Origin of the sequence: Halomonas sp. HMF6819 (genome assembly GCF_044335525.1) — a bacterium.
GTDB lineage: Bacteria > Pseudomonadota > Gammaproteobacteria > Pseudomonadales > Halomonadaceae > Vreelandella.
Genome location: NZ_JBIQVY010000001.1, coordinates 1,022,798 through 1,137,648 on the forward strand (window position 1 = coordinate 1,022,798; position 114,851 = coordinate 1,137,648).

Here is a 114,851-nt window from a genome sequence, read left to right on the forward strand (position 1 = left end):
GCGCCCAGACTTGCCGGACTCGGCTGCAAGATGAGCCCCACGGCCAAGAAAATTAAAATCACCAGATTCAGACTTAGGGTGAATCCTAATTCCTGGAAGTTGATGATCAGGTAGCCGATGGGTAGCAGCGCCATCACCAGGTTGGGCAAGCGGTAATGCTCGAGTTTTTCGGCCCAAGGCATTTGACTGGTATCGACCTGCTCAACCGTATTGTCCAGCGGTTCGCCTTGGTACTGCACGATTTCATCGGCTTCGGGTTTAATGCGCGAAAACACGAAATACAGCAGGAATAGAAGGATCACCGAAAGCCCTACGTTCCACCAAGCGTAGAGCGTTTCGGTGATCGGAATTACGCCCACTACGTCCTGCATGAAGTTGCCTTCCGAGGCCATCAGCAGCGGAATGGAGGCGGTGGTGCCACGGATAATTTCACCGGAATAGGCGGCAGCCACGGCTAGGGGGAAATGAAGCCCGGGCACGCGCCGAGCCATTTCACGCGCCAAAAATGCGCCCACGATCATCCCGAAACCCCAGTTGACGTAGAACGTGACCATGGAAACTACGGCCACGACCCCGGCGGCTTGGCCTGGCGACGTCGGCATGGAGGCGAGACGGTCGATCATTCTGGCGACGATTGGCGTCTTGGCGATGACGAAACCGGTCAGCAGAATCAGCGACATTTGCATCGCGAATCGATAAAGGTTGGAGAAGCCGTCGCCCCATCCATTGAGCATGGTGGTAGCGCTTTGGCCTTCTAGCAAAACGCCCATCATGAACACGACCACACTAAGCGCCATGGCCAGCAGTAGCGCATTGGGTAGGCAGGTCTGCACGAATCTCAGACAGTATCGCGTTAATGTTTGCATCGTTGAGTACCCTGTTGGTTTGTTTTAGAGCTTTTTGCAGTTGGGCGTTTTTTGCAGCCGTCGATTAGCGTGCCCCGTCAAAGCGCGGCACTTTGTTATGAGCGAGTATCACTCGCGTGGCATGAGCGGAAGCTCGATAGCCGAGGCGCGATGCTGACTGCGGCCGACGTGGATCGTGGGTACCACGCCATCGGGAATGCGCGAAAAGTGATCGCTATCGGCCAAGGAAATGGCGACGCGCAGGCGGTGGCCCGCCTTGAAAAGCCAGGAAGTGGGCAGCAGATCAAAAGCCACTTCGCTGTACTCCCCTGGGATGAGATAGCGTGCATCCCGCTCGTTGAAGCTGTGTTCTGGCCCTAGCGGAGGCAAGTTAGGATGCGCCGGGGCAACGCGGCGGTGAAGTGCCCGAAACACGCCTTCGGTCACGTATCTTGCCTTGCCCTTATCATCGATATCTTCGATATACACGAACAGCGCGCAGTCTTGGGTATCGCTTTCAATGTGCAGCCGCACGACGGGGTGGCCGGTCAACTCCATGTCGGCGTCCAGTACGCTGGTGGTGTAGCTCAGCATGGTCTGATCGCGCCCGTCCCAGTCGGCGTAATACCCCTCCACGTTCTGCGCGTACAAGCGGTTGTAGCGGGACTGATTGCCTGTTCCGCAGCGATAGTCGCCGGTGTAGTGGTCCGCAACATCCAGCGCCTGCGGTTTTTCGGCCGCCAGACCGCTATTCGGCTGGAAATAGAGCGTGTGCCACCGGATGTCACAGGGCGGCCACTCCGAAGCGGCTTTCCAGCGCTCCTCGCCAACCGTGTAGTAGTGAACCGGAAGCTCGTCTTTGAGGCCGGTCGCGATCCCCATCAGGTGCTCGTCGAAGAAGCGCAGCGTCTCGGCCAAAGGTTTTGCTTGAGGCTGCGGGTCATGGCGATAGGGGCTTGCGCCGGTGCGTGCTCCGTGATCCCAAGCGCCCAGAAGCAGACGTTTGTTCGGATTTTGCTGCCACTGGTAGCGCAGAGCCGCCCCCTTGGCGTAGTGGCCATCCATCCAGCCCGAAATTGTGTAAACCGCAGTTTGGCTATCTGCATCACGATTGGCGTAGTAGTAAGGGCTAATGATCGCCGAGCTGAAATCCGGGTCGGTATGCAGCGCTCGGTCGCGAAAGGTCAGTTGGTGGACGAAGTCGGCCATATCGAAATTGGCTTTGTGCGCCTCGAGCGCTTCGGCTAGCAAGATGCCGTCGGTATCTTCATCAACTGGCGCTGGGCCATCGTAGTGAGTGCCACTGAAGTAGGGAAACTTGTTCCGATCTTCGGCTGCGTCATCGTCCAGTGCGTCCATTAGATTGCCGTACTCTTTGACCAGCCGCCGGCACATGACCCCGCCGGGATAGAGCTGGTTGGACCAGGTATCCCATACCGCCGAGTGAGGCACGATCGCCTTGACTGCCGGGTGCGCCCAGGACGCGGTGAAATCCGCCGCCGCCCCTAGATACGAGATACCCGTAACGCCGATCGACCCACTACACCACGCCTGAGCATTGATCCACTCGACGATTTCCAGGTAGTCCGTGCGCTCCTTGGGCGAACGAAGCCCGGTCCTGACGCCAAAGGATGCACCGCTGCCACGTACGTCGACGGCAACCAGCGCGTACCCGCGCGCCAGCAGCAGCGAACGAAACACGCCGATATTGGGGCAATCCTCCAAATCCTGAGGCGCATCGGGCGTCAGCTTCATGCGCCGGTAGTAAGGCGTAAAGAAGGCGACTACGGGAAAGCGTTCGCCGGCTTCTTCATTACCAGGCAGGTGCACATCGACGGCGATCCGCGTGCCGTCTTGCATCATCAAATAGCGAGAAGAAAGGCGCTGGCCCTTAAAACGTGGCGCACGATGCTCGATCCACGCTTCCGGGTGAAACTGAAAACTGTCACTCATTAAAATACCTTCAGGATGTTAGATTTTTTAAGAAGGTTGAATTTATATTTTTAACATGTCAAATATTTTTAAAGACATTTCAAATTAAAAGCACCCTCAGTTTTATCGCGGTACTAAGCCTTGTTGAACGCGGTGGAGCGTAAAAATGGAATGAAAATAACGCCCTGCATGAAAGCCGGGGCTTGGAAGAATAAGTTTTGGAGGAGTAGCCAAAAGGGAGCATCAAAACTTATAGAAATGACCGCCCACTAAAAAACCCGGCCTAAGCCGGTTTTTTATGCACAAGTGAAAATCCTACCAGCGGTAGCTAATACTTCCGATCACGCTGCGCGAGGCACCGTAGTAGCAGTAAAAGTCACAGCCGCTGACGTACTCCTTGTCGGTGAGATTGTTGACGTTCACTTGGGCGGTCCAGTTCGGGTTGAAGTCGTAGCTGGCCACGGCATCGAACACGGTGGCCGAAGACACGCTGCCGTCGACGCTGCTGCCGGGGCTCGGCTCGCTTTCGCCCACGTAGCGCACGCCGGCACCGACGGAGACGCCAGGCACGAACTGGCTGGCGTCATAGTCCAGGCGCGCGGAGGCGGCGTGGCGCGGCACCAGCGGTACGCGTTCGTCCTGCTGGGCATCGCTGACGTCATAACGCGCGTCGGTGTAGGTGTAGGCCGCGGTGAGCTGCAGCGCATCCGTCAGATAGCCCACGCCCTCCACTTCCAGGCCCCGAGAGCGGCGCTCGCCGGCCTGCTCCTGTACCGGCGCGCCGGTAGAGATCAGCGTGTTGTCCTCTTCTACATCGAAAGCGGCGACGGTGACGTAGCCGTCGATATCGAACGGTGCGATCTTGACCCCGGCTTCGAGCTGGCGGCCTTCCAGCGGCCGGTAGCTGTCGCCGCTCGGGCCGCTGCCCGCCACCGGCGTAAAGGATTCGCTGTAGCTCACGTACGGCGAGATACCGTTGTCACCCAAGTACATGGCGCCGGCGGTCAGCGACACCTGTTCGTCGTCGTAGCCTTGATCAGAGCGGCCGGTGTTGTCGCTCAAATCCTCGGAGCTTTTCACGTTGTCGTAGCGGGCGCCGGCCAGAAAGATCCAGTTGTCCGCGACGCGCAGCTGATCCTGCACGTAGAAGCCGAACTGACGCTGGCTCAGATCGTGCCGGGTGGGGTCGCCGGTGTCCGGTTCGCTGAACGCCGCGTAGTCCGGCTGGTAGAGATCGACGGTATCGATGTTGGCAAAGAAGCTCGAGCCGTCGCCCAGGGTGCGGAAGCTGTCCCGGTTGACGTAGTTCAAATCGAGCTTCTGGTAGCCCGCACCGAGCAGCAGCGTGTTTTCGGTGTTCTCGGTATAGGTACGCGCGATCAGGCGGTTATCCAGGGTGTAGGCGTCGTAATCCCCGTCGCGGTCGATCACCCCGCGGGAAATGCTGCGCGGCGGCGTCACGAAAGAGTTCGGGTAGACGTTCTTGAGCTCGAGATGGGCGTAACGGGCTTTTGCTGGAACTCCCAAGTGTCTTTGACCTGGTGCCATTCAGTCGAGCTTGGCAAGTGCTTGCGGGAGCGAGCGTTAGCTCGCGGCGAGTAGCCTGGCGACGGCGCATGAGGAAAAAAGCGGTTTGCCGGAGTATATCGTAGAGACGGAAGGCGCCTTCGTTACGTGTCAGTAAAGGCTCGATTAGGTACAAACTCGTTTAGATAGAAGTTCGTTTAAATAGAAACTCGAGGGACGGCATCGGGTATTAACCGCTACCGGGTTGGCACACCCGGCGATCAGAGTGATCCACGTTCAGGACGACACTACGCGCCGAGCGTTCACTTAGCGCTTAGCACCTAGCACTGCGCCCCCATTTCCGAAGAAAACAGCTGGCACTGATGCCGGCCTTTTTGTTTGGCGCAGTACATTGCCAGGTCGGCGCAGTGGAGTAGTCCGTGCTGATCGGTCGAGTGGTCGGGGTAAATACTCACGCCGATACTGGCGCTGATGGTGTGTCGATGCCCCACCAGCAAACAAGGCTGATCCAAAGCCGCCAGCGCCTTCTGCGCCACCATCAAGGCGCTTTCGACGCTTTCGATTTCGTTCAAAAGCATTATGAATTCATCGCCTCCATGACGGCATATCGTATCGCTCATGCGTATACAGCCGCTTAATCGCTCGGCCACTATTTGAAGATAGCGGTCGCCTGCCGCATGACCCAGCGTATCGTTGATGACCTTGAATCGATCCATATCGACGTATAGAAGCGCCATTTTATGATGGCCGCGTTTGGCCTGGATCAGCGCGCGCGAAACTCGGTCAGCGAAGAGGAAACGATTGGGCAAAGCGGTTAGAGGGTCGTACTGAGCCTGATACGCCAGCTGGGCAGAACGAGCGAACGATTGGCAGGCATCGTGAAATATCATGACCGATCCGCCCACGTCCCCTTGGCGATCGTGAATGGGAGCGGCAAAGTACTCGATCTCGCGCTGACTGCCGTTTTGATGAATCAAGATAGCGTCGAGCGCAAGTTGCAACGGCCGATTTTCGATCATGGCGCGAATGGCCGGGCTTACCATTGACTCGCAGGTTTGGCGATCAATCAACGCAAGCACTTGCTCGACGGGGCTGCCCGAGACCTCACTTTTCGACCAGCCGGTCAGCACTTCGGCTTCACGATTAAGATAGGTAACCCGACCATTTTCGTCGGTGGTCAACACCGCGTCAGTGACATAATTGAGCGCAACGTGAGCCCAATCCCTCTCTCGATGCCATATCACCAGTGGCGCTAAAACATGAGCGCCGGGTACTGATTCCTTGTGCCTGGACACAGAGCTACTGCGGTTATTGCCATCACCGTACAGCATGCCATCTTCCCCATGTGTAATCGTGTCCGGGATGAAACTTTATTATTAAGCACGACCATCCTGGCGCGCCGCAGCTTGCCATTGCGCTTCGTTTTATTTGAATCTGTTGCCCCAGACCCTCTTGATACCCAATACCTGAGTAGCGACTTTTCCATCATGTTGGCAACACGAGCCGCGACTCAACGTTCAACCAGACCGCCCGCTCATGAAGATGCCAAAAGGGGGGTTCACGCGCATTTTTTATGCAGGCGCTTGTCACCATAATCCCGCCCTTTGCTCTCGACTGTGCGCTAGCGCACACGTAGTGGACGTTTTCAGTACACAATTCAAATTTTTTTGTATATTTCAATTCTCGCCGACGTCATCACCTATTCTCGCTATGTTCGACAGCGTACAGAATCAAACGGTCGAATCCTTATACTGACTTAGGGTTTTCAATGAATCACGCTTCGATAAAAAAATAGCCGCTTAATGAACGCTTTCATTCAAGCTTCACGCTTTTTTTAAGTGAATCAGGAGGGATTGCTGGATGCACGAGCGACACCCATTTCGTCAAAATGGCTTGCTTGGTTTGCTCAAGGATGAAGAGCTCGCTCACCTGTCGCCTCATCTCGAAGAAGTCACGTTAACGCTGGGCCAATCGCTTTATGAGTCGGGCCGCGCGTTGAGCCACGTCTATTTTCCCATCGATGCTATCGTGTCGCTGCTGTGCGTTATGGAGAATGGATCTTCGACCGAGATCGCGGTGGTCGGGCACGAGGGGGTCATTGGTGTTTCGCTGTTCATGGGCGGTGAAACCACACCCAGTCGCGCAATCGTACAAAGTTCGGGACGCGCCTATCGCCTCAAAGGAGGGCTGATCAAACGCGAGTTCGAACGCGCCGGCTCTCTTCAGCGCATGCTGCTGCGCTATACCCAAGCACTGCTCACACAGATGGCCCAAACGGCCGTCTGCAACCGACATCACAGCGTCGACCAGCAGCTCTGTCGCTGGCTACTGTTGAGCCTTGACCGCCTACCGGGCAACGATCTAGTGATGACCCAGGAGCTGATTGCCAACATGTTAGGCGTTCGCCGCGAAGGCGTGACTGAATCGGCAGGAAAACTACAAAAAGCAGGCCTTATCTCCTATAACCGCGGTCACATTACCGTACGCGACCGGGCCGGCCTGGAGGCACGCGTGTGCGAATGCTATGCGGTGGTGAAAAACGAATATGATCGTCTGCTCAATCACCTCGAGGTGACGTGACCTCAGCCTCTACACAGCGACTTCGAGTACTTTTTTCCTGCCCGCTTCGAACTCTGCCAATCTCGTACGCGACTAACCTCGAACCCTGCCGGCTTCGAACTATGTGCGCTGGCGTGCCGACGCTGCGCTTTTTTAGTGTTACCTTGGGTATTCACGCCAACTTTTGCCCTCACTCCAGCCCACACCGAAGCAATAGCGCTGTTGGCAATGCCGACCGTTCGCGGTGCTGCCTGCCAGGCTCATTCACTCAGAGGGACTCATGACGTCCACTCATCGTTTGCCCAGTACCAATCAGTTACTGAAGGGATTGCCCCGCGAAGAAAAGGCGCGTTTTTCGGACACGAGCGAGTCGGTTCCCCTTATCTTTGGCGAAGTACTGCAGTATCCCAACCGGACGCTTGAGTACGTCTACTTTCCAACCGATGGCTTTATTTCGCAAATGACGGTGCTCGACGGCGAGAGCCGTCTCGAAATCGCCATGGCCGGCCGTGAGGGAGTGCTGGGCGTCAGCGCCCTGCTCGGTGTCGATCATTCGGCCCTCATGGGGATCGTGCAAGGCGCGGGAGAGGCACTGCGCGTCGAGGCGGATAGCTTTCGCTGCCTGGTGGCGAATAGCCCCGAGTTGCATCGCCGCCTGTTACGTTATCTCTACGTCGTGATGCATCAGTTGTCCGGCGCGGCAGCCTGCATCCACTTCCATCATATCGAGGAGCGGCTCGCACGCTGGCTGTTGATGACCCATGACAGGGCAGGCTCAGATCATTTACGGCTCACCCACGAGTTTCTGGCCATCATGCTCGGCGTGCGCCGAGCCGGTATCACTTTGTCGGCCATTGCGCTGCAAACGCGCAAACTGATCGATTATCATCGCGGCGAAATCACCATTCTCGATCGCCCAGGGCTCATCAAGGCCGCCTGCTCTTGCTATGAAACGGACCGCGCGCTGTATGCCAGCGTCATGGCACGCGCAGATTAGCTCGCGACAGCGTGAGCGTGAGCCGGTGAGGACGTCCATCCAGTGGTACGGTCACCGGTCCCAGTGAAAGGGAAAGCGGCGAATCATCGAGCACGGCCCGAGTGGACGCCTCCTCCTCCACCTGGTCGACCCGAATGGCATAGGACGTGTCTGCGATGCGCACTTGAGCCTCGAAGCCCCACCAGGCGTTCGGCAGACAGGGCGCGATGACCAGCGTCTGCCCCCGGCGGCGAAGCCCTAACATACCTTCCACACCGGCCCGGTACATCCAGCCGGCGGAGCCGGTGTACCAGGTCCAGCCGCCGCGCCCCTCCAGAGGCGCCACGGAGTAAACATCCGCGGCGACAACGTAGGGTTCCACTCGATAACGCGTGACGTCGTCCGGCGTCAATGCATGGTTGATCGGATTGAGCAGCGCGAACAGCGCCGCCGCTTCGTCACCCTCGCCCAACTCACTGAACGCCATGATCCCCCACATCGCCGCGTGGCTGTACTGGCCGCCGTTTTCGCGAAGCCCCGGCGGATAGGCGCGAATGTAGCCCGGGTCCTTGGGGGTTTTGTCGAAGGGCGGCCAGAACAAGAGCGCCAGGCCCGGCTCCTTGCGAATCAACTCGCGCTTGAACGCGCGCATGGCCATGGCGGCCTTGGCGGGATCAGCGCCGCCGGAAAGAACGGCCCAGGTTTGCGCGATGGCATCGATGCGGCACTCCTCGGCGTTCTGCCCACCCAGCCAACTGCCGTCGTCAAAACGAGCGCGCCGGTACCACTGGCCATCCCAGGCAACGCTATCGAGCGCCTCGCCAAGCGCTTTCGCATGGGCGCGCCAGCGCTCGGCCCGGGGTGGGTCGTAACGCTCGGCAAAGGGCGCGAACAGGCCAAGCGTGCGCAGCAAGAGCCAGCCGAGCCAAACGCTTTCGCCCTTGCCCTCCAACCCGACCCGATTCATGCCATCGTTCCAATCGCCGCCGCCGATCAGGGGCAACCCGCTTACCCCGGTCAAGGCCAGGCTCGAGTCGAGCCCGCGCGCGCAGTGCTCGAACAGCGTACCGGTCTCGTCCGACGTACGGGGCGTGAAGAAAGCGTCGTGCTCATCGTCGTTCAACGCCGGCCCTTCCAAAAAGCCAATGCGCTGATCGAGGATCGAAACCTCGCCGGAGGTCTCGATGTACTGCGCGCAGGCGTAGGCCAGCCAGACCCGATCGTCGGAAATCCGCGTGCGCACCCCCTGGCCCTGCTGAGGCAGCCACCAATGCTGAACGTCGCCTTCGACGAACTGGCGTGAGGCGGCCGTCAGCAGATGCGCACGCGTAACGTCCGGACAGGCGAACCCAAGCGCCATGCCATCCTGAAGCTGATCGCGAAAGCCGAACGCGCCGCTCGCCTGATAGAAAGCGGCGCGCGCCGCAATGCGGCACGCCAACGTCTGATAGAGCAGCCAGCCGTTGAGCATGATATCCATCGCGCGATCGGGCGTGCTCACCTGGACTGCGTCCAACCGCGTTTGCCAATGCGCCTCTACCGCGGCAAGCTCCGCGTCCAGATCCGCCTCGCGGTAGCGGGCAATGAGGGATCTCGCCTCTTCGAGTGACTGCCCTTGGCCGATCAGCATGATGACGTCGACCCGCGCCCCGGGGGCGATGTCCACCACGCACTGCAGCGCCGCACAAGGGTCCAGACCCGCTCCGCAGGCCCCGGAAAGCGGCACCGCGCCTTGCAACGCAGCAGGTGCGTCGGCCTGGCCACGAGCGCCCAAAAATTCGCGCCGGTCCGCCGTCCAGGCGCTCTGCTGCCCCGCCAGGTCAACGAACGCGACCCGCCCGGGAAAATCGATACTCCAGGGACGCTTGGCCAGCATCGCATGGCTCTGCTCATCCACTTGCGTCGTAATGTGAGGGGCCGATTCGCTGCGCGAGGTGCCCAATACCCATTCGACATACGCGGTGACCGACACCCGCCGAGGCCGGCCCGAGCGATTGTCGAGCGTCAGCCTCGACATCCTTACCGGCGCCTCGAGCGCCACGAAGTGAAGCAAATTCGTGGCGATGCCATGGGCCTGGTGCTCGAAGCGGCTATAGCCGAATCCATGGCGAGCCAGATAGCGCCCGCTGCTTTTTATTGGCAGCGCGGTAGGCGTCCAAAGCGCTCCGCTTTGCTCGTCGCGAAGATAGAGAGCGTCTCCTGGTGGGTCCGTGACCGGGTCGTTGGACCAGGGCGTCAACTGGTTGTCACGACTGTTCTCGGCCCACAGGTAGCCGCTGCCTTCGGCCGAGACCTGATAGCCAAACCCGGCATTGGCCATCACGTTGATCCACGGGGCTGGCGTGGTGCGCCCCTCCGTGAGCACCGTGACGTACTCACGCCCCAGTCGGTCAAAACCGCCCAGCCCGTTGAAAAATTCCAGGGGGGGTACCGCGTCCTCGCGTTTGACGCTATCCGACAGCACCTTGCGTGGCAAAGGCGCTGGTGCCCCGGTCTCCGAGCCGCCGGCCTTCGCCAAGCTCGATTCAAGAAAGGCGAGCTGGCTGGATAGCGAGCCGCGATGAGCGTGCAGCACGACATGCGCTGCCGCGCGCAGTAGGGTCTGCGCGGCCTGGCTCATCAGGTCGGTGCGTAGCGCGGTGACGGTGCCTTGTGCGAAGCCCTCTCGCAGCCGAGGACGCGCCTGACTACTGAGCACGGAGGTTTCGATCGCGTTCTGCAAATCCTGCACGTAGGAGGCAGCGCGCTCGTTGAGAATCACCACGTCGACCCCCAAACGCTTCATGCGCCAGTACTCATGGGCGCGCAGCAGCTGACGCACCAGCGCCAGGTCGTCGAGCGTGTCGATACACAGCAGTACGATGGGCAAATCGCCGGAGATGGCGTAAGGCCAGAGGCCGGACTGTGGGCCAGCGCCTTGCAGCATGACCTTTGCCGGCGCTCGAAAACGCGCGTCCGGATACAGCAGCGGCGCTGCCAGGCGTTGAAAATCCGCCGCTTCGTCGGTCTTGATGCCAAGGTGGAGCAGTTGCACCTGGGCCTGGGTCCAGGCCAACGTACCGGCACGGTCGAAAGCGCTGCGGTCGTGATGCTTGTCGATTAGATCGAGCAGCGCCTGGCGAGACCCGGCGACCACGGTCCAGAACGCCACCCGAACGCCGTTGCCTGGCGGCACCCGTACGCGAAAACGGAGCGAAAATATCGGATCGAGCACCGTGCCCACGGTATTGGATAGCGCCTGCCCCCTGGCCAGGCTCACCGCCGTGGGCAGTGACCGCCCGCGGCCGATAAAGCGCGCGCGATCGGTTTCGTACTCCGGCGCCCCTTGGCTTTGGCCCTCCAGTACTGCGAAGTGGGCCGCCCAGACCGGTGCTTCATCCGGCGTGCGCGCACGCCGAGTAGCGACCAGCGCCCCCAATTCGGGTAAATACTCGGTCACGACGAACAGTTTGGCAAAGGCCGGATGCGCGTTATCCGTCGCCGGGGCAGTCAACACCAGCTCCGCGTAGCTGGTCAATTCGACCTCCCGCGTATCCCGCCCGGCGTTGGTCAACGAGACCCGGCGTACCTCGCCATCGTCTTCGCTGGACACCAGCACTTCGAGCAGGCTGGTCAGCGGCCCTCGGCGGCGGCTAAAGCAGGCGTGCTCCTCGGCAAACGTGACCTCGAGAGGGTCTTCAGAGCAGGCGCTGCCCCCCCGAACGAGCGGACCGCAGGCGGACCAGGCCGTTTCATCGAACGTGTCGCGCAAAAAAATGAAGCTGCCCCACGGATCGCAGGTTGCATCCGCGCGCCAGCGGGTCACCGCTACGTTCTGCCAGCGGCTGTAGCCCCCGCCACCCGCCGTGAGCATCACCGCGTAAAGGCCGTTCGAAAGCAGATGCGTCACCGGTGGTGCTCCCTCGACCGCCGTGAAGTGCCGCACCGTCGGGGCGTCTCCAGGTAACCCTTTCGGCGCCGCTTTGACCTCCTCGGCGCTGGGGTAGGCAATGGCGATATCCTGCGTCACTCGCTCTTGTAGCAGAAGCTCGCACGCCTTGATCATCGGTTCTCGATGAAAGCGCGTGCGCATGAGTCCCTGATGCTCGACATTGGCCAGCGACACGATGGTCATGCCCTGATGGTGCGCCATGAAACCGCGCACGATCGCCACCGGCTCCCCGGCAGGCAGCCGCGAGCGCGTGAAATCCAACGCCTCGTAGAAGCCGTAGCGTCCCAGCGCGCCCATCACTGCCAGCCGCATAAAGTTATGGTACGCCGCAACGGGATCCACCATCGCCGCCAGTCCCGTGGCGTAAGGGGCGATCACTACATCCGCCGACAGCCAACGCTTGAGCCCCAACCCCGGCACACCAAAGTTCGAGTACTGATAGGTGAACTCCAAATCCCGCGCGTTATAGGCCGATTCTGAAAGCCCCCAGGGCACGCCCAGCGAGTCACCGTAGTCCTGCTGACGCTTGACCACGCGGCCGTTGGTCTGCGCCAGCAGGCTACCGTCCGGGGCGCGCATCAAAAGCGACGGCATGAGATATTCGAACATCGAGCCCGACCAGGAAATCAGCGCCGATCCGCCGCCCAGCGGCGTGGCCGTACGCCCAAGGCGAAACCAATGGCGGGTGGGCACATCCCCCTTGGCGATCGCGAAAAGGCTGGCCAGCCGCGCTTCGGAGGCGAGCAGGTCGTAGCAGCTGATATCGAGGCGGTTCTGGGCCACCGCGTAGCCGATCGACAGCAGCCGACGCTTTTCGTCGAGCAAAAAGCCGAAGTCCATGGCCATCGCCATCTGCCGCGCCTCCCCCGCCAGCGCCTTCAACCGCGTCGCGACCGACGCCGCTGCGAGCCCTTCGAGGTCCTGGCAGTGCTCGCCGAGCATTCTGTCGAGGGCGGCACACCAAAAGCGCGCATTGTCGCCCGCCTCGCTGACGCCGGGCTCGACCTGCTGGTACAGCGAATGAAGGAGCGCTGTACTTAGCGCCTTGAATTCGGCTAACGCTGGCACTGACGCGTCGTCGAACAGCCGCGCCATCGACTCCCACTGCGCCATCGGCGTTTCAGGCTCATTACAGGCTACGTCGAGCGCCTCGAGCGCCTCACCCGCCAAACGCAGGGTATCGCCGATGCCGGGGCGCAGATCCGCCAAGGGCTTGGCGGGTAGCCACATGTCACAGGCATTGGCGAGCACGATCAAATGCCCTGCCAGATTGCCGCTGTCCACCGACGAGACGTAGATCGGCTCGAGAGGCCGCAGATCACGGGTGGCATACCAGTTGTAAAAGTGCCCGTTGAAACGCGGTAAGCCGCGCATGGTGGCAAGCGTCCGTTCGAGCCGCGCCAACGTGGCCAGCGTGCCCGCCCAGCCGAAATCGCGCGCGGCAACGGTGGAGAGCAGATAAAGCCCTAAATTGGTGGGCGAGGTGCGGTGTGCAATGACCGGCTGCGGGTCTTCCTGGAAGTTATCCGGCGGTAGATGATTCTCTTCGGCGGTGACGAAGGTTTCAAAAAAGCGCCAGGTGCGCCGCGCCACCGAGCGCAGCGCCAGCCGCTGCGCCTGTTTCAGCGAGCGGCCAGGCGCTCCGATCGGAGGGCGGCTCAGATAGGCCGCCAGTGCCGGTGCCCCCAGCCACAAAAGTCCCACCGGTACGATCAGCACACCAAGGCCTGGCTGATGCAACAGCGCTGGCAACGCCGCGAGCATCCCCAATCCCACCCCGGGCGCCATGGCGCGGTAGAAACCAGCCAGCGTCAGCGCCGGGCGCGAGGAACTTTGCGCCGCCGTCGTCCATTCGAGCAAATGACGGCGAGAGATACCAAGCCGAAACAGTGTGCGGCCAATGGCATCCAACATGCGCCACGTCTGGTCAGGGAGAAAAGCGAGAAACGTCAGCGTCTGCATCGCTGCCAGACGCGACAGCAGCAGCAACCGGGACACGTGCGGGCGCATCTCAAGCCCCGGACGGGCGGGTACAACGACGGCCATCAGCGGCAAAAGCGTTGGTATGGCGATCACGCTGATCAGCAGCAGCGTTGCCAGCGCCGCCGCAGGTAAAGGTAGCCACCAACTCACCGCCAGGCTCGCCAGGGTGGCCGGGGCCACCAGCGAACGGCGTAGATTATCCAGCATTTTCCAGCGCGCCAGCGGTGAAAGCCTTTGCGCTCGAACCTCGAGCGCTGCCTGCGCCCGCCCCAGCACCCAAGGCAGTAGCTGCCAGTCGCCACGGGTCCAGCGGTGCTGGCGCTTGGCAGCGACCTCGAAACGCGCCGGGAAATCCTCGACGACTTCCACGTCCGACACCAGCCCCGCCCGCGCGAAAAGCCCCTCGAACAAATCGTGGCTGAGCAGTGAGTTGTCCGGAACTCGCCCCTCCATGGCCGCCATGAAGGCGTCTACATCGTAGATACCCTTGCCGGCAAACGAGCCTTCGCCAAATAGATCCTGATAAACGTCCGACACGGCGCCAGCATAGGGGTCAATGCCGCCGGGGGCGGAAAATAGCCGCTGAAACCGGGAGCCTTCCGTACCGGTCGGCAGCGCCGGAGTGCTCCGCGGCTGGAGAACGCCATAGCCCTCCACGACCCGCCGCTCGGCTTCACTGAAGCGCGGCCGGTTGAGCGGGTGCGCCATCTTGCCGATCAGCCGTGTCGCTGCCTCTCGGGGCAGGCGGGTATCGGCATCCAGCGTAATCACGTAGCGCACGTTGGCCGGTGCGGCCGGCGCCTCGACGAAAGCGGTGTGCTGGGCGCCGCGCAGCCAGCGGTTCAGCTCGCAGAGTTTGCCGCGCTTGCGCTCCCAGCCCATCCAGCGCCCTTCGCTGGCATTGAAGGTGCGCATGCGGTAAAGCAGCATGAACCGTTCGCCCGGCTGATCCGACAAGGGGCCATAGCGCTGATTGAGCCGCTGGATTTCCCGTCGTGCACGTTCCAGTAGCGGCGCATCGCTTGAAAGCTCCTGCTGGTCGGCGTCGACGCCGTCCAGCAGCAAGGCGTAGTGAAGCGCTCCTTCGCCGCTCGCCAGGTGATGTACTTCCAGATGGCCGATCTGTTCGTTCAGGTCGGCTTCGCTGGTAAGCAGCGTGGGCACCACCACCAGAGTACGCAGCGCCGGCGGCACCCCTTGCGCCAGATCGAGGCTTGGCAGCGACAGTGGCCCCACGGCGCGCGTGATCGACAGGTTGACCAGCGCGGCGGCCACGTCGCTGGCAGGTAACCACCCCATCAATGCCAGTAGCGCCAGCCAGCCGAACCCCAGACTAGCCCCACTGCCCGCCACCACGGCGGTCAACGACCACAGCGCCAGCCCCAGCAGCAAAAGCGACAGCAAGCCGATCGCGCCCAGATAACCGGTAAGCCCCAGCTGCCGTGTTGTCCGACCCAGCTGTTGGCCCAGCGAAGGACGATAGCCGATAACCCGCTCCAGCGCTTGGCGCCCCGCGCCAATCAGGTGATAGCCCGGATCGCCCAGCCGTGCCGCTTCGATCATGTCGGCCTGGCTCGCGCCGGCCTGTCGAGCGGCCTCGAGCGCGTATTTAGCCACGTCGAGCTCGCTGCACTCGGCTCTACGGGCCAGACGCTCGATGGCGCTGCGGTAACGGTTACGGGTCGGAAAATCCATGGCCGCAAACGGACTGCCAGCGCTGAGCCTGGCATCCACGAGGCTGGCGCGCTCGACGATCTCTGGCCAGTCGATGCTCGATATCAAGCGCATGCTATCGATGATATTGCGCATGGTGACATTGGCCGCCCCTTGGCGCTGCTGCACCCGGTGCACGACCTCGTCGATACTGTCGCCTTGACGGGCCAAGCGCTGCTCGAGCCACCCCAGCATCGGGACGGTGCGCGGGTCCTGATCACGCAGGCGCTTGGCCAGCTGAGCGGCAAACGCCTCTCCGCCCCCTTGTATATCGCCAGGCCCTTTTTCAAGCGGATTGACTAAAGGCTCGTCGCCAGGGGTATGCAGGCTTCGCGCCAGCTCGTCCGCCTCGGTACGCGCTTTTTGCTCATCGGTGATTTGATCGGCCAGGCGGCGCAAATTCTCGATGAACACGATCCGCAGGGTGATCGCCACTGCCCATAGCTCGCCGATAGTGAGCGGCTGCACGCGCTGATAGGCGGCTAAAAAGCACTGAAGCACCTCGGGGTCGAAGTAACTATCGGTATGCGCCACGAACGCCCAGACCAGCCCCAGCACCCGAGGGTAGCCAGCAAAGGGGCCGTCGGCCAGCTTCGGCAATTGACGGTAATAGCCTGGCGGTAGATCCGCGCGCACTTCCCTGATTTGCGCCTCGACAAGATGGTAGTTGTCCAAAAGCCATGCGGCTACCGGCATGATGTCCTGATCATTCGCCAGTGCCGCAGCGCTTGACTGGTAGGCGCTCAACAGCGCGGTCGTGTTATCCCGAAGACGTCTTTGTAAAGCGGGAACGCGGGGCGGCGACGCGCTGATGCGCTGAGCCGCGGCCAAACTGGTGGCATGCTGCTCGAGGCGCTCCACGCTGAAAAGCTCCTCTCGGATCGGCGCGAGGGAGTGCCAAGGCAGTGCCTGAGCGGATAAACGGTGGCGCCAAACGAACAAGGTCATAAGCGTTCCCTGAGCGCCACGGCTCCACGGCGTAGGCCAACAGGGCGCGATGGGAGCATAGGGAACCAGGGTAATCGTGTCTGTTCGCTAACGTACCCATGGCGCGCGTCATCAGCGGTCGATCAAAACGCAAAATCCCGGCCGGAGCCGGGATTTTGCATAGCGACTACATCGCTTGCGGACGCGCCGTGCGCCCTACCAGCGGTAGCTGACGCTGCCAATCACGCTGCGCGAGGCGCCGTAGTAGCAGTAGAAGTCGCAGCCGCTGACGTACTCCTTGTCGGTGAGGTTGTTGACGTTTACCTGGGCGGTCCAGTTCGGGTTGAAGTCGTAGCTGGCCACGGCATCGAACACTGTGGCCGAAGACACGCTGCCTTCGACGCTGCTGCCGGGGCTTGGCTCGCTTTCGCCCACGTAGCGCACGCCGGCACCGACGGAGACGCCGGGCATGAACTGGCTGGCGTCGTAGTCCAGCCGCGCGGAGGCGGCGTGGCGAGGCACCAGCGGCACGCGTTCGTCCTGCTGGGCATCGCTGACATCGTAGCGCGCGTCGGTATAGGTGTAGGCCGCGGTGAGCTGCAACGCATCCGTCAAATAGCCCACGCCCTCCACTTCCAAACCCTGAGAGCGGCGCTCGCCGGCCTGCTCCTGTACCGGCGCGCCGGTAGAGATCAGCGTGTTGTCCTCTTCCACATCGAAAGCGGCGACGGTGACGTAGCCGTCGATATCGAACGGCGCGATCTTGACCCCGGCTTCGAGCTGGCGGCCTTCCAGCGGCCGGTAGCTTTCACCGCTCGGGCCGCTACCCGCCACCGGCGTAAAAGATTCGCTGTAGCTCACGTACGGCGAGATACCGTTGTCGCCCAGATACATGGCGCTGGCGGTCAGCGACACCTGTTCGTCGTCGTAGCCCTGATCAGAGCGGCCGGTGTTGTCGCTCAAATCCTCGGAGCTTTTCACGTTGTCGTAGCGGGCGCCGGCCAGAAAGATCCAGTTGTCCGCGACGCGCAGCTGATCCTGCACGTAGAAGCCGAACTGACGCTGGCTCAAATTGTGCCGGGTGGGGTCGCCAGTGTCCGGTTCGCTGAACGCCGCGTAGTCCGGCTGGTAGAGATCGACGGTATCGATGTTGGCGAAGAAGCTCGAGCCGTCGCCCAGGGTGCGGAAGCTGTCCCGGTTGACGTAGTTCAAATCGAGCTTCTGGTAGCCCGCGCCGAGCAGCAGCGTGTTCTCGGTGTTGTCGGTGTAAGTACGCGCAATCAGGCGGTTATCCAGAGTGTAGGCGTCGTAATCCCCGTCGCGGTCGATCACCCCGCGGGAGATACTGCGCGGCGGCGTGACAAAGGAGTTCGGGTAGACGTTCTTGAGCTCCAGATCGAGATGGGCGTAGCGGGCGTTTTGCTGGAACTCCCAGGTGTCGTTGATCTGATGCTCGAGCTCGTAGCCCAGCGAGGTCTGGCGCTGATCGAGGGTATCGAAATCCGGCTGCCCGTAGTTGGTTTCCGGGTCGATGCGGCCAAGCGGCGTGGCGTTCGCGGTGCCCTGAGCCGGAAAGAAGCCGGAGGTCGGCGTGCCGCGGTCCTTCTGCACGCTGGCCAGAAAGGTCACCGTGGTGTCGTCGCTGAAGTCGACCGCCAGACTCGGCGCGAAGTAGTAGCGCTCGCTGCCGGTGCCGTGAAGCTCCCCGTCACGGTCGCGGTAGAGCCCGACCATGCGATAGCGCACATCCTCGTTATCGCCCACCGGGCCGGACGTATCGATAGCGACCTGGCGGTGGTCGTGGTTGCCCGCCTGAAGCTCTAGGGTGCCCTGGGGTTCACGGGTCGGGCGTTTGCTGATCGCGTTGATCACCCCGCCCGGAGGCGCCTCACCGTAGAGGATCGAAGCCGGGCCCTTGAGAAGATCGACCCGCTCGAGGCCAAAGGTTTCGGTGAGCCACCAGAAGTAGCCGCCGGTACGAAACAGGCGCAGGCCATCCTGATAGGTCGCGCTTTCGGCGCTAAAACCGCGCAGCAGAAACCAGTCCGCGTTGTTGTCGTCACCATAAGGCTGGGAGGTAACGCCAGAGCGATACTGAAAGGCCTCATCGAAGGTGCGCACGCCCTGGGTGTCGAGCGCTTCGCTGCTGACGGTGGAGATAGAGCGCGGCGTTTCGATATCCGGCGTGTCGACCTTGAGCGCGGTGGCGGTGACCGTGGTGGTACCCAGGTTCACCGTTTGCTCCTGGGCAAGCGCCGCCAAAGGCACTGTAAAAAGCGCCCCGGTCATAGAAAGGAGGAGTGAACGGCGAACGGCCAGCGATAAAGGCGCGACGGCAAAGGGCCTGGAATCCATATGATCGGTCTCGTTAAAGAGCAAAGGGCGATTGAGTAAAGCGAATGATAGAGATTTTTATTCACCACCACAAACCAAAGTGCTTAACAAGCGTTGAAAGCGCAACGTCGCGTTGCGTTCGTCATGACACGTTGCCTACACGCCCTCATCCCGACCTGTTGCGCTGGCCATGTAACTGGCGCGCGCGCGTGGTAATTTAGTTAACGATCATTGATATAGTGACGGAGCATTTCTTGCCAAGCCCTTTTTTGCCGAGCCATCGAACGCTACTCATCATTGCCGCCCTGTGCCTGCCGGTTTGGCTGGCCGCCTGGGGGTTCGCCTATACGCCTTACCGTTGTGCCGATGTTCTGTATGGCGTTCATCGCCCGGTGGATTCAACCGTCAAACTGGCCTGCGACCCGCGCATGAACATGACCTTCCTGTTCGTCGAGGACTCCCTGCATAACTGGCTGGCGGTGGTGGGCTGGGTGGTGCCCTACGCCCTCGTGGTATGGGTGGCGATTCGTACCCTGCTGCGCCGCTCCCAGCGCGTGGGCGCGATGCTGTTCACCGCCGTGACCGGCATAGCGCTGTGGATAGGGCTGATCATCTCGCTGGACCGCCAGCCCTACGGCTGTGCCTTCGGGTTCGGGGGCTTTGGCTGTACCAGCGCGCTGGGCAATGCCAACATCAACGTCTTCTTCGGCGGCTGGATGATTCCCCTTGGCATGCTGATCGTAGTGGGCCTGGTGATTGCCACATCGAATCACAAGCGGCCACCGGGCTAACCCTCGCGAAGCATCGTCACCAGCCGTTCGCGTTCGTGGGCTTCGTAAAAGCTCGGGTCGTCGAAGAGATCCGGCTGGGCGTCGTCGAACATCATGCTCAGTACCTCGGCGCTGCCTTGCACCATCGGCTCGAAATGGGCGGTATGGGTTTTCAGCGCCCGTACCCGGCGGCGGCGGTAGGTAGCGTAGAGCCCCAGCAGCAGGAACACGCCAGCGATATAAAGCGGCAGGCCTTGATCCCCGACCACGTGCATTAGCGTGCCCGCCGCCAGCGGGGCCACGGCGCAGCCGGCGCCGTGCATCACCAGCATGTCCGCCGAGCCTGCCACGATTTCGTCCGGGTGAAGCTGGTCAATCAGCTGCGCCACCGCCAGCGGGTAGAGCGAAAACGCGAGCCCGCCCCACAGGAAGTAGAGCGCCAGCAGCGCGGGTTGGCTCGGTGCGAAGGGCATCATCAGCGCCACCAGCGCCGCCCCCAATACCACCCAAGTGAGCACCACCGGCCGGTCGTGCTTATCGGAAAAGCGCCCGATAGGAAGTTGCAGCAGCGCCCCGCCAATGATGGCCGTACTCATCACCAGCCCCACCCCGGCGATATCGAAGCCCATGTGGTCGGCGTAAACCGGCGTCATCGACCAGAATGCGCCCATGGCCAGCCCCGAGAGCGCCGCCGAGGCCACCGCCAGCGGCGCAAAGCCCAGAAGCGAGCGCAGGCTGCTTTTCGGGCGCTCGCTCACTTTCGGCTGCACCCGCCGGGTGAGCGTGATGGGCAGCACCGCCCAACTGATCAACATCGAGATGATGACGAACAGCAGATACCCCTCGATGGAGGAGATCCGCAGTAGCTGCTGCGCCACCGCCAGCGACCCCAGGTTGACTACCATGTAGACGGCGAAGAGACGCCCACGCTCGTGGCTCGCTGCCTGACTATTGAGCCAGCTCTCGATCACCGTGATCAGTGTGATGAACGAAAGCCCGTAGATCACCCGCAGCGGCAGCCACACCCAGGGCGTGACGAACACCAGGTGCAGAAGCGCCACGGTGGCGCAGAGCGAAGCGCAAAAGCCGAAGGTGCGGATATGCCCCATCCGCCGAATCAACCGCCGGCTCACCCAGGTACCGCAGATGAACCCGACGAAATAGCCGGACATCACCAGCCCCAGCAGCACGGTGGAAAACCCCTCGCTCACCCCGCGCAGGCTCAATAGCGTATTGAGCAGCCCGTTGCCCAGAAGCAGTAGCGCCACGCTGTAGAGAATCGATTTCACCGGTCGCAGCATCGTCAATGAACGCATGGGATCCTCGTTGCCGGGCGGCGGCCCGGTCGTGTCAATAAAGCCGGAGGTGGCTTTGGGGAACATCATGCATAAAGGGGGCCAGAGCGGTAATTGCCATCACTTGGGAAGAGTTATAAGGAACGCGCTAAAACCAGCCGCGTCTGTTAGTCGCTTCTTTTAACATCGTTTTTAAATTGAAGCGGTTTAGCGGGCTCGCTAGAATGAGGAATCTAATAATATTTTACTAAACAGCCAGTGGCTCGCCTTCGGACACTCGACACCATGGCCACCTTCATTCCCGCGCTTTCCACCATTACCCGTATGACCAGCGGCGAGCGCCGCGTGGCGCAGCGCCTGGATAGCCTGCTCGAAGACGACTACATCGTCTGGTACGACATACCGCTCGGGCGGCAGCGTCGCTATCCGGACTTCATCGTGCTACACCCCGCCCGCGGGCTTTTGTTTCTCGAAGTGAAGGACTGGAAGCTCGATACCCTGCACTCGATCACGCCGGAAAGTGCGGTCATCGATACCCCAAAGGGGCGCAAGACGGTGAGCAACCCGCTGGTCCAGGCGCGTCAGTGCGCCTTTACCGCTCTTAACCAGCTTGAGCGTGACCCGCAACTCACCCAGGGCGATGGACGCTATCAGGGCAAGCTCTGCTTTCCCTACGGGTTCGGCGTGGTGTTTCCCAACATCAACCGCCGCCAGTGGGACGAGGCGATAGCAGAAGAGGAACAGGAGGTCGTGCTGCCGGGGCATCTAGTGATCTGCAAGGATGAGATGCTCGCCACCACCGACCCTGAAGCGTTTCAGCAGCGCCTTTGGAACATGTTTAACTATAAGTTTGGCGAGAAGCTCACCCTTCCCCAGCTCGATAGGATTCGCTGGCAACTTTTCCCTGAGGTGCGTATCGATGCTCCGACCGGGGATCTTTTTGACGACAGCGAAGCCGACGAGAAGACACCAAACAACGCGGTCGTGCCCGATATCGTGCGCGTCATGGATATTCATCAGGAACAGTTAGCCCGAAGCATGGGTGATGGCCACCGAGTCATTCATGGCGTGGCTGGTTCCGGGAAAACGCTGATTCTGGGCTATCGCTGCCTGCATTTGGCCCAAGCATCCAGCAAGCCGATTTTAGTGCTGTGCTTTAACATTACGCTGGCGGCACGACTTCGCTGCTTTATCGCCGAAAAAGGGATTGCCGAAAAAGTGATGGTTCACCACTTCCATGAGTGGTGCGGCCAGCAGTTGAAGACCTATAACGTCGACCTGCAGACGGGCAGCAAACCCGCTTACGAACGCCAAGTGGAAAGCGTGATTCAAGCCGTCGAAGAGTCGCGCATTCCGCGGGCGCAATATGCAGCGGTGATGATCGACGAAGGACACGACTTCGAGCGTGACTGGCTGAAGCTGGTAGTACAAATGATCGACCCGGACACCAATTCGCTGTTGCTGCTCTACGACGACGCGCAATCCATTTATCAAAAAGGAGCGCTGAAATTCCCGCTTTCTTCGGCCGGTGTCCAGGCTCGCGGACGCACCACCATTCTCAAGCTGAATTACCGCAATACCCGGCAAATCCTGACGTTCGCCTACGATTTTGCGCGGGATTTCCTAAAAGCTCACGATACCGACGATGACCATATACCGCTGATCACCCCCGAAGTGGCCGGGGTCAGCGGCCCCAAACCGGCGTTTCGCTCCTTCGATAATGTCCACCTTGAGGCTCGCTACCTCGTGCACTGCATTCAGACATGGCAGCACCAGGGAAGCGAGCTGAATACAATGGCCGTGGTGTATACCAGTAACGCTCAAGGGCAGTTCTTTTATAAGGCACTGCAAAAAGCCGGTATCCCTTGCCGCATCCTGCAAACGTCTGCCGACAAGCGCAGCTATACCCCCGAAGCCGACGAGGTAGTGCTGCTCAGCCGCCAAAGCAGCAAGGGGCTGGAGTTCGATACGGTGCTGCTCAGTGGGCTTGGCGCGCTCAGCAACGACGAACAAATGCAGGCCCAAGAGGCGCGCCTACTCTACGTAGGCATGACCCGCGCCCGTCGCCGCCTGATGGTCACCAGCAGCAAAGAAAACTGGTACACCGAGCGGTTGAGCGAGCTGGCGGCGGCTTGAAGACAGCGGCGTTTTCTACTTCACGCGTAAGAGGGGCACTTGAATGGCGATTGAACAAGGCATGTGGAAGCTGGCAGGCCAGAATAATGAGGCGCCGCAAAAGCTGCGCTCTACAGGGCTTGCCGACGAGGGCGTGCTGGAAGATCAGATCATGCAGGATATCTCGATTCTCAACCGTGATTGGCTACTGATCGGCCGTCAGGTACGTACCGGCTTCGATAAGCTGATCGATTTGCTCGCACTCGATGCCAACGGCAACGTCATCGAACTCAAACGCGATAAAACGCCCGCGACGTAGTCGCCCAGGCCATCGACTACGCCAGCTGGGTGGTGACGCTGGCCGACTACCAGTTGATCGAGATCTATCAGGCCTTTGCCGATCGCTACCACCGCCCCCACCCCACTCTCGAAGAAGCGTTCCTGGCCAAGTTCGGCGTGCCGCTCGATGACATCACCCTCAACGACAGCCACCAGATGGTAGTAGTCGCCACACGGCTCGACGCCAGCAGCGAGCGCATCATCAACTACCTGAACGACCACGCGCAGCTCTCGATCAACGCGATGTTTTTCTCCGCCTTCGAGGACGGCGGCAACCACTACCTGAGCCGCGCCTGGATGATCGACCCGGACGAGCCGCCCCAGCCCGCCGCGCGCAAGGCGCAAAAGGCGCCCTGGAACGGCGAGTTCTACGCCTCCTTCGGCGACGACCGCCCCTGGGAGCTCGCCCGGCGTTTTGGTTTCATCGCCGGCGGCGGCGCCCACTGGTACTCCAAGACCCTCAACCTGCTTTCCGAAGGCGACCGAGTCTGGGTCAATATTCCCAAGACTGGCTACGTAGGCGTGGCGGAAGTAACGGGCGAGCGCTGCCCGGCGGATGAGTTCAAGGTCGAAACGATGGACGGGTTAAAAAGCCTGAAAACGGTCACCACGCCCGCCGAGTACCCTCACCTGCACAACAACAGCACGATGGACGATGAGGAAACGCTGGAGTACATCGTGCCGGTACGCTGGATCAAAAGCGTCCCTGCCACCAAGGCTTTCCGTGAGGTAGGGCTGTTCGGGAATCAAAATACGGTCTGCAAACCGACCACGCCGAAATGGGAGCATACGGTGGAGCGCTTGAGGCAGGCTTGGAGTGTTGTTTGAGCGCTTGGCTCAAGTAATGGGGATATATCGGCTGAAAATAGTTGGTGGGCCCAGTAAGACTTGGACCTGCGGCCAAGGGATTATGAGTTCGCTTTTAAAACAATAAGTTATTGTCACGAAAGGAAAACTGACCGAAATTTAGCGAAAGGTACAGTTCTTTGGAATCAGTAGTTTAGCGAAAGCTGAGGATAGCACAGGAAGCTGGTGTGTGTACCGCTGGTGTACCATTAGGGACCTTCCCTCTCTCGAAAAGCATGCCTCTGAGGTGAGCACAAAACTGCTTCTCTCAAAGGCATGCTGATCGATTACGGACACAAGCGGTCTCTCGCATAGCCGTCGTAAGCAATCGCTTCGGACAGAGAGCAGACACCCCACGCCGTCGCCTTAAAGCTCAGCGTCATTTACTTCGCTATCCAACGCAGGGGAGATACGAATACATATCAAAGTCAACCAACTGACCCACAACCGGCGATTCACCGGCCCCTCGTTAGACAAACTGCCTGGGTCCACGAACGCCACGATGAACTGCACAGTGCTTTCCGTACCGGATCAGGAGGGGATGTTAGGCACATCAAGCCAACTGTCCTTGGAATTCTAGATAACTACGCTGCCCCCATCGCAAGATTGAACAAGTCATGCAGCTGAGTCGCTTGGAGCGGTACGCTCTCTGCATCAACATTCGATTTCACAGCAGCATCCGTTTGTTGGGGCTGAGAGGGTGGTTCCTGTGGCCAGATGACAGTACGCTCAATCTATTGAGCACCCGGTTGCCGCGCTGGGGCCTCGCAACAACTATAACGCTCGCCGCCGACAAACGGGGCAGCCGCAAGGAAGCGCTATGATTACGCACGAGATTTCTACTCCCTCCCCCACCGCCAATCCAGCCTCGAGCCCCACACCGAGTGCGCCCCCAGTGCCATCCACCGAAGCAGCTGCGCCTCCCGGCGCTTCACCAATCCGGCTCGCCTGCGTCGAAGTCTGCAACTTCCGACGCCTGGCAAAGACCCGCCTTGAGTTCGATGAGACCACCACCATCCTGGTTGGCGCCAACAACAGCGGCAAGACTTCCCTCCTCACGGTCCTTCGCAACTTCCTGAGCGAGTCGCCCGGCTTCCGCGCTTTTGACATCAGTCTCTCGCAATGGGCGAAGTTGCGCGAGTTGGGCCAACTCTGGGAGGCGCTCGACGAAGATCCCACAACGGACTCCAAGGATGTCGAGATATGGGAGGAGCAGTATCGACAGCTCCTGGCTTGCATGCCGTTCATCGATCTTTGGTTCGATGCGAAGGAAGGTGCGTACAACCATATTGCTCCCTTCATCACGTCGCTGAAGTGGTCAGGTGGCGCAGTTGGCGTACGGGTTCGGCTCGAGCCCGTGGCAGACGCGAACGAACTTCGTAATCTGGCCTGGCGCTACCGTGAAGCACGCTCTCCCGTGCGGAAGCTTCCGAAGGATGGCCACGCCTGGCCTATGGATCTGCTTGACTACTGGCTCAGGCACTCCTCGGACCTGCGCCGCATCGCCGCTTACCGCCTCGACCCCTTGAAGGGGCCTCTGGCAGACAAGAAGCGCCGTGACCTGCAGGCGCTGCCGCCTGGCTCGCAGCCGGTCGAGCTGCAGCTCCTGCGCAAGCTCATCCGCGTGGATTTTGTTCCTGCTCAAAGAGGGCTTGGCGCCGAGGAGGACGAGACACGGTCTGAATCGGCGAGCTCGCGTCCAGGGCTATTCTCGAGCCAGCTTCTGAAGTTCGCCCGACAGCACCTGAACGTCGCTCCATCCGGGCACGGTCATCGGGAGGACTTGGTGGCAGCCGTCGCCAGGGCTCAGGCGGAGCTTGACGATTCGATTTACAAGGCGCTCCGACCAGCGATGGAGGACGTGGAAGTTCTAGGATACCCGGGACTGCATGACCCCCAGCAGTTTCACTTCCGCACCCGTATCCAGACTACAGACCTTCTCGCCCACAGCACTGCTGTCCAATACTGTCTAGACAAAACCGCGGTCGACGAGTCCTTGCCAGAGCACTCTATCGGACTCGGCTATCAGAATCTGCAGTCGCTGAGCTTCATGTTCGTGTCGTTTCGCGCCGCGCGCCTCAATCCGCCACAGGGCACTCCTGCGGCGGTTCACCTCGTAATGGTTGAGGAGCCTGAAGCCCATTTACACGTTCAGGTTCAACGCAACTTCTCGTCGAACGCTCACGAGCTCATTCGCCCAAAGGAGCTGGTCCATAGCAACCTTCGCAGCCAGCTGCTCATCAGCACGCACTCAAGCCATCTGGCCCATGGGGACAGCTTCACGCGTCTGCGATATGTGAAGCGGGTAGCAAGTACCGACACAGGCACTAAACCCAGCACGGAGATCGTCAATCTGGGCGATGCCTTCGGCGAAGACATTCAAACCAGGACGTTCGCCGAGCGCTACTTTCAGGTCCAACACACAGACCTCCTTTTCGCTGACGCGGCCATCTTTGTGGAGGGCACCGCGGAGCGGATGCTAGTGCCGCTTTTCATCGAGCGGGACTTTCCCAAGCTTGCCAAGAAGTATGTGACCTTCCTTGACATCGGAGGCAGCCATGCGCACCGCCTCAGGCCGCTGGTGGAGCGGTTGGGGATTCCAACGATCGTTATCACCGACTTGGACCCGGTGGTTCCAACCAAGAGTAAAAAGGGGCGCACAGTGCGAGCCGCGGTGCACATCGCAGGCCAAGCAGACCTCGAGTGCGGGAACGACACACTGACCTCGTGGCACCCGAAGCTGTCCGACTTCCAAGCTTATGGGAAGCCGACGCCCGCCCAGTTGGAGTGGACCTCCGACTCAGGCGTCAAAGTCCGCTTCGCGTGGCAGCTTCCCATTGCAGCCGCAAGCGACCAATGGCCCAGCTCGTTCGAGGACTCTCTCGTCCTCTCTAACCTTGATTGGTTCAAGGCGTTAGACCAAGAGAAGGACCCCATCACCGGCAATAAAAAGGACCACCGCGGCACACTGGGGAAGGTGATGGGTATCGTGCTCGACAACCCTGACCATACCGAGCTGCTTAAGGAGCTCCACGTAATGCTGCGCGGGAACTTCAGCAAGGGCGATTTTGCGGCAACACTGTTCGAACGGCTGAACGCCGGTCAAGCCCTGGAATGCCCCGCATACATCGCTGACGCACTCACCTGGCTGAGCGGCCAACTCAACGTCACGGCTGGAGAGACCCCTTGAGCGCCACATTGCAGTCCCTTGGAAACGACCGCGACACTCACGTCGTCGAAGACATCTGCGGTTACATCACTGCGACACCGCCCAGCAGCTTCTTCCTCTTCGCCGGCGCAGGGTCCGGGAAGACTCGCACGTTGGTCGAGGTCCTGCGCCGGGTAACAGGAGTGGTGAAGCACGAAGCGGGTAGCCAGTATGCAGAGCGGCTCCGGTCCCGTGGACAGTCGGTTCGCGTCATCACTTACACCAAGAACGCGACCGCAGTCGTCAACGGCCGACTCGGCGAGAACTACCTGACCGCAGTGTCGACCATCCATTCCTTCTGCTGGGAGCTCATCAAGGACTTCACCGAGGACATCCGAGACGCCCTGCTTGCTCGCAACGCCAAGAAGCTTGAGGCAGCCAAGGCCCATGCGATGAGCAAGGTAAGGGGCGAGTCGGACAAGGACCGGCAGAAGTACGCTGAAATTGAGGCGAAGACCGAGGAAATTCGTAACACCAACGCGTTCATCTACCACCCGGACCGGAACACCTACGGATCAGGCGCGCTGTCACACGCCGAGGTTCTGGAAGTGACAGCGTGGCTCATTCGTGAGCGCCCAACGCTGCAGCACATCCTGGAGGACCGACACCCCCTCATCCTCATCGATGAGTCGCAAGACACGATGAAGGGAGTGCTTGACGCGCTGTTCGAACTCTCAAAAAACCGTCCGGGCTACATCACGCTCGGACTCCTGGGCGACCATCGGCAGCGCATCTACCCTGACGGCCACGACGACCTCCCGTCGCATGTTCCCGAGGACTGGGCGCGCCCCGCGCTGCAGATGAACCATCGCAGTCAGCAGCGCATCGTTGAGTTCATCAACAAGATTTGGGACGCGGACATCGAAGGCCGTACTCAGCCCAAGACTGGCGTACCCCAGCACCCGCGGACGGAGAAGAACGGTGGAACTGTTCGTATCTTTGTGGGCGATAGCAAGAAGAATGCCGCCGAGAAGATTCGGAAGGAGGCGGACTGCGCGCTGGCAATGGCTGCTGAGACTGCCAGCGCGGCCTGGCAGGATGGCGTACGTGGCTACAAAACGCTAGCGCTTGAGCACAAGCTAGCAGCCAAGCGAGGCAACTTCTTCAATGCATACTACGCGATGGACCTGCTGGACAAGGACGCCGCGATGCCTAAGAGTAACGGGGAGCGGACCGGTCCAGCCATGGTTCGGCCGCTCCTCGGCCCAATGCTTGAGCTCGCAGAGTGCCTGCAACCGGATGGCTCGCTAAATGAATTTGCTGCCACGGAGGTGCTGCGCAGGCACGGCGCGCTTGCAAAGGTCCCGCAGGCCAGCGCCGAGCGCCAAGCCACGCTGGACAACATTCATGCCGCAGTCATGAGGTTTGCCGACGCCACCTCCAAGCCCGGGGCAACCGTACAGGAGGTCTTGGCTCCGGTCCTAGAGGGAGAGCTCTTCGAAGCGGATCTCCGCCTGACCCAGGCATATGGCGACTCCTCTCCTCCACCGCCCGAACCAAAGGTAAGGGGCAAGGAAGCTAAGGAGGACCGACGCAAACGCGGATGGCACGCCCTCTTCAACACGCCTTGGCGAGAGATTGCTCGGTATCGTGCCTACCTTGGCGGAGAAGCCGAACTCGCGACGCACCAAGTCGTCAAGGGCTCCGAGTTCAAGCATGTCATGGTCGTCATGGACGATGAGGAAGCTGGCGGCACACAGTTCTCCTACGACAAGCTCTTCAGTGCCGAGGAGTTGAGTCCGACTGACCGGAAAAACGTTGACGAGGGAAATGAGACCACCATCGACCGAACTCTGCGGCTTCTTTACGTGACCTGCAGCCGAGCCGAGGAAAGCCTCGCCTTAGTTCTTTGGGCCAAGAACCCCAACGCAGCGCTTGACGCAATTAAACGGTCCGAATGGTTTTCCGCGGACGAGGTGACCGCTTTGAAGTAGTCACTGCTCTCAGTATTTTGGCAACCGAACGGACCGTGCCAATTTCAGCTATCGCTGCAGAACAGTCGTCTGGCTGGACTTGTCCAAGTCCATATCTTCATCGGTGGTCAGTTGGCCCAGCCGCGTCAGGAGTTTGTGCCGAGCGTCCTCCAACTGCTGCAATGGGATATCGGCCCTGGCCATCCCGACAAACTCCTGTCGGTAGACGCCATCCAACGCTTTCAGCCGTGGGTTGATCACTTCGTTCAAGGGCCTGGGATGCCCCAGCAGATAGACCAGGAAGCCTTAAATACGCTTCGATTCGGGCCGGCCGCCCTAGTTCAGAAGCAGCTTCACATCGAAGAGGTCCCGGGGGTGCTGGCGGTCCAGCGCTGCGCAGATCTTGCCGCCATACAGATCCGGCAGTGACACCACCTGCACCGCCGCGAAGCCGTAATCGTCCTCCACGGCTTCAAAGACATCGCGCTCCTGGGGCGGGTGCAGGGTGCCACGCAGTACCGGCGATACTTCGACCTTCACCTGGCTACGCCCTCGGCGTACCAGGATCCTCAGCTCATCTCGGCGAATCCTGAAGCTTGGCCCGCACGCCTGACAGTCGGGCGCTGAAGGTCCCTACCAGTCGCTGCAGCGCCTCGCGACAGCGTCGCAGGGCCTCGTCACGAGGCTCCAGCGGCAGGTAGGCCAGGTCGATATCGACCGATAAGCGAGGTAATGGCTGCACGAAGAGGTTGATGGCCGTGCCACCCTTGAGGGCGAAGCACGGCTCGTCATTGAGGAATGGCAGCAGCGAGACCAGCAACCTGACCTATTCGTGGTAACGAGCTTCAATCGGCATGCAGGAACGCCTCCGGCACCGTAACGTGATATTCCCTGTCCAGCTTGCCGCCCTGGCAGAGCTGCCGCTTGCCTTTGCCGAGGTCCAGTCGGCTTGGTTCAAGGCGAGCGTACCAGGCATGCCCGGCGTGGCGAGCCAGTACCAGCCCGCTTGGTTCTCACCGAACGGCACCCCTCCAGCAATGCCTGTAACCGGCGCGGACTCAGCGTATTGAGCCCGCCGAAGGTGTCCACCAGCTCACTGCTGAACAGCAGCTCATTCGGCGTCACGGCGATCCACTCCAGGACCGCTCGCTCGGGGGTCGATACCTGCAAGCTGAAGGCCCTGCCATCCGGCGCGTAGTCCGTGAAGCTGCCGGGAAGCTGCGCTGGCAGGCCCTTTTCAGAGTGGAGCAGCATCCGCCCTGCCCACTCGGCGTCATTCAACCACCGGGGCAACCGAGCGACCTCCTTACCATACAGGTGCGTTGTGCGCTTCCCCATGGGCAGATAGTGGGCAAAGCCATGCAGTGCCAGTGCAGTCTGGCCGCACGGCCAGATCAGTGACTTGCCCTGCTCACCGAGCGCCTGCAGGGCAAAGACTCCGCTCTCCCAGGTGAGGGCCCCCCCCGTACGACAGTAGGCACCATGCCCCACGCGCTTCAGCCAACCGCTGTTGGCCAACTTGCGAGCCCGATCAGGAATGACATCATGCGCAGCGAACCAGGCTGTTGTCACGACGGCGCCATGCGGGATCTGTTGCCAGAACAAGTTTAATTTCGCACTCAAATACAGCCTTTAACGGCGATTTGATGAAAAATCATAAACCATCAAAGGAGCCGTAATTCGTATTCGGAATTTACTTTACTGGATATGGAACCAACCACCAGTCGATTTAGCATCCATGGAGAGAACGCATTTAGTCAACAAACTCTTATATAAAGTTATGGGTAGACCCACGGGAAGAGTTCGCGGCCGCATCTAATAAAAAACGGCCGCAGGTTTTTTGCTAATATTCAAATTGTCAAAGTGGTTGATGCTCTTGCTCGGGTGATTGCTTTCTTGCCACGGCCAGTCCCGGGGTGGTCATCATGCTCACCAATCAAAGCTTTATATTGGCTCGCAAGGGGTGCTGTTGGCTCTGGCTCTGGAGTAGAAATCTTCTTTTTAGGCATTAGCTGAAGCGAGCCGTCAAGAGGTTTTCTGAGTATTTGAGTGCGAATTTCTCTAGCTAGAATTTCAGCCATAAGGGAAGGAACTGCATTGCCGACCATCCTCTGCATTTCCGTTCGTCCACACTCAACTCGAATGTCTGAGGGGAATGTTTGAAGGCGAGCCATCTCCTCGAATGTAAGCCTTCGATTGTTCCAATGGAAAGGTCCTATAGAAGCCCCAGGCTGCGCTTGTATTGTCCAAGATGGTAGTGCTTTAGCTAGCTTGAGCATGAAGCTCCAGTAGCGAGTACGCCATCCGAACAGTGGATAACCGCCACCTCTATTGGTGTGCCATAGATAGTTCTTACCCTCTGGTATTGAAGGCAAAAGCCCCCCCCATTTACCACCAACGGACAATCCTTTTTCATTAGGAGAAGGTTCTGCTAATCCTCCAATGGCGTCCCAAGCCGTGTTGTGCGGAAGTTTGTCGCTAAACAGGTCTTCGCTCAAATCGTTAGCAGAACAGTGTGTTTCTGAAGGGAAATTGAAAGATTGACCTTCCCGAGCCCCAACCATAAATACACGTTCACGTGTTTGGGGAACTCCATAATTGGCACACTTAAGGCTTTTCCATGTTACCCGATAGTTGGTGCCGGTCTCTCTATTGATTTTCTCAATACCCTCTATGAGTAGACGAAGGCCTTCATCTTTGTTTTTGAACGCTAGACCAGAGACATTTTCTAGAAGAAACGCTTTAGGAAGCGTGTCTCGCAGGACACGTAAGTAGCCGGTGAGAGTATCGGCTCTAGGGTCATCCAGTCGAAGTGAGTCTCCGCTAACCCAGTAGGAAGACTTCGAGAAGGGTTGGCAAGGCGGGCCTCCAATTAATACATCTGGCTCGCCAGTGCTGAGCCCAGCCCGCTCAAGGAGGTAAGCCGAGGAAATATGGTTGACATCGTCCTCAATCACGTTCCATTCAGGACGATTGAGGCGCATGGTTTGACACGCGGTGCCGTCTAGTTCTAGGGCTACTTTGGTTTGGAAGCCCGCAGCCTCGAACCCAAAGTCCAGACCGCCTATGCCAGAGAATAAACTGATAGCAGTAAGCATGATATGCTCTTTGGTTAGATCATCTGAATGGAAAGGTGGTAGCGTACATGATACCGCATATTCTACCCACAAAACCTGTATTGTCAATACAAATTTAGCAATGATTCAAATTGAACTCAGAGAAGCCATGGACGCGTATCGAAAACGGACAGGGGAACGGCTTACTTACGACCTACTCTCGACGCGCACAGGATTGTCGGTGTCGACTTTGCAGTCCTTAGCGAGCAGACCCGCCTACAACACACGACTGAGCACAGTTGAGAAGCTTTGTCTAGCCCTGGAATGTAGCCCCGGCGACCTTTTGCGAATAGGTCAAGTGACCAAGTTGGAGCAATAATGGCTATCCGTATCAATACAATTCATGCCACTCAATTCCTTAGAGAGCAGGCAGCGGCGGCTTCCCCGGAAAATTCAGACAAGGACTGGTTGGCTCACGTCGAGCATTTATCGGAATTATGCGCTGCTGGGGCTCCTGTTACCCACATTGCTTTTCTTGGAGCTTGCTTGCTTGCAAAGTCTCTTAATCCAGAGGTTGACCTTTTTGCTTTCAAGCCTCAACACGAAAAAAATCGAGGCAACCCGAAAGCAATTTCATTACGTCCCTTAGCACATGCTGTTCTTGTACCAGTCTCTGCGGAATTTGGCTTTAGCATCGGCGCCACTGGGCGAGAGCCTTTGAATAATCAACCTTATTTCCGAATGGGGCGCTTGGGTGATGACACTCCGATTCACTCTAACGGGAAGGAAGTATACCGCTATCTAATTGATTTAGTGGAAACTTTATCAAGTTACAGTGCTGAAGAAGCCGCTGCTGCTCTTAGAGCATATATCACAGTCAGGAGGGCTTACATTCCTGACTACACAGGCGTTTACGAATCTACTGTCAACCAAGCTGAGTTGCTAGCGGCGATCCAGTTATTTGTCTCTAAAAATTCTGAGGGCGGAAAGCGCGCGCAAGCAGTTACTGCCGGAGTTCTAGACGTATATGCAGCGCCCGAGTTAGTCCTAAGTGCTAGTATAAATGACCCTAGTAAAAACCGTCCTGGTGACGTTTGTGTCTACTCCGATTCGAGTCTATCTCAAGTAGAAAAGGCTTTTGAGGTCAAGGACAAGCCTGTGTCCTTGGCTGATATACAGATTTTCGGAAGAAACTGTTTGAGTATGGAGGCTAAAGAAGCTGCGATTGTAATGTCGAGTAGAGAACAGCCGGCAATCGATCAACAAGAAGTGACAGGCTGGGCACAGCATTTCGGTATCGCAGTTACCCTGTTCTTTGGATGGGAGGATTTTCTCAATCAGGCCCTTTTCTGGAGCATGCCCCCAACGCCGGAAATCGTTAGCAAGGTAGCTGAGCGCGTGAGGATCCGCTTGATAGAAATTCAAGTCTCAGCAGGCAGTGTCGAGCGCTGGGACTCCCTTACAGCAGGCGACTGAGATCAATCTAGCGTCGGCGCTTAGGCTCAAGGCCTCCTTCCTCATGGAGAAAACGTTGACGCTGGGCTGGGAACTGACGATGGCCCCTTCTTCGTCACCCCGACGGACTGCCACTGTTTCAGCTCCGCGATGACCGCCGCATCGTCTCGCTGGTGGTTCTTACCGGTCAGGATGAAATCCACACGGCAATTAGTCAGCGGAATGTTGTACTCGATGGCCACTCCCGCCGATGCGGGAATGCCCTCGTCGAGCAGAATGCTCATCATGAAGCGTAGGGAGTTCTCCCACGACGTCACCTCACTGCGCGGCGAATTGCGGTTCAGCCTGCGTGCCACCTCGTTCTCGATGGCCTCGGTGATGACGTTGGCTCGTACATCGTCGATTAACTGCTGCTTGGTGGCGTTGTAGACCAGCATACCCTCAAAAGTTCCCTTTTCGGTCAGTTAGTTATAGATTTTAGCATGAATGCATTTGACAACTATGCACGCTAGCGGCTGCCACAACACAGATCAGAACTAAAAGGCTGACAGGGCTGGGGTCTGTGCGTGCTGGCTTCTATGACCAACTTATCTATATGCTCTACGCCGCTTCAGCTCAGCTCGCGCCCAAGCAGATGCTTCTTTCATATCCCGCCGCAATTCGTCGATCTCCTCGGGAGTCAGCCACCGAACCACCGGCTCCCCGCTTTCTGGGTGCGTCTCGCCGGCCTGCTCGTCGGTTTTGGTTTCCAGCTCTTTTCGCCGTTGTCGGCATATCTGTTCGTCCATGCGCTCCTCCTAACGGAAAGGCGGCCATTGGCCGCCTGAGCTATCGCTGGTCAATGGCTCCCATAATGTCAGAAGCCCGTATCAGAAAATCCCGCCGCCTCTGAAAACGGGGTTTTTCCGGTTCCAGTTCCTACATCGTTGCTAGTATGCGTGCTGCGTGGTGCCCCCTCGCGGCCCGAGTGGGCCGGACGGTTCACGAAAGCGGCAATCTCTGCCCCGAAGTTCCTCTCCCCCTCGACCGATAGCTCGACAGCAGGTACAAAAGCGGCTTCTGTGTGGGCCTCCTGCCCTTCGTCGAGCATATCCAGGGCTACCATAAAATGGCGTTGTTTCATCGTGGGGCCTCCTTAGGTGTCCTGCTGGCCACGGTTCACAAAGCGAGCGATCTCGTCGTTACGGTCCTGCTGACTTTCACTACCGCCCAAGCTGTCGCTGTCGCTGTCGAACGATGGAACAGAATCATACGCTTCTGCGACCTCACTACCCCCTTCCGACTCCATGCTCGCGCGGATAGAGGACGCCATGCGGCCACCAGCGGTTTGATCAACCTTGCTCTGGAACTTCCCAGCCATCTTCGACCCAACTCCTTTAGCTAGCTCGCCAGCCGTACCCGCTCCCAAGGATGCTGCTCGCTTGAATCCGTTACCGCCACCAGATCGGGAGCCAGAACCAGCGAAACCGGCCGCCTGCGCAAATGGGGTGTCACCGGTGCCAGCTTCATCTCCGGTGGAGCTGCTGTCACTCCCACCACCGCTACTGTCACCTCCAGTGCCAAAGCTCGGCATATCTGACCCTGACATATTGTACTGGGCCTTCTCGAAGGCAGCCTTGATGGCTGACCCGCCACCTACTGCATTCGCCGCACCGCCCAACATCGCGCTCCCAGCCATCTTGCCCGCCGTGAGCGCCATACCTGCCGCTGTCATGGCTGCTCCTACCGCAGCACCGGCACCGAATGACCCGATGCCCATTGCTCCCACGCTGCCACCCGACACCAGGCCGGAAATCATCGGTGGAATCTTGTTAACCAGAAATAGCAGGATCACAGAAACGACCAGCATCACGACCAACTCCTGGGACGCCATGTTCTCGCTCATCTGCGAGTAGTAGTGGGTAATGAACTCCCTACCGATGGCGACCAGGAGCACCATTGCCATCAACTGAGCCGCTATGCCGAGAATGGCCTTGTAATAGTTGATCGCCATATCTGAGGTCCAGCGAGAACCACCGAATCCCAAGAAAAACACTCCCGCATAAAGCAGTATCCAACTGGCGGCTAGCAGCAGGAGCAGGTTGACGGAGATAATCGCCAATACCAGCAATACGGCCAAGGCCATACCTTCCATCACCAACGCAGTGGCAAACTGTTTCCAGCTCAACTCTGACGTAGCCTTCACCGTCTGGTCGTACAGTTCAAAGCCGATATCGAGGATGCTGGAAGGCCCCAGGTTACTGTTGGAAAGGCCACCGGCTTGTGCCCCAAGGGTTTGCAATGACTGCACGATGGTACCCGCGATGTTCATGCCCTGAGTCGCGTTGGTCAGCAACCACCAGAAAAAGCCAGTGAAGATGGTGAAGCGAACAAGCTCGGCAAAGAACTCGCCAATGTCAGCCTTGCGCAGCGCCATCATGCCGAACGTCCAGACCATCGAGATCACTACCAGGGTCCAGAACAACCGGCTGGCAGCCGCTTCGATCGCAGGCCCCCACGTTGATGCCGCGGAATGAAAGCGGTCCAACACATCATCCATGATGTTGCTGCTGGATAGCTCCTGAGCCATTGCGGTATCGGACAGCATGAGGACGGCCATCACGCCCAAACCACCAAAACCGAATCGTTTCATGCGACGCCCTCCCTCAATATCTGTCGGGGGAGCTGGGTTCGAACTCCCATTCCCGCATGCGCTGGGCCCTCTCAAACGACCGGCAGGCTTCAGTAAAGGCTTTTCGGTTCGATTCCCGGCTCAGCTCGTTGATGGTCTTCTGAAACGCAACTGGCGCGCACGTGATCGCACTCGCCTCTGGTACCGTTTCCTGCTCACAACCTACCAAGGCAACAGCTGCCACAAGTGGGATGATCTTCTTCATCGCAGCCTCCTTAATAGCGATCTGCTGCGCTAGGTTGGTAATTCCAGGTACGCATCTGCCGTTCCCGCGCTTCCCCTCTGGCGTTAGCATCCAGTTCGGCGGCAAGACGGGCGGCTTCAGCGTTCTGCTGAGCAATCAGCAAGCTGCGGATTTGCAGAAGTTGGTTGGCCTGGTTACTGGCGAGCTGGTTGGCGTAACCAATGGCGGCAAGTTGGCCATCCGCGCCCTGAGCAGCGAATTGCAGACGTTCAAGCTGTCGAGCATCAGACGCCAAGTTATCCTGCTGCTGATCCAGCCCTCGGAAGAGCGCATCGTTGGCCGCTTTTTGCGATTCAGACGCCAGGCGACGGTTTTCATCCATCGCTGCACGTTCGGCATCCGTGCAACCGCCGCCATTGAAGCAGGGGGAACTCCGGTAATACGCTACGTCCTGGAACTTGCCCAGGTAGGCATCGAGGCTGCCGAGCTGGTTCTGGTAATGCTGAAGCGTATTGGTGGCTTGGATCAGATCATTAATCGTGGATTGTGCCCTGTCCCAGATATAGGCCGCTGGAGCCATGGTGTTTTGCAACTGGTTTTCATACTGCTGCAACTGCATCTGGTACTGCTCGATCTGCTTGAGAGTCTGTGAGACGGACTCCATAGCCGTCATAACGTTTTGCTGAAGGTTGGTGCCGTCGACGACAGGGATACCCGCTTGGGCAGGCATGGACGCGGTTAACGCCAAGGACATGACCGCGACAGGAATTTTAGCCGCTAAAATTCTTTCTCTTCTCATGATTGAGTGCTCTTAGCTTCATTGTGACTAAGTTGCACTCACCAACCTGTAGCGGCTCGCTCATGAAGATTGCGAGCCACTACCCCTGCCGGAGAACCCAGCGGTGAAGTGTGGACCTCTACAGGGATAGCTCGTCACTTACTATCCCGGCGTCCGACCTGCGCGACACCTTCAGAACGCGCGGCCAATGGTTGTTGAACATCGGTGTCATTGTCCTGGGGAACGGTTAGGTTTCCCAAGGGTTAATCGCATCTACTGTTTGTTGCCGCCTTCCAAAGGGAAAGCACTATATTGAACGTCCCTTTTGCTGTCTTTTTGCCTTCTTGGCGTCCATCTCTGCCCGTAACTTGGCTTTGCGGCGCTCTTGCTCGCTCGGCCCCCATGGGGGCGGTGTCGGAGTCTTGCCCGCTTGTCCCTCAAGGTGAAGCACATCGGCCTGGGACAGCGATTGCAGCCGGCTCCGGCGCACCGGGGGTGGCGGCTGACCGATGGGCGGCACTCCCGCCCGTTTGCTTCGGGTCTTGGCCGGGGCGGTGTTCTCGCCGTTCGCCAGGGCTTGGCGGCGACGTTCCAGCCCGGCGTCCGCAAACCGGATAGGCAACTGTCCATCCGCTGCCGCCTTGATCACCCGCGCTTTGAACTCCGGCGAACCGTTCACGGTGATGCGCTCGCCGTAGCGTTCCATCGCCATCCTTAGCGCGTTCTGGATGCCTGCCTGGTCGGACTCCCTGGACACCTGTAGCCGGTCGCCATCGTCGCGCACGGCGCTGGCTCCGGCCCGGTAAATGATGGTGCCCTTCTTGGTGATGTTGTCGATCACCGGCGCATGGCCGGGCTTCGCCTGTCCCTCACCCTTCAAGGTGTTGCCCTTGAGGCCCTGGGCGGCCTCTCTGGCTCGCAACGCGGCCAGGGCCCCGGTATCGCCCTGCAAGGCTTCCCGTTTGAGCCAGTCGGCCCAGGAGCGGCGCCCGTAGGCTTCATGGATCGTCTGGCGTTCCTCTCGGTACTGCTTCTGGATCGCGTCAATATCGGCTTTCAGGGCGCTGCTGGCCTGCGCATACAGCACCTTCTTGGTCAGCCTGCCGCTGGTGAGCTTGATGGCCGCCCGCCGGGCCTTGCCCTTCTTCTTGGCGTTCTCAATCCGGCGGTCTTTTTGCCGCCTGACTTTTTCCAGGGCCGCCGTCTTGTTGGCCGCCGCGCTCTGCAGTTCTGATTTGAAGCGGGCGTAAAGCTCGGTAGTGTTCACGCGCAGCCGTACCGGGTCTTTGCGGTACTGGCGGCGGGGTTTGGCCTGTTGCGCCTGGTCATGCTCGAACGGGCCGAAACGGGCCTCCAGCTTCGGTTTGGAGAATTCCCGCCCCAAGGTGCTCGCCTTGACCACTGCGTGATCACCCGCCACGATAACCAGCCCATTCCCCCGCGCCCGGAGTTCCAAGCCGTTGTCACGCATGACCTGGTGCAGTCCGTACCAAGACTGCGCGGCTTTAATGTCCTCCAGGCACTCGCGCTTGATCCAGCCGATCAGACTTTCAATACCGGCATGACGCTCCATGTCGGCCGCTCGGGCCTCGGCTCCGCGTCGGCGCGGCATGTGGTTGTCCTGCTGCAACCCGTAATCCCGTTCCATGACCTCGCATAACTCGGCCAGGGTCTGGTGTGGGTAGTAGGGTTCGTGGATGATGTTGCGCGTGGGGTGGATCTTGTTGACGGCGATATGGATGTGCAGGTTGTCGGTATCGTTGTGAACGGCGCTAATGCGCTGATGCTCTCCAAAGCCCAGCCCCTTGCAAATACGGTCCTCGATGGCCACCAGGATATCGGCCTCAACCTGTTCCCCAGCCCGGAAGCTGACAATCAAGTGATAGGTCTTGTCGCTCTTCGCTCGGGTATTACCGAACTGGGTCGCTAGTACCTCGCTGACGGCATCCTGGACCGAATACGCCACGCAGTTGGTCAGCCGTACCGCGCCAAGACGGTGCTCCTTGCTTTGCTCGTCGGTGATGTAATTCACCAGACCAGCAAAGTCTGACTTGCCCAGGGAGCGCATGGGGACGTGTTTGGCGATCATGAGTGCCAGCCCCACATTTTAGCAGCTAAAAAAATCACGACCTGGCCCTTGGCTGCACCACGGATTTCAACACCTGACTCATTTCCTCCTGAGTGGCTTCGATCCTTCCGAGCAGGCTTAGGATGGTAGCCGCCCCGAAGTGAGCCGTTCTCACGTCATCTGTCAGCCAGAGCTTGAGCAAGCCCCCTAAACGCCCCAAGTCACCATTTACACGAACCAGCTCGCGGACATACTCGTAGTCCATAACGCCACTGACCTGATAGCCCTGCCCCACTTCCCGCAGATAACAAGCAACGCTTAGCCCTGCCTGCCTGGCGTTGGACTCAATCAGTTCTCTCTCTTCCGGAAGGCAGTACACCTTGAGCGGAGTGCTGTTCTTCCGTGTCACTCTTTGCTTCTCACTCATGCCAGCTCCTATCTCAGATGCCATGCTTTGCAGAGCAGGATTTCCGTTGAGCACCGCAGGTGCGAATAAGGACCAGTGAAGAGGAACACCACGCTTGCGGGGTGGGACTACTTCACACATCCTGCCCGCACTTCAGCGTTGATTTTTGTAGGTACGCCATGTGCAAAGCATCGCTATTTCTCTGCATTTCGTTGCACGGATCTGTTTTTTCCTGTGCATTCGTGAAAAACAGCCCCGAACTCTGATGAAGTCGATACTTGCGGCGATAATGCAGCACTCCAGAAGCGGTAAAACAGCGATCTAACAGTGAATTACCCATAGCGGTGTCCTTGCGCTTTCCACATTGAAATACACAGATTTCCACGCGGTTTCCGCAATGCCCCTCAAATGTCAATGAACCCGAAGTGCTGCCCCTCAAGTGTCAACACAGCTACCGAGCGAACCAGCTACTCAATCTCATTAGCTCACCATGGGGCATTTGATGTAACTGGCCTTTTCCTTCTTGGAGTAGAAACACGGCGAATGCCGATCATATATTTATTGAAATAGGTATTTACTAAGCTCATTATTTACTAGCTTCTTTATTTAGTAGCATCGGATCCTCCTCTTACGATTTTCCCGAAGACGGGTCGACCGTATTCGGAAAATCCGAACCTGGTGGATCAACGTCAAAGTCACCTGGCCGGTCAGTGACTAACCATGAGGTGCGTACGAACTTTCCGCATTCACCACGCTCTCGTTGAATGCACAGATATCCCGCCTGCTCTAGTTCCCTTAGCCCCGCTCTCGTAGCATCTCGACCAGAACCGACCTCCTTCTCTTTCGAAAGATGCGATAACCTGAGCTTCCAGTTATCCGGCAGAGAGAGCACAAATACCAAAATTCCCAAGGCTTTCCATGAGATTCGCTGATCTCGAATCAACTCATTGTTGAGCGTAGTGAAGTTTGATCGCACTCGGCGTCGAATGATTGCAGTATCGTCCACGGCCCTGCCCCTCAAGCCTCGTCAATCAGTCCAGCAACATCAGTTGCACGAAAATAGACACGTCTTCCAACCTTCCTCTTGGCGGCGTTCCATTTCACGGAAAACTCTGACTGGCTTTGCAACGATATTCGTAGCCCATCGGGACTGCGCTTCAACAATTCCGATAAATCGGTTAAAGATAGCAAAGGACCATAGCGTTCTAGCAACTGCTCTTCGGTTGTCATAACCATCTCCAGATAACGCAATTAAAGGCTTCGCTTTAAATATTTACGTTATCTTTAAAAAACTTTCAACACTTTATTATTATTTTTAAAAGTATAGCTAAACACCAAGTTAAAAGTTTACCTATACTTTATTAAAGCATCTTATTTAAGAAACAAAAAGACCATTTTCATCAAGAATTAGAAAATGGCTTGAGCGAGTTTTCTTATACAAAAGATTTAGTCACTGCAATTTCATTGACACTTGAGGGGCGCTTTTTACAACCGCAATATTTCAAGAACATGTGCACTTAAAAAGTATGACTAGCATTAGATCTGCCACGAGAGTGAGGACAGCATTGAGTATGCGTTCCACTGAGTTCACACCAGAAAGGCAGAGGAAACTTTAGCAGCTAAATTTTCCCTACTCACTGCTGAAGGAATGATCACCTTTCAACCAATGTAGTATGTTGTATACTACTACAACATACTACACGCTACATAACACCCATAACTTAAATTCTGGTATCGGCTAAATGCGGTCTTTTATATGATTCTAATATAACGCTCTGGCTTTGCGACGTGCCGGAGCACTAGCGCAGGAATGTCCAACAGCAGCCGATTGTTATATCTCTTGGCATAGAATGCTCAGTTTAATACTATTGTATCCCACAAATTCTTTAAATATTAGATCACAGGTTTTATTAGCATTAGTGACAGGGATAATACTCCCCACTTCAATCCGATGTTTGCTATTGTTAATCGTAACATCCGCGTAACCTAAAGTTTCATAAGCATCATTTAGGGCAACGACAATTTCAGCGCCAAAAAAACCAATAGAGGTATTATTTTCTAAAACAAATTCTTCTGTATCGGAAAAAAACTCTTTAAAGAATTGCTCTTGCTCAGCAACCTTGTCTTCAAGCGCTGATATTTGACTATTTTTCATAGAAACAGTCTCGGAAAGCTCAGAAATCTGGATCATTAACTCATCAATTTCTTCTTTATACTGCTGATTTTCTACTATGAGGCCTAACTCGCTATTGAGGTATTCAACAGATTCATCTAATTTTGCAATTGTTTCAGGAACTTTCCAAGATTTCGCTGCCTCGTAGGAGTTCACTATCGAGTTAAGCTCCTCTAGCCTATCATTCCTTATATTCCATGTAGCCGCAGCGGTTGCACTAACCAATGCAAAAGCAGCCACAGCAGCTTGTATATATGTTATAGTCATTTCATTCCTCTACGCTTATCAAAAATATAACGCCCTGTTAAGAGGTGAGCAACGCAATGCCGAAGCCGTCGCCGTCGCAAACTACTTGAAACACTAAACTCAACGCATAGTAAAAATACCACGTATTGCGAACATCCTCTTGAACAGTTTGTTAGGTTTTTTTTCGTACAATTTTACGCTTTGATGCCAAGATTTCTAAGTTTGCAACCTTGATTTGCATTATTTCGAAAGGCTCTTTAATTGAAGCAATGTGTATAGCCAAATTTTGGTTTATAGCATCATAGCGTTCTGACCACTCGAAGCTTTCAAACTCGAGAAGCATGCCAGGAGAAGTAAACTGCTTCCCACTGCTGCACCAGCATACCGCTTCTGCCGGAATGTCCACTCAGGGTCGGAAGCCGCCTGATCGTTCTGCCCAGTTTTCTCAAGCTATTAATGTTTTAGACCTCCCTCACTCTATCCAGCTTCACGACCAAATCCTCGGCTCTCAAGTGCGTATACCGCCTCAGCATCTGCATTGACTTGTGGCCACTGATCGCGGCGACCTCCTGATCGGATAGCCCTACCTCAACCAGCCGACTGACGGCCTCATGTCTTAAGTCATGGAAGCGGAAGTCATCGAGTCCTGCCTTCTTCTTCGCCTGATTCCATAGCTTGGTGTATGCATATGGCCCACGCTTGCCGCCCTTGCCAGGCTCACCGAAGAACACAAAGTCACAGTCGAGCGGCCGTACCGGGTTGTGCAACGCCTGCTTGAATACTTCGGTGGCGGCCTGAGTCAGCGGCACCAGGCGAGCTTCATTGTTCTTGGTGTCGGTGAGACGCACCACGCGGCGTTTCACATCGACCTTGGAGCGTGTGAGGGTCAGGATCTCTGAGGAGCGCATGCCCGTCTCCAAGGCGATTCTGGCAATCCAGGCCAGCATGGGGTTGCTGTGCTGCCGTAGCACGTCGAACAGGCGCTTCTCCTCTTCGGGACTCAGGCGCCTATCGCGGCCTTCTCCTGGGCTAGGTTTGCGGATGTTCTGGACGGGGTTATAGGTCAGACCGAGGCCCCATTCCTGGATGGCCACGGTGTAGAGGTGTCCAAGTAAAGCAAGCTCTAGGCGCACAGTACTGGGGCTGATTAACTCCCCTCGGCGACCCAAAGTGTTTAAACGCTTGTCACGGTAGTTAGCGACTAGTTCCGGCGTCAGGGCTGCGAGGGAGTATTTGCCCAAGTGCTCAATAAGGGTGTTGGCCTTGTGGCGTTCGCTCTTTTGGGTGCTGGGCTTCTTGGTAGGAGTAATATCGGCCAAGTAGCGCTTTAGCGCTGCTTCAAGCGTCATTCGTTCTGAGGCACTACGCTGGATATAAACGCCGCGCACCATTTCATCTTCAGTGCGGCGTGCCCAATCTTGGGCGTCACGTTTGGTACGGAAGGTCTTCGCGGTGGTTGGCCAACCCGACTTGCGGATGACGGCTTTCCAGGTTGCAGAAGGGGTCTTGACGATGGTGGCCACAAAAAATCTCCAGGGTCTGAAAGATCGGCACTGTACCGAAACTGTACCCTTGGACTAGGGGACTCACCAGAGACAATTGCTAAACTACTGATTTTAATGGTGGGCCCAGTAGGACTTGAACCTACGACCAAGGGATTATGAGTCCCCTGCTCTAACCAACTGAGCTATAGGCCCGAAAAGCGTGCATATCATAGCGAATGTGGCGGGGCGAGGCTACCCTTGGGGCGCTATCTTGCGATCACCACGGCACTTTTACCCAAGGGGCGAGTCTGCTGTGGAGTCCTTACTGTGGAGACATGCCATGAAAGCCTTGTTTGCTCTTGTACCGCTGGTGCTGGCGGCCCCCGCCTTCGCGGATTGGCAGCTGGATGCCAGCCAATCCCAGGTACAGGCGAGTATCACGCAGCTCGACGGCCCTTCGCCGCAAACCCACCACCATCAGGTGCGCAACCTTCAGGGCAACATCTCGCCGGATGGCACGCTGACGCTGCCGCTCAAGCTCAACCAGACCGACCTGCTCTCGCGCTTTGGCGACCTGCCGGTGTGGGCGAGGCTTCTGACCGATTCCACCCTGGTCACGCTGACTGCCCAAATGCCGCCTGAGCGTTTGGACGCGCTGGATATCGGCAAGTCGATGGTCGAGACGCTGACCTTCCGCGTGCAAAACGAAGGCATCAACCGCCAGGAAGAGGTGCCGCTTCGCTTCACTCGGGAAGGCTTGAACCAGGTGCGCGTCACCCACGCCGAACCGATGGAACTGGACGGCAGCACGCTGATGGCGAACAACACGGTGCGCAGCGTCATGTCGCTGCTGGGCTATCAGCAGATCGCCGATCACGTGCCGGTCACTTTGGACGCTGTGCTGATCAACCGCTAGCCGTCAGGCACTGACCGCTCGGCGCACGTTCGCAATCAGCGGGCTGCCGGTATCCGGGTCGGTCAGCAGCGTGCAGTCGACCTGATAGAGCGTGCGGACCAGCGCCGGCGTGACGACGTCGGACGGGGCGCCTTCGGCGACGATGCGCCCATCAAACATAGCGATGAGGTGGTCGGCGTAGCGGCAGGCGCTGGCCAGATCGTGCAGTACCATCACCACGGTGCGGCCCTCGCAAGCGAGCTTTTGCACCAGTTCGAACACTTCGATCTGGTGGCCGAGATCCAGCGCCGAGGTGGGCTCGTCGAGCAGTAATAGCGGCGTTTGCTGGGCGATGGTCATGGCGATCCAGGCGCGCTGGCGCTGCCCGCCGGAGAGCGCCTCGAGCGGGCGGTCGGCCAGGGCCTCGAGCCCGGCGGCGGTGAGCGCGTACTGCACGATTTTTTGGTCTTCCGGTGACCACTGGCGCAGCCACCCCTGGTGGGGCTGGCGGCCAAAGCGAATCAGCTCGGTCACGGTCAGCCCTTCTGGGGCGATCGCCTCCTGGGGCAGCAGCGCGAGCTGTTTGGCCAGAGTTTTGGCGGGAAGCGTCTGAATGTCAGCGCCGTCGAGCAGCACCGCGCCGTTTTCCGGTTTGTGCAGCCTGGAAAGCCCGGCGAGCAGCGTGGATTTACCGCAGCCGTTGGGCCCGACGATCGCGGTCACTTTGCCGCTCGGCAAATTCAGCGCCAGCTCACGGATCACCCGGCGGGCGCCGTAGCTCATGTCCAGCGCTTGGGTCGAAAGCGTGGGCGCCGGCGTGTCGTGGGGCGTGCTCATGGGCGGCTCCTTTGTGGGCGCATCAGTATCCATAAAAGCCAAGGGCCGCCGACCACGGCGGTGACGATGCCCACGGGAATCTCGATCGGCGCGAGCAGCGTGCGCCCGGCCAGATCCGCCAGCACCATGACCAAGGCGCCGGCGAGCGTGGCGGCCAGCACCGGAACGTGGCGTGAGCTTGAAAGCGAGCGGGCGATTTCCGGGCCGATCAGCGCCACCATGCCCACGGGCCCGGCCACCGCGACGGCCAACCCCGTGAGCACGACAGAAAGAGCGAGCACCTGAATCCGGCAGGCTTTCACCTTCACGCCCAAGCCGCTTGCAACGGCGTCTCTAAAGCGCAGAATCGACAGCGACCGCGCCAGCCCCATCGCCAGCACCACGCCGACACCCAGCCCCGCGGCCAGCAGCAGTACGGCGCCGGGCGAGCGGGCGTTGAGTGTGCCCACGGTCCAGGGGTAGGCGGCGTTGGCGGTGTCGATCGGCACGCGGGCGAGATAGAACTGGGTCAGCGCGCCAAATACCGCGCCTACGCCGATACCGGCCACGATGAAGCGATACCCCTGAGTGCCGCTGCCGGCAGAAAGCCCGAAGGTGATGGCGGCGGCGGTGGCCGCTCCGGCCAGCGCCATGGCCGGCGGTGCGATGGTCACGCCGACGCCGATGACCGAGGCGATGGCAAACGCCGTGGCGCCATTGTCGATGCCGATGATGCCCGGCGTTGCCAGCCGGTTGCCCGCCAGGGTCTGCATCAGCACGCCCGCCAGCGCAAAGGCGGCGCCGGTCAGGCAGGCCGCCGCCAGCCTTGGTAGGCGAAGCTCCTGCACCATGAAGGTGGTCATCATGTCGCCCTGGCCCGCGAGGGCGGGAATGACCTCGCTCACTGACAGCGGCACACTCCCCAGGCTCAGATACACCACGCCAGCGATCAGCAGCGCAAGCAAAAGCCCCAGGTTGACCGCCACGGCGCGGCGCTCGAGCAGCACGCTAAAGGCCTGCCCCCTGCCCTGCCAGGCCAGACGCCAATAGCCCGGCGGCGACGGGCAAGCGGCAGGCGCATCACTCACGGCGCGCGTAGGAGATGTGGCCTCCGAGCGGTACTCGGAGGTGGCGGTGGATTTCGATGCCATGGTCACAGATTGAGTCGTCACTGGATGAATCGCCGGCAAATAAAAGAGCGTTATGGCTAAGCACGGGTATAGCTAAACACGAGTCTCGAGGCGCGGCGGCTGAGCGCGCGCATTAAAGCATGGGCAAACGCCGCGCGCGAACCACGGCGATCAGCACTGGCGCGCCGCAAAGCGCGGTCAGCACGCCCAGCGGCAGCTCCGAAGGCGCCACCACCACCCGCGAAATGATATCGGCGCTGACCACGATCAAGGGCCCGATCGGCAGGCAGAACCAGAGCGTGCGGCGAATATCCGGCCCCGCCAGCGCGCGGGCAACGAACGGCACCACCAGCCCAACGAAGGTAATCGGCCCGGCAATTGCCGTAGCCGCGCCGACCAGCAGCGCGACGCTGCCAATCACGATCCAGCGGATCACGCCGGGGTGATGGCCAAGCCCGGAGGCGGCGCGCTCACCGAGCGCCAGCGCCGCCAGAGGCCGCGCGGTCACCGCGACCGCGACCGCGGCTACCGCCAGGCTCGGCAGCACGCTGACCAGGTCGTCCAAACGACGCCCGGCCAAACTGCCCACCACCCAGAAGCGAATTTCGTCTGCCGCGCGCTGATCGTATAAAAGCAGCAGTGAGGTCAACGAGCCCAAAAGCCCCGAAAACGCCGCACCCGCCAGCACCAGCCGCACCGGGTCGTTACCCACGCCGCGAAAACGCGCCACGCTCATCACGCAGACACAGCCGATCAGCGCGCCGAGCTGGGCCACGGAAATGCGCAGCGTCGCCGCGCTCGCCCCCAGCACCAGCGCCAGCGCCACGGCAAAGGCGGCGCCGGCGCTCACCCCCAGAAGCCCGGGCTCCGCCAGCGGGTTTCGCGACACCGCCTGCAACAGCGCCCCGGCCACGCCCAGCGCCATGCCCACGACGATACCGATTAGCGTGCGCGGCGCGCGAAGCTCCCACATCACGAAGCGCGCCTCGTCGTCGGCGCTGCCCTGCAAAAACGCCAGAATGCGCGCCGGGCCGACGCTGCCCGCGCCGATCAACAGGCTCAACGCGCTCACCGCCACGAGGGCGGTGAGCAGAGCCAGCATCAAGTGGCGTGGCGAGCGGCGCGCGAGTGGGCCGCTCACCGCACTGACAAACCCGGTCACGGCAGTAGTGCGTCTTCGATGTCGTCAAGAATGGCCAGCGCCGCCAGCGGGCCGCTGGCGCTACTCCACAGCTGGCCATCGACGGGCACGACGTGCTCCTGCTGCGCCACGTTCAGGCGCGAGAAGGCGGCGCTTTCACGCGCGGCGTCCAGCGCCTGCTGGCCCTCTTCGTTGAGGGTGGCCAGAAAGAGCCAGTCGCCGTCGACCATGGAAAGATTTTCAAGGCTCAGCACGTCACTGTGGGCGCTGCCCTCTTCGATCAAACCGGCGTCGCTGACGTTCACGCCCACGCGGTTGAGAAGCCCGGTGGCGATCAGGTTTTCGGACATCACCATGGCGCCGCTCGGCATCCAGCGCACGACGAACGCGCTTTCGTCCGGGTGGTGCTCTTCGATACGCGCGGAGAGCGCGTCGACGCGCTCGTCGACGGCGGTGATCGCCTCTTCGACGGCGTCCTGGCGGTTGAGCGCTTCACCGAACAGGCGCGCTTCTTTCTCCCAGCTGTCCGGCGCGAACCCATCGCTCTGCGGTACCACGGTCGGGGCGATGCGCGAGAGCAGCTGGTACTGCTCTTCGGGCAGCTGCGGGGCGGCCAGAATCAAATCCGGCTGCTGGGCGAGCACTGCCTCGATGTTGATTTCACGCACCACGCCCACGACTTCCGGACGCTCGACGTCGAAGTCCTGTGAAAAGTACTCGGTGATGTAGTTGGCGACATCGGTGCCGCCGCGGGTGGTCACCGCGCCCAGCGGCATGATGCCAGCGGCGATAGAGGCGTCGAGCGCGCCTTCGTATACCGTGACGACCCGCTCCGGCGTGCCGTCCACCTCGACCTCGCCAAAGGCGGTGTCGAGCGTACGCGCCTGGGCCTGGCCTGTCAGCAGCGCGCCCACCAGCGCCCCGGTCAACCCTACACGCCACGCCGCGTTGAACGTCGTCGCTTTCATTGTACCGCGCGCTCTACCCGCCATTTGACTCTCCTGAAAATGCCTGCTGCTTATCGAGGCTGATGATAATAACGATTCTCAAAAGCGATTGCATTACCATCCTGTCGAATGGCTCGTTCCACTTTTAGCAATTCGCCATTATTACCAGCACCTAACGCGAGGCCATTTCGATAACGCGCTAAAAGTTCCTCCTTTTGCAACGCAACGTTCCTGAATTTTAGCTCGATATTGGGAACTATTATTTTTAGACTCTCGATCACATTTGATAACAAATCTCATTAATACCACTACATCGATCTCATCGGTCTTCAAGATCGTTCTTCAAGTAAGGGTTGTTTCATGGCTCGTTTCACTCGCACCGCCCTCGCCAGCGCCATCGCGCTGGGGTCTTTCACCGTCACCGCGCACGCCCAGCAAAGCGCGACCAACCTGGACAGCATGGTCGTCACCGCCGCCGGCTATGAGCAAACGCTCAACAATGCCCCGGCGAGTATTTCGGTCGTGACGCGTCAGGAGCTGGAGCAGAACCAGTTCTCGAGCATCGCCGAGGCGATTCGCGACGTGCCCGGCGTGGACGTACGGGCGGGCACGGGCAAAACCGGCGGTCAGAGCATTTCGATTCGCGGTATGCCCAGTGACTACACGCTGATCCTGATCGACGGCCGCCGCCAGAACACCTCCGGCGACGTGACGCCGAACGGCTTTGGCTCGACCTCCACCAGCTTCATGCCACCGCTCTCTTCCATCGAGCGTATCGAGGTCATTCGCGGGCCGATGTCCACACTCTACGGCTCCGACGCCCTCGGTGGCGTGGTCAACATTATTACTCGCCGTGTGGGTACCGACTGGGCGGGCTCGGTCACCGTGGAAAACACCTTCCAGGAGGATCGCGACGCGGGCAACAGCTCGACGCTGAATCTTTACGCCACCGGCCCGCTCATCGAGGACACTTTGGGCGTGCAGCTTCGCGGGCGCGTGTTCGATCGCGACAGCTCCGAGCGGCTGGTGGAAGAGAGCGTCGGCCGCGACCCGCGCCCGTCCGAGGCGCGCATTTATTCCATCGGCGGCCGGCTGAGCTTTACGCCCAACGATACCCACGAGATCTGGCTCGACGCCGAGCGCGCCCGCCAGGTTTACGACAACACCGACTGCCGGCTGGGTAGCCGCGACGGCCTGCGCCGCAACGACTGCGAAACCCCCGCCCCTACTGAGTTCTTTGGCTACGAGGACGAGCTTCGCTTCCAGCGCGACCAGATCGCCATTGGCCACTCCGCGCGCCTGTCGACGGGTACCTGGGACACCAGCATCACGCGTAACGAAACCGAATCGCTTGGCCGCACCCTGCCCGCCGGTAACGCGCCGGACTACGGCTACTTTGCCCTGGGCGGCGAGCCGCGCACGCTGAAAAACCGCGACGTCGTCGTCGATACCAAGTTCGTCGCGCCGCTGGACGCGCACATGGTCACGGTGGGCGGCCAGTACATCGACGCCGACCTGACAGACGCCACCGCCGGCAATGAGGAGTTCAGCCAGTCGAGCTGGGCCCTGTTCGTCGAGGACGAGTGGTTTTTGACCGATGATTTGGCCCTGACGCTGGGCGGGCGTTACGAAAACCACGACGCCTTCGGCGGCCACTTCAGCCCGCGCGGCTACCTGGTGTGGAACACCACCGACGAGTGGACGCTCAAGGGCGGCATCAGCCAGGGCTACAAAACGCCGACGCTCAATCAGCTTCACGACGGCGTGAACGGCTTTGGCAACCAGGGCAACTCCGCGAGCCTGGGTTCGCCGAATCTCGAACCGGAAAAGAGCACCAACTACGAAATCGGCGCGATCTACGACAACCTCGACGGCTTCTCCGCCGGCGCCACGGTATTCTTTACCCAATTCCGCGACCGGATTTCCAGCGGTGACGACATTCCCAACTGCCAGTTCGTCGACAGCGACGGCAACAGGCCCTTCTCAAACGCGGCCAACTGCATCAGCGTGGGCGATTTCGTCAGTCAGGACAGCTTCAACCGCTCCGTCAACGTCGACCGCGCCGAAACCCGTGGTGTCGAGCTAACCTCGAGCTACCAGTTCGACCCGGCCTGGCGCATCAGCGGCGGCTACACCTATACCGACACCGAAGTGACCTCCGGCGATAACGAAGGCCAAGCGCTGACCAACGCGCCCAAACACAAGCTAACTGCGGACCTTTCCTGGGCGATCAACCCGCAGTGGAGCACGACACTCGAGGGCGAGTACTACTCTTCTCGCGAGCGCTTCTCCGGCAACGTATCGGGAAGCTCGGCCGCGCTGGTCGAGCAGCTGGGCAACAAGCTCGACGGCTACGAGCTCTTCAACCTGCGCTCGACCTACCGCTTCACCGATAGCCTGCGTCTGACCGGCACGGTATACAACCTGTTCGACAAGGACTTCGGCGGCTACGACACCTATAACTTCGACGGTGACACCTATATCGCCTACGACTACACCCAGACCGGACGCTCGACCAACGGCGTCGCGCTGGATGGCCGCAGCTACTGGCTCTCCGCGACCTACGAGTTCTAACCGACCTCGCAGTGCTCGCTAGCGGTTCGTTTGATATCGCTTGCTGATTCAGCCCCGGCCTTGGCCGGGGCTTTTTTGTATCGGCGGCTGAGTGACGGGCGCGGCGATCATCGGTTTTCGCGCTGTCTCATAAGGCTTTCTCTCAAGGGCGCTCACTCACAAACGCCCACAAAAAACGGCTACCGAGGTAGCCGTTTTCAATGGGGTGGACACGCGAGGGTGGCGTTAGAACTCGATGTTCAGACCCAGCCAGAGGCGGCGCCCGTCTTCGATGTAGCCATACTCCTCGGGGGTGATGCTTTCATCGAACAGGTTATAGATACCCGCGCTGACCGTTGCGGTGTCGTTGAGGCGGTAGCCAAGGCCGGTGTCCACGAAGGTGTAGGACGGTGCCACCAGCGAGCCGCGAGAAGGGCCGCTGGTGGGCTGGCTCTCTTCACCGCGGTAGGTCAGTTTGGTCCACTGGTTGAGACGCCCGTTTACGTCCCAATCGAGCGTCGCCGACACCTGGTGTTTGGGCAGCTGGTTGAGCGGCTCGCCTTGATTCTGACCGCTTTTCTGCTCGGAATCGGTGTAGGTATAGGTCGCCGTTAGCGCCAGCGCATCGCCAAGCGGCGCGCTCAGGCTGGCCTCGACGCCTTGGGTGATGGCATCGTCGACGTTGATGCGCGTATTGGTATTGAGCTCGCCGTTAGCGTCGATATCGAACTGCGTCGCGGCCGGGCACTCTTGCTCGCCCAAGCCGACCGAGATGCAGGGTAGACGCGTGATCTTGTCCTCGAAGTCGTTATGGAACAGCGTGAGGCTTCCGCTCAAACCGTTTTCATCGGCATACAGCAGCGCGATTTCCTTGTTGAGCGAGGTTTCCGGCTCCAGATCCGGGTTGCCGTAGGTGGTGCCGCCGCGACTGATCGCCCCCCAGTCGGCGGTGATCTCGCGCAGGTTGGGGGAGCGGTAGCCGGTGGAGACACCGCCCTTGAGCGTCCAGTCCGGCGTCATGTTCCAGACGTTATAAAGGCGCGGGCTGACGTGGCTGCCGTAGTTTTCGTCGTCGTCCAGGCGCAGACCGCCGGTGATCGCCCAAGTGGGAGTGATCATCCACTCGTCTTCCACGAACAGCGCCCACTGGCTGCCATCGATGCTAGTGCGATCCGAGACCTGGTTGGTCGTGCTGTCCTCGAGCGACTCCTCTTCGTAGTTTGCCCCCACCGTGAGCATGTGCATGCCCAGCGGTAAAATGGCGCTGGTCTTGACGTTCGTGTTGGTGATTTCGATATCGCGCGAATCGTTGCGGCTGTTTTCGCGCTGCACGAAGGTTTCGGTGGTGCCCCAGTCGAAGCGGCCGCTGTGGGTCAGCGCCACGTGATCGTTGGAGAAGTCGTTATCGCTGTCCGAACAGCCGCCGCGACATCCGTCCGCGGCGGTCGAGCGTCCGACGCGTGACAGGCGCTGTTGCTCGGTAATGCCCGCCTCGGCGGTAAAATCATGGTTGTCGCTGGCACTCAGGCTTAGGCGCGCGGTGAGGCTCTGCAGGCTTTTATCCTCGTAGCCGCTAACGATATCGTCCTCGTCGCGCTGAGAGGCCTGGCCATACACCTGCAGCCCCAGCCGGTCGTCCACCAGCGGCCCGCTGACATAGAAGTTGGTCTGGCGGCTATCGCCGGAATCGCTGTCTTCCTGCAAAACGGTGTCGAACTGTACGTTGCCGTGCCACGCATCGGCTACCTGGCGGGTGATAATGTTGATGACCCCGCCAATGGCATCGGAGCCGTAAAGCGTCGACATCGGCCCGCGCACCACCTCGATACGCTCGATGGCCTGCAGCGGCGGCAGCCAATCCTGCTCGAACCCGGCGCTGCCGTTCGGGCGCGATTCGCGTGAGTTTTGCGGGCGGCCGTCGACCAGAATCAGCGTGTATTGCGAAGGCATGCCGCGAATGGAGATGTCGTTGCCATTGTCGCCGGCGCCGCCGCCGGTGATGGTGACGCCCGGCACGTCACGCAGCGCGTCGGTGACGTCCCGGTAGTAGCCGCGCTCGATCTCTTCGCGAGAGAGCACGCTGATGGATGCGGGGGCGTTAGTGGTTTGCTGCTCGAAGCCCGCCGCCGTGACGACGACATCGTTCAGGGATGTGCTCTCTTGTGCCCAGGCCGGCGTGACGATCAAAGACGAAATCGCGCTTGCCAGCAGCGTTTTGCGCAAGGGGAATGACATGACGCAGTTCCTATGAAGATCCGGATATCGTAATAGTGTTATTGCTTGTTGAATGCTAATAATTAGCATTCACATGCTCTCACATTCACTACCGGATGCGGGGGAACGCGGCGTTGCTGGAACCGCAACACAAATCGCTCTTATTTTCATTTGTAGCGGTTACTGGCACAATGGGCCTCTTTTGCTCGCGGGCCCGCTTTCATGTACGACTTCGACGAACTCAACGCGTTTTCGGACGTCATGGCGACCGGCAGCCTGACCCGCAGCGCCCAGCGTATGGGGGTGGCCAAATCCACGCTGAGCCGGCGTATCAGCCAGCTCGAGTCGCGCTTGAACCAGCCGCTTTTGCGCCGCCAAGCGAACCAGCTAACGCCTACCGAAGCCGGGCTGCTTTTTCACGGCTACTGCACGGAGCTTTTGACGTTGGCCCGGCAAAGCCAGGAGGCGCTGTCGGAGCTTCGCGAGGAGATTAGCGGCAAGATCACATTGGAGGTTCACGGCGCGCTTGCCCGCAACTGGGTTTCCAAAGTCGTGGATACCTTTCTCGATCGCCACCCGGGCATCGAACTCACGCTTCAGAGCCGGGAAAGGCCATCCACGACGCTTCAAACCAACAGTGTGCATATCTGGCTTGGCGCGCTCGACGAATGCGGGCTGAACCAGGAGCGCCTTGGGCAGCTCACCCGAGGGCTCTACGCCAGCCCGCGCTATCTGGCCCAGGCACCTGCGCTTACTCACCCGAGCGACCTGGATCACCACGCCTGGATCGACCTGCTCGACACCGACACGACTCGCCTGCCGCTTTATCACGCCAGCGCCCCGGAGTACGTGTTTTCGCCGCCCCGCTCGCGGCTCAGAGTGGATCAAACCCTGATCCACGTGGACGCGATCGCCAACGGACAGGGCATCGGGCTTTTGCCGCACTGGATCGTCCATCAGCGCGAAATGCACCACCCCGGCGAGCTGGTACCGTGCCTGGCGGGCTGGGAGCCCCAGCCACTGCCGGTGTCGATGCTCTACGCGTTCGGGCATCACTCGCGCCGGGTCAGCGCGCTGCTGGGCTGCCTGCGCGAGCACGTGCCGCACCAGTGGCAGGCGCCGCCGCTGTTCGCCTAGCGTTTTCGCCCCTCAATGGCGTTTGGGCGGCCGTGGGACCGCTAGGAAACCTTGCCAGCTAACGACCCGATTGATGACAATAGGCGTTTACGCTTGCCAGGAACGCTCCATGCTCGTTGAACTGTTCGCCGTGATGGCCCCGGTGCTCGCCGGTGCCGGCCTGGGTTTTTTCTGGGTGCGCCTGGGCTACCCCTACCCGATCGAATTCGTCACCCGGCTGGTGTTCAACATTGGCACGCCGGCGCTGGTGCTGGCCTCGCTTGCCGGCGCCTCGATCGATGCCCACACCTTCGGCAAGACCATGCTGGCCGCCGCGCTGGTCATCAGCCTGATGGGCGTGGCGTCCTTTGGCGTGGCAAGGCTTTTGCGCCGCGACTGGAAAGTGCTCATCGCGCCCATGATGTACCCCAACACCGGCAACATGGGCCTGCCGGTCGTGCTCTACGCGTTTGGCAGCGCCGGCTTCGTTTACGGCATCACCGTCATGGTGACCGTGTCGCTTTTTCAGTTCACCATCGGCGCCATGCTCTCGAGCCGGGGTAATCCGCTCAAAACGCTGGTCAAAACGCCGACGGTCTACGCCATTTTGATCAGCATGGCGCTGATGCTCACCGACACGGCGCTGCCTGGCTGGATCGCCAACACCGTTGATTTGATGTCCGGCTTTACCGTACCGCTGATGCTGATCACCCTCGGCGTATCCTTGGCGAGCATCCGGGTCGACAACCTGCGCTCGGGGCTCGGCTTTAGCCTGGTGCGCATTCCGCTGGCCGCCGCCACGGCCTGGCTGGTAGCCGAGCTTTTGAATCTGCCGGCGCTCGCGCAGATGATTCTGGTGCTGCAGATGTGCATGCCGGTGGCGGTGTTCAACTATCTGTTCGCCCAGCGCGCTCAGCGCGAGCCGGTTTACGTCGCAAGCCTGGTGTTCTGCTCGACGCTGTTGGCGCTTTTCTATCTGCCTGCATTGCTGGCGTTTATGATGTAGCGTGTAGGAAACCTTCTCGCGCACGCGCAGTCACTGCTGGGTCGACGTCACCCCTTGGTCGGAGAGCTCATGTTCTACCCCACTGCCCCGTTGTCCTCTTCCCTTCGCCGCGCCTCTGGCGTTTTGGGTGGTCTTTTGCTGTTAACCGGCGCCGTTAGCGCCCAAGCCCAGATGATTCACGAGGCGGTTCAAACCGACGCCGTTACGTTCTCGATCGAGCGTGTGGCCGACGGCCTGACCCGCCCTTGGGCGGTCGCGTTTCTACCCGACGGCCGGTATCTGGTGAGCGAGCGACGCGGCACGCTCAACCTGGTGGATGACCAGGGCCATCTCGAGGCGCTCGAGGGCATGCCCGAGGTCAGCACCCAGGGCCAGGGCGGGCTTCTGGACGTGGTGCTCCACCCGGATTTTGGCGACGGCGAGCACGACTGGATCTACTTCACTTGGAGCAAGCCGGATCAAAACGGCACGCGCACCGCACTTTCACGGGTGCACTGGGAAGGCGACGGTTTGGGTGAAGTCGAGCACTTGTTCGAGCAGGACCGGGCTTCAGGGCCCGGGCGTCACTACGGCTCGCGGCTAGCGTGGCTTTTGGACGACACGCTGGTCATGAGCGTGGGCGATCGCGGCTCCGACCCCACCCGCGCCCAGGCCCGCGACGATCACGCCGGCTCCACCCTGCGCCTGACCGAAACCGGCGGCGTGCCTGACGACAACCCGTTTGTCGATGACGGCGACACGCTCGATGAAATCTATACGCTGGGCAATCGCAATATCCAGGGCATGGCGGTTCGCGACAACGGCGAGCTCTGGGTATCCGAGCACGGCCCACGCACCGGCGACGAGCTGAATTTGATCGAAGCCGGGCTCAACTACGGCTGGCCGGAGGTCACTCTGGGCAACGACTACGCCACCAACGAGCCGCTGGGCGTCGACTCCAAGCCGGGGATGACCGACCCGGCCGTCGCCCTCGATGGCCGCTTTGCGCCGTCCGGGCTTACCGAGGTGAACAGCGAGCGCTTTACCGCCTGGCAGGGCAATCTGCTCGCCGGCGGTCTTTCCAGCGAAAAGCTCGAGCGCTTCGTGATCGACAGCGGCCGCGTCGTGGATAGCGAAGTGGTGCTCGAGGGTGAAGTCGGGCGCATTCGCGACGTGCGCCAGGGCCCGGACGGCGGCATTTATCTTTTGACCGACAGCGACCAGGGCGGGCTTTATCGCCTGCTGCCGACCGACTGATTCATAAACGTCTTTTTAATAGCTTCTATAACCCCTTGGCGGCAACGGACACGCGATGCGCTTACGCAATTTAATGATTCTGACGGTCATCGTGCCGCTGTTCGTGGCGCTGGTGGCGTTCAGCTTCGTGGCGATCAAGGCGCTCGAGGATAACGTGCGCTCCAAGCTTCAAACCGAGGTCGAGATCATCACCCGGGCGCTGAGCACCTCGCTAAGCTACGCCGTCGCCCGCGAAAGCGCCGCTCCCCTGGAAGAGGCGCTGCAGTCGGCGTTCTCGTTTCACCGGATCTACGGCGCGTACGTGTTCGACGTGCAGGGTCGGGAAATCTACGGGCTGGGGCTTGGCAAGAATCTCTTCACCCCGGACGAGATTCAAAGCGTGATCTCGCGGGACGATCTTTATAGCAACTACCGCCAGCACGACGGCTGGACCTACTACTCGGCGCTGATTCCGCTGCGCACCCAGGATGGCACCGTCTACGGCGTGCTGCAGGTCAACCGGCTCAATACCGGTATCGAGAACTACACGGGCTTTATCAGTATCGTGGCGGTGCTGGTGTTCATTATCGGCGCTGGCGGTATCGTACTCAGTATCTGGTGGGGGTTTCGGCGCTACATCGAGCGGCCTTTGAACCAGCTTCTACGCGTGATGCTGCTGGTCGAGGATGGCGACCGGCGCCAGCGCGCAAGCGTCGAAGGGCCGGCGGAGTATCGCCGGCTGGCCTCCGGGCTCAACGGCATGCTCGACGCCATGGCCGAGAAGGACCGCGATATCGACGCCCGGCGAGAGCGTGAAATCGAGCTCGAAAAACGCCTGCGTAAATCCAAAAAGCTCGCTGAGCTTGGCGTGCTGGCGGCCGGGGTGGCCCACGAGATCGGCGCGCCGCTCACCGTCATCAACGGCCAGGCCCAGCGCCTGGCACGGCGCGACGTGATCGGCGACGATGAGCGCGCAAGGCTTGGGCGCATTCGCGGCGAGGTCGAGCGCATCGTCGAGATCGTGCGCCAGCTCATGGAGCTTGGCCGCCAGCACAACGTCGAGAAAGAGAGACAGTCGCTCGATCACCTTATAACCAGCGCCAGCCAGCTGGTAGAAGAGGAGCTGGAGCCCCGCGGCATTCGTCTCGACGTCACGCTCCCAACGCCACCGCTTTGGGTGATGGCCGACGGCCAGCAGGTCGTGCAGGTGCTGACCAATCTGCTGCGCAACGCCGCCCAGGCGATGGATGTTAGCCTTATCAGGGTTCGCGCCCAGCAAAATAGCCGTGAAATAACGCTTTGGGTCGAGGACGACGGCCCGGGCATTCCGGTATCGCACCACCAGCAGGTATTCGATCCGTTTTTCACCACCAAGCCCGTGGGCCAAGGTAGCGGGCTGGGGCTTTCGATGGTACACCGCATTATCAATGATCACGGCGGGACGATTGGCGTGTTCGACAGCGCCCTCGGGGGAGCAGGATTTGAAATCACCCTCCCCTTGAGTGAAGACACCGCATCCGCTTGAGGAAAACGTTTGTGACCGAACAGGAACACGCTTTACCGCTTTTGGTCGTCGAGGACGACCCCGCAATCCGCGAGCTGCTCGAAGAGGAGCTCAATGATGCCGGCTATACCACGCTTGGTGTATCGAGCGCCGAAGAGGCCGTGGCGCTTTTGAGCCACACGCCGGTGGCCATGATGATCACCGACGTGCGCCTGCCGGGCATGTCGGGTATCCAGCTATTGCAACAGCTTCGCCAAAGCGGCTCGGAGCTTGGCATCATCGTGATTACCGCCTTTGGCACCATCGACCAGGCGGTCGAGGCGCTCAAGCTTGGCGCCAATGACTTTCTCACCAAGCCGCTGGATCTGGACGCCATTCGCGAGGCGGTTTTTCGCGTCCTCGAGCGCCAGCGCCTGGCGCTTGCCCACGACGCCGAGCTGACTCACTTTCACGGCATCGTGGGTAAAAGCCCGACCATGCAGGGGCTTTTCCACGACGCCTCCAGGCTTGCCAAAAGCAGCGCGCCGATCCTGATACTGGGGGAAAGCGGCACCGGCAAGGAGCTTATGGCCCGCGCCATTCACCAGGAGAGCCCGCGAAGTGAGGCCCCTTTCGTGCCGGTCAACTGCGCCAGTATCCCCGCCGACCTGATGGAGAGCGAGTTCTTCGGCCACGTCAAAGGCGCCTTCACCGGCGCCAACGAAGCGCGCAAAGGGCTTTTCCAAAGCGCTCAGGGCGGCAGCCTGTTTCTCGATGAAATCGGCGAAATGCCGATCAACCTGCAGGCCAAGCTACTGCGCGCGCTGCAGGAGAAAACGATTCGCCCGGTGGGCGGCGAGCGCGAAGAGCCGGTGGACGTGCGCATCATCGCCGCGACCCACCGCGATCTGGAAAAGGAGATCGAAGCGCAGAATTTTAGAAGCGATCTGTTCTACCGTTTGGAGACCTTTTCGCTGCGCATTCCGCCGCTTCGCGAGCGCGGCAGCGACATCGAGCATCTGATTTTTGCGCTGATCGACAAACACGCTGATGCCCAGGGCAAGCAGATCGAGCAGATCGAGCCCGAGGCGCTCAATACGCTGCTTAGCTACTCCTACCCGGGCAACGTGCGCGAGCTCGAAAACGCGGTCATGCGCGCCGTCACCCTCAGCGAAGAGGGCGTATTACAGCATGGCGATCTGCCGGAGCGGCTTCGCGATCACGTCAGCGCCCAATCGGAGGCCGAGTTTACCCCCACGCTCAGTGGTGAAGTGCTCTCGGGCACCCAGACGCCCGCCCCGGCGCCCACCCGCTGGCCAAGCCTTGAGGAGGTCGAAAAGCGCTATATCCGCAAGGTGCTCGAGGCGACCGGCGGCAACAAGCGGCGCACCGCCGAAGTGCTGGGCATAGCCCGCCGCACGCTCTACCGTCGCCTTGAGGACGATAGTTAGCCACGCGTTGATGGCAAAAAAATGGCCAGACAGTCGAGGCTGTCTGGCCATTGAGAGATCAAAACCGCAGGCGCTCGATTAGACGCCGTCACTCGGCGTTTCGCCAGCATCGTCGTTGGACATTGGGCCAGTGCCCATGGGCTGCTGCTCCTCGGGCTCGGCGTCCGGGTTGGGCGCATCGGTATCGTCGCCACAGCCGGCAAGGCTCAGCGCACCAAAGGCCAGCAGAGCGCTTAGCAGCAGCGCTTTAGAACGGTCGCCACGTTGTTGTGCCATGTGTCTTTCTCCTTGACCTTGTGAAGTCGCATTCCTTGAAGCGATCTGCCCGTGCAGGGCCTTTTAAACCTAGCGCTGGCGCGCGGTTTTTGCCAGTACCCTCAGCGTTTCCAACGCCCTTCACCCTTGAGAGCATAAAAAAACCCCCGCAGGCGCGGGGGTAATGGTAATGAATTATTGAGCGCAGCCGCAGGGAACGGACAGCCCGCTCGATTCATTACCGTAGGGAGCGGTCATCTTACTGATTCAATTTACTGGGTGGTTTCGTCTTCACGCTCGCCGTCGCCAGGTGCGGAGCCGGGCATCGGCTCGGTGCCATCGCCAAAACCGGGATTCTCTTCCGGGTCCTGATCGTTCATGGCGCCTTCGTCACTCGGCATCGGCTCTTGCGAGGTCGTGGCATTACTTTCGAGGCCCGGGTCACTCATCGCCGGGTCGTCGGCCATTGCCGAATCGTTACTCATGGCCGAATCATTGGCCATACCCGGCTCTTCATTCATGGCCGGATCATTAGCAGTGCCGCCCTGCTCCATGGTCTCGGGCTGCGGGGCCGGCGGCATCTCGTCTTCATCGTCGCCACCGCAGCCCGCAAGCGTCAATGTGCTGGCGGTCAGCAGCATCCCAAGAGCAATGAGGGATTTGCGTTTGAACGTCGGTTTGCCTTGTTTATCCACAAAATGCTTATCCATAAAACCTGCCTCCATCGAATCCTGCGAAATAGTCAGGCTGCCGTCTCTGGCGCTAGCGTCGAATCCTTCGACCCTGAATTTCAACGCGTGTCGTTGAAAGCGAAGTTACACAACCCGTGCCACCCCAGCACACTATCTATATTTTATTTCTAAAATCATAAACTTATAAAAAGTTTTCCCACGCTTTTGGATTAATCTATGCTAATGATGAACAGGGGCAAAATGACACATGTAGCGTTAGTTCACCGTACGAGCCGGGCGTTGTGACACATTGATGCCATCTATGTATAATAATTTTTAATAATTCAGCGAGTCATCGTTAATTTACTTTTATGATCTCTAGGAAACCGTGGCAGGCCTTGGCACCAACAGTCTGCGCGTTAGTGAGATAGCCAACGATAAATCACCCCATAAAAAGGTTCGATTAATGGATGAAACACGTCCTGTCAAAATCAAGGTTCGCAATTTAAGCAAGGTATTTGGGAAACAGCCGAAAAAAGCGCTCGAGCTACGCGACCAGGGCCTCAAGCGCCCGGAAATACTCGAGCAGACCGGTCAAACGTTGGGCCTTTCCAATATCTCCTTCGACGTTTACGAAGGTGAACTACTGGTCATCATGGGGCTTTCGGGCTCCGGCAAGTCCACCCTGATTCGCTGTTTGAATCGCCTGATCGATTCCACCGAAGGCGAGATCGTCATCGACGATGAGAACATTCCTTCGCTCGGCGAGAAGAAGCTTCTCGAGTGTCGCCGTCGTCACTTCTCCATGGTGTTTCAGAACTTCGCCCTCTTCCCCCACCGCACCGTTCAGCAAAACGCCGAATTCGGCCTCGAGATTCGCGGCATCGACAAGGCCAAACGTAAAGAGCTTGGCTACAACTCGCTGCAGCAGGTGGGTCTTGGCGGCTGGGAAGATGCCTACCCCAACCAGCTTTCCGGCGGTATGCAGCAGCGCGTAGGCCTTGCCCGGGCGCTGGCAAACGATGCCAGCGTTCTGCTGATGGACGAGGCGTTCTCTGCGCTCGACCCGTTGATCCGTAAGGAGATGCAGCAGGAGCTTTTGCAGCTTCAAACGCGCATGCAGAAAACCACCGTGTTCATCACCCACGATCTGGACGAGGCGCTGTCGATCGGCGATCGCATCGTGCTGTTGAAGGATGGCGAAGTGGTTCAGATCGGCACGCCGGAAGAGATTTTGACACAGCCCGCCGACGACTACGTTCGCCGCTTCATCGAGGGGGTCGACCGCTCGCGCATTCTGACCGCGGAGAGCGCGATGCGCCCGGTACGCACCAGCATCCGTGACACCGACGGCCCGCGCACCGCGCTTCGCCGCATGCGCGACTATAGTATCGACTCCGTCTACGTGACCGACCGCGACCGCCGCCTCAAGGGGCTGTTGGAAGCGGACGCCGCAAGCCAGGCCATCGAAGCCGGTGACGAAACGCTGAATGCCTACCTGACTCAGGATTTTCGTCAAGTCACCCCCGAGGAGCCTCTACAGCACCTGTTCGCCATGTTTAGCGAAAAAGGCTTCCCGATTGCCGTAGTCGACGAGGAAAAGCGACTTCTCGGCGTCGTCGTCAAGGGCGCGGTACTGGATGAATTGGCACGAGCAGGAGATCAGTGATGGACAACATTCCCCGCATTCCTCTGGGTAACTGGATCGAAACCGCACTGCGCTGGCTGACCAGCGAATACTCGGTCGTCACACGTGCGATTTCACGCGTGACCCAAACCGGTATCAACAGCCTTAACGACGCTTTGATGTGGCTTCCCGAGTGGGCGCTGATGGCGCTTATCGCCCTGCTCTGCTGGCGCCTGGCGAGCCCGCGCCTGGCGATCGGCGCAGTGGCAGGCCTTGCGCTGATCTGGAACATGGATCTTTGGAACCCGATGATCGAGACGCTGACGCTGGTGGTGATCGCCACGCTTGTGGCGGTCGTGATCGCGCTTCCCATCGGCATCCTGGCGGCACTTTCCGATCGCCTCTATAAGGTGATCATGCCGATTCTCGATTTCATGCAGACCATGCCGGCGTTCGTCTACCTGATTCCAGCGATTCCATTTTTCGGTATCGGCGCGGTATCGGCGATTTTCGCTACCGTGATCTTCTCCATGCCGCCGGCCATTCGCTTCACCACGCTCGGCATTCGCCAAGTCCCGACGGATCTGATCGAGGCTGCCGATGCCTACGGAGCCACGCGTAGTCAAAAACTCTTCAAGGTTCAGCTGCCGCTGTCGCTGCCCACGGTGATGGCCGGTATCAACCAGACCATCATGCTGGCGCTGTCGATGGTGGTGATCGCCGCGATGATCGGCGCCGACGGGCTGGGTAGCGAAGTATGGCGCGCCATTCAGCGCCTGCGCCCGGGCGATGGGTTCGAGGCCGGTATCGCGGTGGTCATCCTGGCCATGCTGCTCGATCGTTTGACTCAGGCGCTGCGTAAATCAAAGCGTCAATAAGGCCATGGGCTTGTCGCGCGAACGCTCAAAACTTGAAGCCCACGCTATAAGCCACCATGCTTGGGAAGCCAAAACCGGCGCTCTCGCGCGTTTTGGCCTCTCATAAGATGAAGGTTCTTACCTTTTATAAAGCGTTACATATTCAAAAAAAGGGAAACAGCATGAAAACACGCATCAATCGTTCTGTTCGTCTTGCCACCCTCGGCCTCATGACCGGTAGCGCCCTGCTAGCCGGCGGCGTTGCCCAAGCCCAGGAGCAGGGCACGGTCAATTTGGCCTACGTCGAGTGGTCCTCTGAAGTCGCCTCAACCAACGTGATCGCTGCCGTGCTCGAGCAGGAAGGTTATGAGGTGAACATGACCTCGCTTTCTGCTGCGGCCATGTTTCAGGCGCTTTCGACCGGCGACGCCGACGCGATCGTCGCGGCTTGGCTTCCGACCACCCACGCCGACTATATGGAGCGCATTGAAGGTGACGTCAAAGACCTGGGCCCGAACCTGGACGGCACCAAGCTTGGCCTGGTCGTTCCCGAATACACCGATGTTGACTCTATTGCCGATCTTAACGACAACGCCGAGCTGTTCGATAACGAGATCATCGGTATCGACCCGGGCGCAGGCTTGATGAGCCTTACCGAAAAGGTCGTGGATACCTATGATCTCGATCTGAATTTGCGTAGCGGTAGCGGTGCGACCATGACCGCCGCACTGGATAGCGCCATCAACAACGAAGAAGATATCGTTGTGACCAGTTGGACCCCGCACTGGATGTTCGCCCGTTGGGACCTCAAGTACCTGGACGATCCGGAAGAAGTATACGGTGGCGCCGAGCAGATCCACACCGTGGTGCGCAACGGCTTCGAGGACGACATGCCCGGCGCCTACGCCATTCTGGACGCCTTCGAGTGGACGCCAGAGCAGATGGGCGAGGTCATGCTCATGAACCAGGAAGACGGCAGCGACCCCTATGAAAATGCCAAGCAGTGGGTCGAAGAGAATCAGGACGTCGTCGAGCAGTGGCTCGATTCGTAACCACGACCGTCACCCGGTGCGTTAAATGCGCCGGGTTTATAAAAGGTTTGTACAAACAGTTTGTGCATGAGGGTTGTTTCTTATACAACTGACGGGCAAGTACTGCGGCCCCGTCTTGTAGAGCAGCCCTCTGGCCGTGCGCCTAGCGAATTCGATTCAACATGGAGAAAGATCGAGTGGAAAACGAAAAACCCAACCAGCCTAAGGAAGAGCCGGTCGGTGAGGGTATTCCCTCCCCGGACGGGCCAGCGAACCTCATCGATACCGATTACGTTATTGGTCAGGACAACTTCACCGCCGAAAAAATGGGTTTGAGGCTCGACCTCCACGGTAAAGTCTTCACCATTTCCTCCATCGTCGTTACGCTGTTCGTCGTTCTGACACTGGCGCTACAGGACAACATCTCGTTCATTTACGACGCCATCTTCAACTTTTTGACCGGTAATCTGGCGTGGTTCTTCATTCTTACCGCCAATATTTTCGTCATTCTCTGTCTTGGTCTGATCGTCTCGCCACTAGGTAAAATTCGCATTGGCGGTGCCAACGCCAAACCGGATTTTACCTACATGGGCTGGTTTTCGATGCTGTTCGCCGCGGGCATGGGCATTGGCCTAATGTTCTTTGGCGTCAGCGAGCCGCTAACCCACTTTGGCACCTCCTTCGAGGGCGGCAGCGGCGCACCGCTTTCCGGCGCCGAAGGTGACGCAGCGGGTGCGACGGCGCTTGCCATGGCCGCGACCATCTTCCACTGGGGCCTGCACCCGTGGGCAATCTATGCCGTCGTTGCGCTGTCGCTCGCGCTCTTTGCCTTCAATAAGGGCCTTCCGCTCTCCATGCGTTCGGTGTTCTATCCGATTCTGGGCGAGCGCGTCTGGGGCTGGCCGGGGCACTTGATCGATATTCTGGCGGTGTTCGCCACGCTTTTCGGTCTTGCCACCTCACTGGGGCTGGGCGCTACTCAAGCCGCTGCGGGCCTCACCTATCTTTTCGGCGCGCCGGAAAGCGATATCACCATGATTCTTTTGATCGTGGGCATCACCTGTGTGGCCATCTGCTCGATCGTGGCCGGCGTCGACAAGGGTGTTCAGTTGCTCTCCAAGATCAACATCGCCCTGGCCGCCGCGCTTTTGTTCTTCGTCATCGCCGTAGGACCGACGCTGTTCATCGCCACCGGCTTCTTCGAGAACCTTTTCAACTACGTGGTCAATCTGCCCGCGCTCTCCAACCCGTTCGGGCGTGAAGACGTTGGCTTTACCCACGGCTGGACCGCCTTCTACTGGGCCTGGTGGATCTCCTGGTCTCCGTACGTCGGCATGTTCATCGCCCGCGTGTCGCGCGGCCGTACGGTGCGTGAGTTTCTGATTTCGGTATTGATCGTTCCTTCGGTCGTCTCGGTGCTCTGGATGACTACCTTCGGCGGTACCGCGATCGATCAGTACGTCAGTCAAGGCATCGAAACGGTACGCGAAGCCGGCGTCGATCTACAGCTCTTCCTGATGCTGGAGCAGCTGCCGCTGTCGGATATCACCTCCTTCATCGCCATCGTGCTGGTCATCGTCTTCTTCGTGACCTCGTCGGACTCCGGTTCGCTGGTCATCGATTCGATCACCGCTGGCGGCAAGGTCGACTCGCCGATTCCCCAGCGCGTGTTTTGGGCCTCCATCGAGGGGGCGATCGCTATCGCGCTGCTGCTAGGCGGTGGTCTGACGGCGCTTCAGACCATGGCGGTCTCTACCGGCCTGCCCTTCGCGCTTATCCTGCTGGTGTCGTGCTACGCCATCATCAAGGGCCTGATGAGCGAACCCAAGGCCGTATGATTGAAAGAAAGTACGATTGAAAGAAAGTGCGATCGAGCATCGATCCACCGTAGGCAATATGAAAACGGGCAGCCAAATGGCTGCCCGTTTTTTTATGCTTGAAGGTACTGGCGTCTGCGACGGTTTTAACACCAAAAGGTCTTGAGCAGCGTATCGCGGGAGTAGCGGTGCGCCACCTGCGCTTGGAAGAGTTCGGCGGTGGCCAACGCATCGGTCAGCGCGTGGTGGCCCTGGTAGGTGGGAAGCCCGTAGCGCTGACGGCTGGCATCCAATCGAATGGAGACCGGCGGCCGGCCAAGCCAGCGGCGAAACCTCGACCAGAGCGTTTGACGGTGAAGCCTTGCCTCCAGCGACATGGTATCGATCATGGGAAACAGCACCCCTTCGCCGCGGCGTGACTTCACCGCGGCGTCCAGAAACGGCCGCTCGATGTTGCGAAAGTGCACCACGACGAGCCGCCCGGCCAGCTCGTCGAGCAGAGGCTCGAGTATCTCATCCAGATCCGGCGCGTCGCTCACTTCCGAGTGGGTGATGTGGTGATACGTCACCGACTCCTCGCTCAGCGGCCTTGGCGGTTTGACCACCCAGTAGCGCCGGCTAGCGAGCGGGATACGATCGAGGGTGAAGTGGATCAAGCCGATGCTGACGATGGCGTGGCGGCGCTCGTCGAGCCCGGTAGTCTCCATATCCAGCGCCACCATCGGCACTTCCGAAATGGGCGTATCCGGCCCCGGCAGTTCGGTGTCGAAAAAGCGCTTCAAGATGTCGTCCTGGGCGACCGCGCCCCGCTTTTTCATGTAGCCATTCCAGTCGGCCTGATTAACGCGCTGGCGCGGGCGTATTCCTTTCATGGTGACGTCCTTAGCGCTGGGCCGGGATGGGGTAGCGGAATTTCAAGAACTTCTGCGCGTTGCTCAGCACCTGGAAGGCGTCCTTGAGGGTGTGGCGCTCGCTGTCGTCGACGTTTTCCGGCTCGATGTTGTTGTCCGGCTCGCGCTCCTCCTGAAGGTCGATCATCTGGTGGCGAAGCCGGGACATGTGCAGAAATTCGAGCGCGTAGCTCAGCTTGTCGCTCACGCCCGAGGCGAGCAGCTGGGTGTTGTCGATATCGTTCAAGCGCTGAAAGCTGTTTTGTGCCTTGGAGCCGCAGGCTAGGGCGTGGACGCGAATCAGATCCACCATCGGCGCGGTGCCGCGGCGCTTGAGGTTGATGGAGTTGTTGTGCTTGCCGTCCTTCTCCATGACGATGGTGCGGAAAAACCCCAGCGGCGGCGTGCGGTTGAGCGCGTTTCGCGCCATGGCGGCGAGAAAGCGTGGGGCCTGTGGCGCGCGCTGGGCGATCAAGTCCTGCAGCGTTTCCACGTAGTGATCCTCGCCGTAGATGCTGTCCAGATCGAAAAAGATCGAGCTGTGAAGCAGCTTCTCCGGCGTCGGGTTGGCGATCCACTCCTCGAAATAGCCCTTCCAGACGTGCAACGGCTGGCGCCACTGACGGTTGGTCGCCATGATGTCGCCCTTGCAGTAGGGGTAGCCGCAGGCGTCCAGCCCGTCGCTGACGATCCTGGCCAGCGCTTTGAAGTACTCGTCGTGCTGCTCCGGGTCGAAACGGTCCGAAAGAATCAGAGCGTTATCCTGGTCGGTGACGATGCCCTGCTCGTTGCGCGCCATGGAGCCGTTGACCATGAAGCAGTACGGCACCGGCGGCGGGCCGAGTTCCTCCTCGCCAAGCTCCAGAAGCCGCCGGGTGAAGCTGCGCCCGATGGTCGACAGCGCGCTTCCGACCATGACCGAGTTGGCGCCCTCCTGAAGCATGCGTACGAAGGCGGCTCGCACGTCTGATGCAAGTCGCGCCAAACCCTGAACGCTTGCCTGATTGAAGATATTGCTCACCAGATAAAGCCCGCTGTGGGTTTCGTAGCGGATGATATCGGAGAGATGCACCACGCCGACCGGGCGCTGGCGGTAGAGCACCGGCAGATGGTGGACGTTGCTGCGCAGCATGATCAGCATCGCCTCATACACCGAGGCGTCGGACTGCACCGTGATCAGATGATCGGAAATCACGTCGCCCACCGAGGTTTGCGGCGATAGCCCCTTGGCCACTACCCGGTTGCGGAAATCGCTGTCGGTGAGGATACCGCACATCTGCCAAGTCTTGCCCTCGCTGTCCTTGAAGCTGTAGCGCGGGTTGTCGCTGCCCTCGTTGATCACCAGTACCGCCGAGGCCTGGGCTTGGCCGACCTGGATCGCTGCGTCCTGAACGCTGATGGTCGACTCCACCATGACCGGATAGCGCGTGACCAGCTTGCGAATCCGGGTGACCATCATGTCGTTGGATTTCTTCTGCTGCTGCGCGACGCTTTCAAGGCGCGGGCGCTCGAGCTCGACGAAGTCGGCGAAATCCTCGTCCTCCTCACAAAGACGCTGAAAAACGTCCTTTGGGATGAAGTACATCAGGGTGTCTTCGATGGCGGTAGCGGGAAAGCGTACGCGATGATTACGCATCAGACTGAAATGGCCGAAGATATCGCCTTCCCCCAGGCGATTGTACAGCTCGCCCCGGCGTCGATAGACCTCGACCGCGCCGCTTCGGATATAGCAAAGCTCGTCGAGCACTTCGTTGAGTTTCAGAACCTCGGTGCCGGTCTTGAAGTAGCGTATCTCGACGCTTTCAGCGATCGCGTCCAAAAGCTCGTCAGACAGCCCATCGAAGGGGGGAAACTGCCCCATATGCTGGCGTATTTCCCACAGTTCCACATCCATAATGACTCCTCGGTGAAGTGCTCGCCCGTTTGGCACCAAGTTTGGCGGCATATCCCTAGGCGGTAAAGCAGCGCGCACAAAAAAGCCCGGCGAAAAACGCCGGGCTTTTAGAGTTGATAACCTGCTTGACGCCTTAAGGAGCGCGCCCGACACTTAACCGGTCGGGGCTTGGCGTCAGTCCCATCAGGATTGGCTGGCCATCTCTTGAACGCGCTGCATCATTTCCGGATCCTGCTGGATGGACTGGCCGATCGCGTTGAACGTGTCGACGTCCAGACCGCTGCCTTCGACCACTTCGATCATGCGCTCGTTGGCTTCAGCGCGAACTTCCTGTTGAGCGGACTCGTCTTCTGCTTCCTGCAGACGCTGTGTGTACTCTTGCGAGATCACGGCGATTTCTTGAGAAGCATCGGCGAACTGCTGTAGCTGCTCGTCAGAGAAGTCCTGCGTCGGGGCGGCTTGTTGGGTGGCCGCGGAATCCTGCGCTGGCTCTTGTTCCTGCTGGGCTTGGGCAGTACCTGCCATCAAACCGGTTGCAAGAAGTGCAGCTGAAAACAAGGCAGTCAATCGTTGCATGATAAGAAACCTCTATGCGCGTTATGTGTGTGGTGACTCAGACGCAGCGCGCTCCAACAGGTTCAATTTTTAGTGTAATTATAAGTAACAATAAGTTAACAAATGAAAAACCCATTCTTAAAGGTGAGCCATGCGCTTCTCGACCGATGCCACGCCCCGCGCGCGAATAACGCATGCAGGCCTTACGGCCATGCCGCTTGTGTTCGTACTGCTTTGGAGCACGGGCTTCATTGGCGCCAAATTCGGCCTGCCCTACGCCGAGCCGTTCACCTTTTTATTCGTTCGCTTCGTACTGACGCTGTTGCTGCTGATACCGCTGGCCTTCGTCATGAAAGCGCCCTGGCCGCACGCGCCCGCGCTTTGGGCGCACATCGGCGTTTCGGGCTGCCTAGTGCACGGAGCGTATCTGGGCGGCGTATTTTACGGCATTTATTTGGGCATGCCGTCGGGGCTTGCCGCGCTGCTGGTGGGGCTTCAGCCACTGTTGACGGCGCTTTTGGCCGGCCCTTTTTTAGGCGAGCGTCTCACGCGCTTGCAATGGGTGGGGCTTTCACTGGGGCTTGCGGGCATCGCACTGGTACTGTGTAGCAAGCTGGAGTTCGGTCGGCAACTTTTTGATGGTTTCGGTTTTGATGCGCTGGCGTGTGTGCTCGTCGCCCTGCTGGGCATTTCGCTGGGCACGCTCTACCAAAAACGCTTCTGTACGCAGATGGCGCTTCTTTCCGGCACGGTGATTCAGTATTTAGCGGCCGGGGCGCTGCTGGGGGTCGGGGCGTTTTTATTTGAAACCCGCGAGGTGACCTTGGCGCCCACGTTTCTATTGACCCTTGGCTGGCTGGTACTGGTGCTGTCGATCGCCGCCATTCTGCTGCTGATGGCGCTGATACGGCAGGGCGAAGCGTCGAAAGTGGCGAGCCTTTTCTATCTGGTGCCGCCGGTCACGGCGCTACAGGCGTGGTGGCTGTTCGATGAGCGGCTGCCGCTATTGGGCCTGGTGGGTATGGCCGTGGCCATTGTCGGGGTGATGCTGGTGATCCGGCGCTCGCCGCCGGATCAAAGCCGTTCCAGGTAGCCGACCCCGCCCAGGTTTCGCATCTGCCGGCGAATCCACTGGCTGCGCCGCTCGACCTGGGCATCCGGCCGAGCGGCGCTTCTGTTACGCGGGTCGGGCAAAATCGCCGCCAACAGGCTCGCCTGGCGCTCGGTCATCGAGCTGCCCGAGGCGCCGAAGTAGTGATCCGCCGCGGCTTCGAGGCCGAAGACGCCGGTATCCCACTCGGCCACGTTCAGGTACACCTCGAGAATGCGGGTCTTGCTCCAGAAGGTTTCGATCAACAGCGTAAACCAAGCCTCGAGCCCCTTGCGCAGCCAGCTTCGGCCGCTCCAGAGAAACACGTTCTTGGCGGTTTGCTGGCTCAAGGTGCTCGCCCCGCGCAGGCGCGAGCCGTCCTGGCTTGCCTGCCAGGCGCGCTTGAGTTCGACGAAGTCGAAGCCGCGGTGCTCGGGAAAGCGCTGATCCTCCGCGGCAAGGACGGCGAGCTTAGCGTTGCTCGAGAGCTCGTCGAAGCTTCGCCACTGGCGGGTGATGGTGATCGGCTCGCCGGCGATGATGCTCTGAATCTTGCGCTCGACCATGACCATCGACCCCGGCGGCGGCACCACCTTGAACAGCAGTACCAGCGCGACCGAGAGCACCACGAAGGCCAGTGCGCCACGCCAGAGGATACGCCATAGTCGTTCAAGCCAGCGGCGCAGCGCGCGATTGAGCATTACAGCATCCTTAGCGTTTCATGAGATGCTGCGCATGATAGCGCAAATGATCTTCGATGAACGAGGCGATGAAAAAGTAGCTGTGATCATAGCCTGGCTGACGGCGAAGCGTTAGCGGGTGATCGTGCTCTTCACACACCGCTTCCAGACGCTCGGGCATGAGCTGCTCTTCCAAAAACTGGTCGGCATCGCCCTGGTCGATGAACAGGCGCTGGCGCGAGGCGCCGTTGGCTACCAGCTCGCAGGCGTCGTACTGGCGCCAGCTCGATTCATCCTCGCCAAGGTAGTTCGTGAACGCTTTCTTGCCCCAGGGGCAATTCATCGGGTTCACCACCGGCGAGAACGCCGAGACCGAGCTAAAGCGGCCAGGGTGGCGCAGCGCCAGAATCAGCGCGCCATGGCCGCCCATGGAGTGGCCGCTGATCGACTCGCGCCCGTTGACCGGGAAGTGCTGGCGCACCACCGATGGAAGCTCCTCGACCACGTAATCGTACATGCGATAGTGGCTTTTCCAGGGCGCCTGGGTGGCGTTGACGTAGAAGCCGGCGCCGGAGCCGAAATCGAAGCTTTCGTGCTCGCCGGGCAGATCGGTTTCCCGCGGGCTTGTGTCCGGGCAGACGATGGCAATGCCGAGCTCGGCGGCCACGCGGTGAGCGCCGGCTTTCTGCATGAAGTTTTCGTCGTTACAGGTGAGCCCGGAGAGCCACCAAACCAGCGGCACGCGCTCGTTTTCGGCCTGTGGCGGCAGGTAAACGGCGAAGACCATATTGCAGTCCAGCGCCCGGGAGTAGTGGCGGTAGCGCTTGTGCCAGCCGCCAAAGCTTCTGTTGGCCGACACGAGTTCCAGGGTTTCGCTCATGCTCATGAGTAAGCTCCTAAAGATGAAAACGCGGCGGGAGGGCCCACCGCGTTTTATTCTCTCTTTTGACTATAGCGTTAATACACGCAGGTCGCTTAGAAGTGCAGTACGGTACGAATGCTCTTGCCTTCGTGGAGCAGATCGAAGGCTTCGTTGATCTTCTCGAAGGGCATGTCGTGGGTGATGAAGTCGTCGATGTTGATCTCGCCGTTCATGTAGCGCTCTACATAACCAGGAAGCTCGCTTCTGCCTTTGACACCGCCAAACGCCGAGCCTTTCCAGACCCGGCCGGTAACCAGCTGGAACGGACGAGTGGAGATCTCTTCGCCGGCACCGGCCACGCCGATGACGATCGACTCGCCCCAGCCCTTGTGGCAGCACTCCAGCGCCGAGCGCATGACGTTGACGTTACCGATGCACTCGAAAGAGTAGTCGACGCCGCCGTCGGTCAGATCGACGATGACCTGCTGAATCGGGTCGGTGTACTTCTTCGGGTTGACGAAGTCGGTGGCGCCGAACTGTTTGGCGAGCTCGAACTTATCCTCGTTGACGTCGATGGCGATGATTCGGCCCGCCTTCGCCATGACCGCGCCCTGGATGACCGCCAAACCAATGGCGCCCAGGCCAAACACGGCAACCGTTGCGCCCGGCTCGACCTTGGCGGTGTTGAGCACCGCGCCGATACCGGTGGTCACGCCGCACCCGAGCAGGCAGATCTTGTCCATCGGCGCTTCCGGCGATACTACCGCCAGCGATACTTCCGGTACCACGGTGTACTCGCTGAAGGTCGAAGTGCCCATATAGTGGTGCAGCTTTTTACCGTCGAGGGAGAAGCGCGAGGTGCCGTCGGGCATCACGCCCTTCCCCTGGGTGGCACGCACGCTGCCGCACAGGTTGGTCTTGCCGGACTTGCAGAACTTGCACTCGCCGCACTCGGCGGTGTAGAGCGGAATCACGTGATCGCCGGGTTTCAGGCTGGTGACGCCCTCGCCCACTTCCTGGACGATACCCGCGCCTTCGTGGCCCAGCACCGAGGGAAAGAGCCCTTCCGGGTCTGCGCCTGACAGCGTATAGGCGTCGGTGTGACAAACGCTCGTGGCGGCCATCTTCACCAGCACTTCGCCCTTTTTCGGACCCTCGACGTCGATCTCTACGAGCTCGAGCGGCTTACCCGCTTCAAGCGCTACCGCAGCGCGTGACTTCATATCAAATCTCCTAGGATAAAGAGCCAAACGTTTGCTCCATGCCAGCCAGTGTAGCCACCTGTGCGAACGGGATAAACAGGGATATACTCACAAGATTGTTGCTCTTCAGCAACAATCGGCTTTTAAGGAGTGTCATGCAGCGCTGGGATCGTATCGAGGCGTTCGTCGAAGTGGTGCGGCTGGGCACCTTTTCTGCGGCGGCGCGCCATCTAAAAGTATCGACATCGCACACCAGCCGGCTGGTCAGCCAGCTCGAAAACCAGCTCGGCGTGCAGCTTTTGTATCGCACCACGCGCCAGATTCGCCTGACCGACGCCGGCTCGCTCTACGTAGAGCACTGTCGCCACCTGTTCGACGGGCTGCGCGACGCCGAGCAGATGCTCAACAAGCTTCAGGCCAAACCCAGCGGGCTTTTGAAGCTAACCGCGGCCACGACTTTCGGCGAGCGCTATGTCGCCCCGCTGGTCAACGACTTTCAGTGCCAGCACCCGGAGCTCGAGGTGCACATGCACTTCACCAACCGGGCGGTGGAGTTGATCGACGAAGGATTCGACATCGCCATTCGCATGGGCGTGCTCAAGGATTCCAGCCTGATCGCCAAGCGCCTGTGCGAACGCCGCGAATACATCGTGGGCTCCAGCGACTATTTCCGACAGGCGCCGCGCCCGCATACGCTCTCGGAGCTGAGCCAGCACCCGTGCCTGCTGGGCTCGCGCTCGTTTTGGCTGTTCGAGGTCAACGGCCAGCGCCGCGAGGTACGCCTGGAGGGGCGGTGGAGCGGCAACTCCGGCCCGGCACTTCTGGACGCCGCGCTTAAGGGCCTGGGGCTTGCGCAGCTTCCTGATTACTACGTGGCGCCTTACCTGGAAAGCGGCGAGCTGATCGCGGTGTTAGAGCCGTTTCAGCACCATGATACCGCGGTATGGGCGGTCTATCCGCGCCACCGCCATCTTTCCCCCAAGATTCGCCAGCTGGTCGACTACCTGGCGGCGCATATCGATACCGGACTTCCTAAACGCTGATTCAAGGCCGCCTTGGCGGCTTTATAGGCTTTCCGAGTACGAGCGCCTCGGGCATTATCTGAGTGCGAGCACAGCGAAGTGACGATATAATGAACATTCAATGCTGAATGTTTATGATCTGCGTCATGCCCTGTAAGGATGCTCAATGTCACTGCCCCCACCCAACTGGTCCATCAACTTCAAAACGAGTCTCATGCGCGCAATACTTTATGTGCTGTTTATCGGTGCCATCGCCCAGGGCAGCTACCTCGAAGCACTCTACATGCCTGAACTTCGCTTCAGCGAATACGGTTTTACCGAACTTGCCCAGACCGCCGTGCTGGCCAGCGCCTGCTTGATGCTCATCTACGTGCGCCAGGTACTAAAAGTATGGCCAACGGTCACGCTGCTGCTGTTCGCGTTCATCGCCGCCTCACTCGTGCGCGAGCAGGATTACTTTCTCGATGAGTACGTTGCCCGCCACACCTGGAAGATTCTGGTGGCGCTGATCGTCGTGCCGTCGATCACCTGGGTCATCATTCAGCGCCGCCGGTTTCTCGACGAGTTTCGCTACTTCAGCAACACCTTCTCCTTTGGCCTTTTTGCCAGCGGCGTGCTGACCACCTACATTTTCTCGCGCCTTTATGGCCGCAGCGATTTCTGGGAAGCCGTGCTGGGTGAAAGCTTCGAGCGCACCATCAAGGACGCCGCCGAAGAGGTGATTGAGCTGCTGGGCTATAGCCTGATCATGTTCGCCACTCTCGAGCTGCTGCTGATGGCGCGGCGCATTTATCTCGCGCGCAAGGCGGCCAAACCGCTGAGCTGATCGGCCTCTGTGGCGCGGCCTGGTAGACACCGCGCCGGAGCAGCCAACGCAAAAAGCCCCGCCGTTCATAAAACGGCGGGGCTTTTTTATTCACCACACAGGGCGGTCAGCTTACTCGTCGAGGAACGAGCGCAGCGGCTCCGAGCGGCTGGGGTGGCGCAGTTTACGCAGCGCCTTGGCTTCGATCTGACGAATACGCTCGCGGGTGACGTCGAACTGCTTGCCCACTTCCTCGAGGGTGTGGTCGGTGTTCATGTCGATCCCGAAGCGCATGCGCAGCACTTTCGCTTCGCGCGCGGTCAAACCGCCCAGCACGTTGCGCGTGGCTTCGATCAAGCCTTCCCCAGTGGCCAGATCGATCGGCAGCAGCATGGTGCCGTCCTCGATGAAGTCACCCAGGTGCGAGTCGTCGTCGTCACCGATCGGCGTCTCCATAGAGATCGGCTCCTTGGCGATCTTCAGCACCTTGCGTACCTTGTCTTCCGGCATTTCGAGGCGCTCGCCAAGCTCTTCCGGGGTCGGTTCGCGGCCCATTTCCTGAAGCATCTGGCGCGATACGCGGTTGAGCTTGTTGATCGTCTCGATCATGTGCACCGGAATACGGATAGTGCGCGCCTGGTCGGCGATCGACCGGGTGATCGCCTGACGAATCCACCAGGTCGCGTAGGTCGAGAACTTGTAGCCGCGGCGGTATTCGAACTTGTCCACCGCCTTCATCAGGCCGATGTTGCCTTCCTGAATCAGATCCAAAAACTGCAGGCCGCGGTTGGTGTACTTCTTGGCGATCGAAATTACCAGACGCAGGTTCGCCTCGACCATCTCTTTCTTGGCGCGGCGCGCTTTAGCTTCACCAATGGAGAGCTTGCGGTTCACCTCTTTCAGGTCCGGCACGATCAGCTGGACCATGTCCTCCTCGAACGCGATCTTGCGCTGGGCGCGGGCGATATCGGCGCGCAGTGGCTCGAGACGATCAGCGTACTTGGGCTGCTCCTCCTGGAAGCGATCAAGCCAGCTCTGATCGGACTCGTTGCCCGGGAACGACTTGATGAACAGCTTTCGCGGAAGCTTGGCCTTTTTCACGCAGAGCTGCATGATCGCCTTTTCCTGAGCGCGCACCTGCTCGACGCTGATACGAACCTGCCCGACCAGGCGCTCGAAGTGCTTCGGCACGAGCTTGATCGGTGAGAACAGCTCTGCCAAACGCGCCTGCTCCGCCTTGAGTTCGGCGCTGCCGCGACCGTGCTGTTTGAAGGCGGCCTCGACGGCGGCGTTTTGCTCGCGAATTTGCTCGAAGCGTGCGCGAGCCTCTTCCGGGTCCGGGCCGCCTTCGCTGGCCGAGTTGTCGTCTTCGTCGTCCTCGTCATCACCGTCGAGGTCTTCGTCGTCGCCGGGCTCGGCGTCGACGACAGGCTCGGCCACTTCGGCCTCGGCAACGCCGGGAATGCCCTCGTCCGGGTCGATGAAGCCGGAGAAGAGATCCGACAGCCGCCCGGGCGCTTCTTCGTCCTGGGTGGCATCGTAGGCCTGCAAAATGGAGGTAACCGCGCCGGGCAGATAGGCAAGTGATGACATCACTTCCCGCGTGCCCTCTTCGATCCGCTTGGCGATTTCGATTTCGCCTTCACGGGTCAAAAGCTCGACCGTGCCCATCTCGCGCATGTACATGCGAACGGGGTCCGTTGTGCGACCCACGTCGCTCTCCACAGCGGCGAGGGCCGCCACGGCCTCTTCCGCAGCGGACTCGTCCGTGGAGTGATCCGACATCATCAAAGTGTCTTCATCAGGCGCTTCTTCAACGACACTGATACCCATGTCGTTGATCATGCCAATGATGTCTTCCACTTGATCCGGGTCGGCGATATCCTCGGGTAGATGGTCGTTGACCTCGGCATAGGTCAGGTAGCCCTGTTCCTTGCCGCGCGCGATCAACTCCTTCAGACGTGACTGCTGCTGCGCATTTCCAGCCATAGAAACCCTATCTCGACGAAGAAGAATGAAACACCTGGGGCGCTGAATCGATAAAACTCAACAAGCCGAACATTATAGCGTAATTTGCTGCGTTTTTCCCAGCGAAACGTATTTGCGCGATGAATCAGGTGTGTTAGGTTATTCGGTTAGGCCGCTTCCCGGCCGCTAATGCTCTCTATATGGCGCCGCACGGGCGTATTTCAACCCCTTTCATTTCCCCCTTTCGCGACGCGCTATTCAAACGCCGTTCCGGCGCTTTTGGTTTTTATACGTTTCCCCGCCTGACTTTGCTACTGCCTAAAGAGCTTCTGCTTGTGAGCTACTACTTGCGAGTGAGTTCGACCACGAGCGTTGCCAAACGTTGCCGCTGGTTTTTGTCCAGTTTTTGCCCCGAACGCTCGAGCGCTAAAAGCGCCTCGTACTCCTCTTGCGGCGAGCGTCTGCGCTCGAGCCCCGCAAGATGCTCGATCAGCCCCAGAAGCTCGGTCTCCCTGGCTGCGGCGGGAATCAACAGCTCGCGGCGGGCGAGCGCGTTGAGCGCCTGACCCTCTTCGCTGCCCTGAAAGTGCGCCAACACCACTTGCGGGCTTTTGTAACGCCCGGCGCGCAAAAGCGTGACCAGCTCGCGGCAAAGCGCGGCATCCGGGTCGCCCTGCTGTAGCCAGTCGAGGTTGTCGGGCACGACGTCAACAAGGCGCGGCTCGAACAACAGCAGCTGGCTGATGCGCTCGACGGTCGACAGCACCTTTCTCGAGGCTTTGGGCTTTTGCCGGGCCGCCTGGGGCGCGGGCGCCGACTCCGGATAGTAACCATCATCGAACGGCGGTGGCTCATCACTAACAGGAGCGGGCTCGAGGGCGGGCTTTTCGAGCATCGAAGCGAGCTGCTCCTTGCTCAATCCGCTGCGCTTGGCCAGCGCCTCCAGCAGCAGCGATTTGAGCATGCCCTCCGGCACCCGGTTGATCGCCTGAAGAACGTGGCTGGCGAAGCGCTCGTTGCCCTCGACGGTGTTCAAATCGCGCCCCTGGGCGGCCTGCTCGAACAGAAACTCGGACAGCGGCATCGCGCAGGTCACCCGGTCCTGAAACGCCTGTTCGCCTTCGCGGCGCACCAGCGAGTCCGGGTCCTCGCCTTCGGGCAGAAACAGAAAGCGCGCCTCGCGCCCGTCGATCATCTGCGGCAGCGCCGTTTCCAACGCCCGACTTGCCGCCTGGCGCCCGGCGCGATCGCCGTCGAAGCAGAACACCACGCGGCTGACCAAGCGAAACAGCCGGTGCAGGTGATCTTCGGTGGTCGCAGTGCCGAGCGTCGCCACGGCGTTGTGGATGCCGTACTGCGCCAGCGCCACCACGTCCATGTAGCCTTCCACCATGATCAGCTGCTCGAGCTTCGCACTGGCCTTGCGCGCCTCATATAGGCCGTAGAGCTCGCGCCCCTTGTGAAACACCGGCGTTTCCGGCGAGTTCAGATACTTCGGCTGGCCGTCTCCCATGATGCGCCCGCCAAAGCCCAGCGTGCGCCCGCGCAAATCGCGGATGGGAAACATCACCCGATCGCGAAAGCGATCATACGTGCGCCCGGTATCCTCGCGGTGGATCAGCAGACCGTACTCGATTTGCACCGCTTCGCTGACGCCCTTGGCACTGAGATGCTGCTTGAGCGCCTCCCAGCCGTCCGGCGCGAAGCCGATGCCGTAGGCGGCGATGACCTCGTCGGAGAGATCGCGCTTTTTAAGGTAGTCGCGGGCGCTCTGCCCCGCCTGCATCTTCAGCCGCTCGCGGTAGAAGCTGCCAGCAAGCTCCAGAAGGCTCACGCCCTCCTTGCGCTTTTGTTCGCGCTGCTGCTCGCGGGGGTCATCGGCGCCTTCGCGGGGCACGTCGAGCCCTAAACGGGCGGCCAACTGCTCGACCGCCTCGGGAAAAGACAGCTTGTCGTACTCCATCAAAAAGCGCAGGGCGTTGCCGTTGGCGCTGCAGCCGAAGCAGTGGTAGAACTGCTTGTCGGCACTCACCGTAAAGGAGGGGGTCTTTTCCTGATGAAAGGGGCAAAGCCCGGAGTAGTTGCGCCCGGCCTTTTTGAGCTGAACGCGCTCGCCCACCACCTCGACGACGTCGACGCGGTCCAGAAGATCGTCAATGAAACGCTGGGGGATCTGTCCGGCCATGAAGGGGCGTTCCTGCGCGGGGCAAGGGTCAATGGCCTAACCCAAGCGCGACTTGGGTTAGATCACTCATTAATGTCGTTGTCTTCAAAAACAAACGGCCACCTGACGGCGGCCGTTTGGCATCCCTCTTGAAACATTCGCCGGGGCGCGTGTTTCTGGGTACGGATCAATAGAGCCGTTCGAAACGCTTACGCTCACGCTGAAGCTTTTTAGCGTGACGCTTCACAGCTGCCGCTGCCTTGCGCTTGCGCTCGGCTGTCGGCTTCTCGTAATGCTCACGACGACGTACTTCAGAGAGAACGCCGGCTTTTTCGCAAGAACGCTTGAAGCGACGCAGAGCGACGTCAAACGGCTCGTTATCACGTACTTTTACAGAAGGCATTAAGCACTCACCACCTTAAGGAGACTTGAGTTCGGATAGTGCGCACACCGCTTAATCCAGCATCTGTAGATACAGTGTACGACCCTTTTTTACAGCGCCGAGTAGTCTAGTCGCGATACGTCTATATTGCAACCGGGCGAAACTTGGCACCGCGCCCGCCTGGCCCTTCTCCCAAGCGCGCTAGGCCTTTGGCGTTCTTCAAATAAGGTTCTTTAAATAAGGTTCTTCGAATAACGCTCTTCGAAACCGGCTCATAGCTTGTCGCGCAGGTGCGAAAGCGAGGCATCGATGCGCGAGGCGATTTGCTCGTCGTCCATGCTCACAAGCTGCCCGCCGCGTTTGGCGATGCGCCCATCCACGGCCACCAGCGAAACGCTTGCCGGTGTCGCGGCAAACACGGTAAAGGCGTAGGGTTCGCTTGGCAGCATGCCAAGGCCCACCTGGTGGGTGTCGAGCATGATCAGATCTGCCTTCTTGCCCGGGCTCAACGTGCCGATCTCGTCGCCAAGCCCGATCGACTCGGCGCCCAAGCGCGTGGCCAGCGCCACCAGCCGCTCGCAGTCGACGCTAGTCTGATTTTCGCTGGCGCCGAGCTCGGTCAGCGCGGCGTGCTTCATCACCGAAAACAGATCGCCGCTACCGGCCAGGGCGTTGCCGTCGATGCCGAGCCCTAGCCGCTCGACGCTTTCAAAGTGCGACAGCCGCGTAAGCCCATAGCCGACCCGGTGCTCGGTAATCGGCGTCAGCGAAAGGCTGGCGCCGGCCTCGTTAAGGGCGCTCAGATGCTCTTCGCTTGCGTTGGTGGCGTGCACGACCTGAAGCTCGGGAATCAAAAACTCGCCGTCGATCAGCGCTTGGAACAGAGCGTCGTGATTTTCGCCGCTGACGTGCACGGAGATCGGCAGGTTCATCTCGCGCGCCGCATCGAACTCCCGTCGCTTGACGGCCATGGCGTTCTGATTGCTTAGGTTATCGGGCAGCCGCCAGCCAAGGCCCAATGAAAGACGCCCGCGCTCGCTAAAGCGCTCCCAGTTCTCTACAAGCTCGCCCAGGTGTTCAAGGTCGATCTGCCCGCCACCGCTCTTGCTCTGGTTGCCAAACATCAGCCGCGTGCGCAGGGGCGAGGCGCCCAGCGCTTCGAGCGCGGCCTGGCAGTGTTCGGGACTTCGGTTGTTGTCGAAAAAGTCGCAGCTGGTGGTCACACCGGCGTTGACGTTCTCCATCGCCGCCAGATACTCGCCGATCCAGATATCGCCGGGGCGAAAGTGTTCGCCCAGCCGCTGTGTCAGCGGAAAGAACAGATTCTGTTCGGTCTGGCCGAACATGCCACGCATCTGGGTCTGCCACATATGGTTGTGGGTATCCACCAGCCCCGGCATGACGATGCAGCCTTCGCCGCTGATCATTTCGCTGTCGCCGGTATCCAGGCTCTCACCCACCGCTTCGATACGCCCGTCCACGACCCAGATATCGGCCTTCTCCAGTGGCGCCTTACCCTCCTCCATGGTCAGGATGGTGGCGTTTTTGATGCACCAGCGCGTGGGCGAGTCACTGGAGGCCTCGTCGCTGTCATCGCTTTCGTCGCTGGCGTAGGCACCGGGCACCAGGCTCGACCCCGCCAGCGCCGACAGGGTGCCAAGAAGCCGGCGTCGAGTGAGGGGGAATGCGTGCCGCATGGCGATGTCCTTGGGTGTATGAACGAGGGTTTTAATAACCCTAGTCGAGCGTTGCCCCGCGTCAACTCAGCAAACGCCGAGGAGGCGGCCCCTTGTGAAAGCGCGTACCGGATCGAAGGCCCGGCGTGATAAAATCGCGCACATCCTGAACGCTTTTAAAGAGACCCCCATGAGAGTGCTTGGCATCGAAACCTCCTGCGACGAAACCGGTGTCGCGCTTTACGACACCCGCGCCCCGGCAGGCCAAGGGCTGCTGGCGGATACGCTCTACAGCCAGGTCGCCATGCACGCCGAGTACGGCGGCGTGGTGCCGGAGCTCGCCTCGCGCGATCATACCCGCAAGCTGCTACCGCTGATCGACCAGGTGCTTGTGGAGGCAGGCCTGAATAAGCGCGATCTTGACGGTATCGCCTACACCGCGGGCCCGGGGCTCGTTGGCGCGCTCATGGTCGGCGCCAGCACCGCCCACGGGATGGCGCGGGCGCTGGATATTCCGGTGCTCGGCGTTCACCACATGGAGGGCCACCTGCTCGCGCCGATGCTCGAGGAGAACCCGCCTGCGTTTCCCTTCGTCGCGCTGTTAGTCTCCGGTGGGCACACCCAGCTGGTCGAGGTCAGCGGTCTTGGCCGCTATCGGCTATTGGGCGAATCCGTCGACGATGCGGCGGGCGAAGCCTTCGACAAGGCCGCCAAGATGCTGGGGCTTGCCTACCCCGGTGGCCCCCAGGTCGCAAAACTCGCCGAGCGCGGTGACCCGAAGCGCTTTCGCTTTCCGCGGCCGATGACCGACCGCCCCGGGCTCGATTTCAGCTTCTCCGGGCTCAAGACCCATACCCTGACCGCGATCAAAAAGCTCGACGCCGAAGGGGCGCTGGACGAGCAGGCCCGCGCCGACATCGCCCGCGCCTTCGAGGAAGCGGTGGTAGATACCATGGTCATCAAGTGCCGCCGGGCGCTGGATGACACCGGGCTCAAGCGGCTGGTGATGGCCGGCGGGGTGAGCGCCAACGCGCGCCTTCGCGAGCGGTTGGCCGTGGAGACCGAAAAGCGTGGGGCCCAAACCTTCTACCCCCGGGCCCGGTTCTGCACCGACAACGGCGCCATGATCGCCTACGTGGGCGCCCGGCGCCTGGACGCCGGCGAGCGCGACACCACCGGCCTCATGCAGGCGACCCCGCGCTGGCCGCTGGACACCCTGACCCCGCCCAAGCGCTAGCGGCGAAGCCGAGGCTCCTTGCCGTCGCGCAGGCGGCGAATATTGAGCGCGTGGCGCGCCACTACCAGCAAGGTGAACGCGCCGACCACGCCCAGATACAAAGGCGCAAGCCAGAGCGTCAGCAGCGGCGCGGCCAGCGCGCAGGCAAGCGAGGCCGCCGCCGCCGTGCGAAGCCGCCAGGCGATCAGCGCCCAGAGTGCTGCACACAAAAGCGCCACCCAGGGCACCAGCACCAGCAGCGCCCCGAAGGCGCAGGCCACCGCCTTGCCGCCGCGAAAGCCGTACCACACCGGGTAGCTGTGGCCCAAAAGCACCGATAGACCCACCGCCCCCTGCAACCACACCGGTAGCGCCTGGCTTTTGGCCAGCATCAACACCGGCATCGCCTTGGCGGCGTCGAGCGCCAGTGTGGCCGCCGCCAGGCGCGGCCCGTGGCTTCGCAGCACGTTGGAAACGCCCGGGTTTTGCGAGCCGCACCGGCGCGGGTCGGCAACGCCGGCGAGCCGACATACGACGATGGCGGCAAGCCAGCTGCCGCTCAGATAGCCCGCTAAGGCCCAGAGAAGCGCATTCACCGGGCACACGCGCGCGGATTGGTATCGTTTGCCGGGCTGCTCACGTACACTCTTTTTTGACCTTGATAGGTATTGTGACAAGCACTTGTAACAGGAACAGGGCGCATGGACCGTATTTTAATTGAAGGTTTGACGATTGAAACCGTGATCGGCGTGTACGACTGGGAGCGCACCATCACCCAGTCGCTGCGCCTGGATTTGACGCTTGCCACCGACATTCGCCCGGCGGCGGCCACCGACGATCTGCACCTGACCCTGGATTACGGCGCCGTTTGCCAGCGCATTCAGCAGTTTGCCGACGAGCATCACTTCGCCCTGATCGAAACCTTCGCCGAGCGGCTGTGCGAGTGCCTGCGCCACGAGTTTCCAATCAGTTGGCTACGCCTGGCCGTGCGCAAGCCCGCCGCCGTGCCCGCCGCCCAAAGCGTGGGGCTCGAGATCACCCGCGGCGAGATTCCCGAGGTCATCGAGCGCCCGGCGTCGTGAGCCTGGTCTGCTTGAGCCTGGGCAGCAACGCCGACCCGGCCACGCACCTTGGCGCCTGCTTCGAGGCGCTAAAGCGCACCTTTTATTCGGTGAGAATCTCGCGGGTGTTTGAAAGCGAGCCCGTCGGCTGTCAGGCCACGGCCAACTTCTTCAACGCGGTGGTCGCTTTTGAGAGCGACTGGAGTCCAGAGGCGCTCAACGAGTGGACCAATGCTCAGGAGGCGGCGCTCAACCCGCGCGTGCCCCGCGAGCGCCACGCCCCTAAAGCGCTGGACATCGACCTTCTCAGCGTGGGCGACACCTGCTCCGACTTCGAGGGCTTCACCCTGCCCCGCGAGGACATCACCCGCTACGCCTTCGTCCTCAGGCCGCTCGCCGAACTTTTACCCAACGAGTGCCATCCGCGCTGTAAAACGCCCTACGCCACACTTTTCGCGCGCGCCGATTTCAGCGACCAGCCTCTGTGGCCGGTGGCGTTCAGCTTTCGCGGCGTGGCGATTTCGCCCTAATCATTTCCTGCGCTCAGCGCCTGCTCGACTGCAACAAAGCGCCGCTCGCGCAGCGCCTCCCCTAGCGCCTTGCCCTGAAAACCCTCGAGCATCAGCGCTTGCGGGCTTACGTTCCGGGCGCGCTGAAACGCATCATTAAGCGGCTTTTCGAGCTTTGGAGCCAGCACCGCAATAAGGGAGAGCTGCGCCTCGACCTGGGCGGGCTTGCGAAAGGCGTCGAGGCGCTCGAGCCACTCGAAGGCGCGCGCCGGGCAAAGCGGGCGCTCGATGAGATGACGGCTCAGCGCCACATGGCGGCAAAGCGCGGCGACGGCGTTGGGCAGTCGAAGGCGCTCGATCAGCGCCTCGCGCTCGGGCTCGCTCAAGGCGCTTGCCAAAAGCGCCATGCGCCAGTGGGCGAGCTCGCCGCCGGAGGGTGCCTTTTCCAAAAGCCCCAGCGCCTCGTCGAGATGGGCCGCCAGGTGCGGCCACCAGCTTTCAAGCGCCTCGGCCTCGTCGAGCGCTTGAAAAAAGCGCGCCGGGTGTGGCTCGGCCAGCGCCTTCTCGGTTTCGACCCACACCCGCTCCGCGGCCAGATGTAAAAGCTCACCGCTTTGCGCGACCCGGCGCATCAGCGTCTGGGTTTGGCTTTCGATAGTGAACCCGAGCCCGGCGTAGCGGGCCAGAAAGCGCGCGGTGCGAAGCACCCGTAGCGGGTCCTCGGCAAACGCCGGGGAGACGTGGCGTAAAAGGCGCCGCTCGAGATCCTTCTGGCCGTCGAAAGGGTCGACTAGCGTAGCGTCCGGGCGCTGGGCGATGGCGTTGATGGTCAAATCGCGGCGCAGCAGGTCCTCTTCCAGCGTCACGTCCGGGCTTGCGTGCACCTCGAAGCCGCCGTAGCCGTGGCCCGCCTTGCGCTCGGTGCGCGCCAGCGCGTACTCCTCGAAGGTTTCCGGGTGTAGAAATACGGGAAAATCCCGCCCGACCGGCTTGAAGCCTTTCGCCCGCATCCGCTCAGGCGTGGCGCCGACCACCACCCAGTCGTTATCGAACACCGGCCAGCCGAGCAGCGCATCGCGCACCGCGCCGCCGACGCGGTAGACCTCGAGCCCGTCGAGCGCCTTATCACAAACGGCCACGTCAGCTCCCTCTCTTCTGGCTGGGTACGCTCACGCGCTCGAGGGTCTCGAGATCCATCGCGGTGAGCGCCCCACCCCACACGCAGCCGGTGTCCAGCGCGTAAGCGTCGATCTGCGAGCCCGGCGTTGTGCCTTCCAGCGCCGCCCAGTGACCGAACACCAAGCGAGTGTCGTCGCGACGCGGGTACTGAAACCAAGGGTGAAAGCCCTGCGGGGCGCTGTCCAGGCCCTCCTTGGCGGCGAAATCAAGCGCCTCTTCACCGTCGATAAAGCGCATGCGGCAGAACACGTTGACCAGCGCGCGCAGGCGGTCCATGCCCTCCAGCGACTCGACGAAGCGCGCCGGCTCGTTACCGTAAAGCGTTTGTAGAAACTGCCCGGCGCTTTCACTTTCAAGCATCGCTTGCACCTCGGCGCTATAGCCCAAGGCGGCGTCTGCGCTCCAGCTCGGCAGCACCCCGGCGTGGACCATCAGCGTGCGGCGCTCGAACACCGCCAGCGGCTGAGCCTGCAGCCAGTCGAGCAGCGCCTCGCGCTCCGGGGCGTTCAGAATCGCCTCCAGGGTGTCGTTTTTTTTCAGCCGGCCGCCGCCGCGGGCGGCGACCAGCAGATGAAAATCGTGGTTGCCCAGTACGCAGCGCGCCGCGCTTCCAAGTGCCTTGACCTCGCGCAGGCACTCGAGCGAGCCAGGCCCGCGGTTGATCAGATCACCCACCAGCCACAGGGTATCGCGGGCCGGATCGAAAGCGAGTTTGTCCAGAAGCGCTACAAACTCCGCGTGGCAGCCGTGAAGATCGCCGATGGCATACATACTCATAAAACGTCGACTCTCATAAAAAACCGTCACTCGTAAAAAACGTTGCTTGTAAAAAAGCGTTGCTCGTAAAAACCGTTACGCATAAAAGGCGGCGACAGCGTGAAAAGCGCGGGCGTGGTGGGCCTGTGCGAAGCGTTGAAAGAAATGCCCGTCGAAAGCGTTCGTCCGGCTACTATAGGCAAATAGCACGACCCCGTGTTGGCTTTAGGGTGACCACGACCATGCCAGAACTCCACGCTCTACCCATCGATTCAAAGGCGACGGCCTGCGCGTCGCTTAAGCTTACAAGCCCCGCGCGCCGGGCGCTTTTAAAAAGCCTCTCGCTCGGCGCCGGCGGCGCACTGCTTGCCGGCGTACCCCACCCCCTGGTACAGGCAGCGTCGACAGCGCCTTCGCTATTGAAAAACGGCTGGCTGTTGCGCCGCGCCGACATCGACGGTTCGAGCCGCTAATGTATCAGCCCTTTAGCGCGCTAAGCGAGCAGGAGGTCTTCGATGTCTGCGTGATCGGCGCGGGCGCGGCGGGCATCACCGTTGCCATGACGCTGGCTCAGCAGGGCCGCCGGGTGCTTCTGTGCGAAGGCGGCGAGGCCTCCTTTAGCGAGCGCTCCCAGGCGCTCTACCGTGGCGACACCCTGGGCGATACTTATCTTGAGCTTTCGAGTATTCGGCTTCGCTACATGGGCGGCTCGACCAATCACTGGGGCGGCGTGTGTCGTCCGCTGGACACCCATGATTTCACCGCCAAACAGGCCGCCCCGGAAACGGCCTGGCCGATCTCCCGTGCGGATTTGGAGCCCTATTTTGAAGCGGCGGCCGCGCTTTTGGATCTGGAGGAGATCGCTCCGGATGCGCCGATCGACGGCGCCGGGCTCGAGCGGGTCTACTTCTCACTGGGCCCGCCCACGCGCATGAAGGACAAGTTCGCCGCGACCCTCAACGGTCTTGAGACGCTAACGTATTGTCTGACCGCCAACCTGGTGGATCTGAGCGTGGGCGATGGCCGGGTCGAGACGGCCACCTTCAGCGATTTCGACGGCCAGCGTAAAACGATCCGCGCGCGCAGCTTCGTGCTCGCCTGCGGCGGTATCGAGAACTCCCGGCTGCTGCTTTGGTGCAACGCGCAAAGCGGCGGCCGGCTGGTGCCTGATACCACCACGCTCGGGCGCTACTGGATGGAGCATCCGCACGCTACCATCGGTCAGGCGCTGCTGTTCGATCCGGCCCGTCTGGGCCTTCACACCGACTACAACGTCTACCTGTCGCCGACCCCACGCGCGATGGCCGAGCGCGGCATTCTCAACTGCGGGCTTCGCCTGCACCGCATGGCGCCGGAAGCCACCCAGGCGCTTGCCGCCGCGCTTGGCCGCGAAGCCCCGGGGCTTGAACAGCAACTAACCCAAAGCGCCGGTAGCGCCCACGGCGTCTATCTGCGCGCCGCTTGGGAGCAGGAGCCTCGTTTCGATAACGCGGTGGAGCTCATGGAGGAGCGCGACGAGCTGGGCGTGCCGCGAAGCCGGCTGGTGTGGCAGCAGTCGGCGCTGGATCGCCACACCATCCGCGAAAGCCTGATGCTACTGGGCGAGTACCTGCTCGAGGAAAACATCGGCCGGGTGCAGTTTGCCGACTGGCTGGCCCAGGAGCCGGTGGCGCTCCCCGAGGAGGGCGAGATCGCCGGGCGCCACCATATGGGCGGTACGCGTATGAGCGACGACGCCCGCCGCGGCGTCGTTGACCGCGACTGCAGAATTTTTGCTCAGGCGAACATGTTCTTGGCCGGCTCCAGCGTGTTCGCAAGCTCGGGCCACGCCAACCCGACGCTGACGATCGTTCAGCTCGCCCTGCGCCTTGGCGTGCATCTCAACGAGGCGCTGGAGCAGCGGCGTGTCTAGTGGAGCTGGCTGGGCGCGGCCAGGCGAAACGGGGGAATGGCGACGTCAAAAGCGCGCTGGGTGTAGGTGTTGAGCAGTGTGTACGCTCCTTCCATCACGCCGACCGGGGTTTGCAAAATCGCCCGGCTGGTGTAGCGAAACCGCTGGCCCGGGCCAATCAGAGGCTGCTGGCCCACCACGCCTTTGCCGCGCACTTCCTGGGCGTCACCACTGCCCTGGGTGATCTTCCAGTAGCGCGCCATGAGCTGAACGCTGTGCGGGCTCTGGTTGTGCACCGTGACCGTGTAGCTGAACACGTAGCGAGACTCGCTCACGCTCGACTCCTCCAGGCAGTACTCGGGCGTGACGCTCACGTCGATCTCGAGCTGGCTCACGGCTCACCCCGCTCGGCGCTCGCCTGTTCGGCGTCCAGACGGGCGACGTGGTTGGCAATCATCACGTACTCCGCCACGCTCAGGGTTTGCGGGCGCCGCCCCGGGTCGATCGAAAGCGCTTCCAGCGTCTCGGCGCTGACCCGGCCCTTGAGGTTATTGCGCAGCGTCTTGCGCCGCTGACCAAAAGCGAGCTTGACCAGCTCGAACAGCAGCGCCGGATCATCCGCCGGGTGCGGCAGCGACTCATGCGGCGTCAGGCGTACGATGGCCGAGTCCACCTTGGGCCGCGGGACGAATGCCTCCGGCGGTACGATGAAAAGCTGCTCGACCTGGCAGTAGTACTGCGCCATCACCGACAGCCGCCCCCAGTCGGTACCGCCAGGTTCGGCGGCGAGGCGCTCGACCACCTCCTTTTGCAGCATGAAGTGCATGTCCTGCACGGCGGTGCCCATGCCGAGCAGGTGCACGATCAAGGGCGTGGAGATGTTGTAGGGCAGATTGCCGACCACTCGAAGCGCCGGGCCGTCGCCCTTGAGCGCGTTGAAATCGAACTTCAGCGCGTCGCCTTCGTGGATCACGAACCCCGGATAGTTGAAAAACTGCACCCGCAGCCCCGGGATCAGGTCGCGGTCGAGCTCGATGACCTCAAGCGCACCGCCGGCGTCGAGAAGCGGCTCGGTCAGCGCCCCCTGGCCCGGGCCGATCTCGATCAGCCGGTCGCTCTTCGCGGGCCCGATAGCGCGCACGATGCGCGAAATGATGCCGGGGTCGCGAAGAAAGTTCTGGCCGAAGCGTTTTCGGGCGCGGTGTTGAAGGGGCGCTTGAGACATCGAACGAAAGTCCTTGAGTAGGATAAAGCGTGTAACGGGGTGGCGAATGAACCGGCGGCTAGCGCGTCGAGGCAGTATAGACGGCGCGCTGATCGCCAAGGTGTCTGGCGAGGTCGATCGCGACCAGCAGGCTCTCGGGGCTCGCCACGCCCAGGCCCGCCAGATCGAGCGCGGTGCCGTGATCCACAGAGGTACGCACCAGCGGCAAGCCAAGGGTAATGTTGGCCGCCTGGCCGAACCCTGCATACTTTAGCACTGAAAGCCCCTGGTCGTGATACATCGCCAGTACCGCGTCGACCTCACAAAGGTGGCGCGGGGTGAAGAGCGTATCCGCCGGGTACGGGCCGCGAACGTCGATTCCCTGCGCTTTCAGATGCTCGATGGCCGGCGTGATGGTCTCGATCTCTTCAAAGCCCAGGTGCCCCTCTTCACCGGCGTGGGGGTTGAGCCCGCACACCGCGATGCGCGGCGAGGGAATCGCGAACTGGCGGGTCAGGTCCTCGGCAAGCAGCGTAATGAGGCGCGTTAGCCGCTCGAAGGTGATGGCATCCGCCACCTGGCGAAGCGGCAGGTGCGTGGTGGCCAACGCCACGCGCAGGTCACGGCTTCCCTGCCAGCCGTCCCGCTGGGCGTGCAGGGCGCGGTCGGTGGCCAGCATCATCACCACCTCATCGACGCCGCAGGCGTCGCGCAGCCACTCGGTGTGGCCGGTGAAGCCGGTAAAGCCGCCGTCGATGATCACGCCCTTGTTCAGCGGCGCGGTGACGATACCCGCCGCCCTGCCTTCCCGGCAGGCGGCAACGGCGACGTCGAGCGTCTCGATCACGTAGCCGGCGTTGGCCGGCGCCAGCACCCCGGGCGTGCAGGCCGCGCCGAGGGCGACCGGCCACACCGGTAGCTGCGGCCTCGCAGCGTTTTCCGGCGGTTGCTCCCCGGTCACGATCTCCACGTCGAGCTTCAAGCGCGCGGCGCGCTCGGCCAGCATCTGCGGGTCGCCGACGGCAACGGTATCCGGGGGCAGGCGCTTTTGTGCGGCCAGCATCAGCGTAAGCTCCGGGCCGATGCCCGCCGGCTCGCCGGTGGTGACCAGCAGCGGTAAACGAGGCTCGCCGGTCATTACTGGCGGATGTCCACGAAAGCCTCTTCGCGGATCTCGCGCTGCCAGTTTTGCAGCTCTTCGTTGGCGCGGCGCTGGAAGATCGCTTGGCGCACCTGCTCGCGGCGGCTCTCGTCGGTCACGTCCTGACGGCGGCGATCGAGCACCTCGATCACGTGGTAGCCGAACTGCGAGCGCACCGGCGCCGAGATCTGGCCCGGGCTCAGGCTATTCATCGCCTCTTCGAACGCCGGCACGGTTTGGCCCGGGCGTACCCAGCCCAGGTCGCCGCCGTTCATGGCGCTGCCGCTGTCGTCGCTGAACTCGCGCGCCACCGCGGCGAAGGATTCGCCCTGCTGCAGTCGCGAGCGCACCTGCTCGGCGCGAGCGCGGGCCTGGCTTTCATCGCGGGTCGGGGTCAGCGCGACGAGAATGTGGCGCGCCTGGCTCTCCTCGATGAAGGACTGGCCTTGCTGGCCGGGCTGCTGCTCGATAAAGCGGTCGACCTCGCGCTCGCTGACGTTGACGCGCTGCTGGATCTGACGCTGCTGCACCTGACGCATCAGCATTTCGCGGCGCACATCCTCGCGCACCTCGGCCAGGCTCAGCCCGTCGGCCTCAAGGGCGTCAGCGAAGCCATCAAGACTCATGCCGTTGGATTCGGCAATGCTGCGCAGTTGACGGTTGAGTTCGGTGTCGTCGACATTGAGATTCGCATCACGCGCCATCTGCAGCTGGATTTCGTCGAGCACCATGCGCTCGAGCACCTGCTGGGTGAGCTGGCGCCGCGGCGGCAGCTCGCCGCCTTGGGCCTGGGCCTGCTGCTCGATCTGATTGACGCGATCATCTAGCTCGCTTTGCATGATCACGCCGTCGTTGACCACCGCCGCGACGCTATCGAGCGTCTGGCGCTGGCTGTTTTGAAAGCTCTGGGCCAGCACCTGGGTGCTGGTTAGCGCCGCGCCGGCGCCCAGGCTAAGCGCCAGCGCCCCGACCGTGGTCAGCCGCGAAAGCGTTCGTGTAAAGCGGCCCTGGGCCCGAATTTTGTGCATCATCATGGAAAAACTCTCTTCGTCGCTTAAAAATAGCCGCGCGTTACGCTAGCCACGCATCGCCGCAGTGGCAAATGCTATTGGCAAATGACAGTGGCAAGTTACAAAGGCGAAGGCGTGTAGCCTGGAATCGCCCGGTCGAAGTAGGTGTTCGCGCCTTGACCAACGCCGCCCAGCCCCCGGAAAACGAAGCGCAAAAACAGGCCGCGGTCGCTGAAATCGTCGGCCACACGGGCGGTGTCGTTGTCGTCGATCCATTCGCGCCATACGAGCTGCACGCCATAGCAGCAGTCGTTCCACTGCACGCCGGCCAGCTGTTCCAGCGCCCGGTCGTTGGTCTGGTCATACAGATAGCGCCCGATCAGGTCGATCTGCGGGGCAGCCTTGTACCCCACCGAAAGATCCCACTCTTCGCGGTTGTAGTCGCGAAAGCCGTCGTCGCCGGGCACTACGCCGGGGTCGAAGCCTTCGATCTCCCAACGGTAGCCAAGGTTCACTACGTGGCCCTCGGGATGGCGGTAGCGAACGTCGACGCTGGAGCGCTCGGTCTGCTGGCGCTGGTCGTCGTAGAGCCACTCGTAGCCGGTGCTAAAGCGGTCGTTGATCTGCCAGTCTAGGCGCGTCACCAGCGGCGAGCGCTCGCGGGTCGCCTGGTAGCGGCTTTGCGGATTGACGAAGGGGTTCTCCTCCGGGCGATCCGGAAGCGTGTCCGGATCGCCGTTTTCGTCGATGCGCCGCTCGGCGAAGTAGGCGCTCTGGCCCACGCCGAAGGTGAGCCGGTCGCGCCCGGCGTCGTCCTCGATCAACCGCGACTGCACGCCGTAAGAGATCCGGTTGAGATCGCCCACCCGGTCAGCGCCGGAGAAGCGCAGCGGTGACCAGAGCTGGTCCCAGGAGAAGGCGCGCTCGTAGCTGTCGAATTCGGGCAGATCGGACTGGTCGGTGCGCGGCACGAAGGCGTAGTTGAGGCGCGGCTCCAGGGTCTGGCGATAGCCGTCGCCGCCGAGTTCCAGATCGCGCTCGAAGATCAGGCCGCTGTCGATGGAGGTAACCAGCAGGCTTCGCGTGGGCGACGTGGCACGGTCGGTGTCGCGGCTGCCGTAGTCGAGCTCGTAGGCGGTGTTCCAGAACTCGGTGCGAGGCTCGATGTAGCCCCAGGGCTTCTCGAAGCGCCAGCCCACCGCCGGGGTCAGGTGAAGGCGCGAGCCGTTGGCCGCTTCGCGCTCGGGCACCAGATTTTCGTTCACATCGCGCCAGAAGTAGGTCGCATTCGAGCGCCACTGGCCGTAAAAGCCGCCGCCGAGATCCCAATTCGTGGTGTTGGCGGTCAAACTCGGCAGCCGGTAGAAGGGTTTGTCGCTGTCGGCCAGCGGGTCCTCGAGGCGCTGGAACCCCTGGGCGCGGGCGTCGAGCTGCCAGCGCTCGCCGCGGTAGTCTACCTGTGCCAGGCGCTCCATGCCGGCGCGCTCGCTGCTGCCGAACTCGGCGCCAAAGTCATCGAAGTAGCGCCCGTCGCTGGCGCCGCCGTAGCGCAAATTGTAATTGCTGCGCGCGTTGATGCGCCCGCGGTGCTGGGCGTCGATGTACCAGCGCGCCTCGCCCTCGAAGCGGTTATCGCCAGAGCTTCGGCCGCCGTCGTCGGCGAGGTAGCCGCCTTCGATCAGGGTGCGGGTCTGCTCGCTCATGTGGCGGTATTCGCCGTTGAGCAAAAGCCCTCGGTCGGTCATGAAGCGCGGTGTGATGGTCGCGTCCTGGTTGGGCGCGATGTTCCAGTAGTAGGGTTGGGCGTAGTCCAATCCATCGTTGGAGAAGCCAAGCGTTGGCCACAAGAAGCCGCTTTGACGCCGGTCGTCCAGCGGAAAGCGCACCCAGGGCCAGTAGAAGACCGGTACGTCCTTGACGTGCAGGCGGGCGTTGCGGGCGGTGCCGAAGCCCTCGGCCTGGTTCAGGCGGATGTCGCTACTCAAAATCTGCCAGGTGTTTTCGCCGGGCTCGCAGGTGGTGAAGCTGGCGCTTCGCAGCCGGTACTGATCCTCGCCGGTCTGCTCGAGCCGCTCGGCCTGGCCGCGCAGGCGCGGCTCGTAAAGCACGTAGTGGCTGTTGTCGATGGTGGCGCGATCTTCGTTGAGAAACAGCGTGGCCTGATCGCCGCGCACCAGCGCCTGACCGTCTCGAAGCGCAAGCTCCCCTTCGGCATCGACCTGCTCGCGCTCGGCGGGAAGAAAAATCTGCGCGGCCTGAAGCTCGCTATCGCCCCGACGCAGCACCACGTCGCCGCGCAGGAGCGCCTCGCCGTTTTGGGCGTAATCGGCGCTTTGCGCCTCCACCGAGAGTGTTTCCGGGTTCTGCTCGGCGGGCAAACGGTAGCCGGGCATTACGTAGCGGCCGCGGCATAGCTGATTGGATGCCTCGTCCGGCCGGTAGGGCTGCCAGTCCAGCGCACTGGCGGGCAGCGGCTCGCTTTGCGCCACCGCCGACGTCGCCGTGAGCGCAAAAATACCCAGCAGCGTATGCCCCGCCAGCGCCGTCCCCGTACATCGCTTGCCCATGTTCGTTATCCTTGGCATTCAGAATCGGTATTATACAGCTCGCATGATGCCCGACCAGCAAGGAGCTTGCATGTCCACATCCAGGTTTGACGCCCTCACCAAGTGGGTCGCCGACCAGCACGGTCTCGATTCGACCGCCCTTACCCTCGCCCCCGCCGGGGGCGATGCGAGTTTTCGCCGCTATTTTCGCCTGAGACTTCCCTCCGGCGAAACACAAATTGTCATGGACGCCCCGCCCGAGCAAGAGGACTCCGCCCCGTTCGTGGCGATCGGTCGGCGGCTTCACGCGGCCAATCTGCCGGTGCCCGCCATTTATCAGGTGGATCTGGACCAGGGCTTTCTACTGCTCGAGGACCTGGGCGACACGCCGCTTCAGGCCAGATTCACCGATGCCGCGAGCGTGCTTGAGCACTCGGCTCAGGCGCTCGGGCTTGTGAGCGCGCTGCAAAACGCCATGGACCCGGGCACGTTGCCGGCATTTGATGAGGCGCTGGCGCGCCGCGAGCTCGCGCTGTTTCCCGAGTGGTGCCTGAAAGGCTGGCTCGGACTCGAGGTACCGGCCTCGCTCGCCGCCCTGGAGGGCGACCTGGCGCGGCTGGCGCTCGAGCAGCCGGTGGTGAGTGTACATCGAGACTTCGACGCCATGAACCTCATGCCCCACGCGGGCCGCCTTTACATGATCGATTTCCAGGACGCGGTGGCCGGTCCCGTCACTTATGACGTCATTTCGCTTCTTTGCGGGCGCTACTGGCGCTTCAACGCGGATGATTTCGACGCGCTGGCGCTGGCGTTTCACGCCCGGGCGCGCCAGGACGGGCGCCTACCGGCAAGCGTCGATGCGGCGACGTTTTTGCGCTGGTGTCGCGCGATGGCCGCCCAGCGCTCGCTGAAGGTGCTGGGCATTTTCTGCCGCCTGACCCTGCGCGATGGCAAAACCGGCTACCTCGAGCGGCTACCCCACTTTCTGGATCACCTTGAGGACAGCCTGGCCGGGCTTTCAAACCACGACGATTTCGCCCGCTGGGCGCGCGACACGCTGCGCCCGGCCATCGCCGACAAGCTGGAAGTTTCGCCATGAAGGCGATGATTCTGGCCGCCGGGCTCGGTACGCGCATGCGCCCGCTGACCGACACCTGCCCCAAGCCTCTGCTACCGGTCGGCGGCAAGGCGCTGATCGAACATCATCTGGCGCACCTGGCCCGGGCCGGCATTTTTGATGTAGTGATCAATGTAAGCTACCGCGCCGAGCAGATCATGAAGGCCCTCGGCGACGGTACGCGCTACGGGCTCTCGATCACCTACAGCGTGGAGCAGACGCCGCTGGAAACCGGCGGCGGCATTTTCAATGCGCTACCTCTTCTGGGCGAGGCGCCGTTTTTGCTGGTCAACGGCGACGTCTGGTGCGACGCCCTGCCCACCCCGACGCTTGGGCCGCAGGCGCTCGCCCACCTGATGCTGGTGGACAACCCGCCCCAGCACCCAAACGGCGACTTCTCGCTCGAAAAGGGCCAAGCGGGGCTCAATACGCCGGCGCTCACCTACTCGGGCATCGCCGTCATCCATCCGGCGCTGTTTCAGGGTTGCTCCCCCGGCGCCTTCGCGCTGGCGCCGCTTCTAAAAGAGGCGATTACCCGCGGGCAGGTCAGCGCCGAGCACTTTACCGGCCACTGGGTGGATGTCGGCACGCCGGCGCGACTAGAGGCGCTCGAGGAGTTTTTAACGTCATCGACACACCGCTTTACCAGGGAGTCACCGTGAGCCTTGCCGACGATATCGCCGTCACGCCTCTGGTCGCCGTATACGGCACGCTGAAAAAGGGGCTCAACAACGCCCACCTGCTGGAGGCGGCCGAGTTCGTCGGCGCGGATACCAGCCGCGTGCTTACGCTTTACGACGTGGGCCCCTACCCCGGCGCCAAACAGCGCGAATCGAAAGGCATTGCGCTGGAGGTCTACCGCATCAACGAGGCAATGCTTGCCCGGCTCGATGTACTGGAGGATCACCGTATCGACGCCCCGGACGAGGGCGAGTATCAGCGCGTCACGCTAACGACCCGTTTTGGCCCGGCGTGGGTCTATCTTTACAATCCGGACATCGTTGACTTCATCGCCATCGATGAAGGCGGCTGGCCGCTGCCGCGCTAGGCGGTCTCGACCGGCAGGCGTGTTATCCTGCGTGCATCGGTAGTAGGCCCGGCGCCCTTATCCAACGCGCCAACCGCCTTTGGAACATACTCAAAAACGTATTTAAAAACGCATTCAAAACGTATTCAAAACGTATTCAAACCCCAGCATCAGTCGAAAGGAGAGCCGCGTGAAAGCACGAGTGAAGTGGACAGACGGACGCCAGTTCGTGGCGGAATCGGGCAGCGGCCATAGCGTGGTGATCGACGGACCGCCGGATCACGGCGGGCGCAACACCGGCCCACGCCCAATGGAAATGCTGCTGATGGGCATGGGCAGCTGCACGGCGTTTGATGTACTGAACATTCTCGACAAGGCGCGAGCCGATGTCACCGACTGCGTGGCCGAGATCGACGCCGAGCGCGCCGACGAGGTGCCTTCGGTGTTCACCCGCATCCACGTGCATTTCGTGGTCACCGGGCGCGGGCTCAAGGAGAAGCAGGTGCAGCGCGCCGTCGAGCTCTCGGCCGAGAAGTACTGCAGCGCCTCGATCATGCTGGTCAATGGCGGCGTCGACATCACGCACTCCTTCGAGATCCAGGACGCTGTGTCGTAAAAAAATGGCGAGGCGGGATGCAACGCGGGCCGCGGGGGGGCATAATAGCCCGCCCTCGCGCCCGACGCGGGGCGCTCAACATTTGCCAATCGGTTCCGGCGCTGGCTCGTCGGGGTGTTTTCACTGCCATCAGGAGGCGCGGAATTGCCTGATAATCTCCGACTCCACGGGTTTAACAACCTCACCAGCTCGTTAAGCTTCAACATTTACGATATCTGCTACGCCAAGACCGAAGAGCAGCGCGGCGCGTATATCGACTATATCGATGAGCTGTACAACGCCGAGCGTCTTACCCAGATTCTCAAGGATGTGACCAACATCATCGGCGCGCACGTGCTCAACATCGCGCGTCAGGACTACGAGCCCCACGGCGCCAGCGTGACCATTTTGATTGCCGAGCACGAGCTCGACGAACCGGCAGCCCAAACGACGCCCGGCCCGGGCCCGCTTCCGGAAACCGTGGTCGGCCACCTGGACAAGAGCCACGTGACAGTGCACAGCTACCCCGAGTCCCACCCGGACAACGGCATCAGCACCTTTCGCCTGGATATCGACGTTTCCACTTGCGGTCACATCAGCCCGCTCAAGGCGCTGAACTACCTGATCCACAGCTTCGATTCCGATATCGTCACCATGGATTACCGGGTGCGCGGCTTCACCCGCGACGTCGACGGTAAAAAGCTCTTCATCGACCATGCCATCACTTCGATTCAGGACTACCTGGCCGAGGACACCAAGCAGGCGTATCAGATGATGGATGTGAACGTGTATCAGGACAACATGTTCCACACCAAGATGCTGCTCAAGGATTTCGAGCTGGACAACTATCTGTTCGGCACCTCACGGCGCGACATCACCTTCGAGGAGGCGCGCGACATCGAAAGCCGCCTGCGCAAGGAGATGCTGGAGATCTTCTACTCGCGCAATCTCGATTGATGATCAAACGATCGAAAACGACAAAGCCGACGCCTGTGCGTCGGCTTTTTTGTAGCCCATGATTTTACCCCAAATGCAGTCTTGAGCGCCCCGTAGCGAGGGTCTTTCGCCAGGGATGGCGAAAGTAGCCTACAGGGACGTATTCATGGCGCCCTCGCGTAGGGGCGCTCAAGACGGCCTCAAGGCTCGCGGCTAATAAACCTTCTCCTCGCCTTCCGGGCGCGTTTTGAAGCGCCGGTGCAGCCACAGGTACTGCTCCGGGTGTTTGCGGATCGCCCGCTCGATGAACTGGTTCACCCGGGTGGCATCCTCGACTTCGTCCTTGCTTGGAAAATTCTCGAAGGCCGGCAAGCACTCGATGGTGTAGGTGCAGTCGTCCGGGTTGCGGTGGAACATCAAGGGCACTACCGGCGCGCCGGTCATGCGGGCGATCTTCGAGGTCAGGCGGATGGTCGCCGCCTGCTGGCCAAACAGCGGTGCAAAGACGCTGACATCGCGGCCGAAGTCCTGGTCCGGCGAGTACCAGACGATATGGCCCGCCTTGATGCGACGCACGACCCCGCGCAGGTCGTGGCGGTCGATCGCCTGGCCGAAAATCCGCGAGCGCGCCCGGGTCATGAAGCGCTCGAACAGCGGGTTATTATGCGGCCGGTAGACCACGTCCGCCGGAAAGAAGAGCGAGTGCAGCGCTCCGCCCAGATCCAGCGTCGAGAAGTGTATGCCCACCACCAGCACTCCCTTACCCTGAGCCTTGGCCCGAGCCAAGTGCTCCTCGCCGTGGTAGGCCACCCTGTGGCGAAACCCCTCGGCGCGGCGACACCACCCGGTGGCGGTCTCGACCAGCCCGATACCGTTGGCGATGAAGGTCTTTCTGACCAGCTGACGCTGGGCATCATCGCTTTTTTCGGGAAAGCAGAGCGCGATATTGGTCGCGGTGATATGGCGCCGGCGCTTGATCAGCGCCCAGGCCATCAGCCCGATGAGCTTGCCGATGGCAAGCTTCAGCCGCCAAGGCAGCCAGGCCACGATGTACATCGCACCGATGGCAAGCCAGGTCGGCCAGTAGCGCGGGTGAGCGAACGAACGGGGAAAGGGTTTCTTCGACATTGGGGTAACCTTGATCAAGCGCCGTGATAGCGGCGCGGCACCCGGGGCAGCACCCCGGTCAAAAGCGTATAGCTGATCGTATCGCAGTGGCGGGCGATCTCGTCCACCGACAGAAGCGCCCCACAGGCGCTCTGGCCCCACAGCGTCACTTCGCTGCCGATCGCCGCCCCCACCACCTCGGTCACATCCACCGTAAGCATATCCATCGACACGCGCCCGACGATCCTGCAGCGCTGGCCGTTGACCAGCACCGGCGTGCCGTCTCTCGCGTGGCGATCGACACCGTCGCCATAGCCCGCGGCGACCACGGCAATCAATGAGCGACGGGGCGCGCGCCAGCGCCCGCCGTACCCCACCGGCTCGTTCGCCTCGATCTCGCGCAGCGCGATGATTTCCGAGCGCAGGCTCATGACCGGGCGAAGCGTCTGAGTAATGGCGTTGTCCACCTCCAGCGGGTTGCTGCCGTAAAGCATCACCCCGGGCCGGTTCCAGGCGCCATGGGCGGCGGGATAGGCAAGCGTGGCCGGCGAGTTGGCCAGGCACAGCGGCGCGCCGAGGGCGTTTCCAAGCGCTGCGACGCTTTGGAGCTGGCGCTCGAAATAGCCGCTGTCGCCGGCATCCGCCGTGGCGAAGTGGCTCATCAGGTGAAGCTCGCCCACCCCGGGGGCGGCCTCGAGCCGGCGCCAGATCGTTTCTACCCGGTCGGGCTCGAATCCCAGCCGGTGCATGCCGGAGTCGACCTTGACCCAGACGGGGATCGGCGTTTGAGGCGTAAACGCCAAAAGCGCTTCGATTTGCCAGTCGCTGTGCACGCTGGTCCACAGGCCGTGGGCATCGACCAGAGCGAGCTCTTCGGCGTCGAAGAAGCCCTCGAGCAACACGATGGGGGCGGTGATGCCGCCTTCGCGCAGCGTGATCGCCTCTTCGATACACGCCACCGCCAGCGCCGGGGCGAGCGGCTCAAGCGCACGAGCGCAGGCAAGCGCGCCGTGGCCGTAGGCGTTGGCCTTGATCACCGCCACGGACTGGCTTTGGGGCGCGCAGCCGGCGGCCACGCGGTAGTTGTGACGCAGCGCGTCGAGATCGATATGGGCCGCCAGAGGGCGCATTGCTCTTCTCACTTACCAGGCGCTGACACGGCGCCTGTGGGTTTCATTCGGGTATAAAAAAGCCCAACGTATTGGGCCGGGTCATCTGCTTGAATGCCGGCGCACCGGCTGGCCGGTGCGCCCTGTCTTGCCGTGGGCAAGTCTCGCGGGAAGCAGTGCGTTAAGGCTTAGTTCTCGAAGATGGCGTCGAGAGAAAGGCCCTGTTTTTCCAGCGAGCGGCGAAGCTTCTTTAGCGCTTCGACCTGGATTTGACGAACCCGCTCACGGGTTAAGCCGATTTCAGCGCCGACCTCTTCGAGAGTCGCCGACTCGTGGCCACGCAGGCCAAAACGGCGAACCACGACTTCGCGCTGCTTTTCACTGAGCTCATCGAGCCAGTGATCGACGTGCTCACGCACGTCACCGTCGACCAGAAGCGATTCCGGGCCGGAGACGTCGTCATCGGCCAGGGTATCGATCAACGGCTTGTCGCTTTCGCCGCCCATGGGGTAATCCACCGACGACACGCGCTCGTTCAAGCCCAGCATTTTCTTGACCGTGCCCACCGGTTTATCCAAGTGCTCGGCGATCTCTTCAGCGGTCGCCTCGTGATCGAGCTTTTGAGTCAGCTCACGAGCGGCGCGCAGATAGATGTTGAGCTCCTTGACCACATGGATGGGCAAACGAATGGTGCGCGTCTGATTCATCAGCGCCCGCTCGATCGTTTGGCGAATCCACCAGGTGGCGTAGGTCGAAAAGCGAAAACCGCGCTCGGGGTCGAACTTCTCCACGGCGCGAATGAGCCCTAGGTTGCCCTCCTCGATCAGATCGAGCAGCGTCAAACCCCGATTGAGGTAGCGTCTGGCGATCTTGACCACCAGGCGCAGGTTGGATTCGATCATCCGCGAGCGACCCATCGGGTCTCCCTTGCGCGCCAGCCGGCCGTAATAAACCTCCTCTTCCGGCGTCAAAAGCGGCGAAAAACCGATTTCGTTGAGATAAATTTGCGTAGCGTCCAGGCTCTGGGTCGACTGTCGATCTTCACGCCCCAGTGCTTTTTCGAAGGCATCTTCCTCTTCGTTGGCGGTCTCCTCGGCATCATCCAATGCCTCCTCCGCAGTCTCAAGGTCAACCTCCTGCAGGTCCTTCTCCAGCATGCTCATGATCTTACCCCCGTTGTCTTGCCTAACCGCCATGTAAAAAAGTGTGGGTGGTCGTACTGTCTGTACGCGCTCACCGTTATTGTTATATGACGCTCTTATCAAGCTGTTCGGGTTTTTTTAAAGGCGCGGGGCGCCTTGGCCAAGCCGTTCAAAGAGAGTGCTTTAACGCGATGGTAAAAAGTCCAAGGGGTTTTCGGGTTGGCCATCGCGGCGCACCTCGAAATGAAGTTTGACGCTGTCGGTGTCGCTATCGCCCATGGTGGCAATGACTTCTCCTGCCTCGACCACATCGTTTTCGCTGACGCGCAAACTGTCGTTGTGCGCGTAAGCGCTAAGAAAGTGGTCGTTGTGTTTGAGTAGTATGAGGTTGCCATAACCCCGTACTCCGCTGCCGGCGTAGACCACGATGCCTGGACCGGCGGCCCTTACAGGTTGCCCCTTTTGTCCCGTGATATCAATCCCGGCGGTGATCGTTTCGCCCTCACCAAAGCCACCGGCGACTTGGCCATCCGCCGGCCAGCGCCAGTTGATGGTCTCGGCCGGCGTGAAGGTGCGCGAGGAGCGGTCTGGAGCCGCGGGCGCCTCAGACGCAGCGGCGTCGGGCGTCGATTCCACCGGTTCGGGCTGCGGCTCGGGTTCAGCGGGTGCCTCCGGTTCCGGCGTGGCGGCGGGCGCCTCCTCTGTTGAAGTCTCAGCCGCGGACGCCTCTTCATGCGCCGGCGCCTGGTCGTCACTACCGTCGTCTTTACCGTCGCTATTGGTGTCGCCGCGCTCGGCGGTGATGCGCTGATTGCGCTCGATGGCGCTCTCATCCGGCAACAGCCAGTCCATCTGCTGGTCGCTTGACGAAACGGTGTTTTGGCCGCCGACTTGCGCGCCGGTCTCGTTGCCAGCGACGGCCATGCCACCGCCCAGGCCGGTGGCTACCGCGCCGCCCTGGCGCGCCGGCGACTGATCGGCCGGGCTCGGCCCCTGGGCATTCGCACCGCCGCCCTGGCGCAGCGTGATGGTCTGGCCGGGTTGAATCTGATACGGCGGGGCGATGTTGTTCATCGCCGCCAGCTCCCGGTAGTCCAAATTGTATTGCCAGGCGATGCCATAGAGCGTGTCGCCTGGGGCGACGGTGTACTGGGGCGAGCTTTCCACCGCGCGGCGCGCTTCGCTCAAATCTCGTACCTGGGGGGCGTTTGACGGCTGATTGACGCAGCCGCTGATGGCCAACGCCACTAAAGAGAGTGTAAAAACCTTACGCATGCAAACCCTACTCCTTTTCAACGCCGCGCGCTTTGTGTCGAACTGCGTGGCCCTTGAGCGGCCCGCCGGCTAAGTACCACCACCAGCACCGCGCCAACGAGCATCATGACCACGACGCCCACCACCTGGGCGCTACCGTCGGTCAGGTTAGCGTAGTCACCTGGCAGCAGATAGCGGTGGGACAGCGGAATGATCTGCCCTTCGGGGCCCATTTGATAGCTAAGAAGTTCGCGCCAGGGCCACAGCACCGGCAGCGAGCCGACGATGAAGCCTAAAAGTAGCTGCATCGTGGCGTTGTGATGGCGGTTCAAAAGCCACCAGAGAAATCGTGAAAAGAGCATCAGACCGGTCAAACAGCCCAAGCCGAACCACATGATAATACCGATATCGAGGCTTTTGATAGCCCCCATGATGGTGCCATAAAGCCCCATGGTGAGTAACAAAAAGCTTCCGGAAACGCCGGGCAGTAGCATTGCGCTGATGGCGATGGCGCCGGCCACGACGACGATCAGCGCCTCGTTACCCAACAGCAGCACCAGCGGCATCAAGGCCGGAAGCGCCTGGGCAAGTACCAGCCCGGCTAACAGCGGCAGCACGTATAAAAGCCGCCAGCGCCCACTTGCCCGGCCCACTACCAGCGCCGAGGCGGCAACCAGCCCGAAGAAGAAGCCGTCGAGCAGCAGCGGGTGCGCTTGCATCAGCCAAAGTGCCAAGTGCGCTACGCTGACCAAACTCAGCGCGATACCGGCCAGAAGTGGCACCAAAAACCCGAGATTCAGGTGCGCAAAAAGACCCCGCCAGCCGCCCCGGCGCCAGGCGGGCCAGGCGCTGGGGCCGAACTGTTTGATGGTATGGATCAGCTCTTCATAAATGCCGGTGATGAAGGCGATCGTGCCTCCCGAAACGCCGGGCACCGCATCGGCGGCGCCCATCCCGGCGCCTTTTAAAAATACGCCCAAGCGTCGATGCTTCAATCCACCACTCCTTGCAATAAAGGGACGAAGCGTACCGGCTCCAGGCGGCGCTTCTCGAACGCTCCCCCGATACGCTTGACCTGTGTTAGCCACTGGCTACCGTCCGGCGCTTCCAGTGGCGCAATCAATACGCCGTGATGGCCCAGCTGCTCCAACAGCGCTTCGGGCAGCGTTTGCGCGCAGGCGGTCAGAAGGATCACGTCAAACGTTGCCCCTCCCGGCCAGCCCTCGCCGCCGTCGGCAATGGCCAGATTCACGCGGGCATCAAGACTCGAGAGCCGCCCGGCCGCGCGCTCGCCAAGCGTAACGATTCGCTCGACGGAATAAAGCGTGGGCACCAGCCGCGCCAGCACCAGCGCCTGGTAGCCCGACCCGGTGCCCACTTCGAGCACCCGCCGGGGGTTGGCCTTGAGCACGAGCTCGGTCATTCGCGCCACGATAAACGGCTGCGAAAGCGTTTGGCCATAGCCAATCGGCAGCGCCGTATCCTCGTACGCCCGGTGCGCCAGCGCCTCGTCGACGAACAGGTGGCGCGGCTCGGCGGCCATGACCTCGAGCACCCGCGCGTCGACAATGCCCTGGTCGATCAACCGTTCGACCATACGATCTCGCGTGCGCTGGGAGGTCATTCCCCGCCCACGGCGCTCCTCCTGAAAGAGATCAGGCAAAAGCGTCCAGCCAGGCTTGCACGTCGCCCCGCGCCGGGTGGCGCGTCAGGTCGGTCTGTAGCGGCGTGATCGAGACGAACCCTTCGTTGATCGCGGCGAAATCCGTGTCCTCGCCGTCATCGGCGTTGGCCGCCACCGGCGCGATCCAGTAGCGGGTGCGCCCGCGCGGGTCCTTGATCGGTACCGCCTTCTCCGCCGGGCCGCGATAGCCAAGTCGAGTCACGCGAACGCCCTTAATCTCCTCCCAGGGTAGATCCGGCACGTTGACGTTCAAAAGGGTTCTGGGCGGCAGTGACAGCGTGTCGGCGGCGCCGACGAGTGTCGCCGCCATTCGCGCGGCGCTCTCGAAATGGCGCTCGCCGCAAAGCGACATGGCGATCGCACTCATGCCCAAATTGCGCCCTTCCATGGCCGCCGCGACGGTGCCGGAGTAAAGCACGTCGTCGCCCAGGTTGCTACCGTGATTGATCCCGGCGATCACCAGGTCCGGGCGCTCGTCCCACACCCCGTTGACGCCGAGATAGACGCAGTCGGCGGGCGTGCCGTCGACGCTGTAAAAGCCGCCGTCGAGCGCGGTGAGCGATAGCGGGCGCGACAGCGTCAGCGAGTTGCTCGCCCCACTGCGGTCACGATCCGGCGCCACCACGCGCAGTTTGGCGTGCTCGACTAGCCCGTCGTGTAGCGCGCGAAGCCCCGGCGCGTACACGCCGTCGTCGTTGGATAAAAGCAGTCGTCGCATGGGCCTCTCCCTAGGCAGTCGGTGTGGCGTAATTCCCTGATCGTGTTCACGGTCTCTAATGTATGAGTCCGCTCGCGCAAGGGCGCCATCAAAAATCCGGGTGGTCGATCAGCTCGCGCAAAATCGCGGTGGCAAAGCCGCCTCGCGCTAAAGAAAATTCAAGCACCGCGGCATCGGCCTCACGCGTCAGTACGGGCTCGATGACGCGCATCCTAAGCGCCCGGTGACTTTTTTTCACCCCCGCACGGCTCAAACCGTCGCAAAGTGCGGGTTCGCGAACGTAAAGCGCCTGCTCGAGTGCACCGGCCCTGCCAAGCGCGCCCTCGCCAACGCCCCAAAGCGGGCCCGTCGGGTGAAGGTCGAGCGCTTCGGCGCGTGCAGTCAGGGTCTCATCGACGCCGTCAATGTCAAACACACTTTGGGTGCCGTCGAGCATCAGCGTATCGCCCGGCACCGGCGAGTGCCAGCTTGCATCACTTACCCGCGCGCTCAAAAACTCGTTGAACAAAAAGGCGCGAGCCGTGGAGAGCAGCATGCCCTGGCGGTCGTCGCGCTTGCGCCAACCCTTTTGCAGCACCGCGCGCGCCTTGTCCAGGTTGCGCCCCTGAGCGCCGAAGCGCTGGGGGCCGAAATAGTTGGCCACGCCTTCACGGCACAGCGCCTCCCAGTGCCTGGCGAACGCCTCGCTTTCGACGGCCTCGCCGCTTACGCGCAGGCGAAATCGGTTGGTGCGGTGCACGCCGCGCTTGAGCTTGCGCGGGTGGCGCCCCTGCTCGACCAAGCGAATGCCCTGGGCCGCGAGCGCCTCGTCAAGCCCTTGGGGCGACGGCCGACCGGGCAAATGGACGCTGAGCCACTGGCGCGTTACCGCGATTTTGTCCTTCATGCCCGAATAGCCAATGGCGCGCGGCGCGACCTCACAAAGCCGAGCCAAACTTTTGACCACCTCGAGCGTGGTCAGGCCGCGTTTTTCAAGACGCAGCCACAAATGCTCGCCCTCACCTTCCGGGGTGAAGTCGAGCTGCTCGTCGACGAAGAAGTCCTCCGGGGCCTGGCGGTACTGGCCCGGCGCGCGGGGGCCAAAGCGGCTCTCAAGCGCGCGGGGCCAGTCCGGCAGCGGGTTCATCAGCGCGCCCTGGGCGTGAGCAGCACCACCGCTTCGGCAGCGATCCCCTCACCCCGGCCGGTAAAACCGAGCCGCTCGGTGGTGGTCGCCTTGACGTTGACCTGGCCCACCGCTACGCCGAGATCAGAAGCGACGACCTCGCGCATGGCGCCGATATGCGGTGCCATTTTCGGCGCTTGGGCCATAATCGTGGCGTCCAGATTGCCCACGTCGAAGCCGGCCTCGCCCACCAGCGCGACCACGTGGCGCAAGAGCGCGCGGCTGTCCGCGCCTTTCCACTCCGGGTCGGTGTCCGGGAAGTGGTGGCCGATATCGCCAAGCGCGCAGGCGCCTAGCAGCGCATCGCTGATCGCGTGGAGCAGCACGTCGCCGTCGGAGTGGGCAACGAAGCCCTGCTCAAAGGCAAGCCGAACCCCACCGACCATCAAATGATCCCCTGGGCCGAAGCGGTGTACGTCGAATCCATGGCCAATACGCATGAGCACTACTCTTTGCTGGTGTCGTTGCTGTTGCCGGCCTGCAGCGAAAGAATCGCCGCCGCCAGGGCAAGATCATCGGGATGAGTGATTTTCAGATTGTCGCGGCGAGCGCTGACGAGCTTCGGCGAAAGCCCCTGCGCCTCGACGGCGGAGGCTTCGTCGGTGACCGCCATGCCCTGCTCTACCGCGTGCATCAGCGCGTGCTTTAACAGCGCGAAGCGAAACCCCTGGGGCGTTAGCGCGTGCCAGAGCCCGTCGCGGGGCTCGGTGCGCGCGCTGTGCCCCGCATCGGTTTCGCGCTTCATGGTGTCTGCCACAGGCATGGCCAGAAGCGCGCCGCCCGGGTGAGCGCGGGCGTTATCGACCAGCGCGCGCAGATCTTCAACGCTGACGCAGGGGCGCGCCACGTCGTGCACGATGACCAGATCGTCATCCTCGGCATCGATCGCGTTCAGCGCGTTCTGGACGCTGTCGACCCGCTCGCGCCCGCCGTCGACCCGCTGCCAGTGTTCAAACGCCACGAAGCGCGGGTCGAAAAATTGGTCGTTGGCATCCAGGCAGAGCACCAGCCGCGCCTCTGGAAAAGCGGCGTGAAGACGCGTTAATGTGTGGGCTAGCACCGGGCGGCCGTCGATTTCGAGATACTGCTTGGGCCGGTCGGCGCCCATGCGCCGCCCTTGGCCCGCCGCCGGCACTACCAGCCAGAGGCGATCACTCATCGGCGGCCTCGTTCTCGGCGGCGACCGGGTTGGCGACCATCGCCGCGTTCAAGCCGATCAGTTCGTTTTGAATCGCCACGCCCGGCACCCAGAAAAACTGCTCGTCGCTTCGCACCATGCCCATATCGCTACGGGCGCGCTCTTCGATGGCATCCAGCCCGGTCTTGAGATCGGTGACCTCGGCGGCCAGGCGGGCGTTGCGCTCGCGCATCGGCACGTTCGCCGCCTCCTGTACCGTCACGCGCTGCTCGACGCGCTGCAGATCCTGCCAGCCGCCGTTACCCAGCCAGAGCTGATACTGTAAAAATCCCAGAACGCCCACCAGGGCGATCGTAAGCCATCGATGCATCGAAGCTTCCTGTAATCGAGTGCCTTTTCAAGGCGTGAACGGCGCGCATTATGCCAGCAAGCGGGCCAGGCAGCGAGCCGTGTCTTGTCGCGCCAGGTTCTGGCCTAGGTCTTGAATGGCAGCGCCTCCAGCGCCGCCTGGCGGTAAGCCTTGACGTGTTCGCCTTCCCGAGCGCAAAACTCGGCAACGCCGGCGGCCAAGCCCTCGTGGGCCAGGTAGTGAAGCGAACGCGTGGGCGTCGGGGCGAAGCCGCGCACCAGCTTGTGCTCGCCTTGGGTGCCAGGGTCGAAAAGCGTCAGGCCCCGCTCCAGACAGACCTCGATGCCCTGGTAGTAGCAGGCCTCGAAGTGCAGGCAGTCGGCGACCACTTCGCTGCCCCAGTAGCGCCCGTAAAGCGTGGTGGCGCCGCGAAAATAGAGCGCGGCGGCCACCGGGCGGCCGTCCACCAGCGCCTGAACGAGCAGCATCGACTCTGGCATGTCCCGGCGAAGCGCTTGAAAAAACGCCTCGTTGAGGTAAGGCGGGCGACCGCGCTCATGGTAGGTGATCGTGTAGCAGCGAAAAAAGTGCGCAAGCGCCTCATCGTCGATCGCCTCGCCTTCCAGGCGTCTGAGCGTGATGCCCTGCTCGGCGACCAGGCGCCGCTCGCGCTTGATCGTCTTGCGCCGCTTGGCGGTGAGGCTTGCCAAAAAACCGTCAAAATCATTAAAGCCGCGGTCGCGCCACTGAAACTGCACTCCGTGACGAACGATCAGCTCCGGGCACTGGTCCTGCCAAGTGTCGACCTCATCGTCGCCAGCAAACAGCAGATGCCAGCTCGAAAGCCCCAGCGCCTCGCACTGATCCCGCCAGCCGTTGGCGAGCAGAGCAAAGGCGCTTTGGGCATCGATATCGTGCGCCACCAGCGTGCGCTGGCCCGGTACCGGCGTAAAGGGTACGGCGCTCAGCGCCTTGGGGTAGTAGTCACCCCCGGCGCGCTCGAAGGCCTCCGCCCAGCCCCAGTCGAACACGTACTCGCCGCTGGAGTGGCTTTTCAAATAAAGTGGCAACGCCGCGACCAGCCGCTCCCCCTGCCAGACGCTCAGATGGCGCGGCTGCCAGCCGGTCGCCTCGCTTGCCGAGCCGCTTTGCTCCAGCGCGCTCAAAAAGGCGTGGCGTAAAAAAGGCTGCTCCGGGCTTACCAGCGCATCCCACTGCGCCCGGGGCACGCGCTCGATCGACGAGAGCGTGACCAGACTCAACGCCTGTGAAGACTTGCCATCCGTCATGAGCACCTCGCATTGAATGACGACCGATCACGTGACCGCTTGCGAATAACGGCTATCGTTTGACCGCTTTGACCCCGAGTATCGCGCAATCGATCGCCCACTAGAACCCGGCTGAGGCTTTTATCACCCTGCCAGATCAGCGAGAGTTAAAAAAATTGGCCACCAAGCCGGCGAATCGTTAAAGCCTGGCTAAAAACGACCGATAAAGAAGGGATTAGCCCACTCCTGGAAAGATTATGCAAGCCGCCGAGATACCCAAAAACGAACCCCAGCGACTAGCGGCCCTGCACCACCTGGAGATTCTGGACACGCCGCCGGACGACGTCCTCGACCGCTTGACCGAGCTTGCCTGCGATATTTTCGATGTCCCCATTGCCCTGATTACGCTGGTGGACCAAAACCGACAGTGGTTCAAGTCGCACACCGGTCTGGAGATCCAGCAAACCCCGCGGGAACACTCGTTCTGCGCGCATGCCGTTTATAAAAACGACACACTGGTCATCGAGGACACGCTCAAGGACTTGCGTTTCCTGGACAATCCATTGGTGCTAGGTGCCCCCCATATTCGCTTTTACGCCGGCCACCCGTTACGCCCAACCGATGGCCTTGCCATGGGTACGCTGTGCCTCATCGATCAGACCCCGCGGTACTTTAGCGATCGAGAGCGGCGGCTTTTAGCCAATCTCGCCGCTCAGGTCGAGGACCTTTTCCACCGCCATAAGCGAGAGGCCATGCTTTTCCGCGATGCCGAACGCTTCGAGGCGCTGTTCAGCAAAAGCGCTGTGGCCAAGGTCCGTATCGGCCGCGATGGGTACATTAGCGCCATCAATCCGTCGGCACTGAATCTACTGGGCCTCAAGGCGGATGACGTTTTGAATCAAAGCATCGACATGCTGACGCCGCCAGAGATTGCCGCTGAGCATCACCGCGCCATTAAAAACTACCTGGCTGGCGAAGCGCAGGCGGTGATCGGCATTGGTCGCGAAATGGAAGCGCTTCACCGCGATGGCCACCGCGTGCCGGTTCACATGACGCTCAACGCCATTCACGACGCCCAACACAACGTCGTCGAGTTTCTGGCCGTCATGACCGACCTGAGTAGCGTCTACGCCGCCAATCAGCGCATTCTCAAGGAGCAAGGCCTTTTAAAGGTGCTTCACCAAGGGATCACCGACTACCAGGCGCTGATGTCCGGCCAGCGGCTCTGGGTATTTTTGATGGAAGCGCTAAGAGAGCTGACCGACAGCGACTACGCGCTGATCGGCGAAGTGCTGCCCACCGACACGACCAACGCGCTCAAGATTCACGCCATCACCGACCTTTCCTGGAGCGAAACCTCCCACAAGCTGATGGAGCGGCTGCGAAGCGGCGACATGACGCTGACCAATGCCGACACGCTGCTCGGTCGCGTCTTTGCCCATGGCGAGGTAGTGATTACCGAGGATGTTTATGGGCACAAGAGTCGAGGCGGCTTTCCTGCGGGCCACCCTCGGCTCGATAACTACATGGGCGTACCAATTCTCAGCGGCGATCAGGTCATCGGCATGTACGCGATCGCCAACAGCCAGCAGCCGCTCAACCAGTCACTAATCGACTGGCTTCAACCCTTTACCGACACCTGCGCGCTTTTAATCAACCTCTACCGGCAGATGGCCGAGCGCGAGCACGTGCTTCAGGCGCTGGCCGTGGCCCGCGATCAGGCCGAAGAGGCCAACCAGGCCAAGAGCGAATTTCTCTCATCGATGAGCCATGAGCTGCGCACTCCCTTGAACGCGATCATCGGCTTCGCGCAACTGCTGGACAAGGGCCGCCGGGACCCGCTCAGCGACAAGCAACAGCGACAGGTGCAGCAGATCGAAAAAAGCGGTCAGCACCTGTTGGGCCTGATCAACGAAATCCTCGATCTCGCGCGGATCGAATCCGGCCATTTGGCGCTATCGCTGGAGCCGATCTCGGTGAGCGCGGTGCTCGACGACGCCTGTGCAACCCTCGAGGCCAACATCGAAGCGGCGGGCATCACGCTAGAGCGCGCGCCTCTGGCGGCGGGCTGGCGGGTACAAGCGGACTACACCCGCACCAAACAGGTGCTTTTAAACCTGCTCTCCAACGCCATCAAGTACAACTGCGAGCGCGGTCTCATCGAGATACGCGCCGCCGCCCAAGCCAATGCGCTCAAAATCAGCGTGCGCGATACCGGCGCCGGTATCGCCAAGGAGCGCCAAAGCGAGCTGTTCGAGCCGTTCAATCGACTGGATGCGGAGTACGGCGCCATCGAGGGCACCGGCATCGGGCTTGCCATCACCCGGGAGCTGGTGCATCGCATGCACGGCAAAGTGGGCGTCGAGAGCGCCCCCGGCCAAGGCGCCACGTTCTGGTTCACGCTTCCACTGACCGACGAGAGGGTCGAAACCGACCCTGAAAGCGACGCGCCGCTCAACCACCGCGCAAACGTTGTTCAACGTCGCATTCTGTATGTCGAGGACAACTCGACCAACCAGCGTCTGATGCAGGATATTCTCGAAGAGATGGATACGGTGGATCTAGAGGTGGTGAGCAGCGCCGAGCTTGCGCTGGAAATACTGCGCCACAGCCGTTTCGACCTGATGATTTTGGACATCAACTTGCCCGGGCTTAACGGCTATCAGGCGCTCAAGACGCTGCGCCAAAACTCGGCGCTCGACGCCATGGGCGTGGTGGCGCTTTCCGCCAACGCCACTCCCGAGGACGTCGAAAAAGGGCTCGCCGCCGGGTTTGACGAGTATCTCACCAAGCCTTTGGACATCGATAAACTCACGAAGGCGCTCGATGAGCATCTTCACCCAGCCTCTGGGAGTGATCTATGAAACTGGCCCAAAAGCACCTGTTGGTCGTGGATGACAACGCCATCAATGTCGAGCTGCTGACCGACCTACTCGAGGAGCACGGCTACGACAACGTACACGGCCTGAGCGATTCCCGCGAGGTACTCGGCTACTGCCAACGCCACTGCCCTGATCTGGTTTTGCTCGATATTCGCATGCCGCACCTGGACGGCTACGCGGTGACCGAAGCGCTCAAGGCGCATTGTGGCGAGGCAGCACCTCCCATCATCGTGCTCACCGCACAAATCGATGACGATACGCGCCACCGCGCGCTGGCCTTGGGCGTTAGAGATTTCATCACCAAGCCGTTCAAGCACGACGACGTACTCCAGCGTATTCGCAATACGCTGGAGGTCGAGCAGCGCTATCAGCGCCGCACCCGTCAGGCGCAAAGCTTCAAACGCTTGGCCGACGAGCACTCTCAGGCGCTGGATCAGCAGCTGCGCACGGACACCATCACTCGACTGCCCAACCGGCGGGCGATGACGCATATGCTCGAGCGCGCCGCCCGCGACAAGGCGCCGACCGGACTTTTATTCATCGCCATCGACCAGCTCGACGATGTCGTGCGCCTTCACGGCTACGCCATCGCCGACAAGCTACTGCTCCACGTTAGCCAACAGCTTCAGGGCCAGTTGCAAAGCGATGCCACCCTCGGTATCTGGGGCGGCAGCGAGCTTCTGGTCATCCTGCCCGAAACGAGCCACGAGCGGCTGACCGGCCTTGCTATTGGGCTACTGGAGTGCTTCAACCAGGACCAGGCGCTGGAGGATCTGCTGCTACCGCTGGGGGCCAGAATCGGTGTCAGCAGGGCCGATCAGGGTTTTGATCCGGAGCGGCTGGTGCACATGGCGGCGCTGGCGCTGCCACACAAAAACGCCCCCGTGCGCGTGCAAAGCTATAACGAAGAGCTCGAAACCCTTCAGCGTCAGCGGCTGCGCCTGCAGCAGTCGATTCGTGGCGCTACCGAACGCGGTGAGATCAGCCTGGCCTTTCAGCCCAAGATCTCGCTGTCGGACAACCGCGTGATCGGCGCCGAAGCGCTGATCCGCTGGGATCATCCAGCGCTTGGGCGCGTCTCGCCGGCGGAGTTCATTCCGCTGGCCGAGGCCAGCGGCGACATCCTCGCCATCGGCGAATGGGTCATCGAAGAGGCGCTTCGCCATATCGTGGCCTGGCGTCACCAGGGGCTTTTGAACGATCACTTTCATATCGCGGTCAACGTCGCGGCCCGCCAGCTCGCCCGGCGCGACTTCGCCGACACGCTGTTGAAAACGCTCGAAGCCTACGAGGTACCGACGGACTTTCTCTCGCTGGAGGTCACCGAATCCGGGCTTTTGAGCGACATGCACAACGCCCGCCTGCAGCTTGCCAAGCTCGCCCAGTTCAATATCGCCGTGGCCATCGACGACTTCGGCACCGGCCACTCGTCGCTTGCCTATATCAAAACGCTGCCCTTCTCGACGCTAAAGATCGACCGCGCCTTCGTCATGGATCTGGAGGATATGGAGGTCGACCGACACCTGGCGCTGGCGATTACGCGGCTGGCCCACGCGGTAGGGTGCGACGTGGTCGCCGAAGGCATCGAAACCAAACCCCAGGCGGATTACCTGCGCTCCATTGGTTGTGAGGCGGCGCAAGGGTATTATTATGCCCGCCCACTGCCCGCCGATGAGTTCTTCGACTGGTGCGCGCAGTGGGCAGACGCCCACCCTTCGACGAACGCTCTGGAACCCACATGGCCCACGACCTGCTCGACCGCCTGCGCGAACGGCTCAACGATCTAAATCGCTCGGAGTTCAAGGTGGCCAACGTCATCATGGACGACCCGGTGGCCGCCACGAGTCTGAGCATTGCAAGCCTGGCCCAGGCCGCAGGGGTCAGCGAGCCGACGGTGAACCGGTTTTGCCGTAACTTCGGTGCCAAGGGCTATCCGGACTTCAAGATCAAGTTGGCTCAGAGTTTGGCCGGCGGCACGCCCTACGTGACCCGCGCGGTCGAGCCCGGTGATAACGCCACCCAGTACACGCCGAAGATATTTGGCGCCACCATCGCCGCGCTCAAGGAGGCCGAGCGCCAGGTCGACATGGCCGCGATCGAGCGCATGGTCGACTACCTGACCCAAGCCAAGCACATTCACTTTTTTGGCCTTGGCGCCTCCGGCGCGGTCGCCCAGGACGCGCAGCACAAGTTCTTTCGCTTCAACCTGCCGGTCATGGCCTATATCGACGTGCTGATGCAGCGCATGGTGGCCGCGGCCTGCCACACCGGGGACGTGATTGTAATCATCTCCTATACCGGGCGCACCCGAGAGCTCGTCGATATCGCCAGGCTCGGGCGCGCCGCCGGCGCGGTGGTGCTGGGCATCACCGCGCCGGATTCGCCGCTGGCAAAGGAGTGTACGGCAACGCTCGACGTCGCCACCCCCGAGGACACCGACCACTACATGCCGATGACCTCGCGGGTCATCCAGCTCACGCTGATCGATGCGCTGGCCACCGGCGTGACGCTGCGCCGCGGCGAGGATTTCCTGCCACATCTCAAAAAGATCAAGGAGAGCCTCCGCGAGACGCGCTTTCCGCTCGAGTAGCCGCCCCGCTACTGGCTCACGGCGGCCGTCACGGTGATTTCGACCTTGAGCTCCTCGGCGGGCAGCGGCGCGCAGACGCAGGTGCGCGCCGGCGCATAGCCTTCCGGCACCCAGGCATCCCACACCGCGTTCATCGCCGCAACGTCGCCGCCTTCCTTGAGGTAAACCGTAGCGCTCAACAGCTGCTCGCGGCTGGAGCCGATCTCCTCGAGCAGCGCGTCGACGCGCGCCAGCATGCTCTTCGTCTGCTCGGTGATATCGCCGTGGCGCGCATCCACCCCGGCAACCTGGCCACACAGGTAGGCCACACCCTGATGAATGACGGCGCGACTCATGCGCGCTTTAGTGTCGTGACGCTGGATGGACATGCGTTCTCCTCGTTGTATAAGCGTATTAAAGAAGGATTAAAAAAAGAGTATTAAAAAAGAGTATTGAAAAGGGTGCCTTAAAGCGCCTGACGGCGCGTAGGCACGGGGCGATGCTCGAAGACCCGGCGCAGCACGAAGCTCGTGTGCGCGCCGGTGACACCTTCGATACGGTTGATGACGTGCAGCAGCAGGTGCTGATACTCGTCCATATCGCGAATCAGGATCTTGAGCTGAAAGTCCGCCGCCTGGCCGGTGATGATCAGACACTCGATGACGTTGGGAATCTCGCGCACCTGGCGCTCGAAGTTATCAAAACGCTCCTGCGTGTGCTGATCCATGGCGATATGCAGAAGCACCGTCAAATCGAAGCCGAGCTGGCGCGCGTCGACCTCGGCGCGGTAGCCCGCGATCAGGCCGTGCTCTTCGAGCGCGCGCACCCGGCGAAGACACGGCGATGGCGAGAGCCCAATGCGCTCGGCAAGGAGCTGATTGCTGATGCGCCCGTCTTCCTGTAGCACATCGAGAATGTGGCGATCATAGCGATCGAGTTCCAGCGGAACGGGCAGCATCGGCTACCTCCTGCCAAAATTTCATCTTTTAACGATAGTTTCTGCCAATTATTGCCGCAGCAGACGAGTATTAGCAATAATCTTCTGGCAATCCATGGGTATACTGGTGCTACCGTCAGATGACGAGACGCGCTCAAAAAGCCGACGATACGTCTCAACGTCCCATTAACG

The 114,851-nt window shown here is 60.9% G+C and carries 101 protein-coding genes and 1 tRNA gene (1 of these 102 cut by a window edge); 37 read left to right on the forward strand and 65 right to left on the reverse strand.

What is annotated here, in order from left to right; genetic code table 11:
• The 4 genes from ACGLWX_RS04645 to ACGLWX_RS04660 form a co-directional block, all read right to left on the reverse strand.
• A protein-coding gene (locus ACGLWX_RS04645) for a short-chain fatty acid transporter (protein ID WP_252107015.1) crosses the window boundary here: on the reverse strand, positions 1–866 show its 5' portion. Its footprint begins 451 nt before the window's first position; only the first 866 of its 1,317 coding nucleotides appear in the window; the start codon lies at positions 864–866; its stop codon lies beyond the left edge, outside the window.
• A 108-nt stretch (positions 867–974) separates the two neighbouring features.
• Positions 975–2,798 carry a CocE/NonD family hydrolase gene (locus ACGLWX_RS04650; protein ID WP_252107013.1) on the reverse strand — a complete coding sequence of 608 codons (1,824 nt, stop codon included), beginning with the start codon at positions 2,796–2,798 and terminating at the stop codon, positions 975–977.
• Positions 2,799–3,092: 294 nt separating this feature from the next.
• A complete protein-coding gene (locus ACGLWX_RS04655; protein WP_396237730.1) occupies positions 3,093–4,304 on the reverse strand; it encodes a TonB-dependent siderophore receptor in 1,212 nt (403 codons plus the stop codon).
• A gap of 320 nt (positions 4,305–4,624) precedes the next feature.
• The gene (locus tag ACGLWX_RS04660; protein WP_396237732.1) at positions 4,625–5,635 is read right to left on the reverse strand and encodes a diguanylate cyclase domain-containing protein; all 1,011 of its coding nucleotides are present in this window, start codon (positions 5,633–5,635) and stop codon (positions 4,625–4,627) included.
• 529 nt (positions 5,636–6,164) lie between these two features.
• On the opposite strand from ACGLWX_RS04660, the gene ACGLWX_RS04665 reads away from it, so the two are divergent.
• Positions 6,165–6,884: a Crp/Fnr family transcriptional regulator gene (locus ACGLWX_RS04665; protein WP_396237734.1), complete on the forward strand. Its 720-nt coding sequence runs from the start codon at positions 6,165–6,167 to the stop codon at positions 6,882–6,884.
• Positions 6,885–7,143: 259 nt separating this feature from the next.
• Entirely contained in the window at positions 7,144–7,860 is a 717-nt protein-coding gene (locus ACGLWX_RS04670) for a Crp/Fnr family transcriptional regulator (protein ID WP_396237736.1), read from the forward strand.
• Here the strand turns inward: ACGLWX_RS04670 and ACGLWX_RS04675 are convergent.
• Both ACGLWX_RS04675 and ACGLWX_RS04680 read right to left on the reverse strand, forming a co-directional pair.
• The gene (locus ACGLWX_RS04675) at positions 7,841–16,414 is read right to left on the reverse strand and encodes a GH36-type glycosyl hydrolase domain-containing protein (protein WP_396237738.1); all 8,574 of its coding nucleotides are present in this window, start codon (positions 16,412–16,414) and stop codon (positions 7,841–7,843) included. The two genes, ACGLWX_RS04670 and ACGLWX_RS04675, sit on opposite strands and share 20 nt — an antisense overlap.
• Positions 16,415–16,609: 195 nt before the next feature.
• Positions 16,610–18,748: a TonB-dependent siderophore receptor gene (locus ACGLWX_RS04680; protein ID WP_396237740.1), complete on the reverse strand. Its 2,139-nt coding sequence runs from the start codon at positions 18,746–18,748 to the stop codon at positions 16,610–16,612.
• Positions 18,749–18,981: 233 nt separating this feature from the next.
• Between ACGLWX_RS04680 and ACGLWX_RS04685 the strand changes: the two genes are divergently transcribed.
• The gene (locus tag ACGLWX_RS04685; RefSeq protein ID WP_396237742.1) at positions 18,982–19,518 is read left to right on the forward strand and encodes a hypothetical protein; all 537 of its coding nucleotides are present in this window, start codon (positions 18,982–18,984) and stop codon (positions 19,516–19,518) included.
• On the opposite strand, the gene ACGLWX_RS04690 is transcribed toward ACGLWX_RS04685, so the two are convergent.
• Complete coding sequence (locus ACGLWX_RS04690; protein ID WP_396237744.1) at positions 19,515–20,813, reverse strand: MFS transporter; 1,299 nt, start codon at positions 20,811–20,813, stop codon at positions 19,515–19,517. The genes ACGLWX_RS04685 and ACGLWX_RS04690 overlap by 4 nt on opposite strands.
• Before the next feature lie 264 nt (positions 20,814–21,077).
• Between ACGLWX_RS04690 and ACGLWX_RS04695 the strand changes: the two genes are divergently transcribed.
• From ACGLWX_RS04695 to ACGLWX_RS04715, 5 genes are all read left to right on the forward strand, one after another.
• The gene (locus tag ACGLWX_RS04695; protein WP_396237746.1) at positions 21,078–22,928 is read left to right on the forward strand and encodes a 3'-5' exonuclease; all 1,851 of its coding nucleotides are present in this window, start codon (positions 21,078–21,080) and stop codon (positions 22,926–22,928) included.
• Positions 22,929–22,971: 43 nt separating this feature from the next.
• A complete protein-coding gene (locus ACGLWX_RS04700; protein WP_396237748.1) occupies positions 22,972–23,226 on the forward strand; it encodes a hypothetical protein in 255 nt (84 codons plus the stop codon).
• Positions 23,227–23,255: 29 nt separating this feature from the next.
• Positions 23,256–24,074 carry a hypothetical protein gene (locus tag ACGLWX_RS04705; RefSeq protein WP_396237750.1) on the forward strand — a complete coding sequence of 273 codons (819 nt, stop codon included), beginning with the start codon at positions 23,256–23,258 and terminating at the stop codon, positions 24,072–24,074.
• Positions 24,075–24,912: 838 nt separating this feature from the next.
• Positions 24,913–27,282 carry an AAA family ATPase gene (locus ACGLWX_RS04710; protein WP_396237752.1) on the forward strand — a complete coding sequence of 790 codons (2,370 nt, stop codon included), beginning with the start codon at positions 24,913–24,915 and terminating at the stop codon, positions 27,280–27,282.
• Positions 27,279–29,234, forward strand: coding sequence for a UvrD-helicase domain-containing protein (locus tag ACGLWX_RS04715; protein WP_396237754.1), 1,956 nt, complete (start codon positions 27,279–27,281; stop codon positions 29,232–29,234). Before ACGLWX_RS04710 ends, ACGLWX_RS04715 begins: the two co-directional genes overlap by 4 nt.
• A gap of 48 nt (positions 29,235–29,282) precedes the next feature.
• Here ACGLWX_RS04715 and ACGLWX_RS04720 read toward each other — a convergent pair whose 3' ends face one another.
• The 6 genes from ACGLWX_RS04720 to ACGLWX_RS04745 all read right to left on the reverse strand — a co-directional run bounded on the left by ACGLWX_RS04720 (position 29,283) and on the right by ACGLWX_RS04745 (position 32,311).
• A complete protein-coding gene (locus ACGLWX_RS04720) occupies positions 29,283–29,483 on the reverse strand; it encodes a hypothetical protein (RefSeq protein ID WP_396237756.1) in 201 nt (66 codons plus the stop codon).
• A 66-nt stretch (positions 29,484–29,549) separates the two neighbouring features.
• Entirely contained in the window at positions 29,550–29,753 is a 204-nt protein-coding gene (locus tag ACGLWX_RS04725) for a nucleotidyl transferase AbiEii/AbiGii toxin family protein (protein WP_396237758.1), read from the reverse strand.
• 34 nt (positions 29,754–29,787) lie between these two features.
• Positions 29,788–30,033, reverse strand: a complete 246-nt coding sequence (locus tag ACGLWX_RS04730; RefSeq protein ID WP_396237760.1) for a nucleotidyl transferase AbiEii/AbiGii toxin family protein — start codon at positions 30,031–30,033, stop codon at positions 29,788–29,790.
• A 25-nt stretch (positions 30,034–30,058) separates the two neighbouring features.
• On the reverse strand, positions 30,059–30,214 hold the full coding sequence (locus ACGLWX_RS04735) for a type IV toxin-antitoxin system AbiEi family antitoxin domain-containing protein (protein ID WP_396238176.1): 156 nt from the start codon (positions 30,212–30,214) through the stop codon (positions 30,059–30,061).
• A complete protein-coding gene (locus tag ACGLWX_RS04740) occupies positions 30,168–30,818 on the reverse strand; it encodes a type IV toxin-antitoxin system AbiEi family antitoxin domain-containing protein (RefSeq protein ID WP_396237762.1) in 651 nt (216 codons plus the stop codon). The genes ACGLWX_RS04735 and ACGLWX_RS04740 overlap by 47 nt, the downstream gene beginning before the upstream one ends.
• 245 nt (positions 30,819–31,063) lie before the next feature.
• Positions 31,064–32,311: a DNA cytosine methyltransferase gene (locus tag ACGLWX_RS04745; protein WP_396237764.1), complete on the reverse strand. Its 1,248-nt coding sequence runs from the start codon at positions 32,309–32,311 to the stop codon at positions 31,064–31,066.
• A 127-nt stretch (positions 32,312–32,438) separates the two neighbouring features.
• Between ACGLWX_RS04745 and ACGLWX_RS04750 the strand changes: the two genes are divergently transcribed.
• Both ACGLWX_RS04750 and ACGLWX_RS04755 read left to right on the forward strand, forming a co-directional pair.
• The gene (locus ACGLWX_RS04750; protein WP_396238178.1) at positions 32,439–32,648 is read left to right on the forward strand and encodes a helix-turn-helix domain-containing protein; all 210 of its coding nucleotides are present in this window, start codon (positions 32,439–32,441) and stop codon (positions 32,646–32,648) included.
• Complete coding sequence (locus ACGLWX_RS04755; RefSeq protein WP_396237766.1) at positions 32,648–33,745, forward strand: restriction endonuclease, SacI family; 1,098 nt, start codon at positions 32,648–32,650, stop codon at positions 33,743–33,745. The genes ACGLWX_RS04750 and ACGLWX_RS04755 overlap by 1 nt, the downstream gene beginning before the upstream one ends.
• Before the next feature lie 41 nt (positions 33,746–33,786).
• Here ACGLWX_RS04755 and ACGLWX_RS04760 read toward each other — a convergent pair whose 3' ends face one another.
• The 13 genes from ACGLWX_RS04760 to ACGLWX_RS04820 form a co-directional block, all read right to left on the reverse strand.
• Positions 33,787–34,161, reverse strand: coding sequence for a hypothetical protein (locus ACGLWX_RS04760; RefSeq protein ID WP_396237768.1), 375 nt, complete (start codon positions 34,159–34,161; stop codon positions 33,787–33,789).
• Between the two features lie 150 nt (positions 34,162–34,311).
• On the reverse strand, positions 34,312–34,512 hold the full coding sequence (locus tag ACGLWX_RS04765; RefSeq protein WP_396237769.1) for a hypothetical protein: 201 nt from the start codon (positions 34,510–34,512) through the stop codon (positions 34,312–34,314).
• A gap of 68 nt (positions 34,513–34,580) precedes the next feature.
• Positions 34,581–34,847: a hypothetical protein gene (locus tag ACGLWX_RS04770; protein ID WP_396237771.1), complete on the reverse strand. Its 267-nt coding sequence runs from the start codon at positions 34,845–34,847 to the stop codon at positions 34,581–34,583.
• A gap of 12 nt (positions 34,848–34,859) precedes the next feature.
• On the reverse strand, positions 34,860–36,356 hold the full coding sequence (trbL, locus tag ACGLWX_RS04775; RefSeq protein ID WP_396237773.1) for a P-type conjugative transfer protein TrbL: 1,497 nt from the start codon (positions 36,354–36,356) through the stop codon (positions 34,860–34,862).
• 13 nt (positions 36,357–36,369) lie between these two features.
• Positions 36,370–36,600 (reverse strand): entry exclusion lipoprotein TrbK, encoded by a 231-nt coding sequence (gene trbK / locus ACGLWX_RS04780; RefSeq protein WP_396237775.1) that lies wholly within the window; start codon positions 36,598–36,600, stop codon positions 36,370–36,372.
• Between the two features lie 10 nt (positions 36,601–36,610).
• Complete coding sequence (gene trbJ, locus ACGLWX_RS04785; RefSeq protein WP_396237777.1) at positions 36,611–37,378, reverse strand: P-type conjugative transfer protein TrbJ; 768 nt, start codon at positions 37,376–37,378, stop codon at positions 36,611–36,613.
• 286 nt (positions 37,379–37,664) lie between these two features.
• Positions 37,665–39,446 (reverse strand): TraI/MobA(P) family conjugative relaxase, encoded by a 1,782-nt coding sequence (traI, locus tag ACGLWX_RS04790; protein WP_396237779.1) that lies wholly within the window; start codon positions 39,444–39,446, stop codon positions 37,665–37,667.
• Positions 39,447–39,480: 34 nt separating this feature from the next.
• On the reverse strand, positions 39,481–39,852 hold the full coding sequence (traJ, locus tag ACGLWX_RS04795; protein WP_175069029.1) for a conjugal transfer transcriptional regulator TraJ: 372 nt from the start codon (positions 39,850–39,852) through the stop codon (positions 39,481–39,483).
• A 112-nt stretch (positions 39,853–39,964) separates the two neighbouring features.
• Complete coding sequence (locus ACGLWX_RS04800) at positions 39,965–40,171, reverse strand: hypothetical protein (protein ID WP_175069030.1); 207 nt, start codon at positions 40,169–40,171, stop codon at positions 39,965–39,967.
• A gap of 677 nt (positions 40,172–40,848) precedes the next feature.
• Entirely contained in the window at positions 40,849–41,061 is a 213-nt protein-coding gene (locus ACGLWX_RS04805) for a DNA-binding protein (RefSeq protein ID WP_263584784.1), read from the reverse strand.
• Positions 41,062–41,662: 601 nt separating this feature from the next.
• Positions 41,663–42,271 carry a hypothetical protein gene (locus ACGLWX_RS04810; RefSeq protein ID WP_396237781.1) on the reverse strand — a complete coding sequence of 203 codons (609 nt, stop codon included), beginning with the start codon at positions 42,269–42,271 and terminating at the stop codon, positions 41,663–41,665.
• A 440-nt stretch (positions 42,272–42,711) separates the two neighbouring features.
• Complete coding sequence (locus ACGLWX_RS04815) at positions 42,712–43,773, reverse strand: site-specific integrase (protein ID WP_396237783.1); 1,062 nt, start codon at positions 43,771–43,773, stop codon at positions 42,712–42,714.
• 97 nt (positions 43,774–43,870) lie between these two features.
• Positions 43,871–43,947, reverse strand: a tRNA-Ile gene (locus ACGLWX_RS04820).
• Positions 43,948–44,074: 127 nt separating this feature from the next.
• Between ACGLWX_RS04820 and ACGLWX_RS04825 the strand changes: the two genes are divergently transcribed.
• Positions 44,075–44,650: a hypothetical protein gene (locus tag ACGLWX_RS04825; RefSeq protein WP_396237785.1), complete on the forward strand. Its 576-nt coding sequence runs from the start codon at positions 44,075–44,077 to the stop codon at positions 44,648–44,650.
• A 3-nt stretch (positions 44,651–44,653) separates the two neighbouring features.
• Here ACGLWX_RS04825 and ACGLWX_RS04830 read toward each other — a convergent pair whose 3' ends face one another.
• The 4 genes from ACGLWX_RS04830 to ACGLWX_RS04845 form a co-directional block, all read right to left on the reverse strand.
• Positions 44,654–45,466 (reverse strand): ABC transporter ATP-binding protein, encoded by an 813-nt coding sequence (locus tag ACGLWX_RS04830; RefSeq protein ID WP_396237787.1) that lies wholly within the window; start codon positions 45,464–45,466, stop codon positions 44,654–44,656.
• Positions 45,463–46,596: a FecCD family ABC transporter permease gene (locus ACGLWX_RS04835; protein ID WP_396238180.1), complete on the reverse strand. Its 1,134-nt coding sequence runs from the start codon at positions 46,594–46,596 to the stop codon at positions 45,463–45,465. Before ACGLWX_RS04835 ends, ACGLWX_RS04830 begins: the two co-directional genes overlap by 4 nt.
• Before the next feature lie 112 nt (positions 46,597–46,708).
• Complete coding sequence (locus tag ACGLWX_RS04840) at positions 46,709–47,677, reverse strand: FecCD family ABC transporter permease (protein WP_396238182.1); 969 nt, start codon at positions 47,675–47,677, stop codon at positions 46,709–46,711.
• A 56-nt stretch (positions 47,678–47,733) separates the two neighbouring features.
• A complete protein-coding gene (locus ACGLWX_RS04845; RefSeq protein WP_396237789.1) occupies positions 47,734–48,708 on the reverse strand; it encodes an ABC transporter substrate-binding protein in 975 nt (324 codons plus the stop codon).
• Positions 48,709–49,023: 315 nt separating this feature from the next.
• On the opposite strand from ACGLWX_RS04845, the gene ACGLWX_RS04850 reads away from it, so the two are divergent.
• On the forward strand, positions 49,024–51,237 hold the full coding sequence (locus ACGLWX_RS04850) for a TonB-dependent receptor domain-containing protein (protein WP_396237791.1): 2,214 nt from the start codon (positions 49,024–49,026) through the stop codon (positions 51,235–51,237).
• A gap of 225 nt (positions 51,238–51,462) precedes the next feature.
• Here ACGLWX_RS04850 and ACGLWX_RS04855 read toward each other — a convergent pair whose 3' ends face one another.
• A complete protein-coding gene (locus tag ACGLWX_RS04855; RefSeq protein WP_252106970.1) occupies positions 51,463–53,451 on the reverse strand; it encodes a ligand-gated channel protein in 1,989 nt (662 codons plus the stop codon).
• Positions 53,452–53,652: 201 nt separating this feature from the next.
• On the opposite strand from ACGLWX_RS04855, the gene ACGLWX_RS04860 reads away from it, so the two are divergent.
• The 5 genes from ACGLWX_RS04860 (at position 53,653) to ACGLWX_RS04880 (ending at position 59,701) form a co-directional block, all read left to right on the forward strand.
• Complete coding sequence (locus ACGLWX_RS04860) at positions 53,653–54,567, forward strand: LysR family transcriptional regulator (protein ID WP_252106969.1); 915 nt, start codon at positions 53,653–53,655, stop codon at positions 54,565–54,567.
• Positions 54,568–54,676: 109 nt separating this feature from the next.
• Positions 54,677–55,552, forward strand: a complete 876-nt coding sequence (locus ACGLWX_RS04865) for an AEC family transporter (RefSeq protein WP_396237793.1) — start codon at positions 54,677–54,679, stop codon at positions 55,550–55,552.
• Between the two features lie 69 nt (positions 55,553–55,621).
• Entirely contained in the window at positions 55,622–56,788 is a 1,167-nt protein-coding gene (locus ACGLWX_RS04870) for a PQQ-dependent sugar dehydrogenase (RefSeq protein ID WP_396237794.1), read from the forward strand.
• 55 nt (positions 56,789–56,843) lie between these two features.
• Positions 56,844–58,292, forward strand: a complete 1,449-nt coding sequence (locus tag ACGLWX_RS04875; RefSeq protein WP_252106966.1) for an ATP-binding protein — start codon at positions 56,844–56,846, stop codon at positions 58,290–58,292.
• A gap of 11 nt (positions 58,293–58,303) precedes the next feature.
• Positions 58,304–59,701, forward strand: a complete 1,398-nt coding sequence (locus ACGLWX_RS04880; protein ID WP_396237796.1) for a sigma-54-dependent transcriptional regulator — start codon at positions 58,304–58,306, stop codon at positions 59,699–59,701.
• A gap of 78 nt (positions 59,702–59,779) precedes the next feature.
• Here ACGLWX_RS04880 and ACGLWX_RS04885 read toward each other — a convergent pair whose 3' ends face one another.
• Both ACGLWX_RS04885 and ACGLWX_RS04890 read right to left on the reverse strand, forming a co-directional pair.
• Entirely contained in the window at positions 59,780–59,977 is a 198-nt protein-coding gene (locus tag ACGLWX_RS04885; protein ID WP_252106964.1) for a hypothetical protein, read from the reverse strand.
• A 251-nt stretch (positions 59,978–60,228) separates the two neighbouring features.
• Positions 60,229–60,666 (reverse strand): hypothetical protein, encoded by a 438-nt coding sequence (locus ACGLWX_RS04890; protein WP_396237798.1) that lies wholly within the window; start codon positions 60,664–60,666, stop codon positions 60,229–60,231.
• 427 nt (positions 60,667–61,093) lie between these two features.
• Here ACGLWX_RS04890 and ACGLWX_RS04895 point away from each other — a divergent pair, with 427 nt between their 5' ends.
• The 4 genes from ACGLWX_RS04895 (at position 61,094) to ACGLWX_RS04910 (ending at position 65,980) form a co-directional block, all read left to right on the forward strand.
• The gene (locus tag ACGLWX_RS04895) at positions 61,094–62,296 is read left to right on the forward strand and encodes a glycine betaine/L-proline ABC transporter ATP-binding protein (RefSeq protein WP_252106961.1); all 1,203 of its coding nucleotides are present in this window, start codon (positions 61,094–61,096) and stop codon (positions 62,294–62,296) included.
• Positions 62,296–63,132 carry a proline/glycine betaine ABC transporter permease gene (locus tag ACGLWX_RS04900; RefSeq protein ID WP_252106960.1) on the forward strand — a complete coding sequence of 279 codons (837 nt, stop codon included), beginning with the start codon at positions 62,296–62,298 and terminating at the stop codon, positions 63,130–63,132. Before ACGLWX_RS04895 ends, ACGLWX_RS04900 begins: the two co-directional genes overlap by 1 nt.
• Positions 63,133–63,293: 161 nt before the next feature.
• Positions 63,294–64,163 (forward strand): glycine betaine ABC transporter substrate-binding protein, encoded by an 870-nt coding sequence (locus ACGLWX_RS04905; protein ID WP_396237800.1) that lies wholly within the window; start codon positions 63,294–63,296, stop codon positions 64,161–64,163.
• Between the two features lie 176 nt (positions 64,164–64,339).
• Positions 64,340–65,980 carry a BCCT family transporter gene (locus tag ACGLWX_RS04910; protein ID WP_396237802.1) on the forward strand — a complete coding sequence of 547 codons (1,641 nt, stop codon included), beginning with the start codon at positions 64,340–64,342 and terminating at the stop codon, positions 65,978–65,980.
• A 125-nt stretch (positions 65,981–66,105) separates the two neighbouring features.
• On the opposite strand, the gene ACGLWX_RS04915 is transcribed toward ACGLWX_RS04910, so the two are convergent.
• The 3 genes from ACGLWX_RS04915 to ACGLWX_RS04925 all read right to left on the reverse strand — a co-directional run bounded on the left by ACGLWX_RS04915 (position 66,106) and on the right by ACGLWX_RS04925 (position 69,319).
• Positions 66,106–66,831: a 3'-5' exonuclease gene (locus ACGLWX_RS04915; RefSeq protein WP_396237804.1), complete on the reverse strand. Its 726-nt coding sequence runs from the start codon at positions 66,829–66,831 to the stop codon at positions 66,106–66,108.
• A 10-nt stretch (positions 66,832–66,841) separates the two neighbouring features.
• Positions 66,842–68,743, reverse strand: coding sequence for a DUF294 nucleotidyltransferase-like domain-containing protein (locus ACGLWX_RS04920; protein WP_396237806.1), 1,902 nt, complete (start codon positions 68,741–68,743; stop codon positions 66,842–66,844).
• Positions 68,744–68,926: 183 nt separating this feature from the next.
• On the reverse strand, positions 68,927–69,319 hold the full coding sequence (locus ACGLWX_RS04925; protein ID WP_263584807.1) for a DUF4168 domain-containing protein: 393 nt from the start codon (positions 69,317–69,319) through the stop codon (positions 68,927–68,929).
• Between the two features lie 130 nt (positions 69,320–69,449).
• Here ACGLWX_RS04925 and ACGLWX_RS04930 point away from each other — a divergent pair, with 130 nt between their 5' ends.
• Positions 69,450–70,391, forward strand: coding sequence for a DMT family transporter (locus ACGLWX_RS04930; RefSeq protein WP_396237808.1), 942 nt, complete (start codon positions 69,450–69,452; stop codon positions 70,389–70,391).
• On the opposite strand, the gene mtgA is transcribed toward ACGLWX_RS04930, so the two are convergent.
• The 3 genes from mtgA to ACGLWX_RS04945 all read right to left on the reverse strand — a co-directional run bounded on the left by mtgA (position 70,373) and on the right by ACGLWX_RS04945 (position 73,153).
• Positions 70,373–71,089, reverse strand: coding sequence for a monofunctional biosynthetic peptidoglycan transglycosylase (gene mtgA / locus ACGLWX_RS04935; protein WP_396237810.1), 717 nt, complete (start codon positions 71,087–71,089; stop codon positions 70,373–70,375). The two genes, ACGLWX_RS04930 and mtgA, sit on opposite strands and share 19 nt — an antisense overlap.
• Positions 71,090–71,099: 10 nt before the next feature.
• The gene (gene fghA, locus ACGLWX_RS04940) at positions 71,100–71,954 is read right to left on the reverse strand and encodes an S-formylglutathione hydrolase (RefSeq protein WP_396237812.1); all 855 of its coding nucleotides are present in this window, start codon (positions 71,952–71,954) and stop codon (positions 71,100–71,102) included.
• Positions 71,955–72,043: 89 nt separating this feature from the next.
• A complete protein-coding gene (locus tag ACGLWX_RS04945) occupies positions 72,044–73,153 on the reverse strand; it encodes an S-(hydroxymethyl)glutathione dehydrogenase/class III alcohol dehydrogenase (protein WP_252106950.1) in 1,110 nt (369 codons plus the stop codon).
• 134 nt (positions 73,154–73,287) lie between these two features.
• Between ACGLWX_RS04945 and ACGLWX_RS04950 the strand changes: the two genes are divergently transcribed.
• Together ACGLWX_RS04950 and ACGLWX_RS04955 are read left to right on the forward strand one after the other, a co-directional pair.
• Positions 73,288–74,175 (forward strand): LysR family transcriptional regulator, encoded by an 888-nt coding sequence (locus ACGLWX_RS04950; RefSeq protein WP_396237814.1) that lies wholly within the window; start codon positions 73,288–73,290, stop codon positions 74,173–74,175.
• 145 nt (positions 74,176–74,320) lie between these two features.
• Positions 74,321–74,980: a hypothetical protein gene (locus tag ACGLWX_RS04955; protein WP_396237816.1), complete on the forward strand. Its 660-nt coding sequence runs from the start codon at positions 74,321–74,323 to the stop codon at positions 74,978–74,980.
• 111 nt (positions 74,981–75,091) lie between these two features.
• On the opposite strand, the gene rpoD is transcribed toward ACGLWX_RS04955, so the two are convergent.
• The 4 genes from rpoD to ACGLWX_RS04975 form a co-directional block, all read right to left on the reverse strand.
• The gene (gene rpoD, locus ACGLWX_RS04960) at positions 75,092–76,948 is read right to left on the reverse strand and encodes an RNA polymerase sigma factor RpoD (protein WP_396237818.1); all 1,857 of its coding nucleotides are present in this window, start codon (positions 76,946–76,948) and stop codon (positions 75,092–75,094) included.
• 322 nt (positions 76,949–77,270) lie between these two features.
• Positions 77,271–79,112 (reverse strand): DNA primase, encoded by a 1,842-nt coding sequence (gene dnaG / locus ACGLWX_RS04965; RefSeq protein WP_396237820.1) that lies wholly within the window; start codon positions 79,110–79,112, stop codon positions 77,271–77,273.
• Positions 79,113–79,278: 166 nt separating this feature from the next.
• Positions 79,279–79,494 (reverse strand): 30S ribosomal protein S21, encoded by a 216-nt coding sequence (gene rpsU / locus ACGLWX_RS04970; RefSeq protein WP_016416934.1) that lies wholly within the window; start codon positions 79,492–79,494, stop codon positions 79,279–79,281.
• A gap of 251 nt (positions 79,495–79,745) precedes the next feature.
• The gene (locus ACGLWX_RS04975) at positions 79,746–81,170 is read right to left on the reverse strand and encodes an amidohydrolase family protein (protein WP_396237822.1); all 1,425 of its coding nucleotides are present in this window, start codon (positions 81,168–81,170) and stop codon (positions 79,746–79,748) included.
• A gap of 169 nt (positions 81,171–81,339) precedes the next feature.
• On the opposite strand from ACGLWX_RS04975, the gene tsaD reads away from it, so the two are divergent.
• Positions 81,340–82,386, forward strand: coding sequence for a tRNA (adenosine(37)-N6)-threonylcarbamoyltransferase complex transferase subunit TsaD (tsaD, locus tag ACGLWX_RS04980; protein ID WP_396237824.1), 1,047 nt, complete (start codon positions 81,340–81,342; stop codon positions 82,384–82,386).
• On the opposite strand, the gene plsY is transcribed toward tsaD, so the two are convergent.
• Positions 82,383–82,961, reverse strand: coding sequence for a glycerol-3-phosphate 1-O-acyltransferase PlsY (plsY, locus tag ACGLWX_RS04985; protein WP_396237826.1), 579 nt, complete (start codon positions 82,959–82,961; stop codon positions 82,383–82,385). The two genes, tsaD and plsY, sit on opposite strands and share 4 nt — an antisense overlap.
• Before the next feature lie 105 nt (positions 82,962–83,066).
• Between plsY and folB the strand changes: the two genes are divergently transcribed.
• Both folB and folK read left to right on the forward strand, forming a co-directional pair.
• Entirely contained in the window at positions 83,067–83,447 is a 381-nt protein-coding gene (gene folB / locus ACGLWX_RS04990; protein WP_252106942.1) for a dihydroneopterin aldolase, read from the forward strand.
• A complete protein-coding gene (folK, locus tag ACGLWX_RS04995; RefSeq protein WP_396237828.1) occupies positions 83,444–83,956 on the forward strand; it encodes a 2-amino-4-hydroxy-6-hydroxymethyldihydropteridine diphosphokinase in 513 nt (170 codons plus the stop codon). Before folB ends, folK begins: the two co-directional genes overlap by 4 nt.
• Here folK and ACGLWX_RS05000 read toward each other — a convergent pair.
• Together ACGLWX_RS05000 and ACGLWX_RS05005 are read right to left on the reverse strand one after the other, a co-directional pair.
• Positions 83,953–85,074 carry a polynucleotide adenylyltransferase gene (locus ACGLWX_RS05000; RefSeq protein ID WP_396237830.1) on the reverse strand — a complete coding sequence of 374 codons (1,122 nt, stop codon included), beginning with the start codon at positions 85,072–85,074 and terminating at the stop codon, positions 83,953–83,955. The two genes, folK and ACGLWX_RS05000, sit on opposite strands and share 4 nt — an antisense overlap.
• A 1-nt stretch (position 85,075) precedes the next feature.
• Positions 85,076–85,891 carry a symmetrical bis(5'-nucleosyl)-tetraphosphatase gene (locus ACGLWX_RS05005; protein WP_396237832.1) on the reverse strand — a complete coding sequence of 272 codons (816 nt, stop codon included), beginning with the start codon at positions 85,889–85,891 and terminating at the stop codon, positions 85,076–85,078.
• Positions 85,892–86,112: 221 nt separating this feature from the next.
• Here ACGLWX_RS05005 and ACGLWX_RS05010 point away from each other — a divergent pair, with 221 nt between their 5' ends.
• Entirely contained in the window at positions 86,113–86,343 is a 231-nt protein-coding gene (locus ACGLWX_RS05010; protein ID WP_396237834.1) for a hypothetical protein, read from the forward strand.
• A complete protein-coding gene (locus ACGLWX_RS05015) occupies positions 86,343–87,782 on the forward strand; it encodes an FAD-dependent oxidoreductase (RefSeq protein WP_396237836.1) in 1,440 nt (479 codons plus the stop codon). Before ACGLWX_RS05010 ends, ACGLWX_RS05015 begins: the two co-directional genes overlap by 1 nt.
• Here the strand turns inward: ACGLWX_RS05015 and apaG are convergent.
• From apaG to ACGLWX_RS05040, 5 genes are all read right to left on the reverse strand, one after another.
• The gene (gene apaG, locus ACGLWX_RS05020; RefSeq protein ID WP_396237838.1) at positions 87,779–88,156 is read right to left on the reverse strand and encodes a Co2+/Mg2+ efflux protein ApaG; all 378 of its coding nucleotides are present in this window, start codon (positions 88,154–88,156) and stop codon (positions 87,779–87,781) included. The genes ACGLWX_RS05015 and apaG overlap by 4 nt on opposite strands.
• Entirely contained in the window at positions 88,153–88,986 is an 834-nt protein-coding gene (gene rsmA, locus ACGLWX_RS05025) for a 16S rRNA (adenine(1518)-N(6)/adenine(1519)-N(6))-dimethyltransferase RsmA (RefSeq protein WP_396237840.1), read from the reverse strand. The genes apaG and rsmA overlap by 4 nt, the downstream gene beginning before the upstream one ends.
• A gap of 58 nt (positions 88,987–89,044) precedes the next feature.
• On the reverse strand, positions 89,045–90,103 hold the full coding sequence (gene pdxA, locus ACGLWX_RS05030; protein ID WP_396237842.1) for a 4-hydroxythreonine-4-phosphate dehydrogenase PdxA: 1,059 nt from the start codon (positions 90,101–90,103) through the stop codon (positions 89,045–89,047).
• Positions 90,103–91,134: a peptidylprolyl isomerase gene (locus ACGLWX_RS05035; RefSeq protein WP_396238184.1), complete on the reverse strand. Its 1,032-nt coding sequence runs from the start codon at positions 91,132–91,134 to the stop codon at positions 90,103–90,105. Before ACGLWX_RS05035 ends, pdxA begins: the two co-directional genes overlap by 1 nt.
• Before the next feature lie 101 nt (positions 91,135–91,235).
• Positions 91,236–93,683, reverse strand: a complete 2,448-nt coding sequence (locus tag ACGLWX_RS05040; RefSeq protein ID WP_396237843.1) for an LPS-assembly protein LptD — start codon at positions 93,681–93,683, stop codon at positions 91,236–91,238.
• Between the two features lie 70 nt (positions 93,684–93,753).
• On the opposite strand from ACGLWX_RS05040, the gene ACGLWX_RS05045 reads away from it, so the two are divergent.
• From ACGLWX_RS05045 to speD, 5 genes are all read left to right on the forward strand, one after another.
• A complete protein-coding gene (locus ACGLWX_RS05045) occupies positions 93,754–94,761 on the forward strand; it encodes an aminoglycoside phosphotransferase family protein (RefSeq protein WP_396237845.1) in 1,008 nt (335 codons plus the stop codon).
• A complete protein-coding gene (gene murU / locus ACGLWX_RS05050; protein WP_396237847.1) occupies positions 94,758–95,441 on the forward strand; it encodes an N-acetylmuramate alpha-1-phosphate uridylyltransferase MurU in 684 nt (227 codons plus the stop codon). Before ACGLWX_RS05045 ends, murU begins: the two co-directional genes overlap by 4 nt.
• Positions 95,438–95,827, forward strand: coding sequence for a gamma-glutamylcyclotransferase (locus ACGLWX_RS05055; RefSeq protein ID WP_396237849.1), 390 nt, complete (start codon positions 95,438–95,440; stop codon positions 95,825–95,827). The genes murU and ACGLWX_RS05055 overlap by 4 nt, the downstream gene beginning before the upstream one ends.
• 169 nt (positions 95,828–95,996) lie before the next feature.
• Entirely contained in the window at positions 95,997–96,422 is a 426-nt protein-coding gene (locus tag ACGLWX_RS05060; protein WP_396237851.1) for an OsmC family protein, read from the forward strand.
• A gap of 144 nt (positions 96,423–96,566) precedes the next feature.
• Positions 96,567–97,358 (forward strand): adenosylmethionine decarboxylase, encoded by a 792-nt coding sequence (speD, locus tag ACGLWX_RS05065; RefSeq protein WP_252106927.1) that lies wholly within the window; start codon positions 96,567–96,569, stop codon positions 97,356–97,358.
• 192 nt (positions 97,359–97,550) lie between these two features.
• Here speD and lpxL read toward each other — a convergent pair whose 3' ends face one another.
• The 12 genes from lpxL to ACGLWX_RS05125 all read right to left on the reverse strand — a co-directional run bounded on the left by lpxL (position 97,551) and on the right by ACGLWX_RS05125 (position 108,292).
• Positions 97,551–98,465: an LpxL/LpxP family Kdo(2)-lipid IV(A) lauroyl/palmitoleoyl acyltransferase gene (gene lpxL, locus ACGLWX_RS05070; RefSeq protein ID WP_396237853.1), complete on the reverse strand. Its 915-nt coding sequence runs from the start codon at positions 98,463–98,465 to the stop codon at positions 97,551–97,553.
• Positions 98,466–98,479: 14 nt separating this feature from the next.
• Complete coding sequence (alr, locus tag ACGLWX_RS05075; RefSeq protein WP_396237855.1) at positions 98,480–99,574, reverse strand: alanine racemase; 1,095 nt, start codon at positions 99,572–99,574, stop codon at positions 98,480–98,482.
• A gap of 167 nt (positions 99,575–99,741) precedes the next feature.
• On the reverse strand, positions 99,742–100,716 hold the full coding sequence (rpoS, locus tag ACGLWX_RS05080) for an RNA polymerase sigma factor RpoS (protein ID WP_396237857.1): 975 nt from the start codon (positions 100,714–100,716) through the stop codon (positions 99,742–99,744).
• Positions 100,717–100,878: 162 nt separating this feature from the next.
• Positions 100,879–101,970 carry a peptidoglycan DD-metalloendopeptidase family protein gene (locus tag ACGLWX_RS05085; protein ID WP_396237859.1) on the reverse strand — a complete coding sequence of 364 codons (1,092 nt, stop codon included), beginning with the start codon at positions 101,968–101,970 and terminating at the stop codon, positions 100,879–100,881.
• A 17-nt stretch (positions 101,971–101,987) separates the two neighbouring features.
• Positions 101,988–102,944 carry a DUF368 domain-containing protein gene (locus ACGLWX_RS05090; protein ID WP_396237861.1) on the reverse strand — a complete coding sequence of 319 codons (957 nt, stop codon included), beginning with the start codon at positions 102,942–102,944 and terminating at the stop codon, positions 101,988–101,990.
• Positions 102,941–103,573, reverse strand: a complete 633-nt coding sequence (locus ACGLWX_RS05095) for a protein-L-isoaspartate(D-aspartate) O-methyltransferase (protein WP_252107660.1) — start codon at positions 103,571–103,573, stop codon at positions 102,941–102,943. The genes ACGLWX_RS05090 and ACGLWX_RS05095 overlap by 4 nt, the downstream gene beginning before the upstream one ends.
• A gap of 31 nt (positions 103,574–103,604) precedes the next feature.
• Positions 103,605–104,351 (reverse strand): 5'/3'-nucleotidase SurE, encoded by a 747-nt coding sequence (surE, locus tag ACGLWX_RS05100; protein ID WP_252106921.1) that lies wholly within the window; start codon positions 104,349–104,351, stop codon positions 103,605–103,607.
• An 88-nt stretch (positions 104,352–104,439) separates the two neighbouring features.
• Positions 104,440–105,477 carry a tRNA pseudouridine(13) synthase TruD gene (truD, locus tag ACGLWX_RS05105; RefSeq protein ID WP_396237863.1) on the reverse strand — a complete coding sequence of 346 codons (1,038 nt, stop codon included), beginning with the start codon at positions 105,475–105,477 and terminating at the stop codon, positions 104,440–104,442.
• Positions 105,477–105,956 (reverse strand): 2-C-methyl-D-erythritol 2,4-cyclodiphosphate synthase, encoded by a 480-nt coding sequence (gene ispF / locus ACGLWX_RS05110; protein ID WP_252106919.1) that lies wholly within the window; start codon positions 105,954–105,956, stop codon positions 105,477–105,479. The genes truD and ispF overlap by 1 nt, the downstream gene beginning before the upstream one ends.
• 5 nt (positions 105,957–105,961) lie before the next feature.
• Positions 105,962–106,675 (reverse strand): 2-C-methyl-D-erythritol 4-phosphate cytidylyltransferase, encoded by a 714-nt coding sequence (ispD, locus tag ACGLWX_RS05115; RefSeq protein WP_396237865.1) that lies wholly within the window; start codon positions 106,673–106,675, stop codon positions 105,962–105,964.
• Entirely contained in the window at positions 106,668–107,024 is a 357-nt protein-coding gene (ftsB, locus tag ACGLWX_RS05120) for a cell division protein FtsB (protein ID WP_396237867.1), read from the reverse strand. The genes ispD and ftsB overlap by 8 nt, the downstream gene beginning before the upstream one ends.
• Positions 107,025–107,128: 104 nt before the next feature.
• Complete coding sequence (locus tag ACGLWX_RS05125) at positions 107,129–108,292, reverse strand: GNAT family N-acetyltransferase (RefSeq protein ID WP_396237869.1); 1,164 nt, start codon at positions 108,290–108,292, stop codon at positions 107,129–107,131.
• A 236-nt stretch (positions 108,293–108,528) separates the two neighbouring features.
• Here ACGLWX_RS05125 and ACGLWX_RS05130 point away from each other — a divergent pair, with 236 nt between their 5' ends.
• The 3 genes from ACGLWX_RS05130 to hexR are packed head-to-tail and all read left to right on the forward strand — an operon-like array spanning position 108,529 to position 113,743.
• Entirely contained in the window at positions 108,529–111,135 is a 2,607-nt protein-coding gene (locus tag ACGLWX_RS05130) for a GAF domain-containing protein (protein ID WP_396237871.1), read from the forward strand.
• Positions 111,132–112,940, forward strand: a complete 1,809-nt coding sequence (locus ACGLWX_RS05135; RefSeq protein ID WP_396237873.1) for an EAL domain-containing protein — start codon at positions 111,132–111,134, stop codon at positions 112,938–112,940. Before ACGLWX_RS05130 ends, ACGLWX_RS05135 begins: the two co-directional genes overlap by 4 nt.
• The gene (gene hexR, locus ACGLWX_RS05140; protein WP_252106913.1) at positions 112,892–113,743 is read left to right on the forward strand and encodes a transcriptional regulator HexR; all 852 of its coding nucleotides are present in this window, start codon (positions 112,892–112,894) and stop codon (positions 113,741–113,743) included. The genes ACGLWX_RS05135 and hexR overlap by 49 nt, the downstream gene beginning before the upstream one ends.
• 8 nt (positions 113,744–113,751) lie before the next feature.
• Here the strand turns inward: hexR and ACGLWX_RS05145 are convergent, their stop codons facing one another.
• Together ACGLWX_RS05145 and ACGLWX_RS05150 are read right to left on the reverse strand one after the other, a co-directional pair.
• Positions 113,752–114,111, reverse strand: a complete 360-nt coding sequence (locus tag ACGLWX_RS05145) for a RidA family protein (protein WP_252106912.1) — start codon at positions 114,109–114,111, stop codon at positions 113,752–113,754.
• Positions 114,112–114,188: 77 nt separating this feature from the next.
• On the reverse strand, positions 114,189–114,680 hold the full coding sequence (locus ACGLWX_RS05150; protein ID WP_396237875.1) for an Lrp/AsnC family transcriptional regulator: 492 nt from the start codon (positions 114,678–114,680) through the stop codon (positions 114,189–114,191).
• Between the last annotated feature and the right edge of the window lie 171 nt (positions 114,681–114,851).

Excerpts from the sequence above, each read along its gene's own strand:
- trbJ (WP_396237777.1), bottom strand. The coding sequence starts at position 37,378 with ATGAGAAGAGAAAGAATTTTAGCGGCTAAAATTCCTGTCGCGGTCATG.
- ftsB (WP_396237867.1), bottom strand. The coding sequence starts at position 107,024 with ATGCATCGATGGCTTACGATCGCCCTGGTGGGCGTTCTGGGATTTTTA.
- lpxL (WP_396237853.1), bottom strand. The coding sequence starts at position 98,465 with ATGTCGAAGAAACCCTTTCCCCGTTCGTTCGCTCACCCGCGCTACTGG.
- ACGLWX_RS04925 (WP_263584807.1), bottom strand. The coding sequence starts at position 69,319 with ATGCAACGATTGACTGCCTTGTTTTCAGCTGCACTTCTTGCAACCGGT.
- ACGLWX_RS04700 (WP_396237748.1), top strand. The coding sequence starts at position 22,972 with ATGGCGATTGAACAAGGCATGTGGAAGCTGGCAGGCCAGAATAATGAG.
- ACGLWX_RS04945 (WP_252106950.1), bottom strand. The coding sequence starts at position 73,153 with ATGAAGTCACGCGCTGCGGTAGCGCTTGAAGCGGGTAAGCCGCTCGAG.
- ACGLWX_RS04695 (WP_396237746.1), top strand. The coding sequence starts at position 21,078 with ATGGCCACCTTCATTCCCGCGCTTTCCACCATTACCCGTATGACCAGC.
- ACGLWX_RS04835 (WP_396238180.1), bottom strand. The coding sequence starts at position 46,596 with ATGGCATCGAAATCCACCGCCACCTCCGAGTACCGCTCGGAGGCCACA.
- pdxA (WP_396237842.1), bottom strand. The coding sequence starts at position 90,103 with ATGACCGGCGAGCCTCGTTTACCGCTGCTGGTCACCACCGGCGAGCCG.
- ACGLWX_RS04850 (WP_396237791.1), top strand. The coding sequence starts at position 49,024 with ATGGCTCGTTTCACTCGCACCGCCCTCGCCAGCGCCATCGCGCTGGGG.
- ACGLWX_RS04810 (WP_396237781.1), bottom strand. The coding sequence starts at position 42,271 with ATGACTATAACATATATACAAGCTGCTGTGGCTGCTTTTGCATTGGTT.
- trbK (WP_396237775.1), bottom strand. The coding sequence starts at position 36,600 with ATGAAGAAGATCATCCCACTTGTGGCAGCTGTTGCCTTGGTAGGTTGT.
- ACGLWX_RS04845 (WP_396237789.1), bottom strand. The coding sequence starts at position 48,708 with ATGGCGGGTAGAGCGCGCGGTACAATGAAAGCGACGACGTTCAACGCG.
- ACGLWX_RS04770 (WP_396237771.1), bottom strand. The coding sequence starts at position 34,847 with ATGAAACAACGCCATTTTATGGTAGCCCTGGATATGCTCGACGAAGGG.
- rsmA (WP_396237840.1), bottom strand. The coding sequence starts at position 88,986 with ATGTCTCAAGCGCCCCTTCAACACCGCGCCCGAAAACGCTTCGGCCAG.
- surE (WP_252106921.1), bottom strand. The coding sequence starts at position 104,351 with ATGCGACGACTGCTTTTATCCAACGACGACGGCGTGTACGCGCCGGGG.
- ACGLWX_RS05095 (WP_252107660.1), bottom strand. The coding sequence starts at position 103,573 with ATGACCTCCCAGCGCACGCGAGATCGTATGGTCGAACGGTTGATCGAC.
- ACGLWX_RS04800 (WP_175069030.1), bottom strand. The coding sequence starts at position 40,171 with ATGGGTAATTCACTGTTAGATCGCTGTTTTACCGCTTCTGGAGTGCTG.
- ACGLWX_RS05135 (WP_396237873.1), top strand. The coding sequence starts at position 111,132 with ATGAAACTGGCCCAAAAGCACCTGTTGGTCGTGGATGACAACGCCATC.
- ACGLWX_RS05145 (WP_252106912.1), bottom strand. The coding sequence starts at position 114,111 with ATGTCCATCCAGCGTCACGACACTAAAGCGCGCATGAGTCGCGCCGTC.
- ACGLWX_RS04895 (WP_252106961.1), top strand. The coding sequence starts at position 61,094 with ATGGATGAAACACGTCCTGTCAAAATCAAGGTTCGCAATTTAAGCAAG.
- truD (WP_396237863.1), bottom strand. The coding sequence starts at position 105,477 with ATGAACCCGCTGCCGGACTGGCCCCGCGCGCTTGAGAGCCGCTTTGGC.
- ACGLWX_RS05040 (WP_396237843.1), bottom strand. The coding sequence starts at position 93,683 with ATGGGCAAGCGATGTACGGGGACGGCGCTGGCGGGGCATACGCTGCTG.
- ACGLWX_RS04805 (WP_263584784.1), bottom strand. The coding sequence starts at position 41,061 with ATGACAACCGAAGAGCAGTTGCTAGAACGCTATGGTCCTTTGCTATCT.
- ACGLWX_RS04905 (WP_396237800.1), top strand. The coding sequence starts at position 63,294 with ATGAAAACACGCATCAATCGTTCTGTTCGTCTTGCCACCCTCGGCCTC.
- ACGLWX_RS04710 (WP_396237752.1), top strand. The coding sequence starts at position 24,913 with ATGATTACGCACGAGATTTCTACTCCCTCCCCCACCGCCAATCCAGCC.
- traI (WP_396237779.1), bottom strand. The coding sequence starts at position 39,446 with ATGATCGCCAAACACGTCCCCATGCGCTCCCTGGGCAAGTCAGACTTT.
- ACGLWX_RS05035 (WP_396238184.1), bottom strand. The coding sequence starts at position 91,134 with ATGCACAAAATTCGGGCCCAGGGCCGCTTTACACGAACGCTTTCGCGG.
- ACGLWX_RS05150 (WP_396237875.1), bottom strand. The coding sequence starts at position 114,680 with ATGCTGCCCGTTCCGCTGGAACTCGATCGCTATGATCGCCACATTCTC.
- ACGLWX_RS04690 (WP_396237744.1), bottom strand. The coding sequence starts at position 20,813 with ATGCGTTCATTGACGATGCTGCGACCGGTGAAATCGATTCTCTACAGC.
- ACGLWX_RS04875 (WP_252106966.1), top strand. The coding sequence starts at position 56,844 with ATGCGCTTACGCAATTTAATGATTCTGACGGTCATCGTGCCGCTGTTC.
- rpsU (WP_016416934.1), bottom strand. The coding sequence starts at position 79,494 with ATGCCTTCTGTAAAAGTACGTGATAACGAGCCGTTTGACGTCGCTCTG.
- ACGLWX_RS04840 (WP_396238182.1), bottom strand. The coding sequence starts at position 47,677 with ATGCTGGCTCTGCTCACCGCCCTCGTGGCGGTGAGCGCGTTGAGCCTG.
- mtgA (WP_396237810.1), bottom strand. The coding sequence starts at position 71,089 with ATGCTCAATCGCGCGCTGCGCCGCTGGCTTGAACGACTATGGCGTATC.
- tsaD (WP_396237824.1), top strand. The coding sequence starts at position 81,340 with ATGAGAGTGCTTGGCATCGAAACCTCCTGCGACGAAACCGGTGTCGCG.
- ACGLWX_RS04855 (WP_252106970.1), bottom strand. The coding sequence starts at position 53,451 with ATGTCATTCCCCTTGCGCAAAACGCTGCTGGCAAGCGCGATTTCGTCT.
- ACGLWX_RS05130 (WP_396237871.1), top strand. The coding sequence starts at position 108,529 with ATGCAAGCCGCCGAGATACCCAAAAACGAACCCCAGCGACTAGCGGCC.
- ACGLWX_RS04915 (WP_396237804.1), bottom strand. The coding sequence starts at position 66,831 with ATGAAAGGAATACGCCCGCGCCAGCGCGTTAATCAGGCCGACTGGAAT.
- ACGLWX_RS04660 (WP_396237732.1), bottom strand. The coding sequence starts at position 5,635 with ATGCTGTACGGTGATGGCAATAACCGCAGTAGCTCTGTGTCCAGGCAC.
- ACGLWX_RS04665 (WP_396237734.1), top strand. The coding sequence starts at position 6,165 with ATGCACGAGCGACACCCATTTCGTCAAAATGGCTTGCTTGGTTTGCTC.
- alr (WP_396237855.1), bottom strand. The coding sequence starts at position 99,574 with ATGCGCCCTCTGGCGGCCCATATCGATCTCGACGCGCTGCGTCACAAC.
- ACGLWX_RS04830 (WP_396237787.1), bottom strand. The coding sequence starts at position 45,466 with ATGAGCACGCCCCACGACACGCCGGCGCCCACGCTTTCGACCCAAGCG.
- ACGLWX_RS04755 (WP_396237766.1), top strand. The coding sequence starts at position 32,648 with ATGGCTATCCGTATCAATACAATTCATGCCACTCAATTCCTTAGAGAG.
- dnaG (WP_396237820.1), bottom strand. The coding sequence starts at position 79,112 with ATGGCCGGACAGATCCCCCAGCGTTTCATTGACGATCTTCTGGACCGC.
- ACGLWX_RS04975 (WP_396237822.1), bottom strand. The coding sequence starts at position 81,170 with ATGCGGCACGCATTCCCCCTCACTCGACGCCGGCTTCTTGGCACCCTG.
- ACGLWX_RS04825 (WP_396237785.1), top strand. The coding sequence starts at position 44,075 with ATGAAAGCCTTGTTTGCTCTTGTACCGCTGGTGCTGGCGGCCCCCGCC.
- hexR (WP_252106913.1), top strand. The coding sequence starts at position 112,892 with ATGGCCCACGACCTGCTCGACCGCCTGCGCGAACGGCTCAACGATCTA.
- ACGLWX_RS05125 (WP_396237869.1), bottom strand. The coding sequence starts at position 108,292 with ATGACGGATGGCAAGTCTTCACAGGCGTTGAGTCTGGTCACGCTCTCG.
- ACGLWX_RS04750 (WP_396238178.1), top strand. The coding sequence starts at position 32,439 with ATGGACGCGTATCGAAAACGGACAGGGGAACGGCTTACTTACGACCTA.
- rpoD (WP_396237818.1), bottom strand. The coding sequence starts at position 76,948 with ATGGCTGGAAATGCGCAGCAGCAGTCACGTCTGAAGGAGTTGATCGCG.
- ACGLWX_RS04920 (WP_396237806.1), bottom strand. The coding sequence starts at position 68,743 with ATGGATGTGGAACTGTGGGAAATACGCCAGCATATGGGGCAGTTTCCC.
- folB (WP_252106942.1), top strand. The coding sequence starts at position 83,067 with ATGGACCGTATTTTAATTGAAGGTTTGACGATTGAAACCGTGATCGGC.
- ACGLWX_RS05045 (WP_396237845.1), top strand. The coding sequence starts at position 93,754 with ATGTCCACATCCAGGTTTGACGCCCTCACCAAGTGGGTCGCCGACCAG.
- rpoS (WP_396237857.1), bottom strand. The coding sequence starts at position 100,716 with ATGAGCATGCTGGAGAAGGACCTGCAGGAGGTTGACCTTGAGACTGCG.
- ACGLWX_RS04950 (WP_396237814.1), top strand. The coding sequence starts at position 73,288 with ATGCAGCGCTGGGATCGTATCGAGGCGTTCGTCGAAGTGGTGCGGCTG.
- trbL (WP_396237773.1), bottom strand. The coding sequence starts at position 36,356 with ATGAAACGATTCGGTTTTGGTGGTTTGGGCGTGATGGCCGTCCTCATG.
- ACGLWX_RS04860 (WP_252106969.1), top strand. The coding sequence starts at position 53,653 with ATGTACGACTTCGACGAACTCAACGCGTTTTCGGACGTCATGGCGACC.
- ACGLWX_RS04955 (WP_396237816.1), top strand. The coding sequence starts at position 74,321 with ATGTCACTGCCCCCACCCAACTGGTCCATCAACTTCAAAACGAGTCTC.
- ACGLWX_RS04870 (WP_396237794.1), top strand. The coding sequence starts at position 55,622 with ATGTTCTACCCCACTGCCCCGTTGTCCTCTTCCCTTCGCCGCGCCTCT.
- ACGLWX_RS04680 (WP_396237740.1), bottom strand. The coding sequence starts at position 18,748 with ATGGATTCCAGGCCCTTTGCCGTCGCGCCTTTATCGCTGGCCGTTCGC.
- ACGLWX_RS04670 (WP_396237736.1), top strand. The coding sequence starts at position 7,144 with ATGACGTCCACTCATCGTTTGCCCAGTACCAATCAGTTACTGAAGGGA.
- ispD (WP_396237865.1), bottom strand. The coding sequence starts at position 106,675 with ATGAGTGATCGCCTCTGGCTGGTAGTGCCGGCGGCGGGCCAAGGGCGG.
- ACGLWX_RS04865 (WP_396237793.1), top strand. The coding sequence starts at position 54,677 with ATGCTCGTTGAACTGTTCGCCGTGATGGCCCCGGTGCTCGCCGGTGCC.
- ACGLWX_RS05010 (WP_396237834.1), top strand. The coding sequence starts at position 86,113 with ATGCCAGAACTCCACGCTCTACCCATCGATTCAAAGGCGACGGCCTGC.
- ACGLWX_RS04890 (WP_396237798.1), bottom strand. The coding sequence starts at position 60,666 with ATGGATAAGCATTTTGTGGATAAACAAGGCAAACCGACGTTCAAACGC.
- ACGLWX_RS04675 (WP_396237738.1), bottom strand. The coding sequence starts at position 16,414 with ATGACCTTGTTCGTTTGGCGCCACCGTTTATCCGCTCAGGCACTGCCT.
- traJ (WP_175069029.1), bottom strand. The coding sequence starts at position 39,852 with ATGAGTGAGAAGCAAAGAGTGACACGGAAGAACAGCACTCCGCTCAAG.
- ACGLWX_RS04650 (WP_252107013.1), bottom strand. The coding sequence starts at position 2,798 with ATGAGTGACAGTTTTCAGTTTCACCCGGAAGCGTGGATCGAGCATCGT.
- ACGLWX_RS04745 (WP_396237764.1), bottom strand. The coding sequence starts at position 32,311 with ATGCTTACTGCTATCAGTTTATTCTCTGGCATAGGCGGTCTGGACTTT.
- ACGLWX_RS04885 (WP_252106964.1), bottom strand. The coding sequence starts at position 59,977 with ATGGCACAACAACGTGGCGACCGTTCTAAAGCGCTGCTGCTAAGCGCT.
- ACGLWX_RS05085 (WP_396237859.1), bottom strand. The coding sequence starts at position 101,970 with ATGCGTAAGGTTTTTACACTCTCTTTAGTGGCGTTGGCCATCAGCGGC.
- ACGLWX_RS04765 (WP_396237769.1), bottom strand. The coding sequence starts at position 34,512 with ATGGACGAACAGATATGCCGACAACGGCGAAAAGAGCTGGAAACCAAA.
- ACGLWX_RS05015 (WP_396237836.1), top strand. The coding sequence starts at position 86,343 with ATGTATCAGCCCTTTAGCGCGCTAAGCGAGCAGGAGGTCTTCGATGTC.
- ispF (WP_252106919.1), bottom strand. The coding sequence starts at position 105,956 with ATGCGTATTGGCCATGGATTCGACGTACACCGCTTCGGCCCAGGGGAT.
- murU (WP_396237847.1), top strand. The coding sequence starts at position 94,758 with ATGAAGGCGATGATTCTGGCCGCCGGGCTCGGTACGCGCATGCGCCCG.
- ACGLWX_RS04760 (WP_396237768.1), bottom strand. The coding sequence starts at position 34,161 with ATGCTGGTCTACAACGCCACCAAGCAGCAGTTAATCGACGATGTACGA.
- ACGLWX_RS04930 (WP_396237808.1), top strand. The coding sequence starts at position 69,450 with ATGCGCTTCTCGACCGATGCCACGCCCCGCGCGCGAATAACGCATGCA.
- fghA (WP_396237812.1), bottom strand. The coding sequence starts at position 71,954 with ATGAGCATGAGCGAAACCCTGGAACTCGTGTCGGCCAACAGAAGCTTT.
- ACGLWX_RS04900 (WP_252106960.1), top strand. The coding sequence starts at position 62,296 with ATGGACAACATTCCCCGCATTCCTCTGGGTAACTGGATCGAAACCGCA.
- ACGLWX_RS05005 (WP_396237832.1), bottom strand. The coding sequence starts at position 85,891 with ATGAGTATGTATGCCATCGGCGATCTTCACGGCTGCCACGCGGAGTTT.